Genomic DNA, 115,343 nt, shown 5'->3' on the forward strand with positions numbered 1-115,343 from the left:
AACACTTCCGACCCAGGCGGACGGGGAACATACCTGGTCCGTCGTCCAGATCGACGGCAGTAAAACGACCTCTGCGGGCAGTATTACCGTAACCGTTTCTACAGCGGATACCAGCGTGACGCTCGCCACCACGGCGGGCGATAACGTGATCAACGCCAGCGAGCAGGCCGCTGGCTTTACGCTGTCCGGCACCAGCAAAAACCTGGCGCAGGGCGCGGCGCTTACCGTCACGCTGAACGGTAAAACCTATTCCGCAGAAGTGGGGGCAAACGGCGCATGGAGCGTGAAGGTGCCTGCTGCTGACGCGCAGGCGCTGGGCGATGGTACCTGGACGGTCAACGTCAGCGGCAAAGACGCGGCGGGCAACACCGTGACCGGCAGCCAGACGATTGGCGTCGATACCGCTGCGCCAGCGATTTCTGTCGACACGATCGCCCAGGACAACATCATCAACGCGGCTGAACATAATCAGCCGCTGACGCTGACCGGAAAAACCGATGCGGAAGCGGGCCAGATTGTGACGGTCACGCTGAACGGCAAAAATCACACGGCGACCGTGGGCAGCGACGGCACCTGGTCCGTTACGCTTTCGGCCAGTGAAGTACAGGCGATGGCTAACGGCGAGCACACCCTGACGGCAAACGTCAGCGACAAAGCGGGTAACGGGGCCTCCACCACCGCCGATTTCACGGTCGATACCGCAGCGCCAGTGGTCACTATCAACACTGTCGCGGGCGACGACATTCTGAACACCAGCGAGCAGGGGCAGGCTCAGATTATTTCCGGCCAGGCGAACGGCGCGGCGGCGGGCGACGTTGTCACCGTGACCGTTGGCGGCAAGACCTTTACCGGTGTCGTCCAGGCGGACGGCAGCTGGAGCGTCGGCGTGCCAGCCTCTGTCATTGGCGCGCTGGGTGAAGGTAGCCACAGCATTTCGGTCTCCGTGACCGATGCGGCGGGCAACACCAGCAGCGCGACGCACGGCATTACGCTCAGCGGCAACCCGCCGGAATTTACCCTTGACCCCATCAGCCAGGATAACGTCCTGAATGCGCAGGAGGCCATGCAGCCTCTGAGCCTGAGCGGGACCAGTAATCTGCCGAACGGCAGCGCTGTCACCGTGACGCTGAACAACGTTAACTATCAGGCCACCGTTGAGAACGGTAGCTGGTCCGTTCAGGTGCCGGTTTCCGACGTGCTGGATCTGGCGAATACCCTTTACACCGTGAGCGTCAGCGGCACCGACAGCGTGGGTAACAGCGGCTCCGCCGAGGCGAATCTGCTGGTCGATACCGCGTTGCCGCAGGTGATCCTCAACTCCTTTGCCGGGGATAACCTGGTCAATAACGCCGAAGCGGCGGTTGACCAAACCCTCAGCGGACGCGTCACCGGCGCGGCGGCGGGCGATACCGTCTCTGTCACCGTGGGCGGCAAGAGCTACACCGCGACGGTTGGCAGCGACCTGAAATGGAGCGTGACCATCCCATCGGCCGACCTTCAGGCGTTTGGCGACGGCGAGTTAACCTTCAGCGCCTCTGTCACCAATGCGCACGGCAACACCGGCACCGGCGAACGTGATATCAACATCAACGCCGAACTGCCGGGCCTGCGCGTGAACACGATCTCTGGCGATGACGTGATTAACGCCATTGAACAGCAGCAGGATCTGGCCGTGACCGGCTCCAGCACTCATCTGGCCGAAGGCACACAGATCACCGTCACCATCAATAATGTTGAATACGTCACCACGGTTAACGCCAGCGGCAGCTGGCAGATTGGCGTGCCGTCGGCGGACCTTCAGGCATGGACGGCGGGAGGCATGACCGTCAGCGTCAGTGCGGAAGATGCCTGGGGCAACACCGTGGCGGCTGAACACCCGATCGAGCTTGACCTGAACGCGGTGGCCGTCACCATCGATACCGTAACCACTGACGATATGCTCAACGCGGCGGAAAAAGGCGCGGATGTCACGCTTTCCGGTCAGACGCAGGGCGTAGAGGCCGGGCAAACCGTGGTGGTGAAATTCGCGGATCAAACCTTTACCGCACAGGTGCAGCAGGACGGCTCCTGGCGCCTGACCGTTCCGGCGAGCGCGATGGAAACGCTGATCGACGGGCGGGCGCAGGTGAGCGTCAGCGTGACTAACGTCAACGGCAACAGCGCGGACGCCTCACGCGTGGTGATTGTCGATACGCAGCCGCCAGCCATTACGCTTGATAACCTGACCGACGACAACATCATTAATGCGGCAGAAGCGCTGCAGGATCTGGTGCTCAGCGGCAGCACAACCGCTGAAGCGGGCCAGACGGTCACCGTGACGCTGAACGGTAAATCTTACCAGACCACGGTCCAGGCGGACGGTCGCTGGCAGTTGAACGTGCCTGCCGCCGACGTTGGCGCGCTGACCGATGGCAATGTCACCGTCACGGCCACCGTCAGTGACGTGGCGGGCAACAGCAGCAGCGCGGACCGCGTTGGGCTGGTGGATGCCACCGTGCCGCAGGTGACCATCAACGATTTCGTCACCGACACCAACACCGTTAACCAGCTGGCCCATTCACAGGCGCAGATCCTGAGCGGCTCCGTCACCGGCGCGGCGGCGGGTGATTTGGTCATCATCACCATCAATAACGTGGACTACACCACCGTGGTGGATGCGGCAGGCAACTGGAGCCTCGGCCTGCCTGCGTCCGTCGTTCAGGGGCTGACGGACGGCACCTGGACCATTAACGTCTCCGTGACCGACCAATCCGGCAACACCGGCAGCAGTTCAGTGGATGTGGTGGTCAACACGGTGACGCCCGTTATCGGTATTAACACGCTGGCCGCGGATGACGTGATCAATGCGGCAGAGAAGGGCGAAGATCTGCTGCTTTCCGGTACCAGCAACCAGCCGGAAGGAACCACCATCACCGTTAATCTGAACGGTATCAACTATGCAGCCACCACCGACGCCAGTGGCAACTGGAGCGTTACCGTACCCGCCTCTGCGGTGAGCGCGCTGGGTGAAGCCAATTACACCGTGACGGCGAGCGTCACCGATATTGTGGGCAACAGCGCCTCTGCCACGCACGATGTGCTGGTGGACAGCTCGCTGCCGGTTGTTATCCTCAACAACGTCGCGGGCGACAATATCGTTAACGCGGCGGAAGTGGCCGCAGGGCAAACCCTGACCGGGAAAGTATCGAACGCGGCATCGGGCGATACCGTCACCATTATCATCGGCGGGCAGACATACATGGCTACCGTACAGGACGATCTCACCTGGAGCCTGCCGTTAACCCAGAGTCAGTTAACCGCGCTCGGCAACGGCGACCTGACCGTATCGGCCAGCGTGACGAACGCGCACGGTAATACCGGATCGTCTTCCCTGGATGTCACCATTGACGCCCAGTTGCCCGGCCTGCGCATTGATACCGTCGCCGGTGACGACGTCATTAACGTTATTGAACACGCGCAGAACCTGGTTATCTCCGGCACCAGCACCGACCTGGCGGCGGGTAGTACCGTCACCGTGAGCATCAACGGCAAGAGTTATTCCGCCTCGGTACTGGCGGACGGCACCTGGCAGGCTGCGGTTCCGGCCGCGGACGTCTCCCGGTGGGAGGACGGGTCGCTCACCATCAGCGCCAGCGCGCAGGATACCTCCGGCAACCCGGTGAACATCGGTACCGTGGTGGATGTCGATCTCGCCCCGGTGGCGATAAGCATCAACAGCGTGACGGACGACAACGTGCTGAACGCGGCAGAAAAAGGCCAGGATCTGGTGCTGTCCGGCTCCTCCTCGAACGTTGAAGCGGGCCAGACCGTTACCATTATCTTTGCGGGTAAAACCTGGACCACGATGGTCGATGCCAACGGCGACTGGACCTGCACCGTACCGGCTGCCGATCTGAGCGGCCTGAAGGATGGCGACGCCAGCGTACAGGTTAGCGTAACCAACATGAACGGCAACGCGGCCTCTTCCTCGCAGGCATTCAGCGTCGATACCGCCGCGCCAGCGGTCACCATCAACACCATCAGCGGCGACAACATGCTAAATGCGGCAGAGGCGGCGCAGGACCTGACCCTGAGCGGGACGTCTACTGCCGAAGCAGGCCAGACGGTCACCGTGACCTTCAACGGCAATCAGTACACCGCCCAGGTGCAGGCAAACGGCAGCTGGACGCTGGATGTACCGGCGGCGGATCTGGCGGGGATCGCAGACGGTAGCGCGGCGGTCACGGCGACCGTATCCGATAAAGCGGGCAACCCGGCCAGCGCGGGGGCGTCCGTGCTGGTTGACACTACCGTGCCGCAGATTACCTTCAACATTGTGGCGGGCGACGACATTGTTAATATTGCCGAGCACGGCCAGGCGCTGATTGTCACCGGCAAGGTGACGGGCGCGCAGGCGGGCGATGTGATTACCCTGACCCTGAACGGCAAAGACTACACCGCCATGCTGGACGGTGCCGGTAACTGGAGCGTGGGCGTTCCGGCGGCGGACGTGGGCGCGCTGGCTAACGGCGATCAAACGATCTCCGCCACGCTCACCGATAAAGCGGGCAACAGCACCAGCGCGACGCACGCGTTTGACGTCTCCCTGACCGCGCCGGTGATTGCCATCACTACCCTGGCGGTTGACGACGTGATCAACGCGACCGAGAAAGGTCAGGATCTGCTGGTCTCCGGCACCAGCAACCAGCCGGACGGGACCCGCATCACCGTAACCCTGAACGGTATCAGTTACGCCGCTACCACCGATGCCAGCGGTAACTGGAGCGTCACCGTTCCGGCGGCAAACGTCTCGGCACTGGGCGAAGCGAGCTACAGCGTGACGGCCAGCGTGACCGATACCGCGGGTAATAGCGCGAACATCAGCCATAGCGTGCTGGTCGACAGCGCGCTGCCGCAGGTCACCATTAATGCAGTTGCCACCGACGACGTGATTAACGCAGCGGAAGTGGCTTCCGGACAAACCCTGAGCGGGAAAGTGAGCGGCGCGGCGAGCGGTGACACTGTCACGATCGGTATCGGGGGCAACACCTATACCGCGACGGTTCAGGACGATCTGAGCTGGTCGGTTAACGTGGCATCTGACGTCTTAACCGCTATCGGTAACGGCGATCTCACCGTAACAGCGAGCGTGACCAACGGCCACGGCAACACCGGCACCGGCGAGCGCGACATCACGATTGATGCCAGCCTGCCGGGCCTGCGCGTGGATACCGTGGCAGGCGACGATGTGATCAACAGCATCGAGCATACTCAAAACCTGATTATCACCGGCTCCAGCGACGGGCTGGCGAGCGGATCGGCGCTGACGGTCACCGTCAACGGCAAAACCTACGCGGCAACCGTGCTGGCGGACGGGACATGGAGTGCAGCCATTCCGGCGGCTGACGTCGGCGCGCTGAGCGCAGGTACAGTCACCGTGACCGTTGACGGCCAGAGCGCGGCGGGTAATCCGGTTTCCATCAGCCATGACGTGAAAGTGGATCTGGCGCCGGTCGCCATCAGCATCGACGCCATCGCTACCGACGACGTGATTAACGCAGCCGAGAAGGGTGCGGATCTGGTGCTGTCCGGCTCGACCACCAACGTGGAAGAAAACCAGACCGTTACTATCATTTTCTGCGGTAAGACCTATAGCGCGACGGTGGATGCCAGCGGCCACTGGACGGCGACCGTACCGTCTGCCGATTTGGGCGGACTGAAAGACGGCGACACCAGCGTGCAGGTCAGCGTCACCAACGTAAACGGCAACAGCGCCTCTGCGGGCCGCGAGTACAGCGTGGATGCCACCGCGCCGACGGTGTCGATTGAAATCGTCAGCGACAACAACATCATCAATGCTGCCGAAGCGCAGCAGGATCTGGTCGTTAACGGTGTCTCTGACGCGGAAGCGGGCCAGACCGTGACCGTGACCCTGAACGGCGAGAATTACACCACCACCGTGCAGGCGAATGGCAGCTGGAGCGTCACCGTACCGTCTGCGGATGTCGGCGCGATTTCCGACGGCGATTACACCATCACAGCAGCCGTCCTGGATAAAGCGGGTAACCCGGCCTCGGCGGATCGCGATGTGCTGGTGGATACCACGGTGCCACAGCTGACCATTAACACCGTTTCCGACGACGACGTGATCAACAGCGCCGAGCATGCGCAGGCGCTGATTGTCACCGGTTCCGTGACCGGTGCGGCGGCGGGTGACGTGGTGACCGTCACCATCAATAACAAAGATTACACGGCGACCCTGGACGCTTCCGGCAAGTGGAACGTAGGCGTGCCTGCGGCGGACGTGAGTGCTCTGACCGCAGGGGATCACACCATCACCGCGGCGCTGACCGATAAAGCCGGAAACAGCAACGGCACAACGCACGAGGTTGAAGTCAACCTCACCGCGCCGGTGCTGACCATTGACACCGTGTCCGGTGACGATGTGATCAACAGCAGCGAGAAAACGCAGGATCTGACCATCACAGGTACGGCTTCCGGGCTGGCAGCGGGCGCGGTGGTGACCGTGATGCTCAACGGCAAAGCGTACAGCGCCACGGTGGACACCAATGGCCAATGGACCACAACCGTTCCGGCGAGCGAGGTGGGGCAACTGGGTGAAGCGCTTTACACCGTGTCGGCCTCCGCGACGGACAGCGTCGGCAACAGCTCCAGCACCTCGCACACCGTGAACGTGGAATCCGTGCTGCCTGGCGTCATCATCAACACCGTGGCGGGCGACGACGTGATCAACGCAGCGGAGCTGGCAACCGGCCAGACCATTAGCGGCACAGTGGTGAATGCCGAAGCGGGCAACACCGTGACTGTGTCTGTTGGCGGCCACAGCTACACCGCAACGGTGCAGAGCGATCTCACCTGGTCCGTGAGCGTGCCGGAGTCGGTGCTGACCGCACTGGGCAACGGCGATTTAACCGTGTCAGCCAGTGTCACCAACGGCGTGGGCAATAGCGGAACGGGCGAGCGCGAAATCGTGATAGACGCGAATCTGCCGGGCCTGCGCGTGGACACCGTGGCGGGCGATGACGTGATTAACAGCATCGAACACGGGCAGAATCTGATTATCACGGGTTCAAGCGACGGCCTGACGGCGGGTACGGCGCTGACCGTCACCGCAAACGGTAAAACCTATGCGGCTACCGTGCTGGCAGACGGCACCTGGAGTGCGGCGATCCCTTCTGCGGACGTGAGTGCCCTTGCCGCAGGCACGGTCACCGTGAACGTTGAAGGCCAGAGCAGCGCGGGCAATCCGGTGACTATCAACCATGATGTGACGGTGGATCTGGCAAACGTCGCCATCAGCATCAATGCGCTTGCCACCGATGACGTGATCAACGCCGCCGAGAAGGGCGAAGATCTGGTGCTCTCCGGCACCACTGCGAACGTGGAGGAAAATCAAACCGTCACCATCGCCTTCGGCGGCAAGAACTACACCGCCACGGTGGACGCTGAGGGTAAATGGACCGCCACTGTGCCATCTTCGGATCTGACCGGTCTGAAAGAGGGTGATGCCAGCGTGCAGGTAAGCGTCACCAACGTGAACGGCAACAGCGCGTCTGCGGGACGCGAGTACAGCGTGGATGCTACCGCGCCGTCCGTGACCATCAACACGATTGCCACCGACGATATCCTGAACGCCTCAGAAGCGCAGTCCGACCTGGCAATCTCTGGCACCAGCACCGCCGAAGCAGGCCAGACGGTGACCGTATCGCTGAACGGCAAAGATTACACCACAACCGTCAGCGCGAACGGCAGCTGGGCGCTGAACGTGCCGGCAGCTGACCTTGCAGGATTAACCGACGGCAGCGTCACCGTGACCGCGGCCGTCAGCGACAAGGCGGGTAACCCGGCATCGGTTGATCACACTCTGATGGTGGATGTGACCGTTCCTGCGGTGACCATTCACACCGTGGCAGGCGACGACGTGATTAACGTGGCTGAACACAAGCAGGCACAGATTATCAGCGGCTCCGCCACCGGCGCGGCGGCGGGCGATAAGGTCACCGTCACGATCGGCGGCCAGACTTACACCACCGTGCTGGACGCGGCGGGTAACTGGAGCGTGGGCGTTCCGGCAAATGTGATTTCAGTCCTCAGCGACGGCACCGTGACCGTCACTGCGTCTGTCACCGACGCGGCGGGCAACACCGGCAGCGGCACGCATAATGTGACCGTCGATACCGGTCTGCCGTCGGTCAGCTTCAACGCCATCAGTGATGACAACGTCCTGAACGCCGTTGAAAAAGGGCAGGACCTGAGCGTCAGCGGCACCAGCGCCAACCTGACGGAAGGCACCGTGGTGACCGTAATTCTGAACGGCAAAAACTACACGGCGACAACTGCGGCAGACGGCACCTGGAGCCTGACGGTTCCGGCGGCGGATCTGGCCGGTCTCGGTCAGGCCAGTTACACCCTGAACGCGACCGCCACCAACGGCGTGGGCAACAGCGTGAGCAACACCGCGAACCTGCTGGTGGACACCGCGCTGCCAACCGTCACCATCAACACCGTGGCGGGCGACAACGTCATCAACGCGGCGGAAGTGGCGGCAGGTCAGATCCTGAGCGGCACCGTGGCGAATGCCGAAGCGGGCAACACCGTGACCGTGACTATCGGCGGCCACAGCTACACCGCAACGGTGCAGAACAATCTGTCCTGGTCCGTCAACGTGCCGTCTGACGTGCTGACCGCACTCGGCAACGGCAGCCTGAGCGTGACGGCAACCGTCACCAACGGCCACGGCAACACCGGCACCGGCGAACGCGAGATCGCTATCGACGCTAACCTGCCGGGCCTGCGCGTGAATACCGTGGCGGGTGACGACGTGGTCAACACCATCGAGCACGCGCAGAACCTGATTGTTTCAGGCTCCAGCGACGGGCTGGCGCCGGGCACGGCGCTGACGGTTACCGTCAACGGTAAAGATTACGCGGCAACGGTACTGGCAGACGGCACCTGGCGCGCGGCGATCCCGTCCACCGACGTGAGCGCGTGGCCGGAAGGCACCGTGAAAATCAGCGTTACCGGCGACAGCGCGGCGGGTAACCCGATCACCATCAGCCACGATGTGACCGTGGATCTGGCTACCGTTGCCATCAGCATCAATGCGCTTGCCACCGACGACGTGATTAACGCGGCGGAGAAGGGCGCGGATCTGGTGCTGTCCGGTGCGACCACCAACGTGGAAGCCGGGCAGACCGTGACCATCAGTCTGAACGGCAGGATCTACACCACCACCGTGGACGACAGCGGCAACTGGACTTACACCGTGCCGTCAGCGGATCTGGCTGGCCTGAAGGATGGCGATGCCAGCGTGCAGGTGAGCGTCACCAACGTGAACGGCAACAGCGCGTCTGCGGGCCACGAGTACAGCGTGGATGCTACCGCGCCGTCCGTGACCATCAACACGATTGCCACAGACGATATCCTCAACGCCACGGAAGCGCAGTCAGACCTGGCAATCTCCGGCACCAGCACCGCCGAAGCGGGCCAGACGCTGACCGTGTCGCTGAACGGCAAAGATTACACCACAACCGTGAGCGCGGACGGCAGCTGGACGCTGAACGTTCCGGCGGCGGATCTGGCAGGATTAACCGACGGCAGCGTGACGGTCACTGCCTCAGTCAGCGACAAGGCGGGTAACCCGGCATCGGTTGATCACACTCTGACGGTGGATGTGACCGTTCCTGGGGTGACCATCCACACCGTTGCAGGTGACGATGTGATTAACGCGGCTGAACACAATCAGGCGCAGATCGTCAGCGGCTCCGCCACCGGCGCGGCAGCGGGCGATAAGGTCACCGTCACGATCGGCGGCCAGACTTATACCACCGTGCTGGACGCGGCGGGTAACTGGAGCGTGGGCGTTCCGGCCAGCGTCATTTCAGTCCTCAGCGACGGCACCGTGACCGTCACTGCGTCTGTCACCGACGCGGCGGGCAACACTGGCAGCGGCACGCATAATGTGACCGTCGATACCGGTCTGCCGTCGGTCAGCTTTAACGCCATCAGCGATGACAACGTACTGAACGCGGTAGAAAAAGAGCAGGACCTGAGCGTCAGCGGCACCAGCGCCAACCTGGCGGAAGGCACCGTGGTGACCGTAATTCTGAACGGTAAAAACTACACGGCGACAACTGCGGCAGACGGCACCTGGAGCCTGACCGTTCCGGCGGCGGATCTGGCGAGCCTGGGCGAAGCCAACTACACCCTGAGCGCGACCGCCACCAACGGCGTGGGCAACAGCGTGAGCAATACCGCGAACCTGCTTGTCGACACCGCGCTGCCAACCGTCACCATCAACACAGTGGCGGGCGACAACGTGATTAACGCGGCGGAAGTGGCTGCGGGGCAGACCCTCAGCGGCAGGGTAACGAACGCTGAGGCGGGCAACACCGTGACGGTGACCATCGGCGGCAACAGCTACACCGCGACGGTGCAGAGCGATCTGACCTGGTCCGTGAACGTGCCTGAGTCGGTTCTGACGGCGCTGGGCAACGGCGATTTAACGGTGTCAGCGACCGTCACTAATGACCATGGCAATTCGGGAACGGGCGAGCGCGATATCACTATCGACGCCAGCCTGCCGGGGCTGCGCGTGGATACCGTGGCGGGCGATGACGTGATCAACAGCATTGAGCATGGTCAGAATCTTATCGTCACTGGCTCAAGCGACGGGCTGGCGGCGGGCACTACGCTCACCGTGACCCTGAATGGCAAGACCTATGCCGCGTCGGTACTGGCAGACGGCTCCTGGACCGCGGCGATCCCGGCGGCAGACGTGGGCGCTCTGGCCGCAGGCACGATGACCGTCACCGTAGCGGGCCAGAGCGCGGCGGGCAATCCGGTCTCCATCAGCCACGACGTCACCATCGATCTGGCAGCCGTGGCGATCAGCATCGATGCCATCGCCACCGACGACGTGATTAATGCGGCGGAGAAAGGCGCGGATCTGGTGCTATCCGGCAGCACATCCAATGTGGAAGAGAACCAGATCGTTACCATCATCTTTGGCGGCAAGTCTTACACCGCCAAAGTCGATGCCGACGGCAACTGGACGGCGAACGTGCCTTCCTCGGATCTGGCGGGTCTGAAAGACGGCGACGCCAGCGTGCAGGTGAGCATCACCAACGCGCACGGCAACAGCGCTTCGGCGGGCCGCGAATACAGTGTAGATGCCACCGCGCCAACCGTGACGATTGACACGGTCGCAGGCGACAACGTGATCAACGGCAGCGAAGCGGCTGCGGGCGTGGCCATTTCCGGCACCACCACGGCGGAAGTCGGTCAGACGGTAACCGTAACCTTCGGCGGGAACAGCTACACCGCGCAGGTTCAGCAGGGCGGCGTCTGGAGCGTTAACGTGCCGGGCACAGACCTGTCCGCCCTGGCGGATAACGGCTACACCGTGCAGGTGAGCGTGAGTGACGCCGCGGGTAACCCGGGCAGCGCGGGTAAAGCGATTACGCTTGATACCACGCCGCCGACCGTCAGCTTTAACGTCGTGGCGGGTGATGACGTCATCAACAGCGTGGAGCACGGGCAGGCGCAGATCGTCAGCGGCACCGCAACCGGCGCCAGCGTCGGCGATAAGCTGATTATCACCATCGGTTCGAATCAGTACACCACCACCGTTGACGCCAGCGGTTACTGGAGCGTGGGCGTTCCGGCCAGCGTGATTTCCGCACTGGCCGACGGCACCGTAACCCTCAGCGCGACTATCACCGACAGCGCAGGCAACAGCAGCACTCAGACCCATGACGTGGTGGTAAATACCGCATCGGTCGCGCTGACCGTCAACACCCTCAGCGGTGATGACGTGATCAATGTGGCAGAAGCGGGCGCGTCGCTGGTTATCAACGGTTCCAGTGCGCAGTTCGCCAGCGGCACGCAGGTCACTATCACCCTGAATGGTAAGAGCTATACGGCCACCATTCAGAGCGACGGCGCCTGGCAGACCACCGTTCCAGCCGCCGACGTGGGCGCTTTGGCCGACGGCGCGAGCTACCAGGTTTCTGCTTCGGCGCAGGACAGCGCCGGGAACAGCGCCTCGGCGACGCATACCATCAGCGTGGACACCACCTCGCCGGTGATTAGCGTGAACACGTTGTCGGGCGACGACGTGCTGAATGCGGCGGAAGCTCAGCAGCCGCTCACCGTACACGGCTCTTCCAGCGCGGAAGCAGGCCAGACTGTGACCGTCACGCTGGGCGGAAAAACCTACACTGCGCTTGTCGGCAGCGATGGCACCTGGACGCTGGACGTTCCGGCGGCAGACCTGGTCGCACTGAGCCAGGGTGCGCTGACGGTGACCGCCGTGGTCAACGATAAAGCCGGTAACAGCGGCCAGACGACCCATACCTTAACGGTCGATACCGGCGCACCAGCCGTCACCATCAGCACCGTGGCCGATGACGATATCGTCAACAACGCCGAGCAGCTGGCGGGGCAGACTATTAGCGGGACCACCACCGCGGAGCAGGGCCAGACGGTGACCGTCTCCTTCAACGGGCACAGCTATCAGGCGACCGTTGGAGCAGACGGTTCGTGGTCGGTCTTCGTGCCGGGCCGCGACTTCCTCGGCCTGAGCGATGGGGATTACACCATTACGGCTACGGTGAGCGATAAGGCGGGTAACCCGGGCAGCGCAACACACGACGTGACGCTGAACGGCGACGTGCCGACCATCGTCATTAACACCTTTGCCCAGGACGATATCGTCAACGCCGCCGAGCACGGCACGCCGCTAATTGTCAGCGGCACCACCGACGCGCCTGCGGGCCAGACGGTGACCATTACGCTTAACGGTAAAACCTACACGGCTACCGTTCAAAATGACGGCACCTGGAGCTATACGGTCGGCAGCGCAGACGTGACCGCGCTGGCGGACGGCGGTTCGTACGTGATCAATGCGCAGGTGAGCAACGCCATCGGCAACAGCGCCAGCGATAACCACAGCGTCACCGTGGATCTCACCGCACCGTCAATGGGGATCAGCATTGATTCCCTGCAAAACGATACCGGCCTGAGCGCGAGTGACTTCATCACCAACGATAAGCAGGTGGTGGTGAACGGTTCGCTATCGGCGCAGCTCGGCAATAACGAGAAGGCGCAGATCAGCCTGGACGGTGGTTCAACCTGGATTGACCTGACCGTGACCGGCACCACCTGGCGCTACACCGATGGGCGTACCCTGACGGACGGGACGTACCCGTACCAGGTGCGCGTCATTGATAATGCGGGCAACGTTGGGGCAACGGACAGCCAGGACGTGGTAATCGATCTGACGAAGCCTGCGGCGACGAGCATTACCGTGGATTCCGTCTCGCAGGATACCGGCCTGTCCGACAGCGACTTCATTACCAGCGACAACCAGATTAGCCTGAAAGGGACGCTCGGCGCGGCCCTGGGCAGCGGCGACCACGCGCAGATCAGCCTGGACGGTGGCGCGACCTGGACTGACGTGAGCGTCAGCGGTCTGAGCTGGACCTACGTTGATGGCCGCACGCTGGCCGACGGAGACTACAACTACCAGCTGCGGGTGATTGACGACGCGGGGAATATCAGCGCCACCACCAGCCAGGTGGTGACCATTGATACCGTCGCGCCAGACGCCAGCAAAACGATCGCTATCGACAGCATCAGCGACGATACCGGCCTGAGCAGCAGCGACTTTATCACCAATGATACCTCCCTGACGCTGCACGGCTCGCTCGGCGCAACGCTGGCCGACGGCGAATATGCCCAGATTAGCATCGACGGCGGAGTCAGCTGGCAGAACGTGATCGTCACCGGCAACAGTTGGTACTACGTGGACGGCCGCACGCTGGGTAACCAGACCTATGACTACTACGTTCGCGTAGTGGATGCGGCGGGCAACGTGGGTGCCAGCGCTCATCAGCAGGTGACGGTCGATACGGTCGCGCCGGATGCGGCGATTACGGTGATCGTGGATAACATCACCGTCGATACCGGCTTCGACAATAACGACTTCCTGACCAGTTCGACCTCGTACACGCTCAACGGGACACTCGGGGCCGAACTCGGGGCGGGTGAGTATGTGCAGGTGAGCATGGATGGCGGCACTACCTGGGTTTACGCCACGGTAAGCGGCACCCGGTGGAGTTATAACGACGCGCGCACCCTGGCCGACGGCGACTACCGCTATCAGGTGCGGGTTGTCGATCAGGCGGGCAACGTCGGGGCCACCACCACGCAGGACGTGACGGTGGATACCCAGGCGCCGCAGTACGGCATCACCATTGACAGCATCAGCGAAGATACCGGGCAGTCCGGGAGTGATTTCATCACCATGGACACCTCGCTGACGATCAACGGCTCGTTGGGCAGCGCGCTGGCCAGCGACGAGCGCGTACAGATCAGCCTCGACGGCGGCAATACCTGGATTGACACTGCCGTCACTAACCAGCGCTGGAGCTATACGGATACCCGCGATCTGGCGGACGGGGATTACACCTGGCAGGTGCGGATCATCGACCAGGCGGGCAACGTCGGCTCAACCTCTTCGCAGGTGGTAACGGTTGATACCACGCCGCCTGAAACGGTGGGAACGGTTGTCAGCTATACCGACGGGGAAGGTGAACGTACGGGCACGTACGGCGCATCAGTCGCGACGGACGATACCTCACCACTGATCAACGGTACGCTTAACCGTGCTCCGGAAGACGGCGAAATCGTGCAGCTTTACCGGGACGGGATCTTGCTGGGTCAGGTCACAATGAACGGCAGCGCAAGCTGGTCCTATCAGGACAACGGCCTGCTCGACGGGAATCACACTTACATTCTGCGCGTCACCGACAAAGCCGGTAACTACACGGAATCGGATGGCTTTGTGCTGAACGTCGATACCAGCATCCCGACCACCACGGCAGCGATTACTGCCCAGACCACCTCGGATACCACGCCGATTGTCAGCGGTACGGTCTCCGCAGACCTGGTAAACGGTGAATATCTGGTGGTGACGGTGAACGGGAAAACCTACACCTCCCAGACCGGCGGCGCGGTGGTAGTCGACCCGGATCACAATACCTGGTATCTGCAGATCCCGGACAGCGATGCCCTGAGCGTGGCGAACTACGACGTAACCGCGCAGGTGAAGAGTAGCGCGGGCAACGGTAACACCACTGGTACGGCAACCGGCAGCCTGGTGATCGATACCACCTCGGTGAATACCGACTGGGCGACCACTGCGGGTAACCTGAATAACTCGACCATGACCGTCGGCACGAACAGCAGCGGCCTGTGGAATATCATTGCTAACGGCCAGTCTTACTCCAGCAGCGATAGCTCGACCTATGCCGGCAATACGCTGAGCAACACCCGTGGCTATTACGTGGTGAGTCAAACCGCCGCCGACTTTGACCGTAACGGCACCCAGGATATTTTCGCAACTGAGAACACCTACGCGGGTTCTACGCAGGTGATGTGGACCTACGATGGCAGCAGTTACACCGCCAGCCAGCTGGCAATGGGGACCACCATCTGGTACGGCGGCGTAATTGCCTACGATAAAACCGGGGATGGCTATCTGGATCTGGCCTACGGAGATGCCGGTATGGACTCCCTGACCTACCTGGTTAATACCAACGGCGTTCTGTCGCCGGACGGCACCGGCGGGGAAGGTGGATTCTACGGCCAGTTCGATTCCGGACGTGAAATCTCCGGCGTCGACCTGAACAACGACGGCACCGTGGACATCGTGCAGCACACCAACCGCAGCGGGGCGTACTCGCTCACCGTGATAAACAACAACGGGAACGGTACGCTCTCCATTGGCCAGAACCTGACCAACGTGTTTGTGGCCAACGCCTCGAATACCACCACGGCGGCGTCCATGACGTGGGCGGACTTTAACGGCGATGGCTACATGGACCTGTACCTGGGCAGCAGCTACAACAACAACGGCGGGGTGATTTACTACAACGACGGTACCGGGCAGCTATCCACCACCAGGAGCGCGGTGGAAGCCTCTAACGCCACGGCGGGCTATTTGTCGGTGGCGGTGGACTGGAACGGCGATGGGCAGATGGACATCATCAAGCTCAGCACCTACGGCGGCTCGCAGACGGCAACCTTGTTCACCAACAACGGCTACGGCTCAACCTGGACTTCAAGCCAGCTGGCGTCAGGGCTTGCTAACGTCACCGGCGTCGCCGCGGTGGACTACAACTGGGATGGTGCGCAGGATCTGCTGGTGTCTCAGCAGAATGGCAAGGTGGTGCTGGTGCAAAACAGCAAAACCATTGCTGACGGTACCGCGATGCATCTGCACATTGTCGATAGCGAGGGCATCAACGCCTACTACGGCAACACGGTCAATCTGTACAACGCCGCGGGCGTACTGGTGGCCTCGCAGATCATCAACGCCCAGTCCGGCATTGGCTCGAATGATACCTCTGCGCTGGTAAGTTTCTACGGGCTGGATCCGAACGAAACCTACTCGGCGGAGATCGTGAAGATCACCAACGGCGTGTCGGATAACGTCACCTGGACCGGCCTGGACGCGAGCAACGGCAAAGAGGGTTATGTTCTCACCGCCGAAGCGGCCACCGGCGGCCACAGCGGAACCATTACCGGAACCGGGTATAACGACACCTTTATCGCAGAGGATGGGACCTATACCTATAACGGCTCCGGCGGCTGGAATACCCATTCCGACTACGACACCTGGAGCAATACCGGCGGCATGGACGTGGTGGATTACCGCAATGCCACCTCTGGGATAACTGTTGATTTGCGCCTCTCAACGGCGCAGGACACCGGGTTCGGTACTACACGGTTGTTGAATATTGAAGGGATTAACGGCTCCGACCATGACGACGTGATCACCGGCAACAGCGGTGATAACCAGTTCGAAGGCCGCGGCGGTAACGACACCTTCAACATCGGCAGCGGCGGTCAGGACACGCTGCTCTATAAGCTGATCAACGCGTCTGACGCGACGGGCGGCAACGGTAGCGATGTGGTGAACGGCTTTACCGTCGGTACCTGGGAAGGGACGGCAGACACGGACCGCATCGATCTGCGCGACCTGCTTTCCGACAGCGGCTATACCGGCACCGGCTCGGCGAGCTACGTGAACGGCGTGGCGACGCTGGACAGTAGCGCGGGCAACATTGCTGACTACATCCGCGTGGTGCAGAACGGCAGCAACACCGAGATCCAGGTTGACCTCGACGGGACGGGCGGCCAGTTCTCGCCAACCACCCTGGTGACGCTGAACGGCGTGCAGACGGATCTGGCGACGCTGCTGGCAAATCATCAACTGTTAATTGCGTAAAACAACGCCGCGGGGAGCGATCCTCGCGGCTTTTTGCGTTTCTTTACATTAATAGCCATAACCCACTATTTCACAAGATTATTTTGCGGGCTCGTTTAGGCAATGTTCGATTTCTAATCATCTCGCAAAGGTATCATTTCAGTGCGAAATCATCGCCCTGAACAGGACGTAGCATTATGAAGACACATCCACAGTACGAACCCTGGTTGCAGGGCATGCTCATCATCGCTAAGCACTATCGGCTGGATTTTTCGGCGGAGCATGTTCGGGTCACGATTAACCATGAAAGCCAGTCTTCGCGCCAGCTGGTGCTGGAGGAGATGGCGCGCCAGCTTGGGCTGGGGATGCGTTGGGTAGCGGCGGAAGCCGTATCGCTCGACCCGTGGCGCTTACCGCTGCTGGCGGAGTTCACCGGCGGGCAAATCGCGGTCATCAACCGTATGGACAACGAAGGGAACATCAGCGTGCAGTTCAGCGGCGACGGCGGCCTGGAGACGACGCTGACGCGTGACGAACTCGGTTCGCGGTTAAAAGGGCTGATGGTGCTGCGTCCCCTGGAGTCCACGCCGGATGCGCGCGTGGATGATTACATCAAACCCTATGAGAAAAACTGGTTCTGGCAGCTGGCGCTGAAAGACTGGCGTCGTTACAGCGATATTATGCTGGTGGCGCTGGTCGCCAACGTGCTGGCGCTCTCCGGCATGGTCTTTTCCATGCAGGTGTATGACAGGGTGGTGCCGTCCCAGTCGGAAGCCACGCTGTGGGTGCTGTTTGGGGGCGTGATGATCGCTATCGTGTTTGAATTCATCATGCGCATGCTGCGGGTGCATATTTCGGATGTGGTAGGGAAACGCGCCGACCTGCGTATTTCCGAGCGCGTGTTTGCCCACGCCCTGCGGATTAAAAACGGCGCACGGTCGAAATCGACCGGGTCGTTTATCGCCCAGATCCGCGAGCTGGAGTCGGTGCGGGAGCTGATCACCTCTACCACCATTGCAGCCATCTCCGATCTGCCGTTCTTCCTGCTGTTCGTCTTCATTCTGTGGATGATTGGCGGCCCGCTGGTTCTGGTGGTGCTGCTGGCCGTGCCGCTGCTGCTCATTCCCGGCCTGCTGGTGCAGCGCCCGCTGGGAAAACTCTCCAGCGAAGGGATGCGCGAATCGGCGATTCGTAACGCCACGCTGGTGGAAGCGGTGCAGGGGCTTGAGGACATCAAGCTGATGCGCGCCGAGCAGCGGTTCCAGAACCAGTGGAATAACACCAATGACGTTGCCGCCAGCGTCGGCATGAAACAGCGCTGGCTGACGGGGCTGCTGCTGACCTGGACCCAGGAGGTGCAATCTATCGTCTACGCCGTAGTGCTGCTGGTGGGCTGTTATCTGGTCATCAGCGGCGACATGACCACCGGTGCGCTGGTGGGCACCTCGATTCTGGCGTCCCGCACCATTGCGCCGCTGTCGCAGATTTCCGGCGTGCTCTCCCGCTGGCAGTCAGCAAAGGTGGCCCGCAAGGGACTGGATGACCTGATGCAGCGTCCGATTGACGATCCCCAGCACGGCAAAAAAGTGCATAAAGCCCACCTGCGCGGTGATTATCAGCTGGACGACGTCGGGTTTTATTACGACGAAGAAGAGAAGCTCACCGTGCTGAACGTCAGCAAACTGCGCATTTGCGCCGGGGAGCGCGTGGCGGTGCTCGGGCGGAATGGTTCGGGGAAAAGCACCTTGCTGCACCTGCTGGCGGGAATGCAGGAGCCACAGCAGGGCAGCATTTTGCTGGACGATATTGCTCTCAATCATCTTGACCCGGCTGACGTACGCCGCGATATGCAGCTGCTCAGTCAGCAGGCGAGGCTGTTCTTCGGCTCCGTACGCGACAACATCCTGATGGGTAATCCGCTGGCGACAGACGAGGAAATCCATCAGGCGCTGGTCAATAGCGGCGCGCTGGAGTTTGTGCGCAAGCAGAAAATGGGGCTGAACACCATCATCAACGAGGGCGGAATGGGGCTTTCCGGCGGGCAACGTCAGGCGCTGTTGCTGGCCCGCGCGCTGATCACCTCGCCGAATATTCTGCTGCTGGATGAACCCACCGCCTGGCTGGATGAGGTCAGCGAGAAGCAGTTTATCCAGCATCTCCACCAGTGGCTCGGTAAGCGCCGGACGCTGGTGGTGGCGACGCATCGTCTGCCGATTCTGGACCTGGTTGACCGCATCATCGTGCTGGAAAACGGCAAAGTGGTGATGGATGGCCCTCGTGATGCCATTTTACGCCAGCACGGAATGGCCCCGCAGCAGGCGCCGCAGCGCACGGTTAAACTGAAAACGGAGGGCGTGGCATGAATGATTTCTCCCGCTTTAATAGCCGACTGAAGGAGCCCCGCCTGCCGCGATCGTCGCTGCTGGCATGGTCGCTGTTTGCCCTGCTGGTGGTGTTTATTACCTGGGCCAGCCTGTTCCAGCTGGATGAGGTCACTACGGGCAGTGGCAAGGTGATCCCGTCCTCCCACGAGCAGGTGATCCAGTCCCTGGAAGGGGGGATTATCCACAGTCTGATGGTGCGCGAAGGCGATATCGTCGAGCGTGGTCAACAGCTTGCCCAACTGGACCGGACGAAAACCGAGTCCAGCGTGCTTGAGAGCGAGTCTCGATTAAATGCTGCGATGGCGACAGCCGCGCGTCTGAATGCTGAAGTGAACGACACCGGGCTGACATTCCCGGCAGAGCTGGATGACGACGTTGAGCTGGTTAAACAGGAAACGGCGCTTTACCAGTCTCGTCGCGAAAGCCTTGAAAAAGGGCTGGCGGGTTTACGCCAGGGAGCGGATCTCGTGCAGCGTGAACTGGCATTAACGCGCCCGCTGGTGACGCAGGGGGCGGCCAGTAAGGTCGAAGTCTTACGCCTTGAACGCCAAAAAAATGAGCTGGAGAGCAAAATCACCGAGATGAAAAACCAGTACTACGTTCGCGCCCGCGAAGAACTGGCGAAAGCGAACGCGGAAATCGAAGCGCAGCGTTCGGTGATGAAAGGGCGCGAAGACTCACTCACCCGCTTAACGTTTAATGCGCCGGTGCGTGGCATCGTGAAAGACATTGACGTGACGACGGTTGGCGGGGTGATCCCGCCGAACGGCAAACTGATGAGCCTGGTACCGCTTGATGACCAGATGGTGATAGAAGCGAAAATCTCGCCGCGCGATGTCGCGTTTATCCATCCCGGGCAAAAAGCGCTGGTGAAAATCACCGCTTATGACTACTCCATTTACGGCGGGCTGGAGGGGGAGGTGACGATGATTTCACCGGATACCCTTCAGGACGAGGTGAAACGGGATGTTTATTATTATCGCGTTTATATCCGTACAGACAGTAACCATCTGACTAACCGGCAGGGCAAGGAATTCCCGGTGTTTCCGGGCATGATAGCTACGGTTGATATCAAAACCGGCAGTAAATCCGTCATTGATTATCTGCTGAAACCGTTAAATAAGGCAAAAGAGGCGCTGCGCGAGCGATAAAAAAGGCGTTCAGCAAGCCGAACGCCCGTCAGATCAGAGTGTAGACGTCATGTTGACAGCATGGCGTCGTTCTTTTGGCACCACATTGATGTAATGTGTGACATAGGCAAAATATAAACCGGCATAATTTTCGACAAGTTCGATAAATGCCGGGTAAATGGACATCCGGCCATCGCCGCGATCTTTAAGATAACCTGCCTCCTGTGCCGATTTGATAATGCGGTTGACGTGAATACGCGAGACGAAAAATTCTTTTGCAAGTGTGCTGGCTGAATACGCTATTATGGCACCGTATGCTGTTTTGTTTTTAATGGCCTGCAAATAGAGATAGAGCATAATCATCCGGCCACCATCCTTATCAATAAATAAACCCACCTCCGGAAGTACTTTACTGAATGTTAATCCGCGGAAAAGGTATTCTGCGGCGCGCCGGAAAAAGTTGTGCCTGAGTGTGTCATTGTCCAGAAGATTAACATTAATGTTGAATGTCGGATAAAGAATGCTAACAGGCGTGAACGCCCCGGACATATAGCGTTTAAGCTCATCCAGTCCTTTTTCCGTAGGCGCGATTTTTGTTTTTCGCCGATCTTCGGTACAGCGCCAGGTCTTAATTCGCCCGGTGGTTTTAAGTATGGTGATGATCGCGATAACGCTGTTAGGGCTGGCGATATTATAGCGTGAGCACAGTGCCTTAATCTCCGAGACCGACTCAGCCTGATTGCCAAAAACAAAACAACATATTGAGAGTATTATATTGAACCGTGATTCCTGAAGCATCGTTTTGTAGAACAGGGGTTGTTTTTTATAAATGGCGTCATTGATTTTGTAGTGTTCTATTATAGCTTCACTAAATCGCGGGTTGTTTTTAATGACATCCCGTCGATGTAGCAAAGCTCTGGATGAGATGTGATTATCCATAGCATTTTCTCTTTTTTGTCTGAGCCGATGAGAAGAAGTGTCCGGACTTCTTTTTCGGAATTTTCATTATACCTTGAGAAAGTCCTGGTTACTGTTGTTATATGAAAAGAAAATGATATTTATGCTGCATATGGATGAGTCGGTTGATTAACGCAAAGATGTTCATGTGCATAACATTGATAACGGTTTATTAACCAAATGGGGTGCGGTAAAATTATTCAATGCGACAAGGAATATTGGCTTTAATTACATATGGGAATGATGTTTGTATTCTCAGGAGCAGGTTATGTCTCAAAATTTACCCTCTGTGCAAGGTACTTGCTACAAGCAACGGTTTGTTATTTCAGCCTGCGGTTTCACCTTTGAAGGGTATAGCCTGCTTCTGAAATCTCGAGGCGTACACGCCACGCGACTCCATTTTGAAGAGGATGAAATATGTTCCGTTGACGTTGAAAAAATGATGGAAAATCAATCGCCCGAGGTTTCGGTTTTCCTTGGTCGTGACGTTGCTACTTTTCTTGAAAGCCTGAAGCGCTTGGTATCCGTTCTGAATGCACTGCCGGTGATTTGCAGGGTCACCCTGTATGGTGCACTACCTGAGCGATGGCTTAATGCAACGTTGAGAAGTCTCGTTAATAATACAAAAAAGCTTTCCACGATCAGGGTAGAGAATATTACAGAAATAATGGGCTTTGTAAAAAATGAGACAGATGAGCGTGCTGGCCCTTCACGCTTGTTGCGTAACGTACCGGACAAGGAGGGTAAAGAAAATTTGCATGGGTTAACACATCGCGAGTTAACCGTGCTACTGAATTTCTATCGGGGTATTTCCATAAAAGAGCAGAGTAAGAGGTTAGGGCTGTCAGATAAAACTATTTATACCCATCGCAAGGTGGGTTTGGGTAAATTATATATTATCAGAGTATGGTTTAGCGACTCTCGCGTTTTCAGAGATGAGGTTTGTGCAGGAAAAAATAAAACAAAAGTGTTTTCGGAAACGGAAATAGATATATTACAAGCGTTACATAAACGGGAAATCTTTGCGGCTTATCAAATTATCACTGATAGTGATAAAAAAGGAGTTGGATTTGAAATCCTGCTGCGCTGGCATAAAAAAGGTGAGATCCTGAAGCCAGCCTATTTTCTGGGAGGGATAAAAAATAGTGAAATATGGCTCAAGCTAACGGCGTTAGTCATCCATGCGGCCGTATTAGGTATCAATAAATACAATGGAAAATATTATTTTTCAGTTAACATTCCTCCTCAACTTGCTTCGGGAAACGCGCTGCCGGGGATGGCCAAAAAGGCCGTCGAAATGTTACTCAAACCGCAGTGGGCCGGGAAACTAGTCTTTGAACTAGCTGAAACGATTGACATAACAAAGGATAAAAATATTCCCGAAACACTCCAGCGTTTACGCGCCGTGGGATGTCGGCTTTTTCTGGATGACTGTTTTTCAAAATATCATGCTATGCTGCCCATCAGACTGATTAATGTTGATGGACTAAAGCTTGATCGCGATATTGTTGAGCACTTTGTGGCTAACGACAAAGACTATAGCATTATTAAAGCGATACAGGTTTACAGCGACATGACGGGGACCGAATGCGTTGCGGAAGGCGTCGATAGCGAAGAAAAATTTGAAAAACTTGTCGCGTTAGGGGTTAAGCGATTCCAGGGTTATTATCTTTCCCGCGCGGTTAAAGAAGAAGAGTTGGATCGAATGGTACGGCTATTTAGTTAACGGCTTCACTATGCTGGTGGTCCGACAGACTACAGTATTCGACCACCAGTAAAAAAGACTCACTCACCGTCGCAATAGTGTATTCTCAGATATCATCACGCGTAAAGCCGACAACAATTTCAAGTGTGTTGCGAATGACATCGCAGGCTTCAGGCTCCTCAGTAATTTCAAGGGCGTGAATCAGTTGCAGGATGATCTCTTTATTCGAAAGGTTGTCACCGGTCAGCATAATACAGCGTATTGCCGAGCCTAACACTTCAACTTCACCACTGAGATGCTTTCCAGCATTAAGAAAGTGTTCCGCCAGTCCTTTATCGTGCAGGGCTTCAAAATTATACGTCTGGTGCATAGTCGCTTTACTCATGGTGGTCACCGTCTCGGTTAAAATTAGTGTTTCTTATTTGGGCTCAGAAGCGTGTTGTGAGTAAAGAGAGAGCGCATGCGGCCAATATCATAATCGCCCATCACTCTTCCCCGGTCGTGCGATACGCCGGTTACACGCTGGCGCACTTCATCTTCAGCGGCAATCAATGCATTTTTACGCTCATCATTTGATTCAACGTTAGCCATCGCCAGCAGGCGATTAGCAAGAGACGCAAAGGTAATAGGTCCGTTCTCTTTCAGTATGGATAATACGGCCTCACCGATAAGGTCATCCTTAAGTCGTTCAAATTTAGTTCTATGCATAGCTTAATCTCACTCTGCTACACGCGGCTGTAGCATGGGGTTAGTCATCGCATCCAGATGCTCTATTCTCACTCAGCATGACTAACTTAGTAAGTTAAAAACAGTGTTCAGGTTAACGCTCGAAGAAGAGGGCTATCAAACCGTTATAGTGCGCTTTCTCTACGTCAGACGTTGATTCTTCAATTCTGCGCAACAGCTTTGTACAAATTGTCATTCTGCTCAGTTGTACATTTTCTTTGATGATCTCACTGACGATGGCACCAAGGGTTTCCTGCTGTGTTGGGACATTATCCTTGTTAAAATACAAGGTTATAGCGCTTTCTGCTGTAGAGGGAGCATGGTTGCGACGCATAATTTTCCACCGTTGACAAACAATTTTGTAACATCACTGGCATCGAATTTATACTATCCGGTCAAATCTGTACATCTAAACTGTACAAGTTTTTCGTGCAGTTCGGGGATTTGTCAGAAGAACTATCAAAATTAGGGGGGAAGAGAGGGAGAAAAACGTGGGGAAAAGAAAAGGCCCCGGAGGGCCTGAAATTATTTCCGTCCCAGCAGAAGTCCCAGAACGATGCCTACCGCACCCGCAGCGATTAAGCCCGTTAACGGGTTATTTCTGACGGCTTCAGTAACATCCGAGACGGCATCACTGGCCTGAGCAGCATATTTTTTCGCTGCACCTTTCACCTGATGTTTAGGGGAATCAACGAATTCACCAAACTGCTGCTGCGCAGAGCCGGATAATTCATCAAGTTTGTTTTTGGCTTTATCGCCAGCGTATTGTGCATTTTTATCAGTGTCGAAATCAGACATTCCAGCCTCCTTTTGTTGATAGTCTAAGGATAGACGCTGATGGCAAGAGTGAGAGAGAATTCGCTGAAATCGACGCCTGAGTACCTCTTTTTAGGATATGTCTTTCTTACATGTCCACCATAACGCCCTAAGGATGGAGTGGATAAATATTTCCCTCGCCGTCTCTGTCTACGTAGCGGGAAGAGACTATTTCTCTCGTGCGTTAGCGCGAAAGGTAATGTAATAGCCAAGGGATGCGGCCAGGCACAGCATATAGCCGAACGATTCCGAACCTTCCTCCACGGCGTTTTTCAAGACACGCATATAGCCATGCTCCAGAATGGCGTGCCACAGCACCTGCATTCCAAAGAGACGGGAGAAGACCAGTACAGCCAGCAGGCCGCTCAACAGAATACCGTACCAGGGGGATTGCGTGTATTTTGCCAGCTGTTCCAGGGTAGCGCGAAAATGCATAACGGGGCGAATTAAAGCCAGCAGAGCGGTAATCAGCGCGAACCACACCCAACTCCCATGAGAAATGAGGTCAAAAAGCGCGTCCAGTTCACGAATTAACATCGTCAGGAAAAAACCGCCAACCAGAATATTACAGTAACGCATGGATTCGTTCATTTTCGCCAGACGAAAATGGAGAAAAACGATAGTCGCTAATACCGTTTCCTGCATAATTTCGGTCAGTGATAATTCCGGAATATCATGGCCGACAAACCGCATATCAACCCAAAGACAAAGTATAATAAGCGCGCATGCGACCGCCGCGCCAACAAAGAATAAAAAGCTCTTTAGTACAATCATTAACACCACCATTTTGTTTGTAGCAGTATGTTAGGTGACGAGAATGTTATTTCTGTTCACATCGTGCCATATAAGTGCGGAATTTTAACATTACGAGCTAAATAGGATTCGTAGCGGCCAGAATAAACCCTAAATATCTTTTGTTCCTTGCCGGCGATGTGCTCATTGCAGCGTCTCTTTCTTGTGGTTTACAGGGCAATAACATACGAGGTACCATACCCCCCTATAGTATCAGGAGGGCGTATGCCGCATTCACCCGAAGATAAAAAACGTATTCTGACCCGCGTCCGCCGCATTCGAGGCCAGGTTGATGCCCTTGAACGCGCCCTGGAGTCGGGCGATCCCTGTCTCGCCATTCTGCAGCAAATTGCCGCCGTGCGCGGTGCTGCCAATGGCCTGATGGGTGAAATGGTTGAAATTCACCTCAAAGATGAGCTGGTGACGGGGGAGACCACCCCGGATCAGCGGGCAGTGCGGATGGCGGAAGTCGGCCATTTGCTGCGCTCTTATCTAAAATAAACCCACACACCTCACAACAAGGGAAAGACATCATGAAATCTCGCGCAGCTGTCGCGTTCGGCCCAGGCCAGCCGCTGAAAATCGTTGAAATTGATGTTGCTCCGCCGAAGAAAGGCGAAGTGCTGATCAAAATTACTCACACCGGCGTCTGCCATACCGATGCGTTTACCCTGTCCGGTGACGATCCGGAAGGCGTATTCCCGGCGGTGCTCGGCCACGAAGGGGGCGGTGTGGTGGTGGAAGTGGGTGAAGGCGTTACCAGCCTGAAGCCCGGCGACCATGTGATCCCGCTCTACACCGCAGAGTGCGGCGAGTGTAAGTTCTGCAAATCCGGCAAAACTAACCTCTGTCAGGCAGTGCGCGCCACGCAGGGCAAAGGTCTTATGCCGGACGGTACCACCCGTTTCTCCTATAACGGCGAGCCAATCTATCACTACATGGGGACCAGCACCTTCAGCGAATACACGGTGTGCGCCGAGATCTCACTGGCGAAAGTGAATCCGCAGGCCCCGCTGGATAAAGTCTGTCTGCTCGGCTGCGGTGTCACCACCGGTATCGGCGCGGTGCATAACACGGCGAAAGTGAAAGAGGGTGACACCGTGGCGGTGTTCGGCCTGGGCGGGATCGGTCTGGCGGTCATCCAGGGCGCGGTACAGGCGAAAGCTGGGCGTATCATTGCTGTGGATACCAACCCGGAGAAATTTAAGCTCGCAGGTGAGATGGGTGCGACCGACTTCATCAACCCGAAAGACTACGACAAACCGGTTCAGGACGTGATCGTTGAGCTGACCGACGGCGGCGTGGACTTCAGCTTCGAATGTATCGGCAACGTCAACGTGATGCGCTCAGCGCTGGAGTGCTGCCACAAAGGCTGGGGTGAGAGCATCATTATCGGTGTGGCCGGCGCGGGTCAGGAGATTAAAACCCGTCCCTTCCAGCTGGTGACAGGGCGCGTATGGCGCGGGTCGGCATTTGGCGGCGTGAAAGGCCGTACACAGCTGCCGGGCATGGTTGAAGATGCGATGGTCGGCAAAATTCAGCTCGATCCGTTCATTACGCACCGCCTGCCGCTGGAGCAGATCAACGAAGCTTTCGATCTGATGCACGAAGGAAAATCCATTCGTACCGTCATCCATTTCGGCGACAACTGATTATTCTGCCAGCGGTTTTTCCCGCTGGCATTTCTTCCCTGATCTTCTCTAAAGTGTGACCTGTCTGGCGCTTTTAGGCGTAATCTAATTCCCCGCTGTGCCGATGACTCTTTTACAGGCGTGTTTTTACGCATCTTACCTATAAGAGAGTCGACGGTCATGGACAACACAACATCGATGCAGGCGCAGCACAAGCTGAGTTTCTTGCATCACATCCGGCTGGTTCCGCTGTTTTCCTCCATTCTCGGTGGCATTATTCTCCTGTTTGCCTTGAGCTCGTGTCTGGCAGGCTATTTCCTGCTCCAGGCCGATAACGATCAGCAGGATGTCACAGCAGAAATCCAGGTGCGCACCGGTCTGTCAAACAGTTCCAACCATTTACGCACCGCCCGTATCAACATGATCCACGCGGGGGCGGCGAGCCGCATCGCGGAGATGGAGGCGATGAAGCAAAACATCGCTGAGGCTGAGACCCGCATCAGGCAGTCGCAGGATGGATTTGCCGCCTATATGAAGCGCACCGTTCGCACTCAGGCTGATGAAGCGCTGGATGGCGATCTGAAAGCCCGCTATGACGCCTACATCGCCGGTATGCAGCCGATGCTGAAATATGCCAAAAACGGCATGTTTGAAGCCATTATCAACCATGAAAATGAGACCGCGCGTCCGCTGGACGATGCCTATAACGCGGTGCTGCTGAAGGCGATAAAAATCCGCACCGAACGCGCCAACGCACTGACGGCGCAGGCTCACACCCGCACCCGGCTGGGGCTGATGTTTATGTTTGGCGCGTTTGGCCTGGCGCTGGCGCTGGCGGTGATCACCTTTGTGGTGCTGCGCCGTACGGTGATAAACCCGCTTCAGCGAGCCGCTACGCGTATCGAAAATATCGCGAAAGGCGATTTAACCATGCCGGACGAACCGACCGGGCGCAGCGAAATTGGCCGCCTGACGCGCGATCTGCAAACAATGCAGCACGCGCTGGTGACAACCGTGGGCACGGTGCGGCAGGGGGCGGAGGAGATTTACCGTGGAACCAGCGAGATCTCCGCGGGTAATACCGATCTCTCATCCCGAACCGAACAGCAGGCGGCGGCCATCGAACAGACGGCGGCCAGCATGGAGCAGCTCACCGCGACGGTGAAGCAAAACGCCGATAACGCGCATCATGCGAGTAAACTTGCAGAAGATGCCTCCGGTAAGGCCAGCCGCGGGGGGCAGATGGTCTCCGGCGTGGTGAAAACCATGGGTAATATTTCCACCAGCTCGAAGAAGATCTCTGAAATTACCGCCGTGATTAACAGCATCGCGTTCCAGACCAATATTCTCGCGCTCAATGCGGCGGTCGAGGCGGCACGTGCGGGTGAACAGGGACGCGGCTTTGCGGTCGTAGCGAGTGAAGTCCGCACCCTGGCAAGCCGCAGCGCGAACGCGGCGAAAGAGATCGAAAGCCTGATTAATGAATCGGTGTCGCTTATCGATCAGGGTTCCGGGGAGGTGGTTGCGGCGGGCAATACCATGAATGAGATCGTCGAGGCGGTTAAACGCGTCACCCATATTATGCTGGAGATTGCGGCCGCGTCCGATGAGCAGAGCCGCGGCATTGTTCAGGTGAGCCAGGCGATTTCCGAGATGGATAAGGTGACGCAGCAGAATGCCTCGCTGGTGGAAGAAGCCTCTGCGGCGGCGGCCTCGCTGGAAGAGCAGGGCGCGCGTCTGACGGAAGCCGTTGGCGCGTTTCGTCTCAACGGGGCGCGCGCAGGACGGACTACAGCCGCCGCAACCGCAGCAAAACCCGCGCCTTTAACCCCGGCGGCGGCCGTCTCAGGTGATAACTGGGAAACGTTCTGAGTAAGACAGACCCGCCCTCGCGGCGGGTTCTGCGTTTAGGATCAGAGAGGCATTGACTTACGAATGGCGCTTAACAGCGTTTGGGCGCCTTCAGAGAGCGGGGCATCTACCCGCGTCAGGATCCCAATGGGTTCTCCTGCGCCGGGTGAGGTTACCGGCAGCGCGGTGAGCACGCCGCGTCGCAGATCGTCCTTCACCGCGCCGGACGGCACAAACCACACGTAGTCATAATCCACCGTCAGCTGGCGCGAAAGAGACGCCGAGAGCGTTTCAATACACCCTGAAGGCAGCGTGCAGCCCTGCATTTGCAGCAACGCTTCCGCATTCTGACGCGGAACCGTTCCTTTCGGGGAAACTACCACCGGCCACTCCATTACGCGGCTTAAGGTGACGGTATCCTGCAGCAGGGGATGATTCGGACGCACGACCAGCTTCAGTGATTCCAGGAACAGCAACTCGTAATTCAGGCCGCTCATCAGTTCCGGATCGGACATCCGGCCAATGCCCAGATCCAGCTCGCCTGACTTCAGGCCCGCCAGCAGCATGGTGTTATTCATGGTCGCGACCTGAAGCGTGGCGTGCTTTTGCTGGCGGTGGAACTGGCCGATCGCCGCAGGCAATATGCCCAGCGCCGCCGTTGGCAGTGCCCCCACGCGCACGATGTCGCTGGCCTGCTCTTCTTTACGGTTTAAGGCCTGACCGGCGGTATTGAGGGCATCAAGAACTTTAACGGCATGCGTCAGGAACTGTTCGCCTACGAGCGTAAGCTGAGCGCCCAGACGGCCGCGGTCGAACAGACGGGTTCCGGTAAGCTGTTCCAGTTCGTTCAGCGTTTTGGATAGTGCAGGCTGACTAAGGTTAAGGGTTTCAGCCGCTCGCCCCAGCGTTCCCTGTTGAGCGACGGCCACAAATGTATGCAAATGGCGCAAGCGTATGCGCTGACTGAACAGACCATTTTTTTCCATAGGCGATGTTAAAAACAGAGCGACGCGGGTGACAAGTTAAGTTGTTTGAATTTGATAACCTGATAGCAAAATATTTTTAACATTTGATCTGTTTGAGTTACAACTGTTTTTCGAAAACGCCCATGCTTTGACCACTCGTCTGCCTGGATCACAATTTGTAAATTCTTCCCAACGAAAAGAACGGGCTTCTCTACACTCCAGGTAGTATTCACTGGAGGCATGACATCATGGCGAACACCATCACGGCTGATGATATTCGGGAACACTTTTCGCAGGCTATGTCGGCGATGTACCAGCAGGAAGTTCCGCAGTACGGCACCTTGCTGGAACTGGTGGCGGACGTTAACCTGGCGGTTCTGGAAAATAACCCACTTTTACATGAACAACTGGCAAATGCAGACGAACTGGCGCGCCTGAATGTTGAACGTCACGGTGCGATCCGCGTTGGCACCGCGCAGGAGCTTTCCACCCTGCGCCGGATCTTCGCCATTATGGGCATGTACCCGGTCAGCTACTACGATCTCTCCCAGGCGGGCGTGCCCGTCCACTCGACGGCGTTTCGTCCGACTGACGATGCGGCGCTCTGCCGTAATCCGTTTCGCATTTTTACCTCGCTGCTGCGCCTGGAGCTGATTGAAAACGTTGCGCTGCGCGAAAGGGCGGCAGAGATCCTCTCCCGGCGAAACATCTTTACGCCGCGCTGCCTGGACCTGATCGACCTGCATGATGTACAGGGACACTTTACCGAGGCACAGGCGCGCGAATTTGTGCAGGAAGCCTTAGAAACCTTCCGCTGGCATCGCCATGCGACGGTCGATCAGGAAACCTATCTGGCGCTTAGCAACGAACATCGCCTGATAGCCGACGTGGTCTGTTTCCCGGGGTGCCATATCAACCATCTCACGCCGCGCACGCTGGATATCGACCGGGTACAGGAGCTGATGCCGAAGTACGGCATTGAGCCGAAAATCCTGATTGAAGGCCCGCCACGCCGCGAGGTGCCGATCCTCCTGCGCCAGACCAGCTTTAAGGCGCTGGAAGAGCCGGTGCTTTTCGCGGGAGAACACAAGGGTACGCATACCGCGCGTTTCGGTGAGATTGAGCAGCGGGGCGTGGCCCTTACGCCGAAAGGGCGCGAGCTGTACGACCGTCTGTTAAATCAGGCCGGGACCGGCAAAGACAACCTGACCCATCAGCTTCACCTGCGCGAGATCTTCAGCACCTTCCCGGACAGCGAAATGTTCCTGCGCCGTCAGGGGCTGGCTTATTTCCGCTACCGTCTGACTCCGACAGGTGAGGCGCATCGCCACGCGTTTCGTCCCGGCGACGATCCGCAGCCGCTGATCGAACGCGGCTGGGTTGTGGCGCAGCCGATCACCTATGAGGATTTTCTGCCCGTCAGCGCGGCGGGGATTTTCCAGTCGAATCTTGGCAATGAAACGCAGGCGCGCAGCCACGGCAATGCCAGCCGCAATGCCTTCGAAGCCGCGCTCGGCTGTGCGGTGTACGACGAGTTTACGCTTTACGAGGAGGCGGAAGCGCGCAGCAAACAGCGTTGCGGTTTGCTCTGAAACCGTTACTCTGCAGGGGTGTGATGGAAAAAGAAGGTTGGTATGGAAAATCCCTCCGCCCCTGTGGTTGAAACGCGCCTGGGCGCACTAATTGGTTCTACTGAAGGCGATACCCATGTGTGGTGTGGCATTCCTTATGCGGCACCGCCGGTTGGCCCGTGGCGCTGGCGCTCCCCACGCCCCCCTGCACGCTGGGATGGCGTGCGTCCGGCGACGGCATTCTCCGCCTCCAGCTGGCAGAGCAGCGAAAGCTGTCAGGAGCTGGGCGGCGGCGATCCTGGCCAGTTCTCTGAAGACTGCCTGTACCTTAACGTCTGGTCGCCAGTCGCACGCGCCGATCCGCTTCCGGTGATGGTCTGGCTGCACGGCGGAGGATTTACCCTCGGCGCTGGCGGTCTGCCTCCGTATAACGGCAGGGCACTGGCGAAGCGCGGTACGGTGGTGGTGACAATTAATTACCGTCTCGGCCACCTCGGCTTTTTTGCCCATCCGGCGCTGGAGGGGGAAGAAGAACGCGTGGTGCATAACTTTGCGCTGCTCGATCAGATCCAGGCCCTGGAATGGGTGCGCGATAACATTGCCGCGTTCGGCGGCGATCCTGAGAACATCACCGTATTTGGCGAGTCGGCCGGTGCGCGCAGCGTGCTGTCGCTGATGGCTTCTCCGCTTGCGGGAGGACTGTTCCATAAAGCCATTGTGCAAAGCGGGTACACGCTGCCCGACACCCCGCGCGAGCAGGCCATGCATAAAGGAGAAGTGATTGCTGCCCATTTTGGCCTGCAAAATGCCACCGCGGAACAGCTTCGCGCGATCCCGCCTGAGGCGTTCTGGCCGCTGACCTCGCCACTGAATATCGCCCCTGCGCCCATCGTGGGTGACTGCGTTTTGCCTGAGGCCATGCTCGATGTCTTTTTCGCTGCCCGTCAGCATTCAGTACCGGTGATGATTGGGTCAAACAGCGACGAAGCCAGCGTGATGTCGGTGTTCGGGGTCGATCTTGCCGGGCAGATCCAGAAGCTCCGTCGCGAGCGGCGCTTTGGCCTGGGGCTGATCAAGCTGCTTTATCCGGGCGTGAAGGGCGATGAGGAACTCGGCAGGCAGGTTTGCCGCGACATGGCCTTTACCACCATGGGATACGTGGTGATGCAGGCGCAGCAGCGGGCAGGCGGCCTGTGCTGGCGATACTGGTTTGATTATGTGGCCGAAGCGGAGCACGCGACGTATACCAACGGCGCCTGGCACGGTAACGAAGTGCCCTACGTGTTCGATACCCTTGGGCAGGTGGAACCCTCGCGGCAGTATGTAAATGAACGCGATCTGGTCTTCGCCGCTCAGGTGGCGGACTACTGGGTGAGCTTCGCCCGGGATGCGGGAGCACGCGATAGCCTGGTGGGGCCCATACGCTGGCCCGCCTGCCGGAAAGGGCGGGACGTGTTGTTACGCATCGGTGTGAATAAACATGCGGGTTTTCGGCTTGAAAACCGTTTTATGCGTGCCCGTATGAGCCTCTTCAAACGGGTAATGAAACACCACGTCAGCCTCGACTGAGCAGACAGGCACGAAACGCATCCAGCCCGTTCTCCGGGTCGGGTGCGTCGCGTAACACCAGCCGGTAGCTCGCCCCCGTCTTTATGCTCGTATCATAAGGCCGCATCAGCCGTCCGGCGCGCACGTCCTCCTCCACCAGCGTTTCATCCGCAATGGCGATGCCCAGCCCCTGAATGGCGGCGGTAATGGCCAGATCCATGGTTTCGAAGTGTTGATTTTTGAGCATAGCTGGCGCCGGACGCGGCTGTTTCGCCAGCCACAGCGTCCAGTCCGTTTTGTCCCGCGTGGGGTGAAGGAAGGTGAGTGTTTCCAGCGCAGAACCGGCCCGCAGCGGGCTCATCACCGGGGTTAAGGCCTCTTCGAACAGCAGAACGCCGGCGCTCATGTGCGTTCCAAACACAATCGCCGCGTCATAGGATTCGGTTTTGAAATTGACGTTATGATCGGTGGTAGTGGTCAGCGCAATCTGGAGTTCCGGCTGTTCGCGCTCGACCTGTAACAGACGCGGTACCAGCCAGCGCATCGCGCAGGTAGGCGCTTTCAGACGAATTACGGTCTGGTGCGTCCGCGCCTGTTCAGCAACGTTAAGCAGGTGCTCAAACGCAGATTGCAGTTCCGGCAGCAGGGCGCTTCCCTGTGAAGAAAGACGCAGGCCGCGAGCATGGCGTTCGAACAGCGGGAAGCCGAACCAGCTTTCCAGCGAGGCAATTTTGCGGCTTACCGCCCCCTGCGTCAGACAAAGCTCCTTCGCGGCATGGGTAAGATTCAGGTGACGCGCGGTCACGATAAACGTCTCTACGGCATTAAGCGGAAATGAACGACGCGACATATCTCACCTTAGCTATGCGTTTTTGTCATGGCTATTATGACAACAATTCGATTGTCCCGGCAATCAAGTTATTGTTTGAATAGTTATGCATTCACCACGAGAAGGGACAGAGGATGACTTTGAAAACGCCGGTGCAGACCCGCTCTAAATTGCCCGATGTAGGAACCACCATTTTTACCGTTATCGGCCAGCTTTCAGCCCGGCATAACGCCATCAACCTTTCTCAGGGTGCGCCGAATTTTTCCTGCGACCCAAAACTTATCTCCGGCGTCACTCGCGCCATGGAGTCAGGGCATAACCAGTATGCCTCCATGACCGGGCTTCAACCGCTCAGAGAGCGCATCGCGGACAAAATTGCCACGCTCTATGGCACCCGCTATGACCCGGCGAGTGAGGTACTGGTGACCGCCAGCGCCAGTGAAGGGCTTTACTCAGCCATCAGCGGGCTGGTTCATCCTGGCGATGAGGTGATCTATTTCGAGCCCTCCTTTGACAGCTATGCGCCGATTGTCCGTCTGCAGGGGGCGACGCCGATCGCTATTAAGCTGACGGTACCGGATTTTGCCGTGAACTGGGATGAAGTACGCGCGGCTATTACCCCGCGCACGCGGATGATCATCGTCAATACGCCGCACAACCCGAGCGGACAGGTATTTTCAGCCGCCGATCTGCACCAGCTGGCAGTGCTGACGCGCCACACCGACATCATCATTTTGTCTGACGAAGTGTACGAGCACGTCGTTTTTGATGGCGAACCGCATCACGGGATGGCGACGCACCCGCAACTGGCGGAGCGAAGCGTGATTATTTCTTCTTTCGGAAAAACCTATCACGTCACCGGCTGGCGCGTGGGTTATTGTGTGGCGCCCGCGGAGCTGATGGATGAAATATGTAAGGTCCATCAATTTTTAATGTTCTCGGCCGATACGCCGATGCAGTACGCGTTTGCCGAACACATGACCGATCCGCAAACCTGGCTGTCGCTGGCGGCGTTTTATCAGCGCAAGCGCGATCTGCTGCAAAGTTTGCTCGCCGACTCACCGTTCAGGCTGCTTCCGAGTGCCGGTTCGTTTTTCCTGCTTGCGGATTACAGCGGCTTTAGCGACGAGCGCGACAGCGAGTTGGTGAAAAGGCTGATTGTCGAGTACGGGGTTGCCACCATTCCGCTGTCAGCGTTTTATGCCGATGGCACGGACAATAAACTGATCCGTCTCTCTTTTGCGAAAGATGAGGCGACGTTACGGGCAGGTGCCCAGGCCCTTTGTCAGGTTACACCACGTTAAGGAATTTGAGATGAAATTACGCGCGTTAGTTGTCGGCATAGGACTGCTGTGTTCATTCTCGTCGTTTGCTGCTACCGAGTTGCGATACGGGCTGGAAGCGGAATATCCGCCGTTTGAAAGCCGCAATGCCTCAGGGGAGCTGGAAGGATTTGACGTAGAACTGGGAAATGCCATCTGTAAAGCCGCCGCGCTGAAGTGCAGCTGGGTAGAAACCTCGTTTGATGCGTTGATTCCCGGTCTGCTGGCGAAAAAGTTCGACGCCATAAACTCGGCGATGAACATCACCGAACAGCGTCGTAAGAGCATTGATTTTACCCAGCCCATCTACCGTATTCCCTCCCAGCTGGTGGGCAAAGCCGGTTCTGCGGTAGAGGCCACGCCGGAAGGGCTGAAGGGCAAAACCATCGGCGTTCTCCAGGGTTCAATTCAGGAAACCTACGCCAAAGAGCACTGGGAAAAGCACGGTGTCACCGTGGTGTCTTATAAAGATCAGAATATGGCCTGGGGAGATCTGCTGAATGGCCGCATCGATGCCTCGCTGGTCATGTCAGCGGCCGGGCAGGCAGGTTTCCTCAGCAAGCCGCAGGGCAAAGGGTTTGGCTTTATCGGCAAACCGGTGTCGGACGACACCATCCTCGGCAGTGGGATCGGCTTTGGGCTGCGTAAGGGGGATGAGGCCACCAAAAAGCAGCTTGATGCCGCAATTGATAAAGTACGTGCCGACGGCACGATCGCTAAACTGGCTGATAAGTACTTCCCGGGTATCGATGTCAGCGTAAAATAACCGCCTCGTTGGTCCCGGCTGTTGATGTCCAGCCGGGTCTCTTTTATACATAACTTTACCCCTTTTTCAGGCCGTTCTGGTCGACAGAAAATATTTCTCGGTTTGTTCAGATAATCACCCGCCAACAATTGGATTCTTAACCGTTTTTGTTTAGGCTGTGCGTTCTTTCTTGCCGTCATTTCGCTGCGCGCGAAACTCATTCACACGACCATAAGGACGTTTTCTCAGGCATGAATCGCAGACGTTTTCTCAAAGGTTCCCTGGCAATGGCTGCCCTGAGCGGCACTTCTGGCCTTGCTTCTCTGTTTTCCCAGGCGGCGTATGCTGCTGACTCCGACATTGCCGACGGTCAGAGCCGTCGCTTTGACTTCTCTGTTCTGCAATCCATGGCGCACGATCTGGCGAAAACCGCGTGGGGCGGTGCGCCGCGTCCGCTGCCGGAAACGCTGGCCACCATGACGCCGCAGGCGTACAACGCCATCCGTTACGATGAGAAACAGTCGCTGTGGAATAACATTGAAGGCCGTCAGCTGGACGCCCAGTTCTTCCATATGGGGATGGGGTTCCGCCGCCGCGTGCGCATGTTCTCGCTGGATCAAACCACCTCTCAGGCGCGTGAGATCCACTTCCGGCCTGAGCTGTTCAGCTACGGCGATACGGGCGTGGATACCAAACAGCTTGAAGGTCAGAGCGACCTCGGCTTCGCCGGATTCCGCGTCTTTAAAGCGCCGGAGCTGGCGCGACGCGATATCGTTTCGTTCCTGGGCGCGAGTTACTTCCGCGCAGTGGATGATACCTACCAGTACGGCCTTTCCGCGCGCGGGCTGGCGGTGGATACCTTTACTGACACCCCGGAAGAGTTCCCGGATTTCACCTCCTTCTGGTTTGAAACCGTTAAGCCGGGCGATACCACCTTTACCGTCTATGCGCTGCTGGACAGCCCGAGCATTACCGGTGCCTATAAGTTTGTGATCCACTGTGAGAAGAGCCAGGTGATCATGGACGTCGAAAACCATCTCTATGCGCGCAAAGACATCAAGCAGCTCGGCATCGCGCCGATGACCAGCATGTTCAGCTGCGGCAACAACGAACGCCGCATGTGCGACACCATTCATCCGCAGATCCACGATTCAGACCGCCTGGCAATGTGGCGCGGTAACGGAGAGTGGATCTGCCGACCGCTGAACAACCCGCAAAAGCTGCAATTTAACGCTTATCTGGATAAAAACCCGAAAGGCTTTGGTTTGTTGCAGCTTGACCGTGACTTCTCCCATTACCAGGACGTCATGGGCTGGTATAACAAGCGACCAAGCCTGTGGGTCGAGCCGCGCAACAACTGGGGTAAAGGATCCATCGCCCTGATGGAGATCCCGACAACCGGCGAGACGCTCGATAACGTGGTCTGCTTCTGGCAGCCGGAGAAACCGGTGCAGGCGGGTGATGAACTGGACTTCAAATACCGTCTCTACTGGAGCGCGCAGCCGCCGGTGCGTTCACCGCTGGCAAACGTCTACGCTACCCGTACCGGTATGGGCGGCTTCCCGGAGGGCTGGGCGCCGGGTGAAAATTACCCGAAAGTGTGGGCCCGTCGCTTTGCCATCGACTTCGTCGGGGGCGATTTGAAGGCCGCCGCACCGAAGGGCATTGAGCCGGTGATCACCCTGTCCAGCGGTGAAGCGAAGCAGGTGGAGATCCTCTACGTCGAGCCGTTCGACGGGTATCGCATTCTGTTTGACTGGTATCCAACCTCTGACTCCACCGAGCCGGTCGATATGCGTCTGTTCCTGCGCTGTCAGGGCGACGCCATCAGCGAGACCTGGCTGTACCAGTATTTCCCGCCCGCGCCGGACAAACGTAACTACGTTGATGACCGGATCATGCGTTAGTCCTTATGGGTTTGTGCTGGGTGGCGGCTTCGCCTTACCCGGCCTGATTCGGACGCATTTGTAGGCCGGGTAAGCGTTAGCGCACCCGGCAATTAAGAGGCACTATGTCTTCAGAAATTATCCCCGTAACCCAGGAAATCGAGCTTCGCGCCGTCGAAGAGCGCTATACCACCGATCTGCACAACCTCGTTATTAAAAACAAAACCTGGCTGCAAACCGCCTTCGACTGGGCGCAGCATGTCGGCACTGAAGAGGACACGCGCCGTAACGTTCAGAGCAATCAGATGCTGCACCAGCGCGGCTACGCCAAAATGTTCCTGATTTTCATGAAGGACGAGCTGGTGGGCGTGCTTTCTTTTAACGCGATAGAGCCTGCGAATAAGGCCGGGTACATCGGCTACTGGCTTGACAAAGCGCATCAGGGGCAGGGCATTCTCTCTCAGGCGCTACAGGCGTTTATGCGCTATTACGTTGAGCGCGGCGAGATCCGCCGCTTTGTGATCAAATGTCGCGTGGCTAACCATAACAGTAACCGCGTGGCGCAGCGCAACGGTTTTGCGCTGGAAGGTTGTTTGCGGGAAGCGGAAATGCTCAACGGCCGCTTCGATGACGTAAACCTGTACGCCAGGTTATTCCCGCTATAGCGCCCCCAGCAGCGGCGTCCGGGTGATCCGCGTGTCACCGTTGATCACTTTGGCTCCCCGGACGTGAATGCTTTCACCCTCCAGCGCCTCGATCGCCGCATCGTCTGTCATCTCCACCTGATGCTCAATCAGGACATCGCCGCTGATACGCGCGCGCCCCTGAATAACGACCTTGTCATCAATCAGGATCGGCCCGCCGCGTAACCACGCCTCGCCACCAATCAATACGTGGTGTTTAATCACGCAGTTACCTTCGACGAGGGCGTTTTCCGCGACCTGTGAACTGTACCGCACGGTCGGGATCGCATCATCCTCTAAACCGGCCAGCAGGCGGGCGTTGCCGTACACTTTGGCGCAGTCGCACACCCAGACGTTATTAAGCGCGTTGCCCTCAAGAATGGCGCGGTCGAACACCTCCGCGCGGTGCTCAACAAAGGCCCAGGTCACCATGGCATCGCCGTAGATTTGCGCCTGATGCACAATACGCGACTGGCTGACCGTGGCTCTGTCGTAAATCTGCAGGATCTGCTCACGGTCGGGTGTCAGCCCTTTGGTTGCAATCACCATGCTGTTATGCAGCACCCGCGCGTCACCCGCGATACGGCATTCCCCGCGTACGGTGGAGTGCTGGATAGTGACGTTGTCACTTATTGCCGCGCCGTGACTCACCTCTGCCGCGTCAAGCCAGCTGTTGCCGCCTACGTGTGCGCGGTGGCTTACGATGCAGGGTTGGGTGAGGCGGGCGTTGCCGGATATCCTGGCCCCGGCAAACACCACGCTGTTTTCATCATAAACCCAGCAATCCCCGTCCTGGGCGAGCGCGTGTTCATCCTCAACCCAACCACCTTTTGTCCCGCTGGTCACATCGTTAAAATCCTTTGCGGCAATAATCTGTCTGAGTAGGGTTGTGCACGGCGTTGATCCGTCCTGCCAGCGCCAGAGACGCGTTTCATTGCTAAGCCTGTATTTTGTCATCGTGTTTTCCCTGAAAAGCCATTCACTAAACGTAGCAAACTTTTGGCGTTTCGAAGTGCTGGCGTCTGCACGGTAAACCCCTTAAAATGGCATTTAAAATACATTTTAAAGTTTAAAAAAAATGCATAACCAAGACCAACGCGTTCTTAACTTGCCCGCCGGTTATTTCGGTATGGTTCTGGGTACCATAGGTATGGGGTTCGCCTGGCGTTATGCCGGTACTATCTGGCCGGTGACGCGCTTGCCGGGCGAGATCCTGGTGGCGCTGGCGGTGGCGATCTGGTTCCTGCTGAGCGTGGCGTTTCTTACCCGTGCGGTACGGTTTCCACATAGCGTGCTGGCCGAGATGCGGCATCCGGTAATGAGCAGTTTTGTCAGCCTGTTTCCAGCCACAACGCTACTGGTGGCCATTGGCTTTGTGCCGTGGTGCCGACCGGTGTCGCTGGTGCTGTTTAGCGTAGGCGTGGTGATCCAGCTTGCGTATGCCGCCTGGCAAAGCGCCGGGCTGTGGCGCGGTAAGCATCCGGAAGAGGCCACGACGCCGGGACTGTATCTGCCGACGGTAGCGAACAATTTTATCAGCGCCATGGCCTGCGGTGCGCTGGGTTTCCACGATGCGGGGCTGGTGTTCCTTGGTGCCGGGGTCTTTTCCTGGCTGAGCCTCGAGCCGGTCATTCTGCAACGCCTGCGCAGCGCGGGCGAACTGCCCGCGGCGCTTCGTACTTCGCTCGGGATCCAGCTTGCGCCTGCCCTGGTGGCTTGTAGCGCCTGGTTTAGCGTCAACGGCGGCGAAGCGGACACCTTCGCCAAAATGCTTTTCGGCTATGGTCTGTTGCAACTCCTGTTTATGCTGCGTCTGATGCCGTGGTATCTGTCGCAGCCGTTCAACGCGTCGTTCTGGAGCTTCTCGTTCGGGGTGTCGGCGCTGGCGACCACCGGTTTACATCTGGGGCAGAGCAGTCCGTCAGGGTTCTTTCATGCCCTCGCGGTTCCCCTGTTTATTTTCACCAACATCATCATCGCGATGCTGCTGGTCCGTACTTTTATCTTGCTGATGCAGGGCAAACTTCTGGTGCGCGCTGATAAGGCACTGCTAATGCAATCTGAGGAAAAATAATGACTGTCGATGAAAACTACTTTACTGAGAAATATGGGCTGACCCGCACGCACTCAGAGGTCCTGCTCAGCGCGGACATTGTTAAGCCGGGAAAAACGCTCGATCTCGGTTGCGGAAATGGCCGTAACAGCCTCTACCTCGCTGCAAACGGCTATGACGTGACGGCGTGGGATAAAAACCCGATGAGCATCGATAACATCGAGCGCATTAAGGCGGCGGAAGGGATCGCGAATCTGCAAACGGCGATAAAGGATCTGAACAACCTGACCTTTGACGGCGAATACGACTTTATTCTTTCCACCGTCGTGTTGATGTTTCTCGAAGCAAAAACCATCCCTGGTCTTATCGCCAATATGCAGCGTTGCACTAAACCAGGCGGCTATAACCTGATCGTTTCCGCCATGGATACGGAGGATTATCCGTGTACCGTCGGTTTCCCGTTTGCCTTCAAGACCGGTGAACTGAGCCACTACTACGAAGGCTGGGAGCTGATCAAGTACAACGAAGAGGTGGGGGAACTCCACCGTACCGATGCCAACGGGAACCGAATCAAGCTGCGCTTCGCCACCATGCTCGCACGCAAACCCGCTTAACGCGCGGCCAGCAGACAGAGTTGCAGGGCCGTGCGACAGGAGGCCTCGAACGACGACAGCGGTAAAAACTCAAACTTTGAGTGGAAGTTATGGGCGCCGGTGAAGAAGTTCGGGGTGAGCAAGCCTTTGGCTGATAGGGCCGCCCCGTCCGTGCCACCGCGCATGGGGATCGGTTTTGGGGTGATACCGAGCGATTCCATCGCCTCGAACATCAGGTCGATCGCGCGGCGGTCTTCGCCAATCGCATTGCTGATATTGCTGTAGGTATCTTCAATGCGATACTCCACGTTTGCCGTGGGATGCTGCGCAGCAATCCGCGCTGCCACATCGGCAATTTGCTGCTTGCGGGCGGCAAAACCGTCTTTGTCAAAATCACGAATGTTGGCTTTCAGCACCGCTTCGTTTTGCCCGGCCTGGATGCCGTTAAACCAGATATAACCTTCGCGCCCCTCGGTGCATTCCGGGGTTTGCTGGCGATCGAAATGGCTGATGAAATCCGTTGCCATCAGCAGCGGGTTGACCAGCACCCCTTTGGCGGACATCGGGTGCGCCGTGACGCCGGTAAAGCGAATTTCAGCCGCCGCCGCGTTAAAGTTCTCGTAAACAATTTCCCCCAGCTCGCAGCAGTCGATGGTCCAGGCAAAATCGACGTCGAAGCGCTTCAAATCCAGCGCTTTCGCGCCACAGAGACCAATCTCTTCATCGGGCACAAACGCCACCACAATATCGCCATGCTTATGTTCAGCGGTGAGGTTTTCCAGCACCGTCATGACCACGGTGACGGCCGCTTTATTATCTGCGCCTAATACGCTGGTTCCGTCGCTGAAAATAATCTCCTCATCCGGATAAGCCAGAATTTCCGGGTGCTCATTTACGCGCAACCAAATATCTTTTTCTTTATTCAGGCAGAGATCATCTCCCGTAAAGGTTAATATTTGTGGATGAATATCCGGGGATAAACCGACGTCAACGGTATCGATATGGGTAATAAAACCAATCCGCGGCGCGCCGGGAATATTGCCTTTTTTCACGGCGGTAACGGTGGCGAACTCATCAATCACAATATCGTCTAACCCCAGCGTTTCCAGCTCCTTCGCCAGCTCCCGCGCCATGTCGTGCTGGCCCGGGGTGGAGGGCAGGGTTTTGACTTTCGGGTCGCTCTGGCTGGTGATGGCGAGATAGCGGAAAAAGCGTTGGGTTAATTGTCTGGAGAGTTCTGAGCCCATAGTGTTTCCTTCTGTATTTATTTTTCATGTGTTTGCGCCATCACTTTAATGTTATTTATGAAATGGCAAAAGAAGTAATTAGCCGTCGAATTAAAAAGACAGGAATAAATGATGAAAAGCACATTCACAATGATAACGCTGGCGCTTGCTGCGCTGACGGTCAGTTCCACCGTCGCGGCAAAAACGCTGGTGTATTGCTCCGAAGGATCGCCGGAAAATTTCAATCCTCAGCTCTATACGTCGGGGACCAGCGTGGACGCCAGCGCCGTACCGGTTTATAACCGTCTGGTCGATTTCAAACCGGGCACTACCGAACTGGTGCCGAGCCTGGCGGAAAGCTGGGAGGTGAGCGAGGATGGTAAGGTCTACACCTTCCACCTGCGCAAAGGGGTGAAATTCCACAGTAATAAACTGTTCACGCCGACGCGCGACTTCAACGCGGATGACGTGATTTTCTCGTTTATGCGCCAGAAGGATGTGAATCATCCCTACCATAACGTCTCCAACGGCAGTTATTCCAACTTCGAAAGTCTGGAGTTCGGCAACCTGATTACCGCCATTGATAAGGTTGACGATCGCACCGTGCGCTTCACCCTGGCGCACCCGGAAGCGCCGTTTGTTGCCGATCTGGCGTGGTATTTTGCCTCCATTCTTTCGGCGGAGTATGCCGATGCCATGCTGAAAGCGGGCACGCCTGAAAAGGTTGATATGCAGCCAATTGGCACCGGGCCGTTTAAACTGGCGCAATATCAGAAGGATTCCCGTATCCTCTTTACCGCCTTCCCGGACTACTGGCAGGGAAAATCGAAGCTGGATCGTCTGGTGTTCACCATCACGCCGGACGCCTCGGTGCGTTTTGCCAAAGTCGAGAAGAATGAGTGCCAGGTGATGCCGTTCCCAAACCCGGCGGATCTGCCGCGTATGAAGGCTAACAAAGACATCAACCTGATGAGCAAGGACGGTCTGAATACCGGTTTCCTGGCATTTAACACGCAAAAGCCGCCGCTGGATAACGTAAAAGTGCGCCAGGCGCTGGCGATGGCGATTAACAAACCGGCCATCATTGAGGCGGTCTTCCACGGCACCGGCACGGCGGCGAAAAACCTGCTGCCGCCTGGCGTCTGGAGTGCCGACAGCGAGCTGAAAGACTACGATTACGATCCAGAAAAAGCGAAAACGCTGTTAAAGGAGGCGGGATTTGCCAACGGCGTAAGCATCGATCTGTGGGCTATGCCCGTGCAGCGGCCGTATAACCCGAACGCGAAGCGTATGGCTGAAATGATCCAGGCGGACTGGGCGAAAGTAGGCGTGCAGACCAAAATCGTGACCTACGAATGGGGCGAATACCTGAAGCGCGTGAAGGGCGGGGAGCATCAGGCTGCGCTGATGGGCTGGACAACGGCGACGGGCGATCCGGATAACTTCTTCGGACCACTGTTTACCTGTACGTCCGCCAACGGCGGGTCGAACTCGGCCAAATGGTGCTATAAGCCGTTTGATAACCTGATTGCCGAAGCAAAATCGATAACCGATCGCGAAAAACGCGTGGCGCTGTACAAGCAGGCGCAGCAGATGATGCACGATCAAATGCCGGCGGTTATGATTGCCCACTCGACCATTTTTGAGCCAGTCAGAAAAGAGGTCACGGGCTATGAAATCGATCCCTTCGGCAAACATCTGTTCTGGCAGGTAGATATAAAACAGTAATATTTTTCTGCCCGGATCCGGTCCGGGCACTATTTTTACAATTTGTGCCTTCCCCGTCATTTTTTGCCACAACATTTCCCTCTGTTTTTTGTTATAACTTCAAGTGCATACTTGCAGATAACTCGGAACTCCATCATGCGTACTTCCACTTTTTTTAAAGTTGCAGTGCTTTCTGGCCTGTTGGCCCTTTCTGGCTGTGCGTCAAAAGTCGCAGCCCCCGATCAATATTCAGGCTTTTTAAAAAATTACTCTGACTTGCAGGAGATGACATCAGCAACCGGGAAACCAACCTTGCGTTGGGTCGATCCTTCCTATGATCCGGCGAACTACGACAGTATTATCTGGACCCCGATAACCTATTATCCGACACCAAAGCCAACCACACAGCTTGGGCAAAAAACGCTTGATGAATTGTTGAGTTACACCAATAACACATTAAAAAACGCGATTGGCCAGCGTAAGCCAATTGTGACGACGCCGGGCAAACATAGCCTGATCTTCCGCGGCGCCATCACGGGTGTGAGCTCAGAGAAAGAAGGTTTGCAGTTCTATGAAGTGGTGCCCGTCGCGCTGCTGGTTGCGGGTACGCAGATGGCAACTGGCCATCGCACCATGGATACGCATCTTTTCTTTGAAGGTGAGCTGATTGATGCGGCCACGAACAAACCGGTAGTTAAAGTTGTTCGTAAAGGTGAAGGTAAAGAGCTTGCCAACGAGAACACGCCGTTGGGATTCGCCACACTGAAACAGGTTGTGGATGATATGGCGACCGATGCCACCATGTTTGATGTCCATCAGACAGCAAAATAATAAAAACGGCCTGCATCTACGCAGGCCGTTATTTTATGCCGTCAGCAGGCGGCGGAACCAGGTTTCCGGTTTCGTAAACATCACCATATTTCCCCCCAAAATCAACAGCAGGCCGACGATCCCGTTGATATGCCACACGTAACCCTCGTACACCGTTGAAATCGACAGCGCCACCAGCGGGAACAGCAGGGTGCTGTACGCGGCCTTACCGGGACCAATGCGGCCTACCAGCGTAAAGTAGGCGCCGAAGGCAATCACCGAGCCAAACAGAGCAAGATAGAGCAGCGCCCCCATATAGCTCACCGTCCATTCCGGCATAAAGCTTTCGCCCCTGAAGAGAGCGATAAGGCCCATCACGACGGTGCCATACAGCATCGCCCAGGCGTTGGTGGTCATGGTTTCCAGCCCGTTTCGCTGATGACGCATGCTGATCATATTCCCCAGCGAGAAGCCGTAGGTGCCGAGGGCGGAAAGCCCGATGCCCGTAAGCAATGACGCGTTCCAGCCGCTGGCGAGCAGATCGTTCCAGAACAGGGTAATGATCCCGATAAGCCCCAGCGCTGCCGCCGTCCAGAAGCGCGCGGGTGGACGCTGGCCGAAGAAGATAAAGCTGTTGATGGCGTTATACAGTACGGCCATCGAGAAAATCACCGACTCAAGGCCGGTATTGATATGGGCGGCGGCGGTATAAAAGCACCAGAAGTTGAAACAGAAAACGCAGCAACCCTGAAGCATGCAATAGAGATGATCCCGCAGCGCCAGCCTGCGCAGGCGACGAAGGGCGACCAGGACGATCATCATCGTGGCGCTGGCCACGGCGAAGCGCCAGAAAATGGAGACCGGCGCTGCAACCGGCCCCTGTTGTAAAAAAATGGCGATCCAGGTCGTGCCCCAGATAACAACAACCAGCCCATAGAGTAATGCGTTCATGGTGTCTCTCTTCTCATACCGCGGAAAACAACAGTGTGGCGAAAGAAGGGGGCCCCGGCTTTCATCGCCTTGCGCCGGACTTGCAAATTCTTGCGCTTTTTTCTCGCATAATGGCTGGTAACAGGCTGCAACACTTCTTAGACTGACAGTCTGATTAATCACCTGTTTACGGCCATGTCTCTCGTTTACGACACCTTTGAAACGTTACGCCAAAAAAATGCAGTGCTGCGGGAAACCGTCGCGCTCAATACTGGCATTCAACTGGCGGCGTGGTACAACAAGCACGACACGATCACCGTGAAAAGCAACCATCACACCCTTAGCCTGTACGTGGCGGATGGCTATGAAAGCTATCAAAAAACGCCGGGTGGCTGGAAAAATGGCGGCGGGCCGGACCGTTTTTGTCTGATGCCGGAAGAGAGCGAATCCACATGGGATATTCGTGATGACCTGTCGTTCGTGCACCTCTACTGCACCGATGAACACCTGCGGGACGTGGGGGAGAAAATCTGGGATAAACGACCGCTATCGCTGACGCTGGATGAAAAAATCTTCGGCAGCGATCCGAAAATCACCGCCCTTTATCGCCAGTTTTTGCTCGGCTGCGACTGGCAGCAAAACGCCAATCAGCTCACCCTGAGCACTGCGTCGACCTTATTACTGACGCATTTGGTCCAGCACTATTCCAGCGTCCAGTGGAAGTTACCGGTGGTCACCGGCGGGCTATCGCCGTTTGTGCTGCGCAACGTGCTGGCCTTTATCGAGGAAAATCTGGCGCAACCCTTAACGCTGGCGGAACTGGCGGGCCAGGCCGCACTCAGTGAGTATCACTTTGCGCGGATGTTCCGCCAGTCGATGGGGCTGGCGCCGCATCAGTACGTCATGCAGCGCCGCATGGAGAAGGCCAAAGCGCTGATTCAGCACACGACCACGCCGCTCACCGACATCGCGCTGGCCTGCGGATTTAACTCCGCCAGCCATTTCAGTAACCGTTTTCGCAGCATGACCGGCATCACGCCGTCACAGCTACGCGCGGCGAAGGCGTGAGAAGACAGCGTAACAGATCCCACCTAGCACCAGCCCCCAGAAAGCGGAGCCAATTCCCAGGAGCGTGACGCCGCTGGCGGTCATCAGGAAGGTGACGATCGCCGCGTCGCGCTCTGCTTCATGATTCAGTGCCTGATACAAACTCCCGCTGATAGTGCCGAGCAGGGCCAGCCCGGCCAGCGTCTGGATGCCGCTCAGCGGCAGGGCGGCCATCAGCCCCGAAATCGACCCGCCGAACACCCCCGCCAGCAGATAAAACCCACCTGCGGCCGCCGCAGCCAGCCAGCGTTTACTGGCATCCGGGTGGGCGTCCGGACTCTGGCAGATGGCGGCGGTGATGGCGGCGATACAGATGGAATAGACGCCGAAGGGGGACAACAGAAGCGCCAGCCCGCCGGTGGCAACGATCAGCGGTGAGACCGCCAGCGGATAGCCCGATGCCTGCATGGTGGCGAAGCCGGGCGCATTCTGCGACGCCATGGTCACCAGGAAGAAGGGTAAGCCGATGCTGATCAGGCTGGTGAAGGTGAACGCAGGGGCAATGAATTCCGGCATGATCACCGATAACGTCATTTTATTCGTGACAACGTCACCTCCAGCCCAGGCCACGAACACCCCCACCAGCAGCGTGGCGACAATGGCGTACCGGGGCGCTACGGCTTTAGCCACCAGCCAGGCGGCCAGCATACTGCCGCAAAGAAGCACGTGTCCCTCAAGATTGCTGAATGCCTTCAGGCCAAACTGTAACAGCACGCCTACCAGCATAGCGGCGGCAAGCGAGTGCGGGATCAGTTTCATCAACCGGGCAAACAGGCCAGTGACGCCGCACAGCAGAATCAGCGCATTCGCAAATATAAATACCCCTATGGTTTCCGCCAGCGTCACGCCTTGCAGGCTGGTGGCGAGCAGCGCCGCGCCAGGAGTCGACCAGGCGGTCAGCACCGGGGCTTTATACCACCACGACAATGCAAGCGTGCTGATCCCCATCCCGAGCCCCAGCGCGGTCATCCATCCGGCGATTTGCTGTGTACTGGCGCCCGCCGCCGCAGCCGCCTGCCAGATAATGGCGGCAGAGCTGGCGTAGCCCACCAGAACGGCAACAAAACCGGCCAGCACGGCAGGAAAGAGATAGGCAGTCGATCGCATGTGAACTCCGTTGTGCGTTATAACGTCCGGGATAAGGTATCACTGTGCGCTATAGCGTACAAGTGGTATGCTTTGCTGCAACGGGAGGAACCATGGATATCACTCAACATCTGGCAACCACACTGAAAGCGCTGCGTCAGGCGCGGGGCTGGAGCCTGTCGAAACTGGCGGAAGAGACGGGCGTGTCGAAAGCGATGCTTGGGCAAATCGAACGCAATGAGTCCAGCCCGACGGTCTCAACCTTGTGGAAAATTGCCACCGGGCTGAACGTACCTTTTTCGGCGTTTATCACTCCAGAGAGCGAACCGCAGGCGGTGTTCGATCCGCAGCAGCAAGCGATGGTGGTGAAACCGCTTTTCCCCTGGGATGAACAGCTTAAGTTCGACCATTTCTCCATCACCCTGTCGCCCGGCGCGCTGAGTGAGTCCACGCCGCACGAAGCCGGGGTGATTGAACACGTGGTGGTGATAAGCGGTGAGCTGGATATGCATATCGACGGTGTCTGGCGCACTCTATACGCTGATTCCGGCGTGCGTTTTGCCGGCGATAAACCGCACGCGTACCGTAACAGCAGCACCCGGACGGTGCATTTTCACTCTCTGATCCATTATCCCCGCTAAAGCGTTGCAAAACGGTTTCACTGGCACAGACTTCTGACTACAATAGCCGCCATTTTGACCATAACGGATAACGACGAAGTATGCGCCTGCACCCCCATCATCTTGAACTGCTAAGCCCGGCCCGCGACGCCGCCATTGCCCGTGAAGCCATTCTTCACGGTGCGGATGCCGTCTACATTGGCGGCCCAGGCTTCGGTGCCCGTCATAACGCCAGCAATAGCCTGCGCGACATTGCCGAACTGGTACCGTTCGCCCACCGTTTCGGGGCGAAGGTGTTCGTGACCCTGAACACCATTCTTCATGATGATGAGCTGGAGCCCGCGCAGCGTCTTATTACCGATCTCTACCAGACCGGCGTTGACGCTCTGATCGTTCAGGATATGGGTGTTCTGGAACTGGATATCCCGCCAATTGAGCTGCACGCCAGCACCCAGTGCGATATCCGCACCGTTGAGAAGGCGAAGTTTCTTTCAGACGTCGGGTTTACGCAGATTGTTCTGGCGCGTGAGCTGAACCTGAACCAGATCCGCGATATCCACCAGGCCACCGACGCGACCATTGAATTCTTTATCCACGGTGCGCTTTGCGTGGCCTATTCCGGGCAGTGTAATATCTCTCACGCCCAGACGGGGCGCAGCGCTAACCGCGGCGACTGCTCTCAGGCCTGCCGTTTGCCGTATACCCTGAAAGACGATCAGGGCCGCGTGGTGGCATTCGAGAAACACCTGCTGTCGATGAAAGATAACGATCAGACGGCAAACCTCGGCGCGCTGATCGATGCCGGCGTACGCTCCTTCAAAATTGAAGGCCGCTACAAGGACATGAGCTACGTGAAAAATATCACCGCCCATTATCGTCAGATGCTGGATGCCATCATCGACGATCGCGGTGACCTGGCGCGCGCGTCCGCCGGTCGTACAGAGCATTTCTTTATTCCATCGACGGACAAAACGTTCCACCGCGGCAGTACGGATTATTTCGTTAATGCGCGCAAAGGGGATATTGGCGCGTTCGATTCACCGAAGTTTATCGGTCTGCCGGTGGGTGAAGTGCTGAAAGTGGCGAAGGATCATCTTGACGTTCAGGTTACAGAGCCGCTGGCGAACGGCGATGGCCTCAACGTGATGATCAAACGTGAAGTGGTTGGTTTTCGCGCCAATACGGTGGAGAAAACCGGCGAAAATCGTTATCGCGTCTGGCCGAACGAAATGCCTGCCGACCTTTACAAAGCCCGCCCGAATGCGGCGCTGAACCGTAACCTGGATCACAACTGGCAGCAGGCCTTGCTCAAGACCTCCAGCGAGCGTCGCATTGCGGTGGATATCGCGCTGGGTGGCTGGGAAGAGCAGCTGATCCTGACCATGACCTGCGAAGACGGCATCAGCGTAACGCATACGCTCGACGGCCTGTTCGAGGTGGCGAACAATGCGGAGAAAGCGCTCAGCAACCTCAAGGATGGCGTAGCGAAGCTCGGGCAGACCATTTATTATGCGCGCAATATTGAGGTGAATCTGCCTGATGCGCTGTTCGTGCCGAACAGCCTGCTGAACCAGTTCCGCCGTGAAACGGCTGAGATGCTGGATGAAGCACGCCTGGCAAACTATCCGCGCGGCAGTCGTAAGGCCGAAGCGGTGCCTGCGCCGGTCTACCCGGACACGCATCTCTCTTTCCTTGCGAACGTTTACAACCACAAAGCGCGTGCGTTTTACCATCGTCACGGCGTGCAGCTGATTGACGCCGCGTATGAAGCGCATGAAGAGAAGGGCGATGTGCCGGTGATGATCACCAAACACTGCCTGCGGTTTGCCTTTAACCTTTGTCCGAAACAGGCGAAAGGGAATATTAAAAGCTGGAAAGCGACGCCGATGCAGCTGGTGAATGGCGATGAAGTACTGACGCTGAAGTTTGACTGCCGTCCGTGTGAAATGCACGTTATCGGCAAGATGAAGAATCACATCTTCAAAATGCCGTCTCCGGGCAGCATTGTGGCCTCCGTCAGCCCTGACGATTTGATGAAGACCCTGCCGAAGCGTAAAGGCAGCTAACCCGCAGAGTGGGTATCCGGTTTGCGCGATTTCTGCCAGGCATGGTGCTCGCGCAACCCCTCCGCAGACTCCTCTGCTGCGCTGCGTAACTCGTCGCTGTCAGCTTCATGACGAAGCTGATGGTCGGCGTTTTTCACATACACAAATTCATGCCCTTTGTGCTCCGCCATAATCTGCCCCGACAACAGTGCACTAATCAGCAGCAGTAGCGAAAAGCCTTTTCTGAACATCTTTTACCCCCGAAAATACGCTACGGTCATCGTAGAGATAATTTCATAGAGTAATTATTCGACTCTTTAAATTTGAGAAAATAGACTGTCAAAAATTGTGGTCGCCATAAAACTCACTTAAGACTATTCTTAAAAGCAATATCGTCGTTGTAAACTCCCATTTCTGGTATGCAAAGAGAAGCTAGATTTATTGGGAAATCATTTACAATAAGATTTTTCTGGCTAAGGATTGGATCGAATAAATGAAAAAAATAATCGTGCTATCACTTCTGGGCGTAGTGGTTGCGGTGGGTGCTGCGGCCAGCATCTATTCAAATGAAGAACCAGAATATATTCAGTCAGCAAAAAGCCGTGTCGGATCGTATTTAACCAGCGATTACGGACGTGTCGAATGTAATAGCACCCAGGTAAGTGAAGATCGCTGGGAGCTGGGCTGTACCAATAAGGCGAGGGGCAAAACCTTCCAGTTCGCTGTTTACCCATCCGAGCAGGCGCCGTATGGGGTCTCTCGTGCGTTTTATCTCGAAGCGATTAATGATGATGCCCGCCAGAGTGCAGAGCAGGGGCTGATGCGTTATCTGCAAATTAATACCAAAGCGGGTTAATCGATTCGTTTATGCTTCGTTGAGGCTCACAGTGGTAGATTGCAGGTGATCCACATCCCGGTATGGAATACCGGAGCGTAGATACCAAAATACAAATCTATCCATGCAAGCATTTACCGCCAGATTATGGCGGTTTTTTTTTGCCCGTTTATCGTACTGGTAAAAATTGTTTGCGATATTGCGCGGGTGAAAGCGCAAATTGCTGCCGGAAATGGTGGCGCAGCGTGGCGCTTTGTCCAAATCCGGTTTGTTCCGCAATATTGTCGATGCTGAGCCGACTGTTTTCGAGATAATCTTTTGCCCGCTGCAATCGCGCAGTCAATAACCAGCGCGCGGGTGTTGTTCCGGTCGCGTCCTGGAAACGGCGCAGAAAGGTGCGCTGACTCATACCCACCCGCAGGGCCAGCGATTCGACGGTATGGGAAACAGCCAGATGCTGGTGAAGATAATCAAACAACTGGCCGAGGCGCTGGCTCTCCCGCAACTGAGCCACCGGTCGGCTAAGCTGCTGGGTTTGCGAGCCGTCCCGATGGGGCGGGATCACCAGCCGACGCGCCACGCGGTTTGCCACTTCCATACCATAATTCCGGCGCACCACGTGCAGGCACAGATCAATCCCCGCGGCGCTTCCGGCGGAAGTGAGAATGTCGCCTTCGTCCTGGTAGAGCACATCTTCGACCACGGTAATGGCGGGATAGCGTGTTTTCAGAGCTTGCGTGTAGCGCCAGTGGGTGGTTGCCTTCCGCCCGTCAAGCAGGCCTGAGGCTGCCAGAACGAAAACGCCAGAACAGATCGAGAGTAGCTGGCAGCCGCGGGCATGCGCCGCGCGGAGCGCCTGGCAGAGCGCTTCCGGTACGGGTTCGTCCAGCCCTCGCCAGCCGGGAACGACAACCAGATCCGCCGTCTCCAGCAGACCCAGATCGCCATCGGCCAGAATACGGATCCCGCCCGTTGCCCGGAGTTCGCCATCATCCACGCTCGCCACGGCAAACTGATACCAGTCATCGCCCATCTCCGGGCGCGGCAAGCCAAAGATTTCTACCGCCACGCCAAACTCAAAGGTACATAAACCGTCATATGCCAGCACGACCGCGCGCGGCGAGGGATGTCTTAAGTTTGTCATCTTTTTGCTGTTTTCTGGCATAGGCGGACGCATTCATGGGCTGAATTAAGGGATAGAGTAGTGTTAACACAAACACCACAAATGAGGAAGATTCATGAGCTATGTTACTGAATTTCCGGCTGCTGAGCCGCAGGAAGCTGTGGGACATTTTCTGCGTCGTCTGAGTGTCGAGACGGACTGCGCCGATGTCCATCACGCGGTATCCAGCGGTGAGCAGGACTTTGTTCTGCTGCACGTTGTCGGAAAGCCTGAACACTTTGCCCGGCGGCATCTGCCCGGCGCGCTGCATTTACCCTGGAGCCAGATCACCGCAGAGCGGATGAAAGCGTGGCCGGAGGGCACGCTGTTTGTCGTCTATTGTGCAGGCCCGCACTGCAACGGGGCGGACAGGGCGGCCCTAAAGCTGGCGCGTCTGGGTCTGCCGGTTAAGATTATGCTCGGGGGCATGACCGGCTGGGAAGATGAGCGGTTCGCGTTTGCAGGATCTTCATCACCCGCTCTGTGAACATGAATTTATTTCAACACAGATGAAATTTTCTCGTTTGTCGGCGGCGAGCCGGTATGACATCTTTTCAGGACGTTTAGACATCCAGAAGTCTAAAGATTCAAGAGATGAATTATCACTGTGGGCAATTAACGCCGACAGACAGAGGAGATTTCCATGCAGCGACACCATGCCCCGTACCGCGCCGATGTAGTCGGCAGTTTTTTACGCCCGGATGCCATTAAACAGGCCCGTCTGCAATTTGCCAGCGGTGAAATCGATGCCGGGCAGCTTCGCGCGGTTGAGGACGAGGCCATTCGTCATGTTGTCGAGCAGCAGTGCGCCTGCGGTCTGCATGTGGTAACGGACGGTGAATTCCGCCGCGCCTGGTGGCACTTTGACTTCTTTGACGGGCTACAGGGCGTGGAGCGTTATGATTCCCAGCAGGGCATTCAGTTCAACGGGGTGCAGACTAAAGCCCATGGCGTGCGCGTAACGGGCAAACTGGGCTTCGGCGATCATCCTATGCTGGAAGATTTCCGCTACCTCAAAAGCATTAGCGGTAATGCACAGCCGAAGATGACCATTCCGAGCCCGAGCGTGCTGCACTTCCGCGGTGGCCGCAAGGATATTGATGCTACGGTCTACCCGGATCTGAAGGATTACTTTGACGATCTGGCGACCACCTGGCGCGATGCCATTCGGGCCTTTTACGATGCAGGCTGCCGCTATCTGCAGCTGGATGACACCGTCTGGGCCTATCTTTGTTCGGAGGACCAGCGCCGCCAGATCCGCGAGCGCGGTGACGATGCAGACGAACTTGCCCGGACCTATGCCCGGGTGCTGAATAAGGCGCTGGAGGGCAAACCGGACGATCTGACCGTCGGGCTGCACGTCTGCCGCGGCAACTTCCGCTCAACCTGGATTTCCGAGGGCGGCTATGAGCCGGTGGCGGAGGTGCTGTTCGGCACGGTGAACGTCGACGCGTTCTTCCTGGAGTACGACAACGACCGTAGCGGGGACTTCGCGCCACTGCGTTTTGTGCGCCCGGGTAAACAGCAGGTGGTTCTGGGGCTGATCACCACCAAACACGGTGAACTGGAGAACCCGGAAGGGGTGAAAGCGCGTCTGGAAGAGGCTGCGCGCTACGTGGCGAAAGAGCAGATTTGCCTCAGCCCGCAGTGCGGATTTGCTTCTACGGAAGAGGGTAACAGCCTGAGCGAAGCCCAGCAGTGGGATAAAGTTCGCCTCGTGACGAAAATCGCCAGCGACGTCTGGTAACGCCGTTTACAGCGCTGCATTATTACAGTGCAGCGCTGTACCATTCTGAGTCGTTCCCCGTCACTCCTCTCTTCGATCCCTTTAAAATCCTGTCTCTGCAACCTGGCACTGTTTTTGCTCTCCTGAAACTGGCGTTACTTTTTTCTGCGTCCGGCGGTAACGGACGTCTTCGCACAGCTTTCTTTTCAGGAGTGAAAATATGCACCGTCGTACCTTTATTAAAGCGTTCACCTTGTCCGCCTCCGTCATCGCCATGGGAATGAGCTTTGGCGTCCAGGCCGCAGAGACCATTAAAGTCGGGATTATGCACTCTCTCTCCGGCACGATGGCCATTTCAGAAACGCCCCTGAAAGATGTCGCCCTGATGACCATCGATGAAATCAACGCTAAAGGCGGCGTGCTCGGGAAAAAGCTGGAGCCGGTGGTGGTTGACCCGGCATCCAACTGGCCGCTGTTTGCCGAAAAGGCCCGCCAGCTTCTGAGCCAGGATAAGGTCGCCGTGGTGTTTGGCTGCTGGACCTCCGTATCGCGTAAATCGGTTCTGCCGGTTTTTGAGGAGCTGAACGGTTTGCTGTTCTATCCGGTGCAGTATGAAGGTGAAGAGATGTCACCTAACGTCTTCTATACCGGCGCGGCGCCTAACCAGCAGGCGATCCCGGCGGTGGAGTACCTGATGAGCGAGGACGGCGGCAGCGCGAAGCGATTCTTCCTGCTGGGTACGGACTACGTTTACCCGCGCACTACTAACAAGATCCTGCGCGCCTTCCTGCACTCGAAAGGCGTTGAAGATAAAGATATTGAAGAGGTCTACACCCCATTTGGTCATAGCGATTACCAGACCATTGTCGCCAGTATCAAAAAGTTCTCCACGGGCGGCAAAGCGGCGGTGGTCTCCACTATCAACGGTGATTCCAACGTGCCTTTCTATAAAGAACTGGCGAACCAGGGGCTGAAAGCCACGGACGTGCCGGTGGTGGCGTTCTCGGTGGGCGAGGAAGAACTGCGCGGCATTGATACCAAACCGCTGGTGGGCAACCTGGCGGCGTGGAATTACTTCGAATCCGTCGACAACCCGACCAACCAGACCTTTGTCGCGGCTTACAAAGCCTACGCGAAAGCCCATAAGCTGCCGAATGCCGATACCGTGGTCACCAACGATCCGATGGAAGCGACTTACGTTGGCCTGCATATGTGGGCGCAGGCGGTTGAAAAAGCGGGAACAACCGACGTGGACAAAGTGCGCGCGGCAATGGCGGGCCAGTCGTTCAACGCGCCGTCCGGCTTTACGCTGACCATGGATGCCACCAACCATCACCTGCATAAGCCCGTCATGATTGGTGAAATTGAAGGCAACGGCCAGTTCAACGTCGTCTGGCAAACCGAACAGCCGGTACGCGCTCAGCCGTGGAGCCCGTTTATCGCCGGAAATGACAAAAAGCCTGACCAGCCGATGAAAACCGCCAGCAACTAAGCCACCACCAGGGAGAGACGTCATGAACGCCATACGCATGATGATTGCGATTGTGTGGCTTACCGGACTGCTGCCAGGGATGGCGCAGGCATCGGATGCCGATGATTTCGTTGCCGCTAGCCGCAGCCAGCAAACCGCCATGCTGACCCGCTGGGCAGCCACGCCGGAACCTGCACGTTTGCCGCTGCTTAAGGCGCTGCAACAGGAGAACCTTTATACCGACAGCCAGAAGAAGGCATTTACCCGCATCGACGGCGAAATGGTTGCCCTGGGCGCGGCAAAAAGCGCTGAAGGCACGACCAAAGCCGTGCGGCTGACCAACCGACTGCGCGTGTTAACCGTCACGGCGCTGGCGACGCATCAGCTTGTCAGTGACAGTGTCACAGAAAGGCGTCATGCCGCGCGGCAACTTCAGCGTGACGCCCAGCCGGATATGCTCGGCTTTCTGCAACAGCGGGCCAGTAGCGAAACGGACGACGTCACCCGACAGTCGCTGATGCTGGCGCTGGCAAACCTCCAGTTGACGAGCCCACAGGCTGAAGTACGGCTCAAGGCTGTTGAGCTGTTGGGACAGTCTGACGATCCGGACGTGCAGGCCACGCTGACGCCGTTCACCCAAACGCAAACCGAGCCGGACGCACGGGTACGTGCCGCCGCCGCTGAGAGCCTGGAGCGTATTCAGCACCGGCTGATGTGGGGCGAACTGCTGGGGCAGGCCTTCATGGGCCTGTCGTTGGGGTCGGTACTCTTGCTGGCCGCGCTCGGGCTGGCTATCACCTATGGTCTGCTGGGGGTGATTAACATGGCTCACGGTGAAATGCTGATGCTCGGGGCGTATGCCACCTGGATGGTGCAGCAGGTAATGGCGCAGTGGATGCCTCAGTGGCTGGCGCTCTATCCGGTGGTGGCGCTGCCGGTGGCGTTTTGCCTGACCGCAGGCATCGGAATGGTGCTGGAGCGCACGGTGATACGCCATCTTTATGGCCGCCCGCTGGAAACCCTGCTCGCCACCTGGGGGATCAGCCTGATGCTTATCCAGCTGGTCCGCATAACCTTTGGCGCTCAGAACCTTGAGGTCGCTAACCCGGCCTGGCTGTCCGGCGGGGTGCAGGTTTTCGCCAACCTGACGCTGCCCTGGAACCGTATTGTGGTGCTCGGCTTTGTACTGCTGGTGCTGTTCTTCACCTGGCTCATTCTGAACAAAACGCGTCTGGGTCTCAACGTGCGGGCGGTGACGCAAAACCGCAGCATGGCGGCCTGCTGCGGCGTTCCCACCGGACGGGTAGATATGCTGGCGTTTGGCCTCGGGTCCGGCATTGCCGGGTTGGGCGGCGTGGCGTTGTCCCAGCTGGGGAACGTGGGGCCGGAGCTGGGCCAGGGATACATCATCGATTCATTCCTGGTGGTGGTGCTCGGCGGCGTCGGCCAGCTGGCCGGTAGCGTCGCGGCGGCCTTTGGTCTGGGGATCTTCAATAAAATTCTTGAACCGCAGATGGGCGCCGTGCTGGGCAAGATCCTGATTCTGGTGGCGATCATTCTGTTTATCCAGAAACGTCCGCAGGGGTTATTCGCACTTAAAGGGAGGGTGACAGACTGATGAGCCAGCCATTGACCTTAACACTGGCGCGCAGGGCACCGCGCACCGCGCAAATCTTCGGCAGTCTGCTGGTTGCGGCGCTGCTGGTGCTGCCTTTTCTCGCGCTGTTACCCGCAACGCATCCGCTGGCCGTTTCGACGTGGATGTTGACGCTTATCGGCAAGATCCTCTGCTACGCGGTTGTCGCCGTGGCCCTCGATCTGGTCTGGGGCTATGCCGGTATGCTCTCGCTGGGGCACGGCATATTCTTCGCCCTGGGCGGCTATGCGATGGGCATGTACCTGATGCGCCAGGCGGCCGGGGACGGGCTGCCCGCGTTTATGTCGTTTCTCTCGTGGAGCGAACTGCCCTGGTTCTGGTGGGGAACGCAGCATTTTGCCTGGGCGTTGGTGTTAATCGTGACGATCCCCGGCCTGCTGGCGCTGGTCTTCGGCTGGTTTGCTTTCCGCTCGAAGATCAAAGGGGTCTATTTCTCCATCATGACCCAGGCGCTGACCTATGCGGGCATGCTGCTGTTCTTTCGCAACGAAACCGGTTTTGGCGGCAATAACGGCTTTACCGGCTTTACCACGCTGCTCGGGTTTTCCGTTACGGCGACTACCACGCGGATCGCGCTGTTTCTCGCAACGGTCATGCTGCTGCTTCTGGCCCTGGGCACAGGCTACGCCCTGGCGAAGAGTAAATTTGGCCGCATTTTAACGGCGGTGCGCGATGCGGAAAACCGTCTGACGTTCTGCGGCTACGATCCGCGCGGATTCAAGCTGCTGGTCTGGACGCTTTCCGCCGTGCTGTGTGGCCTGGCGGGAGCGCTGTACGTTCCGCAGGTGGGCATTATCAACCCGGGTGAAATGTCGCCGACCAACTCGATTGAAGCGGCCATCTGGGTGGCGCTGGGCGGGCGCGGCACCCTGGTAGGCCCGGTGATTGGTGCGGCGCTGGTCAATGGTGCGAAGAGCTTTTTCACCGTGGCGATGCCGGAGTACTGGCAACTGTTTCTTGGGCTGATTTTCATCGCCGTGACGCTCTTTTTACCGCGCGGCGTGTTCGGTCTGTTTCGTAAGGGAGAGAATTAATGCAGCCCTCTGAAGGACTCTTTACCCGCCAGCTACCGGGCGATCGTTACCGTGAGCAGACCGATCCTGTGTTACAGCTCGAGGCCATTAACGTCAGTTTCGATGGTTTTCAGGCGTTGACCGATCTCTCACTTAATATCGGCATTGGAGAATTGCGCTGCATCATTGGCCCTAACGGCGCCGGTAAAACTACGCTGATGGACGTGATCACCGGCAAAACCCGGCCAAAAAGCGGGAAGGCTATTTACGATCAGTCCATCGATCTGACAGCCCTTGAACCGGCGGCCATTGCCCGTCAGGGCATTGGCCGTAAGTTCCAGAAACCGACCGTGTTTGAAGCGCTGACCGTAGGGGAAAACCTCGAAATCGCCATGAAAGCCGACAGGTCCGTCTGGGCGAGCCTGCGGGCAACACTCAGCGGCGAGCAGCGCGACCGCATTGACGAGATGTTGGTTTTGCTGCGGCTTGGCAGCGAGCGCGATCGCCGCGCCGGGCTGCTTTCCCACGGGCAGAAGCAGTTTCTGGAGATCGGCATGCTGCTGGTGCAGGATCCGCATCTGTTGCTGCTGGACGAACCCGCCGCCGGTATGACCGACGCAGAGACGGAATACACAGCCGAGCTTTTCCGAACTCTGGCAGGCAAGCATTCGCTGATGGTGGTTGAGCACGATATGGGCTTCGTCGAGACCATCGCCGACCACGTCACGGTGCTGCATCAGGGGCGCGTACTGGCAGAAGGCTCGCTTCGCGAGGTACAGGCCAATGAGCAGGTGATTGACGTCTATCTGGGACGCTAAGGAGAGGGGATGTTACAGGTTAACGAGCTGAATCAGTACTACGGCGGAAGTCATATTCTGCGCGGGGTGAGCTTTGAGGCGGTGGTCGGGGAAGTTACCTGCCTGCTGGGGCGCAACGGGGTGGGGAAAACCACACTGCTGAGGTGCCTGATGGGGCTGATCCCGGTGAAAGCCGGGGAGGTGGTCTGGCAGGGAAAGACCATCACTCACAGTAAACCGCACCAGCGGGTGCAGTCCGGCGTGGCGTATGTTCCGCAGGGGCGGGAGATTTTTCCGCGTCTGACCGTAGAAGAAAACCTGCTGATGGGACTGTCGCGCTTCTCCGCGGGAAACGCAAGGAGCGTGCCGGAGGAGATTTGGCAGCTTTTCCCGGTGCTGAAGGAGATGAAACACCGTCGCGGAGGCGATCTTTCCGGTGGTCAGCAGCAGCAGCTGGCGATTGGTCGCGCGCTGGCGAGCCGTCCACGGTTACTGATCCTGGATGAACCCACGGAAGGTATACAGCCGTCGGTGATTAAAGAGATTGGGCAGGTGATCCGCAGCCTGGCGAACCGGGGGGATATGGCGATCCTGCTGGTGGAGCAGTTTTATGATTTTGCGGCGGAGCTGGCCGACAGCTATCTGGTGATGTCGCGCGGCAGCATCGTCCAGCAGGGGCGCGGTGAGAACATGGAGCAGGAGGGGGTTCGCGGACTGGTTGCGATCTGAAATGTTATACTATAACATCCTCATTCTTATAACACGGAATGAGGGTTTTGCTGTGGCTGCACAACTTGGAAAAATTGCGCTGACTATGGGAACGCTGCTGGTAAGCGGCTCGCTTTTTGCCCATTCGCACGGTCATCAGATGACGGAGGCGGAACAGAAGGCGGCAAACGGCGTCTTTGAGGATAAAGACGTCAGGGACAGGACGCTGTCTGACTGGGACGGGACCTGGCAGTCTGTTTACCCGTTCCTGCTTGATGGTTCGCTGGATCCGGTTTTCGAAAAGAAAGCGCAGAAGGGGGAAAAATCCGCTGCCGAGGTGAAAGCCTACTACCGTAAGGGCTACGCGACGGACGTGGACGCCATCGGCATTGAAAACAACGTGATGGAATTCCACAGAGGCAAAACGGTGAGCAGCTGCCGCTACGACTACAGCGGCTATAAAATTCTGACCTATGCGTCGGGGAAAAAAGGCGTGCGCTACCTGTTTGAATGTAAGGATAAGGCAAGCCAGGCGCCTAAGTTTGTGCAGTTCAGCGATCATACCATCGGGCCGAAAGCCTCTTCACACTTCCATATCTTTATGGGCAACACCTCCCACGAGGCGCTGCTGAAAGAGATGGATAACTGGCCGACCTACTACCCGAACGAGATGTACAAAGAGCAGGTGGTGGAGGAGATGTTGCACCACTAGGCTGTTGGATTTGCCGGGTGGGGGCTTAGCCTTACCCGGCGTGGGATTAGGGTTTTCCAGGTCGGGTAAGCGCAGCGACACCCGACACGCTATCTTCACTTTTCACGCGCATCCCGCGCAAAACCATCAGCCACGCCGCAATAATGGCGGCCATCATAATAATAAATAACGACCAGTGCGGCAGATGGGTCAGGATGAGCCCGGTGATCATCGGGTTCGCCGCCGCGCCCAGCCAGCCCAGCGCCTGGGCGGAGAAGTAGCTCGCCTTCATGCCCGGCGGGGCGATATTGTCGATCAGCATGTATTCACCCGGGGCATAAATAATTTCACCCAGGGTGAAAATCGCCGCCGCAATCCCCCAGTAAATCAGGTTCTCGCCGGAAAGCATAAACCCGCCCAGCCCGAGGATGAAAAAGAGCGTCGCGGCAGTCATTAGCGGGCGGATGTTGCTGGCGGAGATCTTGCGGCCAAGCGCGTATTGCAGGGAGACCACCACCACCGCGTTGACGGGCAACACAACGGCCACCACCTTTTCTGCGAAATCGCTGTCCGCATACGCGGCGAGGACATACTGGGAAATGCAGCTGGCGAACGATCCGCCCACGTAGGACGCCAGCAGGCCGGAGAGCGTGTACCAGAACAGCGCCCGGTCCTTCAGCAGCACCGAGGGCTGCCACGGCGCTTTTTCCTCCACGCTGTCAGACGCTACGCTTTTCTGCACAAAGAAATGGATAAACCCGAGCGGCAGTGCGGCGCAGAAGGCCGCCAGCCAGAACGGCAGTTGCAGGCTGTACATCACCAGTAGAGTGCCAACCGGCGGCCCAATCGTCCAGCCGATGTTCAGGAAACTGTAGTTGAGTGAGAAAACGCGCGCCTTTTCGCTGGAGGTCAGCACGTCGGCAAACCACGCTTTCAGCACCGTTGAGAAGACGGAATAGGCGCAGTTAATCAGGGCAAAGAACAACACCACCAGCGTCACGTTATTCACCAGCGGAATGGCCACAAACCCGGCGATAAAGGCCACGATGGCGACCAGCATATAGCGTTTTTTGTCGAACTTGTCCGCCAGGATGCCAAACCCCAGGCTAAACACCACGCCAATGGTCAACGCCACGGTAAGGGCATAGCCAATATTCTCCACGCTCATATCGTACACGCGTGTGAGATATATGGTCATAAAGGGCAGCGTTGCCCCGCGGCCAATTGTTAATAACAATGACGATGCCAGCAGCGCTGCGGTTGAGCGCCTGATTGATGGTTTCATTTTCCTGCCCGACAAATGCTTATGCTTTTTTTATTGTGTTATTACAGGATTATCATGGGATCGGCAGCTTGTATAGCACCCAATTTATCCGCAAGTGCTTCTCCTCAGTACCAGAATTAATGATCTTCTCGCGGGGGTATTTTTTCTGTTACCTTGAAGTGTTTACAAAAATTTAATAATTCAGGGGCGGAAAATGACGCGGAAAGACGGGCTGTTAGCGTTACTGGTTGTCGTGGTGTGGGGACTCAATTTTGTGGTCATCAAAATGGGGTTGCACAACATGCCTCCACTCATGCTGGCGGGTCTGCGCTTCCTGCTGGTGGCCTTCCCGGCGCTGCTTTTCGTTGCCCGCCCAAAGATTCCCCTGAAGCTTCTGCTGGGATACGGCCTCACCATCAGCTTTGGTCAGTTTGCGTTTCTTTTTTGCGCTATCAAATTCGGTATGCCTGCGGGTCTGGCTTCGCTGGTGCTTCAGGTGCAGGCTTTCTTTACCATTATTCTCGGCGCGTTTGTCTTTGGCGAACGTTTGCAGGGCAAACAGCTGGCGGGCATTAGCCTTGCGGTCTTTGGCGTGCTGGTGCTGATAGAAGGCAGCCTCAACGGTCAGCATGTCGCGCTGCTGGGCTTTATGCTCACCCTGGCGGCGGGGCTGAGCTGGGCGTGCGGCAACATCTTTAACAAGCTGATAATGCAGCATGAGTCGCGTCCTGGGATCATGTCGCTGGTGGTCTGGAGCGCGTTGATCCCCATTGTGCCGTTTATGGTCGCGTCGTTTATTCTGGATGGACCGCAGGTGATGCTGAAAAGCCTGGTGGAGATCGACCTGACGACCATTTTGTCGCTGATCTACCTGGCATTAGTCGCCTCAATCATTGGCTACGGCATCTGGGGATCGCTGCTCGGACGCTATGAAACCTGGCGCGTGGCGCCGTTATCGCTGCTGGTACCGGTAGTCGGGCTTGCCAGCGCCGCACTGTTGCTGGATGAAACGCTCAGCGCGCTGCAACTGTGTGGCGCAGGGCTGATTATGGCCGGGCTGTATATCAACGTCTTTGGCTTGCGGGTGCGTCGGGCGACGCGGGTGCGGAGTTAAGGCAGAAAAAAGCCCCGCATTAGCGGGGCAAAAACGAATTACAGGTCGTGATTATAATACGGCACGCCTAATTCGTCGGATTTGTCGCTGCCAGCGCCCATGTGATTGAAGTCCCAGGGCGACTGGTTTTGCGTGGACGGCATAATCATGGTGTCACGATTATTTTGCTGCCCCGCACTGGGGGTTTGCTCCGCGAAGCTCTGGCCGGAAACCAGCACCAGCAAGGTGAGGGCGGCGGAGACGATAAATTTCATGATTTCCTCGGTTACGTCTTAACAGGCGATGATTAACTGCAATGTTTTAGCGGATACAGATAACGGGATTCACCCGGCATACTGGTAATACGGTACTTATGAGGCGGCACGTCAAAGTAGTTCTTGAACGTACGCGTCAGGGTTTGTTGCGATTCAAATCCGTAGCGTTCCGCCAGATAGAGGATCGGCTCATTGCTTTCTTTCAGTTTTTGGGCAATCTCCGTCAGCTTACGGCTGCGAATATATTGTCCTAATGAATGGCCGGTCTCTTTTTTAAACATCCGTTGCAGGTGCCATTTTGAGTAACCTGAACGCTCAGACACTTTCTCAAGGGAAAGTGGAGATTCCAGGTTATCTTCGATCCAGTCCAAAATGCTATGAATGGTGATAGCGTCAGTATTGCGTCTGGACATCGTCATACCTCTTTTTCTGTTTACGGCAGGATTTTCTTGAGTAAAAGCTCAAGCGTTGCCACTTCATCTGCCGTTAAGTTTTTTGTCAGTTCCTGGTGCAGTGTTTGTCCTACTAATTGATGACATTGCTCACACATGGCCGCGCCATCGCTGGTCAGTTTCACCAGTACGCCACGTTTGTCATTCGGGTTAGGGCTTCGTTCTATCCATCCTTTGCAGACGAGACGATCCAGCATGCGGGTCAACGCACCCAGATCGACAGAGAGCACCTTTTTCAGCTCAACCGGCGTGATACACACTTCGCAGCGAATGGAACACAGCACTTTGAACTGTGTTGCGGTGATATCCAGCGGTGACAGGTAGTCATTGAGCAGGCGATCTTTTTTCTGGTTAACCATATGAATAAGACGACCCAGTGGGATTATGTCGTTAAAGAGATCACTGGTGCTTTTCACAATGGTTGCCCTGGCAAGTAGTTTAGTCACGGCAGATATTATTGCTCAGGCAAGTATAAGTCAACTGAATGGATCAGCCGATGCCACGAATTGCTAAAACGCTTCAGGAACTTTTTCTGTACGCTTTTAAATCATATAGATAATCTGGGGTTATTAGTTACGCGGGACAATTATGGTTACGTTGCGCGGATAGCTCAGGACGAGACTTTCCCCCTATAATTGCGGTAATGAATAAGGATAAGGACTGCGGTGCATTATGTTGGATTTGATTAAAGCAGTGGGGCTTGGGCTGGTGGTGTTGCTTCCGCTGGCGAACCCGTTAACGACCGTGGCGCTCTTTCTGGGGCTGGCGGGTAACATGAACAGCGCGGAGCGCAACCAGCAGTCAAGGATGGCCTCCGTCTACGTCTTCGCGATTATGATGGTGGCTTATTACGCCGGACAACTGGTGATGAATACTTTTGGTATTTCGATTCCCGGTCTGCGTATCGCCGGTGGGCTGATTGTGGCGTTTATTGGTTTCCGGATGCTGTTCCCGGCGCATAAAGCGCATGAATCGCCGGAAGCCAAAAGCAAATCGGAGGAGCTTGAAAGCGAACCGAGCGCCAATATAGCGTTTGTGCCGTTAGCCATGCCGAGCACGGCGGGGCCGGGAACGATTGCGATGATCATCAGTTCCGCCTCAACGGTGCGTGATGGTGTTACTTTTCCGCACTGGGTTATTACCGTTGCGCCGCCGATCATTTTTGCGCTTATCGCCATTATCGTCTGGGGGTCATTGCGCAGCTCCGGGGCGATTATGCGTTGGGTGGGCAAGGGGGGGATTGAAGCTATCTCCCGTCTGATGGGCTTCCTGCTGGTCTGTATGGGCGTGCAGTTTATTATTAACGGCGTGCTGGAGATCATTAAGACGTATCACTGAGGACATCGCCGGGTGGCGCTGCGCTTACCCGGCCTACAAGTCCGTAATAACCTAGGCCGGGTAGGCCGAAGCCGCCACCCGGCACAACTAACGTCAACCGTGGCTGGTCTGTTCTTCCATCGCGACCGGCCATTTACGGAAGATAAGCACCGACCAGATCAGCGCAATCAGCGCGGGAATCGCCCCGAGATAGCCAATGGCCGACATCGATACATGCAGGCTGATCTGATTTCCCACCAGCGCACCGGCCCCAATTCCCAGATTAAAAATTCCCGAGAACAGCGACATTGCCACGTCCGTGGCGTCCGGGGCCAGGGCTAGCACTTTGACCTGCATTCCCAGACCAATAATCATGATCGCCACGCCCCAGAACAGACTGAGGATCGCCAGATGACTCTCGCTGCCTGCCGCAGGCATCAGTAACAGCAGGCACGCCAGCAGCAGGCCAATCGCACTGCTTACAAGCGCAGACGCGTGCTTATTGCCCAGCTTCCCGAACAGGATACTGCCGATAATACCCGCGCCGCCCAGGATCAGCAGCAGAACGGTGGCGAAGTTAGCGCTAAAGCCCGCCACAACCTGAACAAACGGCTCAATATAGCTGTAGGCCGTGTAATGGGCGGTCACCACAATCACGGTCAGCAGATAGATGCTCATCAGCGCCGGTCGACGCATCAGCAGCGGCAGACTTTTCAGCGAGCCGGAGTGTTCGCTGGGCAGTTTTGGCAGCAGTTTGATCAGACACACCAGGGTGATCAGCGCCCCCATGCCGATGGCAAAGAAGGTGGTGCGCCAGCCGAAGTATTGACCCACAATGCGCCCGATCGGCAGGCCTAACACCATCGCCAGCGCCGTTCCGGTGGCAATCAGGCTCAGCGCCTGGGCGCGTTTCCCCGCCGGGGCGAGACGAATGGCGAGCGATGCGGTGATCGACCAGAAAACGGCATGGGCAAACGCGATGCCGACGCGGCTGATCACCAGCACCGTAAAGTTCCATGCCATAAATGACAGCACATGGCTGGCAATGAACATCACAAACAGCCCAATCAGCAGCTTACGACGTTCCATCTGGCTGGTCAGCAGCATAAACGGCAGCGACATCAGCGCTACCACCCATGCATAGATGGTCAGCATAATGCCAACCTGTGCCGTTTCCATATGGAAGCTGGCTGCAATGTCGGACAGCAGCCCAACCGGAACAAATTCCGTGGTGTTGAAAATAAACGCTGCGATGGCGAGCGTGACCACGCGTAGCCACGCGACCCTGCGGGAAACCGTGTGTGTTGTCATAGGGATATCTGGGATTCGTTGCCTGAAAGATGAGGAGACGATCTTAAAGCCTTAAACGGCGAAAACTCAACCGTTATGTGATGTGAATCACAAAATTTACCTTCATGCAGCGGTAGCGAACGCGGTTGTTTTCATTGAAGATAAAGAACAACACAACAAAAACAGGCGGTAACACGATGCAGGAGATTGATTTTTATCTGGTAGATGCGTTCAGCGAGTCCTCCTTTGGCGGCAACCCGGCGGCGGTGTGCCCGCTCGACGCGTGGCTACCGGATGAGACGTTACTGCGGATGGCACAACAGCATAACCAGTCGGAAACCGCGTTTTTTGTGTGCACCAAAGGGGGGATTGAGCTGCGCTGGTTCACCACGCTCACCGAGGTTAATCTGTGTGGTCACGCGACGCTTGCCGCGGCGTATGTTCTGTTTAACGAACTGGATTATCCGGACTCACGCCTTCATTTTGACACCGCTTCTGGTCGCCTGACCGTCAGCCGTGAAGGTGACTGGATGACGCTGGACTTCCCGGCCTGCCCGACGCAGGCACAGACGCCGCCACCGGAGATGCTCACCGCACTCGGTATCAGCCACTACGTCGAGGCGCGAAAAGGCCGCGCCTGGGTGCTGGTACTGGAGAGCCGCGAGCAGGTGGAAGCCATTAATCCGGATTTCTCCGTCATGACGCCGGGGGAGCATAAAGTGGCCGTCACCGCCCGGGACGAAGGGGAATACGACTTTGTCAGTCGTTTCTTCTCGCCGGGCGTGGCCGTGCCGGAAGATCCTGTCACCGGCTCCGCGCACACCATGCTGATCCCTTACTGGAGTGAACAGCTTGGCAAAACACAGATGTTTGCCCGTCAGGTTTCTGCCCGTGGTGGCGACGTACGCTGCGAACTGGAAGGCGACCGCGTGCGGATGGGCGGGCAGGCGGCGCTGTATCTGAAGGGCACAGTATTTCTGCGCTGAATAAATCTAAGAGGAACCAACGATGCAGGAAATTGATTTTTATCTGGTGGATGCCTTCAGCGACAGGGCGTTCGGCGGCAATGCGGCGGCGGTGTGTCCGCTGGAAGCGTGGCTGCCGGATGAGACGCTGCTGAAGATGGCGAAGCAGCATAATCAGTCAGAGACGGCGTTCTTTGTCCGAACGGATAACGGGTTTGAACTGCGCTGGTTTACCACGCAGGATGAAATTAACCTCTGCGGCCACGCAACCCTCGCGGCTTCTCACGTTATTTTCGAATACCTGGATTATCCACATACGGAAATCACCTTCACCACGCGCTTTGTCGGCGAACTTACGGTACAACGCAGCGGCGACTGGCTGACGCTTAATTTCCCGGCGTGGTCAACCGAGGTTGTCGATACTCCACCCGCAGTGCTATTCAGCTCGCTGGGCATTAACGCGGCAAAAGAGGTGCGTGCAGGGCGCGATTACATGGTGGTGCTCGACAGCCAGCGGCAGGTGGAGGCGCTAACGCCGGATATCACAGCCATGCTCCCGCTGGGGAAAATGGTCTGCGTTACAGCGCCGGGGGATGAGTATGATTTCGTCAGCCGCTTCTTCTGCCCGGGGGAAGGGGTACCGGAGGATCCGGTGACGGGATCAGCGCACAGCATGCTGATCCCGTACTGGAGCGAAAAGCTTGGAAAAACGCAGATGTCGGCCCGCCAGGTCTCCTTGCGCGGCGGGGATCTGCGCTGCGAGCTGAAAGGCGACCGCGTGCTGATTGGCGGGCAGGCCACGCTGTATATGAAGGGGAAAATTTTCCTTCGTCTCCAGGATTACGGTCATCATTAAAAACTATGACGCCGGTATACAGGGCGGGCGGTATGTTGAACGAAAACGACAAGGAGCCTGCCATGTATTCTATTACCGCTGAATCCGCCCATCATCCAGATATTCTCGCCCTGATTACGGCGCTGGACCGTTATCAAAGCGTTCTCTATCCCGCGGAAAGTAATCATCTGCTGGATTTAACCGAACTGCCGGACGACTCGCTGATCCTGATGATTATTCGTGACACTCAGCTTAACGCTGTCGGGTGTGGCGCTGTTGTTTTGAACGGGGACGGGACCGGGGAAATGAAACGGGTCTATATTGATCCAACCCATCGCGGGCAACGGCTGGGTGATAAATTACTGGCGGCGCTGGAAGATGAAGCCCTCAGCCGCTGCTGCCACACCGTCCGGCTGGAGACGGGGATCAAACAACATGCCGCCATTCGTCTGTATCAACAGTGTGGATACGAACGGCGCCCCGCGTTTGCCCCCTACAACGAGGATCCGCTGAGCCTGTTTATGGAGAAGACACTGGTGGCTGACGTTCGTTTAGCAGCCCTATAAACGCCTCAAGCTGGCGGGTCATCGCCCCGCGTCGCCACACCAGCCAGGTGGTGAGCCAGCGCCAGTTTTCCGCCAGCGGCCACGCCGCCACCTGATGATGCCCCGGCATACTCTCCAGCATGGAGCGGGGCATCAGCGCAATGCCTGCCCCGGCAATCACGCAGGCGAGCATCCCGTGGTAGGACTCCATCTCGTGGATCCTTCCCGGCGTTACGCGGTCAGCATGAAACCAGCTCTCCAGATGACGCCGGTAGGAACAGTTGGCGCGAAAGGCATAAACCTCGCTACCGCTCACCTGCGTGGCTTTTGACACTTCCGCATGGCCCGCAGGGGTGACCAGCATCATCTCTTCCCGGTAAACCGGCATTCCTTCCAGTTCGGGGTGTGAGAGCGGCCCGTCGACAAAGGCGGCGCTGAGCGTCCCCTCAAGCACGCCGTCAATCATCGTACCGGAAGGCCCGGTGGACAACGCAAACTGAATGCGCGGATAGCGCTGATTAAACCGCGCCAGACTTTCCGGAATGCGTACGGCGGCGGTACTTTCCAGCGCGCCGAGCGAGAATAATCCCTGCGGTTCATCCCCGGCGACGACCATTCGCGCTTCGTCGACCAGCGCCAGGATCTGCTTGCTGTAGCGCAAAAAATTGTGCCCGGCGGGGGAAAGCCGCAGGCGCTGATTCTCGCGAATAAACAGCTCCACGCCGAGATCCGCTTCAAGCTGTCGGATGCGGGTGGTGAGGTTTGACGGCACCCGGTGTACCTTCTGCGCCGCCTGGGTAATGCTGCCGGTCAGTGCGACGGCGTTAAACATCTCAAGCTGTGTTAAGTCCATACCGTTCTCGATTCGTGAACAAGGTGGTGAGTATTATTCATTTTTAAGAAATAGCAGAGTGGGCCACAATCAATCAACTGTTATTACATGGAGAACTTCATGACGTATTCATCTGCTACCCATGCCCACTCTGTCAACCCGGCTACCGGCGAAACGCTGGCTGCTTACCCGTGGGCAACGTCCGGTGACGTTGAGCGTGCCATTGCGCAGGCGGATACCGGTTTTCGTCAGTGGCGACGCGAAAGCGTGGCGCACCGGGCGCAAAAACTTCGCGATCTGGGTGCGGCGCTGCGTAGCCGTGCGGAAGAGATGGCGCAGACTATCTCCCGGGAGATGGGCAAGCCCATTGTGCAGGCGCGTGCGGAGGTGGCTAAGTCCGCCAGCCTTTGCGACTGGTACGCTGAATACGGCCCGGCAATGCTGCGCCCGGAATCTACCCAGGTCGACAATGCGGTGATTGAGTACCGTCCGCTGGGGCCTATTCTGGCGGTGATGCCGTGGAACTTCCCGCTCTGGCAGGTGCTGCGCGGTGCGGTGCCGATCCTGCTGGCAGGGAACAGCTATCTGCTTAAACATGCGCCAAATGTGCTCGGCTCGGCGGAGCTTATCGGGAAGGTGTTCGCGGATGCCGGTTTCCCGGAGGGGATCTTTGGCTGGGTGAACGCGACAAATGACGGCGTCAGCCATGCGATTAACGATCGGCGTATCGCGGCGGTGACCGTAACCGGCAGCGTTCGGGCTGGTGCGGCAATTGGCGCGCAGGCGGGCGCGGCGCTGAAGAAATGCGTGCTGGAGCTGGGCGGCTCCGATCCGTTTATCGTTCTGAATGATGCCGATCTGGATCTGGCTGTCAACGCGGCCGTGGCCGGACGTTATCAGAATACCGGACAAGTTTGCGCGGCGGCGAAACGCTTTATTGTGGAAGCGGGCGTGGCGGACACCTTTACCCAACGCTTTGTTGACGCGGTCAAGGCGCTGAAAATGGGCGCACCGGATGAGGAAGATAACTATATTGGCCCGATGGCGCGATTTGATCTTCGCGATGAACTGCATCAGCAGGTACAGGCTACGCTGGCGGAAGGGGCGACCCTGCTGCTCGGCGGCGAGAAGCTTGCCGGGACCGGTAACTTTTATGCGCCAACCGTACTCGGCGACGTCACCCCACAGATGACGGCCTTCCGTCAGGAGCTGTTTGGCCCGGTGGCTGCGATTACCGTCGCCAATGATGCGTCGCACGCGTTGCAGCTGGCTAACGACAGCGACTTTGGCTTATCAGCGACGGTCTTTACCGCGAACGATGCGCTGGCTGAAACCTTCTCTCGCGAGCTGGAGTGCGGCGGAGTCTTTATCAATGGCTACAGCGCAAGCGATGCGCGCGTTGCGTTTGGCGGAGTGAAGAAGAGCGGCTTCGGGCGAGAGCTTTCACATTTCGGTCTGCATGAGTTCTGTAACGTTCAGACGGTTTGGAAGGATCGCGTGTAATGTTGATGCCGGGTAGGGCAAGGCCGCTACCCGGCAATTCACGTTTCCTGTCATTATTTTGCAATGGTTCTGTCATTTTCGTTTCGTAGACTCGCTCGCGTCTAACGTATTGTTACAGAAGAAAATTATGAACCTAACGCAAATTTTTCGTCGTCTTGCGCAGCGCTTTTTTCCTCGTCAGTTTGGCCTGCTGACCGGCATCTTTTGTATTATCGGCCTTTTCTCCGCCCTGCAACTTTCATCCTCCTTCCTGCTTACCGCTTCCCTGAATCAAGCCCAGCGTAACGAACAGCGCAATCAGCTGGCCTGGCAGCAACAGAGCAGACTGGATCAGGCGCGTATTTCGCTGCTTGCGGCGAGCGATCTGCTCAACCGCTCCGGGGTGTACTTTATGCAGGATAAAGAGACCGGTTCGGAAGGGAGCTGGCATAGCCTGATGGACGAGGCGCAAAAATCCCTGGCGGCGTCTCAGCAGGCATGGCAAGCCTGGCTCGCGCTTAATCCTCCGCAGGACGAGGGGCTTGTTAATAGCTATCAGCTGTTCTTCGGTGCCATTAGCGAGCAGGCGGAAGGGCTGGTGAAAACCAACAGCATCGACCTCTTTTTCGCCGTACCCGCCCAGGCGTTTCAGACCGATTTTAATGACAACTTTGCACGTTATCAGCAACGGAGTGAGAAGCAGGCTATACAGGGGCGTCAGTCGCTCATGGAACAACTCTCAGGCCTGCAACGGCTGTTCCTGTTTGCGCCGCTGGTGCTGCTGGCTATTGCCATTGCCGTCTGGTTTGCAATGGCGAAATGGGTGATATCCCCGCTACGCCGTCTGATTGTCCATATTAACCAGCTTGCGGCAGGGGATTTGTCGGGAATACCCCCTCACGTTGTGCGTTTTAACCGTGAAATCAGCCAGCTCAGCGGCAGTATTACCGCCATGCAGCGCGGGCTCCAGCAACTGGTAACTCAGGTCAGCGAGGCCACGACCTCTATGGTCGAAAATATCGGGTCACTTGCGCAGGGGAACCAGAAGCTTTATCAGCAGTCCACGCGTCAGGCCAAAGAGCTGGAGGAGGTGACGGCGCATATCGCCGATCTCGAAACCCACGTTGAGGGGAACACGGGTTATGCAAAACTCGCCCGCTCGCGCGCGGATGAAGCCCGACAGGCTGCCGTCGGCGGGGAGCAAATGATGACAGCGGTGAATGGCTCGATGCAGACGATCGTCGACCGATCCTCAGAGATGCGTGGGATCGTCGCCATGATCGACAGCGTGGCGTTTCAGACCAATATTCTGGCCCTCAACGCTGCCATTGAAGCCGCCCATGCGGGAGAACAGGGGCGCGGGTTCGCGGTGGTCGCCCGTGAAGTGGGGCTGCTGGCCAGAAAAAGCAGTCACTCTACGCAAACCATCCAGTCGCTAATTAACCACTCGCTACAGGGCATTGAAGAAGGTTCTCAGGTGGTAAACCGTCTGGAAGAGAATCTCCAGCAGGTCACCGGGCTGGTGGCGAATCTAAGTAGCCTGCTGAATGATATTTCGCTGGCCACTCTAAATCAGGGGGAAAGCATTCATCAGATGACGCGCCAACTTCAGGCGCTGAATCAGGTATCGCGTCAGACAGATGTGCTGGTTAGCGAAGCGTCGAATGCCTCTGAGCGCCTGCATCGGGAGTCAGATCTTTTGTTGCAGGCCGTCTCGCGTTTTCGTCTCCCTGCCTGACGTGACGTATAAGCCTCTGTTATACTCGCAGCCCGTTTTAGCCTGAGGGCAAGGAGCAAAGTGTGGCTGCGGTCATCCATAATGAGATGCTGGACGAGATTCTGGCGCAGGTTCGTCCGTTACTGGGGCAGGGTAAGGTTGCCGATTACATTCCCGCGCTGGCCTCGATCAGCGGTAATAAGCTCGGCATCGCCATTTGTACTGTCGACGGGCAGCGTTTTCAGGCGGGAGATGCACTGGAGCGCTTTTCAATTCAGTCGATCTCAAAAGTGCTTAGCCTCGTTGCCGCCATGCGCCAGTATGACGAGCAGGAGATCTGGCAGCGGGTGGGCAAAGATCCCTCCGGTCAGCCCTTCAACTCCCTTCTCCAGCTTGAAATCGAACAGGGTAAGCCGCGCAACCCGTTTATCAACGCCGGGGCGCTGGTGGTGTGCGATATGCTGCAAAGCCGTCTGAGCGCGCCGCGCCAGCGTATGCTTCAGATTGTGCGGCAGCTTTCCGGCGTGCAGGACATCGCCTACGATCCGGTGGTAGCGCGCTCTGAGTTTGAACACTCTGCACGTAACGCCGCCATCGCCTGGCTGATGAAGTCCTTCGGCAACTTTCATAATGATGTCGCCACGGTTCTGCAAAACTATTTTCATTACTGCGCCCTGAAGATGAACTGCGTTGAACTGGCGCAGACTTTTCTGTTTCTGGCGCATCAGGGCCATGCCCCGCATCTGGGCGAGGACGTTGTCTCCCCGATGCAGGCCCGGCAGATCAACGCCTTAATGGCAACCAGCGGAATGTATCAGAACGCCGGGGAGTTTGCCTGGCGCGTGGGGCTGCCGGCTAAATCCGGCGTTGGCGGCGGCGTCGTGGCCATTGTTCCGCACGAGATGGCGATTGCCGTCTGGAGCCCGGAACTGGACGAGACCGGCAACTCACTGGCGGGCGTCGCGGCGCTGGAACAGCTGACCAAACGCCTTGGACGGTCCGTATACTGATGTCCACGTTAGATCCTCTGTTCACGCGCCTGGCTCGCTCCACGTTTCGTTCACGATTTCATTTAGGGATGAAAGAGCGGCAATACTGCTGGGATAAGGGCGCGGACACTATCGATAAGCATGCCGCTGATTTTATCGCCGCGCGGCTGGCGCCTGCACACCCGGTGAATGACGGTAAGCAGACGCCGATGCGCGGCCATCCGGTTTTTATCGCCCAGCATGCCACGGCAACCTGCTGCCGGGGCTGTCTGGCTAAGTGGCATGCTATCCCGCAGGGCGTGCCGCTGAGTGCGCAGCAGCAACAGTATATCGTCAACGTGATCCATCATTGGCTGGTCATTGAGGTAAATCGTGCCTCCTGAACTGACAATGTCTCTGTTTAAGCTACGCTTTTACTAATGCTCAGCGTCAGGAGACGTCATGAAAGCACCTCTAATTCCCGTGAATGAAACGGAGCGCATGAATGCGCTGCGCGAGTCCGGTCTGCTTGAGATCGACAATTATCCCGCGTTTGATCGTCTCACGCGGCTGGCAACACGCTTTTTCAGGGTGCCGCTGGCGATGATTACGCTGGTGGATGACCACGCTGCGATCGTGAAATCTGCCGACGGGCGGGCACTCGCCAGCCAGCCTCGCGATCTCTCGTTTTGTGGTCATACGATCCTGGGTGACGCGCCGCTGGTGGTGGCTGACACGCTGCTGGACGAACGCTTTGCGGATAATCCGCAGGTGGCGGGAGATCCGGGCGTGCGCTTTTATGCCGGTTTCCCGCTGCGTTTACGTGACGGGGCGTGCGTAGGAACGTTGTGTCTCATTGATTACGCACCGCGTGAGTTTACCGCGGCGGATTCCGCCGTACTGGCCGATCTCAGCGCGCTGGCAGAAGATGAATTTGCAGCCGTTAGCGCCGCCACGACCGATGAACTCACGGGCCTGTTTAACCGACGCGGGTTTAACCAGTTTGCGCAGTTTGCACTGTCGGTTTCGCAGCGTAGGGCAGAACCGTTAACGCTTGGCTGGCTGGATCTGGACCATTTCAAAACCATTAACGATCGCTTCGGGCATCAGGAGGGCGACAAAGCCCTGAAAGCGATGGCCGCCCTGATGCGCTCTTCATTCCGCGAGGCCGATATGCTGGTGCGTTTCGGGGGAGATGAGTTCGCGGTGCTGTTTGCGGATACCGATGAGCCTGGCGCCTGGATCGCCATGCAGTATCTTGTCGAACAAACGGAGAAGTATAACGCGCGTCAGCTGCATCCCTGGTCGTTACAGTTCTCCTGGGGGCTGAGCGAGTTCGATCATCACCGCAACGATATGCAGGCATGGTTAAAACAGGCGGATGCGCAAATGTACGCCATGAAGCGGCAACATCACGGCGAAAAATGACATAATGAAATCCTATGTCATCGCTTATTGCGTAACAAAAATGTTAATAGCAAAGTGGAGAGATTCAACCTAAGGACGCGCAATGAACTCTCCCATGCTGATTAAACCTCTCTCCCGACAGGACATCCTCAGCCACATTGATGCCCTGAGCGATATCCTCGTCAACTGTGTCAACGGCGGCGCCTCCGTCAGCTTTATGCTGCCTTTTTCTCCCGAGAAAGCCCAAACCTTCTGGCTCGGCGTCGCAGACAGCGTCGGGCGCGACGAGCGTACCGTCCTGGGCTGTTTTGACGCGGAGCAGGGGCTGGTTGGCACGGTCCAGCTGATCACCGACCAGCCGGAAAACCAGCCGCACCGCGCAGATGTCGCGAAACTTCTGGTACATGAGAAGGCGCGCCGTAAAGGTGCGGCAATGGCGCTGATGGAAGCCCTGGAGGCGGTTGCGCGTGAAAAAGCGCTTACGGTGCTGGTGCTTGATACCTCGACCGGCAGCGGCGCAGAGACGTTTTATCAGAGAGCGGGCTGGCAAAAGGCGGGGGAGATCCCACGCTACGCCCTGATGCCGAACGGGGACATGACGGCGACCTCGGTGTTCTATAAATTAATTTGATATTTTTCACCATCGCGTCCTGAGTTGATCCAGACAGGGGTTCTGGTCCTGAAGTTTTGATAAGTTATCACACCAATCTTATCAGGCTGTATGACTAATCATAAAGGACCTCCATTGTGAACACACTCAACCGTCGTGATTTCCCCGGTGCGCGCTATCCTGAACGTATCATCCAGTTTGGCGAAGGTAACTTCCTCCGCGCGTTCGTTGACTGGCAAATCGACCTCTTAAACGAGCATACCGATCTCAATGCAGGTGTGGTGATGGTGCGGCCGATCCAGAGTGATTTTCCGCCGTCGCTGAGCACCCAGGATGGTCTGTATACCACGATTATTCGTGGTCTGAATGAGGAGGGGGAAGCGGTAAGCGATGCGCGTCTTATTCGTTCCGTGAATCGTGAAATCAGCGTCTACAGCCAGTACGATGAATTTCTGAAACTCGCCCATAACCCGGAGATGCGGTTTGTCTTCTCCAATACCACGGAGGCGGGGATCGGCTATCACGCGGGCGATAAGTTTGACGATGCGCCAGCTGTCAGCTATCCGGCCAAACTGACGCGTCTGCTGTTCGAACGCTTTACCCACTTTAACGGGGCTGCGGATAAAGGCTGGATCATCATTCCTTGTGAGCTTATCGACTATAACGGCGATGCCCTGCGTGAACTGGTGCTGCGCTATGCACAGGAGTGGGCGCTGCCGGCGGCATTCATTGCGTGGCTGAATAACGCTAACACCTTCTGCTCGACGCTGGTTGACCGCATTGTTACCGGCTTTCCGCGTGATGAGGTGGCAGAGCTGGAAGCCGGGCTGGGCTATCACGACAGCTTCCTCGACACGGCAGAACATTTCTACCTGTTTGTTATTCAGGGGCCAAAATCACTTTCAGCTGAATTGCGCCTGGATAAATACCCGCTCAACGTCCTGATTGTTGACGATATCAAGCCTTATAAAGAGCGTAAGGTGGCGATCCTCAACGGCGCACACACGGCGCTGGTTCCGGTCGCTTTTCAGGCCGGGCTGGATACGGTAGGGGAAGCCATGAACGACGGGGAGATTTGCGCGTTCGTAGAGAAGGCTATTTATGAAGAGATTATTCCGGTCCTGGATCTGCCGCGCGATGAGCTGCACTCCTTCGCCAGTGCCGTAACGGGGCGTTTTCGTAATCCGTACATTAAGCATCAGCTGCTGTCGATTGCACTGAACGGGATGACCAAGTACCGCACCCGCATTCTGCCGCAACTGCTGGCAGGGCAGAAGGCGACCGGTGAACTGCCAGCACGTCTGACCTTTGCCCTGGCGGCGCTGATTGCATTTTACCGTGCCGAGCGCAACGGTGAGCGCTATCCGGTGCAGGACGATGCGCACTGGCTTGAACGTTACCAGCAGCTGTGGACGCAACATCACGACAAACAAGTCACTACCCGTGAACTGGTATCGTCGGTGTTAAGCGTGAGCGAGCACTGGGAACAGGATCTCACTCTGGTGAACGGACTGGTAGACCAGGTTGCGCAGGATCTGGATGCAATTTTAAGCAAAGGCATGCGCGAGGCGGTGAAACCGCTCTGCTAATCATAATGCCCGGCGTTTGCCGGGTTTTTTACAGATCAGTGTTAGTTACAACATACTATACATCTTTTTTTTAAAAAGCACAGGCAGCACCGTGCGGTGAGGGCTTAACAGGTCAGAAAATGCAATGAACTATTAACATGCTTGCAACCGTGATGAGGATCACGTTTAATAGCCGCGCTCTTTACTTTTCTGAAGCTGATTATGATTGTTCGTCCTCAACAGCACTGGCTGCAACTGATTTTTGTCTGGCATGGTTCGGTACTTCCCAAAATTTATACCCGACTGCTGCTTAACTTCCTGCTTTCCATCGCCGTGATTGTCATGCTGCCGTGGTACACCTCGCTGGGTATCCGCTTTACCGTCGCGCCGTTCAGCATTCTGGGCGTGGCTATCGCCATCTTCCTGGGATTTCGCAATAACGCCTGTTATTCGCGCTACGTTGAGGCGCGTCTGCTTTGGGGGCAGTTGATGATAGCGGCGCGCTCGCTGTTTCGCGAGGTAAAAAACACCTTGCCGGATGATAAACATCTTGGAGAGTTTGTACGCCTGCAAATCGCGTTTGCTAACTGTCTGCGTATGACACTGCGCAGAGAAACCAATGCCGATCAACTGTCCCGCTATCTGGCTCCAGACGATTTACGCAAAGTGATGGATGCCAACTCGCCGGCGAACCGTATCCTGCTGATCATGGGGGAGTGGCTGGCCGTGCGGCGGCGCAGCGGGCACCTTTCAGACATCCTGTTTCACAGCCTTAACAACCGCCTGAACGATATGTCCATCGTGCTGGCAGGCTGTGAGCGTATCGCCAATACGCCAGTCCCGTTTGCCTATACGCTGATCCTGCACCGGACGGTGTATTTGTTCTGCATCATGCTGCCGTTTGCGCTGGTTGTTGATCTGCATTACATGACGCCCTTTGTCTCTGCGCTGATTTCCTACACTTTTATCTCGCTTGATACGCTGGCGGAAGAGCTGGAAGATCCGTTTGGGACGGAAGATAACGATCTGCCGCTGGACGCCATCTGCAACATGATGGAGCGCGATCTGTTGCAGATGAACGATGAAGAGAACATCCCTGAAAGGCTAATGCCGGATAAGCATTATCAGCTGACCTGACGGGCATTCCACTCGTCGCGGGTGATTTCCCACAGCTCCGAATCCAGCAGGCCGCTGACATAGGCTTTCTTCTCTGTCCTGATGAGTCGCATGCCGCTGCTGTCTGAAATACGTCGGGAGCGGCTGTTGGCCGCCGCTTTCGGCGCGCGTAACACCGCTTTGTTAAGCGTATTGAACCAGTAATCCGTTGCCGCGATACTCGCCTCACGCATATATCCCTGGCCCTGAAATTCCGGCGCGAGCCAGAACCCCCTGTTGTTGTCCTCCACGTCATACAGGCAAATCAACCCCATCAGTTCGTCAGGCGCTTCGCGACGGCGAATCGTCCAGAACCACGCAATCCCTTTGGCCATGTCGGGCAGTGCAACGTTGTTGACATAATTTTCTGCACCGTTTTCCGGGTAGGGCCAGGGGACTGAAGCCACCATATAGCGGACAATTTCCCAGCGCGGATAGCGTTGCTGGATCTGGACGGCATCGGCGGCAACAAGGGGTTTAAGTAATAAGCGTTCTGTCGTAAGCGTGGGTATCGTCATCCGGTGATCTCCATATTTGAGCGTTATCATTTGTTTGGGTTCTGATATTTCATCAATATCACATTCCAGTTGGTCGTGCTTTTGTTATTCAGATTTATCCATAAAGGAGTATGTAATGCCAAGAAAAGCCAGACCCGAAGAAGCCGAAACACTCTGGCACGTCCGTAACGAAGCGATGCGCCATGGCTGTAAAATCTGTTACGACGCAGAAGTGATTGCGCGCTGGACGTCAGAAAAGATGCCTGAACATTACCGTACCTCCAGGTCGATTTCGTGTTATAGGCCTGCCCATGCAGGAGCTGAACTGCTCCCAAATGGAGCTACGGTTTACGAAGTTCAATAGCTTATTTACATTTGCTTACATAAATACACTTTCTTTACATTAAGTAATGTAAGATATTTTTTTAGCACAAAATGCAAAACTAAATTAAATGGAGATGATTTATGTCGAATATAAGAGCATTAAGCCTTAATGAGATAGCATTAGTAAGTGGCGGCAATGGAAGCGGTAATTATGAAGGTGCCGGTAGTCGTAACACCAGCTCTAAATCTGGTAATTCAAAAGGAAACAATGGCTCTATTTACAAGGGCGTTGACTCATGCGGCGCAGGAATCATCGGTGGTCTAATCGCCGGCTCTCCTGGGGGGCCAGTGGGTATGACCGCTGGGGTAATTGGTGGAGCTATAGCTGGCCAGTGCACAAAAGATAGTTTTTCAGATCGTGGTAGTAAAGATAAAAGTAATAATTACAACGGCCCCGGACAATGCCGTTGGTAAGTAATTTGAGTTGTGTGTGATAATAATTTAAAAGCTCATTATAACTGAATGTTATTCTAGGTGTTTCGATATTTAATGATTATTCGAAGTAGTCATGATGAGCTATTATTTTTGATAAAGTTAATGTAATCACAAGTATCGGGTTAAGCATGAAACAATTTTTAAATTTCCTAATTTACTTATTTTTTTTCATTATCGCATTTACCCTTTTGAAATACGCTGAAGTTCTTGAGTTTGACGAAGTATCACGGCCAGGGATTATATCAAGGTTTCTTATTGCGTTGATTGTATTAATAGCAGTAACTCGATGGGGCGTTAACTTGATGAATAGGTTTAAAAGTAAATAAAGTACACTCCGATAAAAATTGTTGTGTTGCAGAATGGAATCATTACAAATGTTCACTGAAGTTAAAGTGCATGATATCAAAAAATGATTACGATATCATAACCATATTTGTTGATTCTTATATAAAATATGAATTAATAATAGGTTGAACATGATAATCTTTAGGCATGTCTATCCATTCATTTATAGTAAGAAAAACGTAATTGTTCTTTTTATTGCGTCTGTTATCTCAATAATAATTACGTTATCGCCATCCATAACCCTCCGCTATCTTACTCTCGATGTGTCATTTTTCTTATTGTTTATTGCGGAATTTTCAATTGCATTTTTCTTGTATATTTTTTACTTAAGGAAGTTGGATGGTTTTAAATTGCGCCCAAGTAGAGATTTAACTTCAATAAAATTTTCTATTGTTGTGTTGTTTGTCATTTTGCTGGTTCAGTATAATGTTTATCTTTACAGGGATAATTTATATCATTATGGACCTTCCCATATTAGTTTTATAGCATTTATAATAGCCACCTTCGTAGTCCCATATTATGAGGAGATTATATACAGGGGCTGTATCTTCGGTGTTTTCCACTCAATTTTTAATAAAAAGTATATTATCCCATGTATATTGACTTCATTGTCTTTTTGTCTGATGCATGGACAGTATTATAACATTTTAGATCAATCCATTCTTTTTTTGGTGTCAATATTGCTATTAATAGTTAGAATAAGAAGCAGAGGGCTTTTTTATCCTATTATAATTCATTCGTGCATGAATGCTTTTGTTTTGTCGTTAAATTTTTGAAGGGTATTTGGGATATGAATATCTTCAGGGAAGAGGCTTTAAATCATCAAACAGATTCTGATTATGGTGAGATTGTCTTACCTGCGTCATTCGGTTTATCAGTAAGCGCACTCACAACGTTATTCATATTTCTGTGCCTGATACTCTTTATTCTTTATGGTAGCTATACACGCAAGGCTCACCTTTCCGGAATCGTTATGCCCTCATCCGGGCTGGTAAAAATCACTCCTCAATATGCTGGCTACGTAACCAAATTGACCGCCTCAGAAGGTCAACACATTATTGCCGGTGAGACTCTTTATCATATCAGCGGTGAGCATTTCAACGAACAGGGGGCAGGTACACTCGCTGCTATAAGACTTTCCCTACAAACTCAGTTTACAATGCTGACTTCTCAACAGACCCTGGAATTGCGTGACAACAGTCAGCAGCAGCATGCCATACAACAGCGAATAGTTTCCCTGAAACCTCAGGTTAAAAGTGCAGAAAAGCGTCTGTCACTTGCCGTGCATCAGGCTGCGCTGGCCGTGTCTGTTATGGAGCGCTATAAGAAACTTGCTGATACGCATTACGTATCAGATATCGAATACCAGCAGAAGCAGATTGACGTTTCAACGTCACAGCAAAACGTTGAGGATCAGCGTCAGGGGCTTCTGCAACTGCACACCGCGATGGAGGCTGCTAAAGACGACCTTGACCATCTCATCGTTCAGGGTGAAAGCCGGAAGGCTGAAATGGACAGGCAGTTGCAGGTTATCAGGCAACAGCAGGACGAACTGGCAGGTAAGGAAAATTTCACGCTGACTTCACCGGTATCCGGAACCGTTGCTGCCGTGCTGGTCAGACAGGGACAGTCTGTCAGGGCATCTGAACCTGTCATGACCCTCATTCCCGACAATGCCCGTTTGCAGATAGAACTCTATGCTACCAGTCAGAATGCTGGCTTTATTCAGGCGGGGCAGCGTGTTGCCCTGCGGTTCTCTGCCTTCCCCTATCAGAAGTTTGGTGTGCAGTACGGGACTATCCGTGAAATAAGCCATACAACGCTGACATCTTCTGATTTACTCTCCGTATCTCCTGTGACCTGGAAGGAGAATGAAGGTCATTACCGCGTCATCGTTGAACCTGAAAATACTTTTATTCTGGCTTATGGGAAACAGGAAGCCCTGCGCCCCGGCATGGTTCTTGAGGGGGATGTCAGCCTGGATACCCGCAATTTGTGGGAGTGGCTGACTGAGCCGCTCTGGAGCCTGAAAGGAAAGCTGTGATGGATACACTTAAATGGACCGGGAGAAAACAGCTTCCTCTCACCCGACAGACAGAGTCAGCGGAATGTGGTCTGGCATGCCTGGTCATGATGGCCTGCTGGCATGGTCTGCAAACAGACTTACCCACACTGCGCGAACGTTTCAGTATCAGCTCACAAGGGATGACCCTGCAGAGACTGACTGAATGTGCGGCCGGTATCGGATTATCCAGCCGGGCAGTTCGGCTGGAGCTTGAGGACCTAAGATCCCTTTCTCTCCCGTGTATTCTCCACTGGAACATGAATCATTTTGTTGTGCTACATAAAGTTCGCGGAAGCAGGCTGGTTATTCATGATCCGGAAAAGGGAAAAGTAACGCTCTCCCTACAGGATGCTGGAAAACATTTCACCGGCGTCGCGCTGGAGCTGATGCCAGCCAGTGATTTTACCGCTCGGGATGAAAGGAAAAAAATCCATCTGCGCCAACTGACAGGTAAAACACCGGGTCTGTTGTCGGCAATGTCGCGAATTATCGTTTTTGCCGTGGCACTCGAAATCCTGACACTGGGAAGCCCGCTTCTCAACCAGCTGGTGATTGATGAAGTCCTGGTGGCTGCCGACCAGAGTTTGTTGACCGTCATTATTATTGCGCTTCTGCTGATGTCACTGACCCAGATGCTGCTGTCACTGGCCCGCCAGTGGGCGAGTATTACACTGTCCGTCAATTTTAACATGCAGTGGACAGCACGGGTTTTCCATCATCTGGTCCATCTTCCTCTGGTCTGGTTTGATGCACGCAGTAAGGGGAGTATTAATGCTCGTTTTGAGGCGGTAGATACCATCCAGCTGGCGCTGACTACGCAAGTGCTGGAAGGTATTCTGGATGTGTTGCTCGTGGTGACTGCGCTTTGCATGATGCTGCTGTACAGTCCTGAAATGACATTGATCGCCGTACTTGCAGCCATTTTCTATGGTGTGTTGAGGGCACTGTGGTATCCGTCCCTTCGACAGTCGGCAGAAGATGCCTGGGATGCAGGTGCCAAGGAGTCCGGGCATTTTCTTGAAACACTCAACGGGATCCTCAGCCTGAGAATTAACGGTGTGACGGCACATCGTGAGGCCGCCTGGCTGAATCTCAACGTTGCCCGCAGAAATACGCAGTTGCGTCAGAGCCGTCTGCTGATGTGCTATGACATTGCTCACACTCTTACCGGCAGCGTGGTATCAGCAATCATTTTGTGGAAAGGCGCCGGGGAGGTATTGAATGGTACCTTCACCGTCGGCATGCTGGTTGCTTATTTATCCTATCAGACGCGTTTTTCTTCCAGTATCAGTAGCCTGACTGATAAGTTTTTTTCCTGGCGTATGCTCGATGTTTACAACGAACGACTGGCTGATATTGTACTGACCCCGACAGAAGGCCTTCAGCAACAGCCTTTTCGTGAGCATAACAACGCTTCGCACATTCCTTCTGTATCCCGCAGGGAGATGGATGAATATGCTCATGCTCCTCTAGTACTTGAGCACATCATCTTCAGCCACAAGGGAGGGGAAAATCCGATAATCGGCGGGGTGTCGCTGACACTCAATCCCGGAGAAGTCGTTGCCATTACAGGTAAATCCGGATGCGGGAAAACGACACTGGTGAAGCTTATCCTTGGGATCCACATCCCTGATGAGGGCAGGATCAGGGCATTTGGCATATTGCATACGCATCCGGATTATTTTCAGGTTCGTCAGCGTATCGGTACCGTACTGCAGGATGACCATCTTTTCAAAGGTTCTGTAGCAGATAACATTATTTTTTTCAGTGATGACCGAAATTATGAACGAATGATCCAGTGCGCAAGACTGGCACTTATCGACAGCGATGTTATGGCAATGCCGATGGGGTATCAGACGCTGATTGGTGAAACCGGCGGAGGGCTTTCCGGAGGACAAAAACAACGCATTCTGCTGGCAAGGGCGTTGTACAAGAAACCGGGATTCCTGTTACTGGATGAAGCGACCAGCCACCTTGATGTTGAGAGTGAAATCCGGATAAGCCAGACCTTACGTCAACTGGGGCTTCCTGTTCTGCTGATAGCCCATCGCCCGGAAACCATAGCCTCTGCAGACCGGGTTTTGTATCTGGCAGACGGCTACTTAACGGAGCTGAATCTCCAGCATACAGTCAATAATGGCGAGTCTGTTTGTGAATATACTAATGACGTGATGGCAAAAAATTAACCTTAACGTACATAATTTTCGATATCCAAACTTACCCCTATCTGGAAGATCTATTTGTTGACGCTGCCGAACGTGGCGCAGGGGCGGGTAAAGCGCTTATCGACGCCCTGATCGATGAGGGTAAGCGGGAAGGGTGGTCAAAACTCTACTGGGTAACCCGCATGCACAATCCGGCGCGTAAGCTGTATGACCACTATGGTGAAGCCGACGATTACGTCCGGTACCGAATCACCCCTTAACCGGGTTTGTATCACACTGTATCTGCGTCTGTGATACATACACAGGTATGCAATAAAACCGCATCCGCACACATCCTTTATACAAACGCATGGTGTTATATCTCCGTCAACTGAACTCACCCGGAGATAACATCATGTTTAACAAACTCGCATACTCAGCAGTCGCCCTGACCGTTTCGCTTGGCACCGTGATGTCCTGTCAGGCGGAAGCGATGGGCAAGGATTACGCGTCGGCCTTCAACCAGGTAAAACAGATTAACGCTGGCGATCTTAACGTCGGTTATGTCGATATCGGGCCGAAAGAGGGGCAACCAGTGATCCTGCTGCATGGCTGGCCGTACGATATTCACAGCTACGCGGAAGTTGCCCCCGCGCTGGCCGCGAAGGGGTATCGTGTCATTGTGCCATCCCTGCGCGGGTACGGCACCACGCGCTTTATTTCTGATAAAACGCCGCGAAACGGCCAGCCTTCGGCAATGGCGAAAGACATCGTCAACCTGATGGACGCCCTGGATATCAAACAGGCGGTGTTTGCCGGTTATGACTGGGGTGCACGTACGGCGGATATCGTTGCGGCGCTCTGGCCGGAACGGGTGAAATCGCTGGTCTCGGTAAGTGGCTACCTGATCAGCAGCCAGGCGATTGGCAAACAGCCTTTACCGCCGAAGGCAGAAGTTCAGTGGTGGTATCAGTTCTATTTCGCCACGCCGCGCGGGGCGGAAGGCTATGCTAAAAATACGCACGATTTTGCCCGGCTGATCTGGTCCCAGGCTTCGCCGGACTGGAAATTCAGCGATGCCACCTTCAATGCCAGCGCCAAATCCCTCGATAACCCGGACCACGTTGCCGTCACGCTCAGTAATTACCGCTGGCGTCTGGGGCTGGAGAAGGGTGAGCAGAAATATGACGCCTACGAACAGAAACTGGCTACGCTACCGAACATTACGGTGCCGACCATCACCATCGAGGGCGGTAACAACGGAGCACCACATCCTGCACCCGCAGCCTATGCGGGGAAATTCACCGGAAAATATGAGCACCGTACTTTCGGCGCAACGGTGGGCCACAACCCGCCGCAAGAAGATCCGCAGGACTTTGTTAAAGCAGTTGTCGACGCGGATAAGCTCTGATATGTGCTATTTTCAATCCGTTACCTCTTAATCAGGAGCCTGCGGTGGAGCATATTGATCACATCCTTGTCGTCGATGACGACAGGGATATTCGTGAACTGATTGTCGATTACCTCGTGAAATCCGGCTATCACGCCTCTGGTGCGGCGAACGGAAAAGAGATGCGCATGGTGCTCGACAAACAGCATATCGACCTGGTGGTGCTGGACGTGATGATGCCCGGTGATGATGGCCTGACGGTGTGTCGACAGCTGCGCAGCAGCAGGCATAAGGATCTGCCGATCCTGATGCTCACCGCGCGCAACGAGGACATGGACCGGATCCTGGGACTGGAGATGGGCGCCGACGATTATGTGGTAAAACCGTTTGTGGCCCGCGAACTGCTGGCGCGTATCAAAACTATCCTGCGCCGTTTTCGTACTATGCCGCCTAATCTTCAGGTGACCGAGGCAGGGCGCCTGGTGGTGTTCGGTGAATGGCAGCTGGATACCGTGGCGCGTCATCTGATTGATAACGAGGGGATGGTTGTGGCGCTCAGCGGGGCGGAATATCGCCTTCTGCGTGTATTTCTCGATCATCCTCAACGGGTGCTGACCCGCGATCAACTGCTGAACCTGACGCAGGGACGTGATGCCGAGCTGTTTGAGCGTTCGATTGATCTCCTGGTGAGCCGCGTGCGACAGCGCCTGAATGAAGATGCCCGCTCGCCAGCCTACATTAAAACCGTTCGCAGCGAAGGCTACGTTTTTACTATGCCGGTGACCATCGTCGAGGCCAATGAATGACGCTGTGGCCCCGCACCTTACTGGCCCGGCTGCTGATCATTGTGCTGCTTGGACTCTTGCTGGCTAACGCGCTCAGCCTGACGCTGGTCATGGTTGAGCGAATGCACAGCGCGCGCACGGTTATGCTGGGCAATCTTGAGAATGACGTGGCAACCAGCGTGGCCATTCTCGACCGGCTTCCGGCCAAAGAGCGGCCAGAGTGGCTGGAACGGCTCGGTCGCGGTAATTATCGTTATATCCTTGGTCCCGGCGAGGCTGGCGCTGCGCCAACGGACAAGCGCTCGCGGGATGCGATTCGCACCCTGAAAGAGACGCTTTCAGTTCAATATCCGCTCCAGTTTACGGCAGTGCCGGGGCCTGTTTCCCACATTCAGGCCCATCTGACGCTCCGCGACGGCGCACCGCTCACTATCGATCTGATCCCGCGCATGCCGCCAGTCGCCAGCTGGTTACCCGTGGTGCTGGTTCTTCAGTTGTTACTTGTCGCGCTCTGCTCCTGGATTGCCGTGCGCCAGGTTGTCCGGCCTTTCCTGCAATTCACGCGCGCGGTTGATTCCCTCGATCCTGCGGCCCATTCTCCTATGACTGAAAAAGGTCCGGTTGAGGTGCGACAGGCGGCGCAGGCTTTTAATGAGATGCAGTCGCGGATACAAACTTATCTGCGTGAACGCGCGCAGATTCTGGCGTCCATTTCTCACGATCTTCAGACGCCCATCACGCGTATGAAGCTGCGGGTCGAAATGGCGGATCAGCCCGAGCTCCACGATAAGTTGTTGAGCGACCTGGATAATATGTCGCGCCTGGTACGAGAAGGTATTGCCTATGCCCGGTCATCAGAATTACTGAAAGAGACCACGCTTAAGCTGGAGCTGAACGCGTGGGTTAACAGCATCGCCAGTGATTATCAGGACATTGGTAAAAACGTGCAGTTTCATGCACGTAGTACACGTCTGCCGATCGTCACCCGCCCCCAGGCATTGCGCCGGGTAATGACCAATCTGCTGGATAATGCGCTCAAGTTTGGCCATAGCGCGGTAATAGAGATTGATGAAGATGAAAGGCAGGTAGCGATCCGCATTATGGATAACGGCCCCGGCATCCCGGAGGCAGAACTGGGGGCGGTGTTACAGCCGTTCTACCGGGTTGAAACGTCGCGCAACCGCGAAACGGGCGGCACCGGGTTAGGCCTCGCCATTGCCGCGCAGCTCACCGCCCAGCTTGACGGGAAATTGCATCTTGCAAACCGGGCAGAGGGCGGGCTGGCCGTAAGCGTGACTCTTCCGCGCGTTTAATTGTACGCCTGTGTATCTGCGCGCCGTGCGGATACGAAGGCAGACAAAATTCAGTTTTTTGCACACGGCCTGAACACATTCGCAGGGTGAAATGACCTCACTGCACCTTCGCAGCAACTGTATCGTGAGGTCGTTATGTTTCTGATAATCGCTTTTTTAGGCGGCATGATTAGCCTGCTCAGTCCGTGCACGCTTCCCGTTATTCCTCTGCTGTTCGCCGGCTTTCAGGGGCAGCGCAAACACATTCTGGCGCTTCTGGCGGGAATGATAGTGATGTTCACGTTTGTGGCGATGGTAGTAACGGTTGCCAGTGACTGGATCGCTGACGCCACCGTTATCGGTCGCTGGATTGCGCTGCTGGTACTGAGCATTGCCGCCCTGGCCCTGATCTTCCCGCAGTTCGCTCAGCGCATTGCCAGCCCGGCGGTCAGCGCGGGGAACGTTCTTAACACCCACAGCGTTCAGCGACACGGCATGTTTTCGGCTTTTCTGGCAGGGCTGGCCGTTGGACTTCTGTGGTCCCCCTGTGCAGGACCGATTCTCGGGGCGATCTTCGGCATTAACATTACTGGCCACTCGGCCATCGCAACCGGAGCGCTGTTAGCCGCTTACGGCAGTGGGTGCGCGTTGATGCTGGGACTGCTTGTCGCGGGGGGCCGTAAGCTGATAACCCCTCTGAGAGCCAAATCCGCATTGATGGAGCGTCTGCGTCAGGGCGCAGGGGTGATGATGTTAGCCGCCGTGGCTTTCAACGCCTCAGGAATGACGTCGGTCCTGAAAGGCGCCAGCGGTATTACCGACCAGCTGGAAAACGCTCTCTTGAGCCTTGCGCAACCAACCTCCACGCAGGTGAAACTGCGACCGATCGCTGACGCAATGCCGAGCAGCCAGCTACCGACATTAAGCGGCGGTACGGGCTGGGTAAACGGTGACCCTGTCACGTCTAAGGCCTTGCGGGGGAAAGTTGTGCTTATCGATTTCTGGACCTGGGACTGTATAAACTGCCAGCATACCCTTCCGCATGTTCGAGACTTGGCGAAGAAATATGAGTCACAAGGTCTGGTGGTGATTGGCGTCCACACCCCTGAATACCCCTGGGAAAAGCCGTTATCATCGGTGAAAAACGCGGTCAACGAATGGCAGTTGCCGTACCGCGTAGTGACGGATAATAACTACAAAATCTGGAGCGCGTTCGGTAATCAGTACTGGCCAGCACATTACTATTTCGATGCGAAAGGGCAACTGCGTTACACCTCGTTTGGCGAAGGCAACTACGACAAGCAGGAGGCTGTAATTCAGCATTTGCTCAAGGAAGCGCGTTCCTGATTCGGCTTACGGAACCCGCTGAGCAACCATAAACAGGCGCGGAAAAGCCAGCAGTATCTGCCCGTTCTCCTGGAGCGGATACTGCTCTTCCAGCAGCTCGAGGTAGCGTTTCAGAAACTTTTGCTGCTCGCTCTCGTTGAGATCCTGTAGCCACGGCCGTAACCCCGTCGCGCTGACCCAGTCAATAATCGCCTGATGAGAGCTCATCTGATGAAAGTAGGTGGTGCGCCAGATATCCACGTCGCATCCCGCGTCCGTCAGAATATCATAGTAGGCATGAATACCCGGCAGCTGCTCGCGGCCACGATCGGGGTAGCCCTGTTCCCAGGCAACTTCACGCATCAGGGCGTGCGTCGGCTCAAGCCAGTTGTCAGGCATTTGTATCGCCAGCACGCCGTTTAACTGGAGCAGTGAAACCAGATGCGGCAGAAGGTGGTAATGGTCCGGGATCCATTGCAGGGAAGCGTTGGCGTAGATCAGGCTGAGAGGCTGGTCAGGTTTGTAGTGACGGATATCCGATTCAACAAAGTGGCAGTCTGGCAGGGCCTGTCGGGCTTCCTCCAGCATCGCCGGGGAGTTATCCACACCGGCTATCTGCGCTGAAGGCCAGCGTTGTTTCAGCAGCGCGGTGCTGTTGCCTGGCCCGCAGCCCAAATCCACGCCAGAGGTTATGTCAGCAAGCGGCACCCGGGCCAGTAACTCAGCGGCGGGACGTGTGCGTTCTGCGCTGTATTGTAGATATAGAGAAGGATCCCAGTCGGCCATTTTCGCATCTCCATGTTGAGGTGTTCAGCAAGAATAGCACAGGCAAATACCTGCGCAGGGGCAGGTATCCGGATAAACGTGATATTATAAAATGCCTTTCAGGGCCACGTGATAAAGCAGCATGATGGTTTTACCGTCGACGATCTGGCCATTCTCGATGCCACGAAGCGCGTCGTCCAGCGTCATTTCCAGCACGTCGATATCTTCCCCCTCTGCTTTAACGCCGCCGCCCGCGCTGGTCCGATCCTGCGGGTGATATTCCGCCAGATAGAAGTAGAGTTTTTCGGTAACGGAGCCCGGGCTCATATAGGCCTCAAAAATTTTCTCTACGCGCGTCACCTTATACCCGGTTTCCTCCTCCGCTTCGGCCTTAATCCGGCTTTCGGGGTCAAGGTTATCGAGCAACCCGGCAGCCGCCTCAATGAGATCCTCTTCGTGACCATTGATAAACACAGGGAAACGAAACTGACGTGTAAGAATGACTGTTTTGCTGTCGCGATTATAGAGCAGGATCGTCGCGCCATTCCCGCGGTCATACACTTCACGCTCTTGCCGCTGCCAGTCACCATCGCTGCGCTGGAGGTCAAAAGTGTATTTTTTCAGGTTATACCAGTTGTCGGACAACGTTTCGCTGTTGATGATGCGTATATCTGCACGTTTTGATTGCACGTTTGGCTCTCCTCTCGTAGAGTATGCATCATAAACAGCATTTTCGTGTAATTACAATAATTATCGTGCAACATCAGGAATAATTCATGCTCACAAGTCAGCGTAAACAGTTGATTCTGGAAAAGCTGGAGGCGGAAGGCCAGGTCCAGTCAACTGCGCTCAGCCTCTTTTTCTCGGTGTCTGAGGACACTATCCGCCGGGATCTACGTGAACTGGCGGCAGAAGGGCGTTTGCAGCGTGTCCACGGCGGCGCGCTTCCGGCATCTTCAGCGATTGCGCCTTTTGCCGAGCGTCAGTCCGTTAAAATGGATGCAAAAAAACGCGTGGCACGTCGGGGCGCGCAGCTCATTTCACCGGGGCAGGTGGTGATCATTGATGGCGGGACGACCACCTCAGAACTTATTACCTTCTTGCCGCCAGATTTGCGGGTAACCGTGGTGACGCACAGCCCGGGTATTGCATTGGGGCTGGTCAACCATCCGTGCATAGAGGTGATCCTGATTGGCGGTCGTTTGTATAAACACTCCATCGTCACGGTCGGCGCGGCCGCTATTGAAGGCATCAACAATATTCATGCGGATCTGTTTTTCATGGGTGTCACCGGCGTGCATCCTGAGGCCGGGCTGACCACCGGAGATTATGAAGAAGCATGCATCAAACGTGCATTTTCCGGCAGAGCGGCGGAAACGGTGGTATTGGCCTCACCGGAAAAGATCAACACGGCCTCGGCGTTTGTGATTGGCGATTTGTCGCTGGTGAATACGCTCGTTGTTGAAAACACAACGGATGAACGCTGGGTCAACGCTATGAAAGAAAAGGGCGTTGCGGTGATCGCCAGCCAGTAAATATCCGCTTTTTTGCCAGCCTGACTGCGTGGCTGTCAAACAGACAAAGGTTATCCATCACGCGGATTCCTAGACTAAGGCTTTCATCTGTTTAAGGAAAAGCCATGAAAGCGATCTCCATTCTGGCGTATGGCGCGGACCCAACCGCGCAACGCCTGGCAACATCCGCCATTCAGCAGGCCATAAATAGTGCTCAACAGAACGATGTCATCGTTATTCCGCAAGGCCGTTTTCTGACCGGAGCGTTGTTTCTGAAAAGCGGTGTTTCACTTCGCCTGGACGCTGGCGCACAGCTCGTTGGAAGCCAGGATCTGGCTGATTATCCCCTGATAAATACCCGGGTGGCCGGCATTGATATGCGCTGGCCGGCAGGCATTATTAATATCATCGATTGTGAAAACGTCAGCATTACCGGTACAGGCACGATAGACGGGCAGGGTGCAATTTGGTGGCAACGCTACTGGGGCGATGACGAGCGCAGCGGCATGGTCGGCGATTACAGCGCAAGAGGATTGCGCTGGGTTGTTGATTATGACTGTCAGCGCCCGCGCAATATTCTGGTCTTTGAAAGCCAGAGCATTCTGCTGCGTGATTTTACCAGTCGGGAGTCCGGATTCTGGAACATGCACCTCTGTTATTCGCGCCATATCGCGGTTGAGGGCGTGCAAATCAGCAATTCTGCGGGGCCGAGCACCGACGGGATTGACGTCGACTCCTGCGAACAGGTGCGGATTGAACGCTGCATAGTGTCCTGCAATGACGACAATATCTGCATCAAATCAGGACGAGGACGCGAAGCGGCGCAAAATGCACGTCCCGCGCGGGATATAGTGATTCGAGGATGTACGCTGAATAAGGGATCCGGGATCACACTGGGGAGTGAAACTTCAGGTGGCATTGAACGCGTCCTGATAGAAGATAACGCGTTTAACGGAACGGGCGTCGGGTTTCGCATTAAATCTGCTCGCAACCGGGGCGGATTTATCCGTGATATCACCGTACAAAATCTACGGCTTACGGACGTGCGTTTTCCGGTGCTGATCCAGTTGAACTGGTTTCCGCAGTATAGCTATGGCGACCAGAGCAATTTATCTGATAAACCAGAACACTGGCGCAAACTGGCTGAAGGTGTTGAGGGCGAAGCCGGTCTTACTGCGGTCAGCGGACTGACGATTAAAAAAATGACGGCGCGTCGATCAGACAGCAAATGCTTTTCGCGGGCATTTTTCATTGAGGGATATCCGGAGCGTCCTGTGGTCGGGTTAACGCTGGAGGGGATTATGATTGACGCGTCAGAGTTCGGGAAAATTTCTGGTGTGGATGGGCTGCGCTTTAAGGATGTACAGGTGACTGCCGTGGAGATCACGCAAGACCGTAACGACAGTTATGAACGTTGATGGCACAGAACAGAGGGACATGATGCGCGGAATGAGCAGAACAAAGGATGGGTCTGAACTGGCTGGATTTACTCGTATTCAATCTAAGTGCGCATAATGTATATTATGTTAAATTAGGTGGGTTTATTCTTTAGTTCATGAGTTCCTCTCTTTCAGGAACTTACCGATGAATCAGTCGGTTGCCTAAATTTAGTTGTGGACTTACGATGACTTCATAACGCAAAAATTACGGGGCATCCGCAAAGTTCATGGCATATTCCATCTAATATTTATCGAGGAACAATCAGAGAACTCATCTCATAGTTGATGATGTGACTACCCTACCGGTTATGTTCGCCACAATTTATGGAATGAATGAACTGAGCAAGAAACATCTGGGGATTCAAGAAAACATTCTGTGTTCGCTGCGTTTCTTTTACGTCTATTACTATAAGAAGCACATACGAACATTTGACTACGATTTCTATAGGTCTGGCTACAATATCTCCTGTTTTATCACGCAGCTTGATGGCTTCTTTACCTACCTGCTCGGGAAGCAGCACTTTGTTGATGGCAAGAAAACTGAAGACGTGAAGTCATGGCGCGCAACTGCAGTATTTGAGCCTGGCAGGCTAATGACTTCTCGTCCTGACGACACATAAGGAACATGTAATGGATATCGCGCTTTTTTCCGGACAAAGTCGGCGTCAGTGGGCTGATACGATGATCAATCTGGAAGCCCGGAAGCTTGTTAATACCGCAAATATGGTCGCGGCCATGCATCTCAGCGATTCACTGACCCGACTGAAATTCGTGGATGAAATAAGACAGGTTGTAATGCAACAGTTTGACGTGGCGAGGCGAGCAAGGAACGATGAAGAATGCATTACCTGCATGAAAAACCTTAGAGCTGAGAATGAGTACCTGCTTGAACAGTCGCGCATGCTGAAAACAGGCTATGCCCGGATCTACGCTGATATTCAGTATGTAACAGAGCAGAATAAAATAGTCGGGTATTTCATATCCGGAATTAAGGTCGTTCTTGCCGGCGTTCAGGCAGTGTTTGGCGGTGTTATGATCGCCACCATGACGCCTGCTGGTATGCTTGCCGGTGCCGTTCTGGTCGGTGATGCTCTTAATACGGTATCACGGGAGGCAGCCCGTCAGTTCCTGAATGAACCGGCTTCAGAGGGGATAATAGCGGACGGCGCTATGTCCATAGCGGAATTTATGGGGTTCAGTCGCGATGTTGGCCTGGGGATCTTTAACGCAACCACGCTTGCAGCCAGCGTTTATGGGGTGTTTGGTATGACTGGTAAAGCTGATGCCTGGCGTCTTTTCCGTTATCTTCCCGGAGACTATTACCGCAAGGTGGAAACCATGTCTCCGGGTAAACTGACGATGAAGGTTATGGGATGGGGGGTGAGCGCGAAGGTGGTACTGGAACTCCTTACCCGTGATGACCGGAGTCGCTGATCTGTGTTCTCATCAGCTTCCATGATTTATAGCCAAGTCTGACCGGCATCACCAGAAGCAGAACAATTAGCAAAAAGACGACGGCAACCACACAGGAGATAACATGGCTGGCGCTGCCAAAGATCGCGGTGAACAAGGTGATGATGGCCATCCCGCCGGTGATCCAGGCTACCGACAGGAAATAACCGGCCAGATCCTTCAGAACCTTTTCCTGCGATTCCCCCGTCGCCTGATGACGTTTGATTCGCTCGATATCCTTACTGGTGAATCCTGCCGCTATGAGTTCCTGGTTTTTCACTATCATTCACGTCTCCTTTAACCTGAAAAAATAATACACTATTTATAAGATCGGTTCCTTGCTGCTTTTGTTTTAAACTTCCCGGATTGTTGTAATGGGGGGCAGTTTGGATATAGAAAATAAACACTGAGTATTTAAATGTTTAAAGTTTTAACCCGTCGCCTGCAATATTGTAATGAGGTGTCCGCCAGCATAAAAAATGCCGCCCCGAAACAGTTGCAGCAGCTGAAGACGCAGCTGGCTGATGATATGGTTAAGCCCGTGGGGCTTCATTCCATGGGTATTCCGGCAGCGGTTAGTACGCTCGGGGTGATTGTCAGTTTCGCCATTCCGCAACTGTGGCTGGGGTATGGCGTACTCACCGCGCTCGGCCAGCCAGCAGAGCGCGTTTTCGTGTGGGTTGTGCTGATCGCCCTGCTCTTTGCCGGCATCAACGGAGTGACGATGTTTATGATTGGTAAAGGTAGCATGCGCGCCGTGCGGTTACATCTTACGCTGGCGGTGCTAAGCCTGGTATTAACGGCAGCCTATCTGCTGGCTGCGCTGAGCGGTACTTCTTCTCCGGGCGTCAGCCTGACCGCGGCACTGGTAAGTATTGTCATGCTTGGGCTTAGCGGCAGCTGTATCCTCTCTACCGCTTTCTATAAGATGCTGCTATTTACTTTGCATAACAGAGTCTGGCGCAAGCTTATCAGCCAGACGGGCTGAACATTCATTCCATAAAATCCCGCCGCTACTGAGGAAGCCTGAGAAACAGTGTCCGTTCCTGAGTCTGCGATGCTTTAAAACCATGGTGGATATAAAACGCTTTGGCGTCCTCAGTGAGTGCATGAACCATGATCGCCCGCACCCCAATATTCTCTGCTACCCGATAACAGCGTAAAACCGCATCCTGGAGTAAATCGGCTCCCAACCCATTTCCGCGTATTGAGACATCGACAGCCAGACGGGCAAGAATAATCACGGGAATGGGATCCGGCATGTTACGCCGCAAATTACCTGTCGCTTCCGTATGGTTAACGCTGCCGGTAGCCAGAGAGTAAAATCCCGCGACCTGCTTTGTGCCCGTTTTACAAACGACAAACGTTCGGGCTGCGCCAAGCGCCTGGTTTTTCAGACCTCTTTGTTTTAACCATTCGTCAAGCACGGCCTCTCCACTGACGAACTCCGCCAGTTGATGGACGCTGGATAAGGGCTCTGGGGGGGTTACACGTCCCACTGAGGTTTCCTTGCCAGCAGTTTTTCTATGGCAGGATCGTCGGCGACCGGGGCATCAAGCATATCAATGAACTCTGCATACTGTTCATCGTTAAAATTGAATACACGCCGATCGAGGATCACATTTTCGGCTGCCTGACAGGCCATCTCCAGAATGAAGTCAGTACGTGATTTATGGAGGATCTCTGCGGCGGCATCGATAAGCGCCCGCTGGGATTCTTTGGCTCTAAGATTGAGTTGAACATCTGATTTCATGGGTATACCTCTTGTATAGCAATTGCTTTACAAGCATAGCATAAGCGGCGCGTATAGCAATCGCTATACAGGTCCCTTAATCATGTCTGACTTCTTCACTCTGCATATCGCAAGAATTTGCTCTCTCAGCCAGCGGTGCGCGGGATCGCGTTCCATTCTTGGGTGCCACATCTGTGATACCGTAATTAGACGGCTTTTGAACGGCAGCTCGAAAACCTGTACCTGGTCCGTTACCTGCTGATTGAGTAAATAGAGAGCGGGTATCATGGCGATAAGATCCGATGCCACCGCCACGGACAGCGCCGTCGGAAATCCCGGTACGACGCTCGCGATTTTACGTTTTGTTCCGAGTTCGGCCAGCGCATCGTCAACGGATCCGTGCAGTGCACCCTCGGGTGACGCTACCACATGGCCCCAGGCGACATAATCCTTCACCCCTATTTCTGCCTGCTTAGCCAGCGGATGCCCCTTACGCACGACGCCCACAAACCGATCCTCAAACAGTCGTTGCAGCCGTATTTCAGGCCCCATATTACTCTGGACGCCAATCTCCAGATCAACCAGCCCTTCCCGAAGATAGCGCGACGTTTTTTCCGGCTTAGGCGCAAAGCGTATACAGACGTCCGGCGCGGCGTCGGCCACAGCCGCTATAAGCGCAGGCCCAAACGCCACCACAAAACCATCGTTTGCCCTGATGGTAAAAAGTCGCGCCAGGCTTCGCGCGCTGAACGTTTCAGTTGAGGGCTGTAATACCGCCCTGGCCTCGTGCACTGCACGCCTGGCATGGTCCCGGGTCGCTTCGGCCCACGGGGTCAGTACCATGTTACGTCCGGCGCGCACCAGAATCGGGTCGCCAGTGACGTCGCGTAACCTGCTTAATGTCCGGCTCATTGCCGAGGTGCTGAGGTTCAGACGACGTGCCGCGCCTGCCACGCTCGCTTCGCTCAGCAATATGTCGAGTGCTATCAACAAATTAAAATCGGGTTCGGACATCTCCTTCCTCCCTGCATATTCAGATAAGGCGTTTCATGCAACGATAAAGTGTAAATGGTGCGCCTTCCGCCCTGCAAAAGCCATCTTTATAGTTTTGTCATCCACACACTCTTCTCTAAGGACAACAAGATGATGCTTTTTTCCAGCCAACCCGGGGACGATGGACTGCCTGGCCCGACGCGCGCACGGGTGATGGCCGCGATAATGACCACCACGTTAATGGGCGTGTTTGATGGCACCATGATCAACATTGCCCTGCCCTCCATGGCTCAGGAGATGCAGGTGCCAGCCAGTTATGCCGTCTGGTTCGCCAACGGGTATCTGCTGGCGGCTGCAATGACGCTGGCGATATTCGCGGCGCTTGCGGCCCGCCTGGGTTATCGCCCCGTATTTCTGGCAGGCCTGACGACCTTTACCCTGACATCGCTGGGTTGCGCGCTGGCGAAAACGCCCGAAGTGCTTATCGGTATGCGCGTGCTTCAGGGGATCGGCGGCGCAGCGACGCTGAGTATTGCTCCCGCGATACTGCGGTCCGTATTTCCCGAACGATTGCTTGGCCGCATTCTGGGTTTGCACGCCCTGCTCATCGCCTCCAGCTCCGCTATCGGCCCGGTATTGGGCGGTACGATCCTTCACACCCTGAGCTGGCAATGGCTTTTTGCGATAAACGTTCTTCCCGGCACCCTCGCCTTGCTGCTGGCGGTCAAAGCGCTGCCGCGGGATGCGGTTCGAAAGCAAGCGCCCTTTGACACCCTGGGCGCCATATTGTCGGCGCTGCTGTTGGGTTCGACGATCGTGGCGGCGAACAGCCTCCATGATGCTACTTATCACACAGGTAGTCTTTGCTGGACGGTTCTCGCTGCGCTGAGCGGCATGGCTTTTATCTGGCAGATCCGCCGCACGGATAACCCCTTACTGCCGCCAGCCATATTCAAAAATGAACGTTTTACCCTTGCGGCCTTAACGTCGATGATTGCTTTTGTCAGCCAGGGTATCACCTTTATTGCGCTGCCCTTCCTGTTTCAGAGCGAATACGGCTACAGTCCGGTGATTTCTGCCCTGCTATTTACGCCGTGGCCGTTAGGGATCGTGCTGATTGCGCCGCATGCAGGCCGGTGGGCGGACACGATTTCAGCCCCGGTGATTTCAACCCTGGGGCTGATGATTTTTGTCGTCGGTTTGATTCTGCTGGCAACATTACCCGCCAGCCCTTCGATGTGGGATATCTGCCTGCGAAGCCTGGTTTGCGGGATGGGATTTGGCTGCTTTCAGAGTCCCAATAACCGGGAAATGCTCTCAAACGTTAGTCGTGACTATGCGAGCTATGCATCCGGTGTGTTATCCATTATGCGCACGTTCGGGCAGTGTCTGGGGGCCGCCGCTGTGGGCGTACTGCTGGCGACAAATGAGAGAGCTATTCATGCTGCACTGTGGATCGCTGCGGCGGCTTCTGCGGTAGCGGTCATCGTCAGCGCGAGCCGGCTGCGTAAAATCACTCATCCTGCGGAAACAGGTTGAGCGAGCAAAAGCTCCCGGGTCGCATCTTCAAAATTAGGGCGCGGCCCGTACACCACTTTTACCTGCATTAATTCATTAATGATTTCATTACTGATGTCGTGACCATAATCCACTGTAGAGGCGCTATCTTTATTGAAAACGACCGAATAGTGATGATCTATTCTGTATTTTTCAACGGTATCAGAAATGACTCGCTGGCTTATATGCCGCAGGCGACCCTGCTCTGCCCGCAGTTGCGTGTTTTTACTCATATCATCGATCGCTTTCATTTCACGGCGCAAGGGTTCTGGCAGAGCGTAATATTTTTTCTCAACTTCAAGCGCGGATTTTTTAGCTAATGCGAGAAGTATTTCGTTCTGCTTTTTTTCCTGTGCCAGTAACGGTGATTCACGCAGGATCCGCTTGTAAGAAATACATGCAACCCCTTTTTGTCCGGCGTGAGGCTTAAGGTGACCGTTAAAAGAATATAATCCTACAAGGCACACAAAAATTAACAGAATGACTGAAAAGCGTGGCTCAGACCGTTTAGTAATCATTGTCAGTTCCACCGAATAAATAGGGTCGCAGAGGAAATGTACACGACAAAAACACATAACGGTAGCGCAGAGGTGTACAAAAATAAACCGCAGCGCTACCCCCTGTCATGATCAAAGGTATCAATTATATTTAAGGGTGATTGTCCCGGTGGCATTTGCTTGCCCTGGCGTGACAACGTCACTGGTTTTGTAATACCACGCTTTGAAACGTAAGGTTTCAGACTCTCCGGCCCCGCCTGCATTTGCCGGATCGCTATAGGTTGTTGCGGAGCCGATATCAGAAATCGCGGTACCATCGGCAGCCAGCCCACTGCCTTGTGATGCGGCTTTTACACGACTGGAATTAAAAGCTTGCACCTCCTGACCAATGGCCCAGTAGGTAAAACTGCGTAGCGCCGGTTGATAGGCTGATATCACGACCCCCACACCGGTCGCCGTTGTACCCGATTCAGACTGGTCTAAGGCAATCACTGAGCCATTATCATTGTCGCCCTCGGCAAGCGGCCCGTTGATGGTCATGGTCACGTTGGTGCCTGGCTGACAGCTCAGACCAACATCCTGTTCGGGTCCTTCCACCATCTTAAGATTATCAAACGCAGAGGTATCCACATCGCCCATATTAAACAGCAGGGAAGAAACGGATGCTGAGCATCCCATCGCATAGACTTCTATCTGCGTATTTGATAAATAGACTTCTGACGCATTATCACCGTTATCCGAACTGCTTTGCCCTTCACGAAATTCCACCGTCGCCAGTTTGCCGCTCTCAAGGGCCAGATTACCGCCCGGGATTGTACCCCCCGTCGCAATCAACTGCACACGATAGGCCGAGCCCGCCAGCGTATGGCTGCTCTCGCCATCGCCGGACTGCCATGAGTTATCAACCGCACGTTCATAATCATACGGACCGGCCTGGTTAAGCGTGTAGGTCTTAATGCCGATACCCGGTATCGTGGTCGGGTAGATATTATCTCCCACCGGCGACGCCGATGCTAAATGAGTCGGGTTATAATGAAATCCTACGTAATAATCCCTGCTACAGTTTTTAATCGTGACATCCCCATCCGTCCCGCTGATATATCCAGAATCGTATAACACTTCGCCAAAGGTATAATTTTTCGCACTGACCAACAGTTTCGAGGGTAATGGGATCGTCGTAACGGTAACATCATCGCCGTTATCCCGGTTACAGGCTGCATGACTTAATAGTGGGACTGTCCCCAGCAATAACACCAGATAATATAAATATTTTGACATGAAATTAGTCTGCTCACTTAAGCTCAGTTATAAACAACATTCAATGTAATCGCACTGCTGAATGCACCCGGTGTTGGGGTCCCATGTGGGGTATACATTCGGGCAGTAAAAGTCATCGCGCCGGTTTGGTTTTCGAGCGCAACCGGGTAGCTCACGCCGTTGGCCAGCGCGACACCGCTGATGGGATGTTCGTGGTCACGGATAAACAACTGAAGGCCGACATCGGTCGCGCCGCCTGCATCTGCCGCCACCTGATTGGCGTAAATGACAGAAGCATAAGCCGGATCTTCAGCGTAAGGTGCGCCTGTAAAGGTAACCGTTGCCTGGCTTAACCCTGCGGTGCAGCTGTCAAACGCGATGGTCACTGGCACATTTCCTGTGTTCCCCCCCGCTACGGCAAAGTCTTTCCAGTAATATTTCCCGAGGTCGACTGCCTCCGGTTTGGTGACGTTACATGAGCCATCAATAATGTTTCCGGTGACATGGAACTCAATATCATTGCGATCGGTGTACGCCATTGCCGGCGACACGCTCAGCATGAATACCATTCCCGGGCCGATGAGCGATTTAAGACCGGAACGGAGAATAATGAAGCGTGACATTAATTTGCTCCCGATACGGGATGGCAAACCCCGTTGATGAATAAAATATCGGCCTCTGTTTTTGCGCCGGCAAGTGTGTAATCAACGGCGCACTGCTTGTTCGCCGCCTCCCCCCACTTAACAATTAACCGCCCTTTCCCGGCGAGCCCGACGAGATACACTTCCCCGCCGTCGCCAACAATACTGCTGCGCGTGTCATCCGACTCGCCGCTGGTTTGTGTTACTACTGCGCCAAACGGCACCGGTTTACCGTTGTAGGTCAGCGTCATCATCGCCTTTTGTCCAATCCAGGTGTTGTACTTCACGCGTACTACCGCCCCTTTGGTCGGCACCACGGTTTTGGCGATGTTATCAATGGCCGCAGAAGTATCGCTGGCATCCACTGTGTTGAGTGAGATCGAGTTGCTGTGATACGGACGAACGTACGGCACAATGGCGTTACCGAAATAATCGGTATGAACGTTCGTCTGCCCGTTGATCGGCATACCGGAAACACCCGGTGTTTCAACCAGCGCTACGCTATCGTTGAGCTGACGCGCCAGGGTGATACCGTCGCGATGCAGCACCATGCCCCCGCGCAGGCTGTAATTCACTCGTCGGCTGTAATCGTCGTAGCTATAGCCTGCGGACATATCGGCATAAGTACTTTGATAACCCACAGTGACATTGCCGTTAGTAGCTTCAGAATCGGCGTTATAGCCTTCTGAAACCTGCCAGTTCAGCTGGTTTTCCTGCATCGCGGTACCGGAAATTCCGATGTTGTGCGTGGTATCGCCGTTTTTACTACTGTTCATCGAATAGTTAGCCGAAACAGACCGGGCCGCTTCACTGTGGCTGAAGGCGCTGAACGGTACGCTCAGGTTAAGCGAGAAGACGTTATCGTCGTCGTAGTTATCGGAATCGTTATTGTAACCGCCATTGACGTTTTTAGAGTGGGCATAGTTCAGCGAGTACGACACCGGTCCAAGCGTGCTGCTGAAGCCCAGGTTCATGGAGTCCGCATGTTCACTGTTCCAGTAAGAGGCGTCGTACATGCTCAGTGACAGGGTGCCGAAAGGCAACGTCTGTGAGATTGTCACATCAAAACGGTTTCGCTCCCGGCCATTATCAATAGTGCTATTGCCCGGATCCCAGTCATTGAGGAAGTCCTGAAACGAAAGATAACCCCGGGTTGAAAATTTATAACCGGCGACGGCAATATCGGTGTTGGTCTGCTGAAGCGTCTTACTGTAGCGCACGCGATACGACTGGCCGCTATGGTGTTCCTGTTGTCGCATGTTGTCCGGCTGCGGGATATCCGCCCACGACTGGGAAATATCAAATGAGAGCGCTCCGGCGCTGCCCATATTAAAACCAGTTCCGGCAATCAGGTTGGAATAATTGTCTTCCGCCTGAATATAGCCGCCGTAAAGCGTGATCCCTTTTCCGACGCCCCAGGCCGCTGATCCCTGAATAAAGTTAAAATCCTCTGCACGTGAACCCGACCCGTCCTGACGGGTTTTGCCCGCCACCAGGCCATACTGCACCTGACCTTCACGTTGCAATACCGGCAGCGTGGCGTAAGGCACAATAAAGCTACTTTGCGTACCGTCGGACTCTTTGATCACCACCTGTAGATCGCCGGAGCTGCCGGTCGGATACATATCGCTGAATTCAAACGGCCCCGGCGGCACGGTAGCCTTATAAATGCTGTGACCGTTCTGGTATACCGTCACTTCGGCATTGCTGCGGGCTATACCGCGTATTACAGGGGCGAAGCCTTGCATGCTGTCCGGCTTCATATCGTTATCCGAGTACATCTGCACCCCGGTGAAACCGACGCTATCAAAAATGCCGCCGCGCGTGGTTCCTTGTCCCAGCACCAGCTGGCTTTTAAGAGATTTAATATCCCGTGAGGCGTAGGTATACACGGAATCCCAGTCATTTTCGGATTCGGAATGGGTATAGGTGGAATAGTTGCGAAAGCGCCAGGCGCCTACGTTCAGCCCCGGTTGCAGGCTAAGAAACTGATTACTGCTGTCGGTGCCGTTGCGCTGATGCAGATCCTGTTGACCTGAGACGCTGTAATTAAGTAAACCCGCCGTGATCCCTTCATCCCAGCGCTCCGGTGAAACATAACCCCTTGCGGTGTTAAATAAAGCAACCTGCGGCAGGATCAGGTCGAAACGCTGCTGCGCCAGATCGATTTTTTCGTCCGCGCCTGGGATGGCATACAGATCCACACATTCGCTGGCTTTTTCCTGTTCGCCAAAATAGTTATCAACACGAACGTTCCAGGCTTTCAGCTGAGTGACGTTTAAGCATGCCCCTGTGCGGTCTGACGTAGGGGCACTTTTCAACCGTCGAAAAGAGAGGGTTTTACTGTCTACCAGATTGCCGTTGATAAAAATGTCGACGTTATAGTCCCCGGGCGGCACCTCATCTTTGGCAAACAGACTGAGATCCATTGCTGGCACTTCTGCGCTGTCTGTTTCCAAAAGATGAGGGTTGAAATGTTCCTGCGCACGTGCGCTGAAAGAACTAAAGACAACACTGAGCCCGAGCCCCAAAGAAAGGACGTAGGTTTGTTTCACTTTTTCCATTGTAACCCTGTATCCGTGCGGGAGACTTACGGTGTCGATTAATATGAGGTGACTTTGTCCGGGCCTTTCACGCCATAATCATTAATAAGCGACCAGGTTACTTTGCCGTGAGGTGACATAACACCTTCAGAAATACTCAACGTGGAGAATGGCGCGACAAAATACTGCCCGCTTAACGCCTGGTGATTAATTTCAATTCGTGAGAAGTTCATATAAAAAGGTGTCGGGTTATTGACCTGTAAACCCTTCGCGGTCAGGTTCCACTTAAGCTTTTCCGCACTGGATTCTGGCGTCTGCCCCTGTAATGCTGCCGGACGGTAGATCAGCTTAATCTTTGAGTTGATGGCAATTTGCATCGTATTTTTACCTTCACTACCGTCGGTAGCGGGGATCCCTTTCACGTTCAGCCATAACAGCGATTCACGATCTTCCGGAACAGGTAAACCTGAACGCACAATACGAATTGACGCTTTTTTCCCGGCTTCCAGACGGAATAGCGGTGGCGTAATAATCATATTTTCTTTTTTTAACGGGCTGCCTTTAGCCGGGCTAATCCACGACTGTACCAGGTTAGTAACCTTGTCAGAGTTTTCAACGGACAAAGAGGCGGCCTGGCGGGAGCCGTCAAAAATAACCCGCGTACTCCCGGTAACAATACTGGCGGACGCGTTCAGGCTGGCGGCGCTGGCCACGCAAAAAATAACAGCGGCGATGGGTTTCATAATGCACTCACAAACTAAAAAGGAGGGTTTCCCCTCCTGCGGAATCAGTTATAACGGACGTTGTAGGTAATAACAGCGTTAACATCGCCGGCAACGGCCTGCCCGGTGGCAATCATCTGCGCGGTATAGGTTTGACTCGCTGTGCCATCGGTGAAAGTAATAGGTTCGTTATCTGCATTATTTTTGACGATGGTACCATTTGAGCCGCCCTGCTTGAGCTGAACGGCCACGTTGGTTGCCGCACCCAGCGTAGCAGTGTTTGCAAAATAGGATGGATCGGCTGCAACAGCATCAACAGGGCCTGAGAAGACAATATTTGCAGTCGTGCTGGTTGGGCAGTTATTCAGGTCGAACACAAACTGTTTTGGCGCGCCAAGGTCGCCTTTTGTAGCGAGGTCGGTTGCCGCCGTTGAGCCCAGATCAACGGTCGCATTTGCCGTGCCGCCATCAACGGCAATATCACAACCCTGATCGAGCACCGTTCCATTAAATGTGATAGTGTTAGAAGCCGTCGCCGCGCTCGCGCCACAGAAAGTCAGAATAAGCGTCGCACCAATTTTAGTCAGTTTCATTCGTTGATATCCCAATAGAAATAATAAATATCTTCATTTTTATTCCTGCCAGGACGAGACAATAACAAAGTAGCTCCACTGAGCTCACAATGAATAATGCACCGTTTGTGACAAGGCAAATATAAACCCTCAGGCAGGAATTAGATTCGCAACATCAATAAACGACATCAGCAAACCCGAAGTAAGGTTACAAGAAAGTTACGGAGTTTCGTAAAATAAAGTAATTTAATTTTAGACAACCTTTTGTTATGGCCTGAATTGGCATTTTGTTAGCATTCGCGCTGTTTTTTCTGAGCAATAACGCCACCGGCAGTGTTGCTAGCAGCATATCCAGACTGACATATTTGAGCGAATGAGAACAATAGGCATGATCAACAAAAAAAACATGATCGCATTAACCCTTTGTGGCCTGATGATGGCAAGTGGCAGTGCGCTGGCGGGCCTTCCTTCTGGTGACAGCGACAATAATATTAATACCAACCCAGAGAACGATGCGGGGACTCAGGGCACGGGCGGCGTAGTCCATTTTACCGGTAAGATTACCGATGCATCCTGTAATATCACCACCGACTCAGCAGGGCAAACCGTTGAATTAGGCACCTGGGCTGCAAGCTACTTTGCCACCCAAAAAGAGACCACGCGCACGCCTTTCCAGATCTCAGTTGAAGGTTGCCCGGATTCCGTTAAAACCGTTGCCGTGTTGTTTGATGGTAACAAAGATGCGAATGATAATACCCTGCTGGGTTTAAATTCTTCCGTGGACAGCGATGGCAATACGGCGACTGGCGTTGCCGTTAAACTCTATGAAAGCGACCGTAACACGCAGATTAAAATTGGTGATATTTCTCAGAGTATCGACCTTGCCGAAGGGGAAGATTCAAAAACACTCAATTTCTACGCCAATTATAATGCCACCACCGATGTCGTCAGCACCGGAGAAGCCGACGCAGATGCCAATTTCCTGATGGTTTATAACTGATCGACTGATGATAAGCAGAGCTTTCTCTGCTTATCTTTTTCCTCTACGGGGATCTGAAAATGAAGAAACTCACCGCGGCCCTGTTCTTTTATTCGCTCGGCATGAGTCTGTCAGCACACGCGGGGGTTGTGATGGGCGGTACGCGTGTTGTTTACCTTGAGGGGCAAAGAGAAGTGGCATTTTCCATTACCAATATGGAAAAAGAAACCCCTTATCTTATTCAGTCGTGGATTGAAAATATTGACAGTAAGAATAAAACCGCTCCGCCCTTTATCGTGACGCCTACGTTATTTCGTTTAGATGCGGAACAGAAAAACTCGCTGCGCATCAATTATCTTGGAACGCCATTACCCACTGACCGGGAATCTGTTTTTTGGCTTAACATCAAAAATATTGCCCCGAGCAAAAAAGCAAACAGCAACAAATTGCAGATTAACGTGAAGTCAAAATTCAAGTTATTTTTCCGTCCCGCAGGGTTGAAAGGCAATGCCGAACTTGCCTACAAAAAATTAAAATTTACCTGTCGTAATAATATGCTTAGCGCACACAACCCCTCGCCCTGGTTTGTATCGTTTTACAAGGTCAGCGTTGGGAACACCGACGTTGAAATGCCGGGAATGATTGACCCCTTCTCCGATCGTCAATGGCACATTCCCTGCTCGGGGACCATTCACTGGCAGGCGATCAACGATTACGGCGGGCTGACGAGAGTCGCCACGCAATCCTGACGCTGTGACAACACGCCTTTGGCGAATGTAGCCAACGACCGCACATGCATTCTCTCGGCCCACGCAATTTACCCGGCATTTATACGCTCGCGATGCTTGCGGGTGCGGTCACGTCTGGCATTCATGTGCGCCGGGCACAGGCCGATGAGTACTTCGATCCTCAGGCGCTGGAAATCACAGCAGATCAGCAGCAGGCTAGCGACTTAAGCTATTTTTCCCGACAAGGCGGTCAGCAGCCGGGACGTTATCGTGTCGCGGTTGTTGTTAACCAGACGCAGCGGGATGAGCGCGAAATTGCATTCGTTGATACCGGGGGAACGCTCTCACCAGTCCTCAACCTGGCGTACCTCAAGAGACTTGGGGTAAACATCGCGGCCTTCTCTTCGTTCGATGCGCTGCATGACGAGGAGACATTTACGGACATCGGCAAATATATTCCCGATGCGTCGACGCATTTTGACTTCACCTATCATCGGCTGGTTTTCAGCATTCCGCAGGCAGCCATGTTGCAAAAAAGTGCCGATTATATTCCTCCCGAACAGTGGGACGACGGCATCCCCGCTGCTTTTGTCGATTACAATCTTACGGGCTCGACAACCAACATCGACAATATTCATGACAACAGCAGCTATCTGAGCCTGCGATCCGGTATCAACCTGGGGGCGTGGCGTTTACGCAATTACGCCACGTTTGAATATGGTAATACCCATCACTGGCAGTCTCAGGGAACATCCCTCCAGCGGGCCATTACGCCGCTGAAGAGCGCGTTAACAATAGGGAATGCCTACACGTCTGGCGAGGTTTTTGACAGTTTTCAGTTTACGGGGCTTCAGCTTGCCTCGGATGAGAATATGCTGCCGGACAGCCAGCGCGGTTTCGCGCCCACGATCCGCGGGGTCGCTCACAGCAATGCCCGCGTCAGCGTTCGCCAGCACGGTTACACCATCTATGAAACCTATGTTGCGCCTGGCGCATTTGTCATTAGCGATCTCTTCCCCACTTCGCAAAGCGGCGATCTTGAGATCACGGTCCATGAAAGTGATGGCAGCGAACGCACGTTCACCCAACCCTACTCCTCGGTGGCCTTTATGCTACGGGAGAAACGACTGAAATTCAGCGCCAGCGCCGGACGGTATAACAGCCCTGACGCCGAGGGCGACACCCCGCCGTTTGTTCAGGCCTCCGCCTTTTACGGATTGTCTTCAAGCCTGACGCTGTACGGCGGAGCGGAGCTTTCCGGCCACTATCAGGCTCTCGCGCTGGGATTAGGTAAAGATTTTGGCCGGTTTGGGGCACTGGGTGTGGACACCGTTGCGGCGAAAGCACACCTCAGTGATGACAGGCTGGCCCTCGGGCAGCAAATACGCGCTCAGTACCAAAAAAATCTCGCTGAAACGAACACGTCGCTCACCCTTTCGACCAGCCATTACACGACGCATGACTTTTACAGTTTCAGTGAAGCAAATGATGACAGCGATCCAGACCAGCACGTGCATAACCGGCGTAACCGCACGCAGTTCAGTTTGACGCAGGATCTCGGTGCGCTGGGCAATATCAGCGCATCCTTTTACCGTCAGGATTACTGGAACGCCTCGGCGGTCGATCAAACCGTCCATCTTGGCTATTACGCTAACTACAAAGGGGTGTCGTTGAGTGTTGGGTATTATCTCACCCGCTCAAGCGCTGATGATAGCGACAACGAACGGGCGATAAACCTTAGCATCAGCGTCCCACTCAGCCGCTGGTTAACCGGCGCAACAACCAGCTACAGCCTCAACAATAACCTTGATGGCCATACTACCCGGCAGGTTTCGCTGTATGGTACGGCGCTGGCCCACGATCGCCTGAACTATAACCTCCAGCAGGGCTTCGACAACCAGGCCAATACCGCGAACAGCAACCTTGCGCTGGCTTATCACGGCGGTTATGGCAGCGCCAGTCTCGGGTACAGCCACGATCGCTATAGCAACCGCGTGAACTACGGCGCGGCAGGCGGCATTGTGGCAACACAGTATGGGGTGACGTTGAGCCAAAGCCTTGGGGATACCCTGGCGCTGATCCGCGCTGACGAGGCGTCGGACGTTCAGGTTGAAGGGGCGACCAATGTTCACACCGACTCCCGAGGTTATGCCGTGATGCCAACCTTATCGGCGTATCACAAAAACACCATTTCGCTGGATACCGAAACGCTGGCAGAAAATGTCGATCTGGACCAGAACAGCAGAACGATTGTGCCGACCAGCGGCGCGGTCGTCCTGGCGAATTACCATACCCACGTGGGCATCAGAACGCTCATCACCCTTACGGCACACGGGCGCCCGCTTCCATTTGGCGCCAGCGCGTATGTCTCGAACGGGACGTCTGCGAAATCAAGCGTCGGCATCGTTGGCGAAGCAGGACAGGTCTATCTCAGCGGCGTGCCGCTACGCGGGACCTTGCATGCCAGCTGGCGGCAGAAAGGCCAGGATATGCGCTGTAGCGCCCCATTACGCCTTACGGATACCGCTGGCCGCACTCCGGTCACGCTTCTGAAGCTTCAGTGCCAATAACTTACTGAGATATCTGTGAACAATATCAACCGTTTAATCAATCTCCTGATGCTCGCTTTTTTGCTGATTCACGCTACGGCAAGGGCGTCTCAGACCTGCCCGCCGACCATGGGCGATGCGGTCATTAACTTTCAAAACTACTCGATCACTGATAACCCCTCGATCCCTCCGGGGTCGATGCTTTCAGGCGCTATCCTGGGCCAGGAAAACCGCTCGTTTTATAACTGTCCTGAGGGAACCGGCCCGGTAACGATGCGCTTTGTGGCCAATAATGCCTTAACCGTAGCGCCCGTCAGCGGCGTGGCGCCGAACGGTACGGGCGCCCCGGCCTCCGTTTATGACGTGCCAGATATTCCCGGCGTCGGGTTTGCGGTGGGCATTCGTGAAACCACGCACTGTGCAGCCGAACCCGTGCATTACATCGCCTCGGGGGATGACAGCGTTGCGATTTGCAGCACAAACGATCCCTCGCAAATGGCGACCCAGTTCTTCGTCGTGTTTTATAAAACCGCGCAGGAGATTGTCTATGAACAGCCGAACAGCGGGCAAATTCGCGCAGGAACGCTGATTCTGGAGGATGCTAACGGCGCGGTGATATCTGAAGCTGGCGTGACGGTGGAAGTCGCTGCCGCCGACCTGAAAGTGCATAAATCGAGCTGTTATATCTCGGATAACAACATCACCGTCAATATGGGACAAAGTAGCGTAAGCGATCTCAACAAAGGAATGGATGGGGATAAACACCGCTTCATCATCCCTCTGGTCTGTGACGCATCCCAAACGGCAGCGGTGAAGATCGGGTTCTTTGGTCCGACTGAAAAAGACGCGCGGAATCACGATGTGCTGGCGCTAAGTCAACAGGAGAGCGCCGCTACCGGCGTGGGGATCCGCATTCTGTATGGCGATAACTACGGTGCCGCCAGAGGGACAACCGTTCCTCTCAACAGCACCGGTGTCGAACCTTTTGCCAACGCTGCCCGGCAGACCGCGTTTTCCCTGGATTACGACGCACAATATGTGCGCACCGAAACCCAGGCCACCGCGGGGCTGGCAGACAGCCTGGCAACATTTAGTCTGATATACAACTAAGCGCTACTCCAGTGCCAGCAGCGCAAAACTCGCCAGCCAGTGCCCGCCGCTGTAGTGACTGCCGACAACATGCTCCACGCTTGCCGAGAGATGGCGCGCAACGGCATCGCGTAATGGCTTTCGGGCGTGATGATTTTCCGGCAGGGCGCGGGCAATGTGCTTCATACACCAGGCACGGCTGAGGTTGAGACCGTCCAGATGCGCGATTTTCGGGTCGGTGCGATCGCTCACCTCAGCCGGGTTCATGAGCGCAGAAATGGCGCCCACTTCAGGCAGAAACGCATCGAACCAGGCCGGGAAATCCTCCACCACCTTACTCATCAGCAGGGCCTCGGTCAGCGCTCCGGAGATATACTCGTCGCCACCCGGCTCATAATGCGCAGGATAATGCGTGTCCGCGAGGTAAAACCGCGTTGCCGCGTCCAGGATGGCGCGCTCAAGCGTGTCATCGTTCACCGTCCGGGCATAATCCAGCCCCAGCGCGAGCGCAAACGCCGTGTTGTAGTGCGTCCCGACGCGGATCGGATAGGTAAGCTTGCTGAGGTAATCCACCAGCCGCTGGCGAATATCCCGCGTTAACGGTTGCAGCGTCTGGTACCAGCGCTCCGCCTGCGGCAGTGACGATTGTTTCAGCTCCTGCGCCAGCGCCAGCAGCCAGCCGTAGCCATAAGGTCGCTCAAACGACGCGCGGAACGGCGCGGTAAAATAGGCCAGCTCCTTCGCCACCTTCTCGTCGGTCAGGTGTTCTTCGAAGAGAGTGATGATCTCTTCCCGACACGGCAGTTCGGGCCAGAGACGCAGGCAGCGCAGCAGCAGCCAGTAGCCGTGCACCGCAGAGTGCCAGTCAAAACAGCCGTAAAAGATCGGGTGCAGCTCGCGAGGCGGCAGAACGTCGCCGTCATCGTTGAGCAGATGCATAATGTGGTTCGGGTATTCCTGACGTAAATAGGTCAACGGCATTCTGGCGAAGGCGTCAGCCTGATGTTGCGTTAATTCCATTGCAGCTCCTTAGCGAAACACGAGGAAATACATTAAGAACACGTTCACCACCAGCAAGGTTAACGCGGTCGGGATCTGGATCTTGATAACCTGATATTTGTCTTTTAGCTCCAGCAGCGCGGCGGGCACGATGTTGAAGTTGGCGGCCATCGGGGTCATCAGCGTGCCGCAATAGCCTGCGTACATGCCGATAGCCAGCAATGGTGCCGGGTTACCGTGATGGACGTTAATCAGGAATGGCAGAGCGATACCGGCGCTTAACACCGGGAAGGCAGCGAAGGCGTTGCCCATAATCATGGTAAACAGCGCCATTCCCACGCAATAAATGACCACCAGCATGAAGCGGCTGTCCGGGTTCACAAACAGGCTGACCACCTTTTGTACCGATTCGCCGGTATTCGCCACCACAAACACCCCGCCGAGCATGGCGAGCATCTGCGGCAGGATCACCGCCCAGCCAATGGTATCGACCAGCCGACGCGACTGACGAACCGCATGCAGCGGCGTACCTTTTGTCAGCCACCAGCCGGTGAGGATAGCTGCCACACAGGCCACGCACAGCGCCGCCAGCGTAAGCTGCTTCTGGTCGAGCAGATAGACACCGCCAATCGACACGCCTTTCAGAAACAGCGTCCCGATGACCGTCACCACCGGGATCATCAGCGCGGGCAAGAATAGCCAGTTTTTCAGCCGGTGTGATGAGGCAACCCGCTCCTCCTCGGTGGACATTTTATAATGCCCCTTCCCGACCAGCCCGAAACCGGCCAGTAGCGCAATCACGATAACGGCGCCGCCAATAATGCGATACGCCAGCGACTTACCCAGCTCCTGCACCATCAGATCGCCAAACAGGAAGATCCCGCCAAACAGAAACCAGAACAGCGCGGTGGTATAGCGTTTCGGGTTAGCGCGATCGCGAAGGGTCATCACAACCAGCAGCATCACGACAAAGCCGATCAGGTAGTACACGCGGTTAATGGTTATAAAGGTCATCATGGTGCGATCTCCTGCGTACCCTGCTCTGCTCTCCAGGCCATCACGTCGCGACGAATGCTGGCGTCGAGGCGCAGCAGACGCGTCATATGGATGATCAGTGCCGCAATAGCGGTCGGAATGGCCCACAGGCCGATATGCAGCGGTTCGATCCCCTCGATCCCGTTCTCTTTCAGGAACGCATCAATCAGCAGTACCGCGCCAAAGGCGATAAAGATATCTTCCCCAAAGAAAACCGCGATATTGTCACACGCGGCGGCATGGGCTTTGATTTTGTCGCGGATAGTCTGCGGCAGTTCGCCGTATTCATTCAGGGCCGCCCCTTCGGCCATCGGCGCCAGCAGAGGACGCACCGTTTGTGCGTGACCGCCAAGCGACATCAGGCCCAGCGCAGCCGTCCCTTCGCGGGCAACAAAGTAGAGCATCAGGATACGCGCCGAGGTGGCGCTGGCGATCTTCGCGACCCAGGTCTGGGCGCGCTCTTTCAGCCCGTAATACTCCAGCAGGCCAATCACCGGCAGGATCAGAATGAAAGTGGCGAGCGATCGGCTATTCACAAACTTTTCGCCAAAGGTTTCCAGCAGCATACCGAAATCCATGCCAACCAGCAGGCCCGTTGCCAACCCCGCCACCACGACAACCAGCAGCGGGTTGAAACGCAGTGCAAAACCAATAACCACCACCGGAATCCCGATAAGTGGCAACAGTGTAGAACTGTCCATAAACGTTACCCTATCCAAAGTGAGCGTTGCGCGCCGACGGCTATTTTTTATACTTCGCAGCAGAGCGAAGCCGGTGCATTACGGCGCGCGATGTTGTGTGTTGCGTGAGGCTCCACAGAACCTGCACTAAAAAGCTATATCTGAACGTCAAAAACATGTAAACAATTTATCAATAAAATGTTCTTATTTTATCGACGGGTTTACATTCTGGAGAAAGGATCGGTATGACGACAAAGAAAACGAAAACAGCGTTAAACCACGACGACATTGCGGACGGGCGTATCGTCTCCTCCCGCCATCTCGTCTCAGAGCGATGTGCCGAACTGTCGGAGCTGGAATACGCGTTGATCATGACCAGCAATGCGTTTAACAAATGGATGGTGCGCTGCATGACCGCAGCAGGTGAACCGGATATGGGCGCTTTCGACGTCTCGCTTCTGCACCACGTAAACCACCGCAACCGCAAGAAAAAGCTGGCCGACATCTGCTTTGTGCTGAACGTGGAAGATACCCACGTGGTGACGTATGCGCTGAAAAAGCTGGTAAAGGCGGGTTACGTCACCAGTGAAAAAGCGGGGAAAGAGCTCTTTTTCTCGACGACGGAGGAAGGCAAAGCGCTGTGCATGAAGTACCGGGATGTACGGGAAGCCTGCCTGATCAACATTCATGCGGAAAGCGGCATTCCGGGCGCGTCGATTGGTGAGACCGCGCAGTTACTCCGCGCGATCTCCTCCCTGTATGATACCGCCGCACGCGCGGCGGCCTCGCTTTAAGGACGGCGGAAAAGCGTTATGCTCCGCCCGGCCAGTTCATAATCGACGGATTCCGTGATGATTTCCCCTGTGGGGGCATCATCCGCCGTCGAAAGCTCCAGCACCCAGCCCCCTTCGCCAAACTGCGGGATCTGGAATGGCACCGTGCCTTCAAACGGGTTGAACAGCATCAGCACGTCGTGCCAGATGCCCTCTTCCTGCTCAAGATCCGGACGGCTGATGGCAAGACCAAGGGTGGAACCCTCGTCCCACTGCTCAGACTGCTGCGGTCCGCCACCGGCGTTAAACCAGCGGATCTCAAGCCCATCGCGCCAGTTTTCACGGCGCAGCAGCGGCTGCTCAGCGCGCAGAGCAATCAACCGACGGGTAAAGTCGCGCAGCTTCTCGTCGTTTTCAGAGAGTCCTTCCCAGTTTATCCAGGAGATCTCGCTGTCCTGGCAATAGCCGTTATTATTGCCCTTTTGCGTCCGGCCAAACTCATCACCTGCCAGCAGCATCGGCGTGCCGTGGGAGAAGAAGAGCGTGGTGAGGAAGTTGCGCTTTTGCCGCTCGCGGGTGGCGATAATATCCGGATTCTCCGTCGGCCCTTCTTCACCGTAGTTATACGACCGGTTATCGTTATGTCCGTCGTTATTATCTTCCCCGTTATCGGCGTTATGCTTCTCGTTGTAGGATACCAGGTCGTTCAGCGTAAAGCCGTCATGCGCGGTGATAAAATTGACGCTGGCCCACGGACGACGTCCTCGCAGATCGTACAAATCACCGGACCCTAACAGACGGGCGGCAAAATCGTTAGAAACGTTATCTCCCTTCCAGTATTCACGTACCGTGTCGCGGTATTTGTCGTTCCACTCGCCCCAGCCTGGCGGGAAGCCCCCCACCTGATACCCCCCTGGGCCGATATCCCACGGTTCACCGATAAGCTTCAGCTTCGACAGCACCGGATCCTGGGTCACGGCATCAAAGAAGCCGCCGCGCGGGTCGAATCCCTCCGGCTCGCGTCCGAGAATGGTTCCGAGGTCAAAGCGGAAACCGTCAATCTGCATCGATTCCGCCCAGTAACGCAGGGAGTCCATGACCATCTGCAACACGCGCGGGTGCGAGGTGTTTACGGTGTTTCCGGTGCCAGTGTCATTAATGTAATACCGGTGCTGATTCGGCATGGTGCGGTAATAGCAGAAGTTATCAATCCCCTTAAACGACAGGGTTGGACCCAGCTCGTTGCCCTCCGCCGTGTGGTTATAGACCACGTCGAGGATCACCTCGATGCCCGCGTCATGATAAGCACGCACCATGTCGCGGAAACCCTGGATCC

At 55.6% G+C, this 115,343-nt stretch carries 98 protein-coding genes (2 of these 98 running past the window's edge); 61 read left to right on the plus strand and 37 right to left on the minus strand.

Annotation, left to right across the window (positions count from 1 at the left end):
* The 3 genes from ACOTXC_RS00820 to ACOTXC_RS00830 form a co-directional block, all read left to right on the plus strand.
* Positions 1 to 17,296, plus strand: the 3' portion of a protein-coding gene (locus tag ACOTXC_RS00820) for an Ig-like domain-containing protein (protein WP_421767300.1). Its footprint begins 710 nt before the window's first position; the window shows 17,296 of its 18,006 coding nt (coding positions 711-18,006); the start codon falls outside the window, past its left edge; it ends in the stop codon at positions 17,294 to 17,296.
* A 176-nt stretch (positions 17,297 to 17,472) separates the two neighbouring features.
* Positions 17,473 to 19,638 carry a type I secretion system permease/ATPase gene (locus ACOTXC_RS00825; RefSeq protein ID WP_421767301.1) on the plus strand — a complete coding sequence of 722 codons (2,166 nt, stop codon included), beginning with the start codon at positions 17,473 to 17,475 and terminating at the stop codon, positions 19,636 to 19,638.
* Entirely contained in the window at positions 19,635 to 20,810 is a 1,176-nt protein-coding gene (locus ACOTXC_RS00830; RefSeq protein ID WP_421767302.1) for an HlyD family type I secretion periplasmic adaptor subunit, read from the plus strand. The genes ACOTXC_RS00825 and ACOTXC_RS00830 overlap by 4 nt, the downstream gene beginning before the upstream one ends.
* A gap of 33 nt (positions 20,811 to 20,843) precedes the next feature.
* Here ACOTXC_RS00830 and ACOTXC_RS00835 read toward each other — a convergent pair whose 3' ends face one another.
* The gene (locus tag ACOTXC_RS00835) at positions 20,844 to 21,728 is read right to left on the minus strand and encodes a MarR family transcriptional regulator (RefSeq protein WP_421767303.1); all 885 of its coding nucleotides are present in this window, start codon (positions 21,726 to 21,728) and stop codon (positions 20,844 to 20,846) included.
* A gap of 286 nt (positions 21,729 to 22,014) precedes the next feature.
* Here ACOTXC_RS00835 and ACOTXC_RS00840 point away from each other — a divergent pair, with 286 nt between their 5' ends.
* Positions 22,015 to 23,472, plus strand: a complete 1,458-nt coding sequence (locus ACOTXC_RS00840) for an EAL domain-containing protein (protein WP_421767304.1) — start codon at positions 22,015 to 22,017, stop codon at positions 23,470 to 23,472.
* Positions 23,473 to 23,557: 85 nt separating this feature from the next.
* Here the strand turns inward: ACOTXC_RS00840 and ACOTXC_RS00845 are convergent, their stop codons facing one another.
* The 5 genes from ACOTXC_RS00845 to ACOTXC_RS00865 form a co-directional block, all read right to left on the minus strand.
* Complete coding sequence (locus ACOTXC_RS00845) at positions 23,558 to 23,836, minus strand: biofilm development regulator YmgB/AriR family protein (RefSeq protein ID WP_075208094.1); 279 nt, start codon at positions 23,834 to 23,836, stop codon at positions 23,558 to 23,560.
* 23 nt (positions 23,837 to 23,859) lie between these two features.
* Entirely contained in the window at positions 23,860 to 24,159 is a 300-nt protein-coding gene (locus ACOTXC_RS00850; RefSeq protein ID WP_023300066.1) for a hypothetical protein, read from the minus strand.
* A 112-nt stretch (positions 24,160 to 24,271) separates the two neighbouring features.
* A complete protein-coding gene (gene ycgZ, locus ACOTXC_RS00855; protein ID WP_003857265.1) occupies positions 24,272 to 24,511 on the minus strand; it encodes a regulatory protein YcgZ in 240 nt (79 codons plus the stop codon).
* 191 nt (positions 24,512 to 24,702) lie between these two features.
* The gene (locus tag ACOTXC_RS00860) at positions 24,703 to 24,975 is read right to left on the minus strand and encodes a DUF883 family protein (RefSeq protein ID WP_003857263.1); all 273 of its coding nucleotides are present in this window, start codon (positions 24,973 to 24,975) and stop codon (positions 24,703 to 24,705) included.
* Positions 24,976 to 25,161: 186 nt separating this feature from the next.
* Positions 25,162 to 25,767 carry a transporter gene (locus ACOTXC_RS00865; RefSeq protein WP_126503034.1) on the minus strand — a complete coding sequence of 202 codons (606 nt, stop codon included), beginning with the start codon at positions 25,765 to 25,767 and terminating at the stop codon, positions 25,162 to 25,164.
* A 243-nt stretch (positions 25,768 to 26,010) separates the two neighbouring features.
* Here ACOTXC_RS00865 and ACOTXC_RS00870 point away from each other — a divergent pair, with 243 nt between their 5' ends.
* The 3 genes from ACOTXC_RS00870 (at position 26,011) to ACOTXC_RS00880 (ending at position 29,288) form a co-directional block, all read left to right on the plus strand.
* A complete protein-coding gene (locus tag ACOTXC_RS00870) occupies positions 26,011 to 26,286 on the plus strand; it encodes a metal/formaldehyde-sensitive transcriptional repressor (protein ID WP_003857256.1) in 276 nt (91 codons plus the stop codon).
* Between the two features lie 32 nt (positions 26,287 to 26,318).
* A complete protein-coding gene (locus ACOTXC_RS00875; RefSeq protein ID WP_017693450.1) occupies positions 26,319 to 27,437 on the plus strand; it encodes an S-(hydroxymethyl)glutathione dehydrogenase/class III alcohol dehydrogenase in 1,119 nt (372 codons plus the stop codon).
* 159 nt (positions 27,438 to 27,596) lie between these two features.
* On the plus strand, positions 27,597 to 29,288 hold the full coding sequence (locus ACOTXC_RS00880; protein ID WP_421767305.1) for a methyl-accepting chemotaxis protein: 1,692 nt from the start codon (positions 27,597 to 27,599) through the stop codon (positions 29,286 to 29,288).
* Positions 29,289 to 29,329: 41 nt separating this feature from the next.
* Here ACOTXC_RS00880 and ACOTXC_RS00885 read toward each other — a convergent pair whose 3' ends face one another.
* Positions 29,330 to 30,253: a LysR substrate-binding domain-containing protein gene (locus tag ACOTXC_RS00885; RefSeq protein ID WP_022648073.1), complete on the minus strand. Its 924-nt coding sequence runs from the start codon at positions 30,251 to 30,253 to the stop codon at positions 29,330 to 29,332.
* A gap of 227 nt (positions 30,254 to 30,480) precedes the next feature.
* Here ACOTXC_RS00885 and hglS point away from each other — a divergent pair, with 227 nt between their 5' ends.
* A complete protein-coding gene (gene hglS, locus ACOTXC_RS00890) occupies positions 30,481 to 31,824 on the plus strand; it encodes a 2-oxoadipate dioxygenase/decarboxylase HglS (protein ID WP_022648074.1) in 1,344 nt (447 codons plus the stop codon).
* A 42-nt stretch (positions 31,825 to 31,866) separates the two neighbouring features.
* Positions 31,867 to 33,372, plus strand: a complete 1,506-nt coding sequence (locus ACOTXC_RS00895) for a carboxylesterase/lipase family protein (RefSeq protein WP_421767306.1) — start codon at positions 31,867 to 31,869, stop codon at positions 33,370 to 33,372.
* Here the strand turns inward: ACOTXC_RS00895 and ACOTXC_RS00900 are convergent.
* A complete protein-coding gene (locus ACOTXC_RS00900; RefSeq protein ID WP_157507623.1) occupies positions 33,359 to 34,201 on the minus strand; it encodes a LysR family transcriptional regulator in 843 nt (280 codons plus the stop codon). The genes ACOTXC_RS00895 and ACOTXC_RS00900 overlap by 14 nt on opposite strands.
* 113 nt (positions 34,202 to 34,314) lie before the next feature.
* On the opposite strand from ACOTXC_RS00900, the gene ACOTXC_RS00905 reads away from it, so the two are divergent.
* The 4 genes from ACOTXC_RS00905 to rimL all read left to right on the plus strand — a co-directional run bounded on the left by ACOTXC_RS00905 (position 34,315) and on the right by rimL (position 38,798).
* Positions 34,315 to 35,484, plus strand: coding sequence for a pyridoxal phosphate-dependent aminotransferase (locus ACOTXC_RS00905; protein ID WP_063145925.1), 1,170 nt, complete (start codon positions 34,315 to 34,317; stop codon positions 35,482 to 35,484).
* A 10-nt stretch (positions 35,485 to 35,494) separates the two neighbouring features.
* Entirely contained in the window at positions 35,495 to 36,268 is a 774-nt protein-coding gene (locus tag ACOTXC_RS00910) for an ABC transporter substrate-binding protein (RefSeq protein WP_023300074.1), read from the plus strand.
* A 230-nt stretch (positions 36,269 to 36,498) separates the two neighbouring features.
* Positions 36,499 to 38,154 carry a glucan biosynthesis protein D gene (locus tag ACOTXC_RS00915; protein WP_032645623.1) on the plus strand — a complete coding sequence of 552 codons (1,656 nt, stop codon included), beginning with the start codon at positions 36,499 to 36,501 and terminating at the stop codon, positions 38,152 to 38,154.
* A gap of 104 nt (positions 38,155 to 38,258) precedes the next feature.
* On the plus strand, positions 38,259 to 38,798 hold the full coding sequence (gene rimL, locus ACOTXC_RS00920) for a 50S ribosomal protein L7/L12-serine acetyltransferase (RefSeq protein ID WP_022648080.1): 540 nt from the start codon (positions 38,259 to 38,261) through the stop codon (positions 38,796 to 38,798).
* Here the strand turns inward: rimL and ydcK are convergent.
* Entirely contained in the window at positions 38,793 to 39,773 is a 981-nt protein-coding gene (ydcK, locus tag ACOTXC_RS00925) for a YdcK family protein (RefSeq protein ID WP_421767307.1), read from the minus strand. The genes rimL and ydcK overlap by 6 nt on opposite strands.
* Positions 39,774 to 39,894: 121 nt before the next feature.
* Here ydcK and tehA point away from each other — a divergent pair, with 121 nt between their 5' ends.
* Positions 39,895 to 40,890: a dicarboxylate transporter/tellurite-resistance protein TehA gene (gene tehA / locus ACOTXC_RS00930; RefSeq protein ID WP_421767308.1), complete on the plus strand. Its 996-nt coding sequence runs from the start codon at positions 39,895 to 39,897 to the stop codon at positions 40,888 to 40,890.
* Positions 40,890 to 41,483, plus strand: a complete 594-nt coding sequence (tehB, locus tag ACOTXC_RS00935) for a tellurite resistance methyltransferase TehB (RefSeq protein WP_206227832.1) — start codon at positions 40,890 to 40,892, stop codon at positions 41,481 to 41,483. The genes tehA and tehB overlap by 1 nt, the downstream gene beginning before the upstream one ends.
* On the opposite strand, the gene pepT is transcribed toward tehB, so the two are convergent.
* Positions 41,480 to 42,709, minus strand: coding sequence for a peptidase T (gene pepT, locus ACOTXC_RS00940; protein ID WP_193132009.1), 1,230 nt, complete (start codon positions 42,707 to 42,709; stop codon positions 41,480 to 41,482). The genes tehB and pepT overlap by 4 nt on opposite strands.
* A 111-nt stretch (positions 42,710 to 42,820) precedes the next feature.
* Between pepT and ACOTXC_RS00945 the strand changes: the two genes are divergently transcribed.
* Positions 42,821 to 44,416 (plus strand): ABC transporter substrate-binding protein, encoded by a 1,596-nt coding sequence (locus tag ACOTXC_RS00945; protein ID WP_038416040.1) that lies wholly within the window; start codon positions 42,821 to 42,823, stop codon positions 44,414 to 44,416.
* 135 nt (positions 44,417 to 44,551) lie between these two features.
* Positions 44,552 to 45,226: a DUF3313 domain-containing protein gene (locus tag ACOTXC_RS00950; protein WP_032624278.1), complete on the plus strand. Its 675-nt coding sequence runs from the start codon at positions 44,552 to 44,554 to the stop codon at positions 45,224 to 45,226.
* Between the two features lie 33 nt (positions 45,227 to 45,259).
* On the opposite strand, the gene ACOTXC_RS00955 is transcribed toward ACOTXC_RS00950, so the two are convergent.
* Positions 45,260 to 46,156: a DMT family transporter gene (locus ACOTXC_RS00955; RefSeq protein WP_045622766.1), complete on the minus strand. Its 897-nt coding sequence runs from the start codon at positions 46,154 to 46,156 to the stop codon at positions 45,260 to 45,262.
* 174 nt (positions 46,157 to 46,330) lie between these two features.
* Here ACOTXC_RS00955 and ACOTXC_RS00960 point away from each other — a divergent pair, with 174 nt between their 5' ends.
* Positions 46,331 to 47,203, plus strand: a complete 873-nt coding sequence (locus ACOTXC_RS00960) for a helix-turn-helix domain-containing protein (protein WP_400212652.1) — start codon at positions 46,331 to 46,333, stop codon at positions 47,201 to 47,203.
* Here the strand turns inward: ACOTXC_RS00960 and ACOTXC_RS00965 are convergent.
* Positions 47,183 to 48,349, minus strand: coding sequence for a benzoate/H(+) symporter BenE family transporter (locus tag ACOTXC_RS00965; RefSeq protein WP_421767309.1), 1,167 nt, complete (start codon positions 48,347 to 48,349; stop codon positions 47,183 to 47,185). The genes ACOTXC_RS00960 and ACOTXC_RS00965 overlap by 21 nt on opposite strands.
* 92 nt (positions 48,350 to 48,441) lie before the next feature.
* Here ACOTXC_RS00965 and ACOTXC_RS00970 point away from each other — a divergent pair, with 92 nt between their 5' ends.
* Together ACOTXC_RS00970 and ACOTXC_RS00975 are read left to right on the plus strand one after the other, a co-directional pair.
* Entirely contained in the window at positions 48,442 to 48,969 is a 528-nt protein-coding gene (locus ACOTXC_RS00970; protein ID WP_032624275.1) for a helix-turn-helix domain-containing protein, read from the plus strand.
* A gap of 80 nt (positions 48,970 to 49,049) precedes the next feature.
* Positions 49,050 to 51,014 (plus strand): peptidase U32 family protein, encoded by a 1,965-nt coding sequence (locus ACOTXC_RS00975; protein ID WP_058646654.1) that lies wholly within the window; start codon positions 49,050 to 49,052, stop codon positions 51,012 to 51,014.
* Here ACOTXC_RS00975 and ACOTXC_RS00980 read toward each other — a convergent pair.
* A complete protein-coding gene (locus tag ACOTXC_RS00980; RefSeq protein ID WP_063137737.1) occupies positions 51,011 to 51,244 on the minus strand; it encodes a DUF2554 family protein in 234 nt (77 codons plus the stop codon). The genes ACOTXC_RS00975 and ACOTXC_RS00980 overlap by 4 nt on opposite strands.
* Before the next feature lie 242 nt (positions 51,245 to 51,486).
* Here ACOTXC_RS00980 and ACOTXC_RS00985 point away from each other — a divergent pair, with 242 nt between their 5' ends.
* Positions 51,487 to 51,849 (plus strand): hypothetical protein, encoded by a 363-nt coding sequence (locus ACOTXC_RS00985; RefSeq protein WP_015570547.1) that lies wholly within the window; start codon positions 51,487 to 51,489, stop codon positions 51,847 to 51,849.
* A 148-nt stretch (positions 51,850 to 51,997) separates the two neighbouring features.
* Here ACOTXC_RS00985 and ftrA read toward each other — a convergent pair whose 3' ends face one another.
* Positions 51,998 to 52,993 (minus strand): transcriptional regulator FtrA, encoded by a 996-nt coding sequence (gene ftrA, locus ACOTXC_RS00990; RefSeq protein WP_063137738.1) that lies wholly within the window; start codon positions 52,991 to 52,993, stop codon positions 51,998 to 52,000.
* A gap of 73 nt (positions 52,994 to 53,066) precedes the next feature.
* Here ftrA and ACOTXC_RS00995 point away from each other — a divergent pair, with 73 nt between their 5' ends.
* The 8 genes from ACOTXC_RS00995 to zinT all read left to right on the plus strand — a co-directional run bounded on the left by ACOTXC_RS00995 (position 53,067) and on the right by zinT (position 61,074).
* Positions 53,067 to 53,477 carry a rhodanese-like domain-containing protein gene (locus ACOTXC_RS00995; RefSeq protein ID WP_023300088.1) on the plus strand — a complete coding sequence of 137 codons (411 nt, stop codon included), beginning with the start codon at positions 53,067 to 53,069 and terminating at the stop codon, positions 53,475 to 53,477.
* A 156-nt stretch (positions 53,478 to 53,633) separates the two neighbouring features.
* On the plus strand, positions 53,634 to 54,737 hold the full coding sequence (locus tag ACOTXC_RS01000; protein WP_023306183.1) for a cobalamin-independent methionine synthase II family protein: 1,104 nt from the start codon (positions 53,634 to 53,636) through the stop codon (positions 54,735 to 54,737).
* Between the two features lie 199 nt (positions 54,738 to 54,936).
* Entirely contained in the window at positions 54,937 to 56,208 is a 1,272-nt protein-coding gene (urtA, locus tag ACOTXC_RS01005) for an urea ABC transporter substrate-binding protein (RefSeq protein ID WP_022648096.1), read from the plus strand.
* Positions 56,209 to 56,230: 22 nt separating this feature from the next.
* Entirely contained in the window at positions 56,231 to 57,805 is a 1,575-nt protein-coding gene (gene urtB, locus ACOTXC_RS01010; RefSeq protein WP_421767310.1) for an urea ABC transporter permease subunit UrtB, read from the plus strand.
* A complete protein-coding gene (gene urtC / locus ACOTXC_RS01015) occupies positions 57,805 to 58,878 on the plus strand; it encodes an urea ABC transporter permease subunit UrtC (protein WP_023306186.1) in 1,074 nt (357 codons plus the stop codon). The genes urtB and urtC overlap by 1 nt, the downstream gene beginning before the upstream one ends.
* On the plus strand, positions 58,878 to 59,675 hold the full coding sequence (gene urtD, locus ACOTXC_RS01020) for an urea ABC transporter ATP-binding protein UrtD (RefSeq protein ID WP_023300093.1): 798 nt from the start codon (positions 58,878 to 58,880) through the stop codon (positions 59,673 to 59,675). Before urtC ends, urtD begins: the two co-directional genes overlap by 1 nt.
* A 9-nt stretch (positions 59,676 to 59,684) precedes the next feature.
* The gene (gene urtE, locus ACOTXC_RS01025) at positions 59,685 to 60,383 is read left to right on the plus strand and encodes an urea ABC transporter ATP-binding subunit UrtE (RefSeq protein WP_023300094.1); all 699 of its coding nucleotides are present in this window, start codon (positions 59,685 to 59,687) and stop codon (positions 60,381 to 60,383) included.
* A 52-nt stretch (positions 60,384 to 60,435) separates the two neighbouring features.
* Positions 60,436 to 61,074, plus strand: coding sequence for a metal-binding protein ZinT (zinT, locus tag ACOTXC_RS01030; protein ID WP_126314866.1), 639 nt, complete (start codon positions 60,436 to 60,438; stop codon positions 61,072 to 61,074).
* Between the two features lie 46 nt (positions 61,075 to 61,120).
* Here zinT and ydeE read toward each other — a convergent pair whose 3' ends face one another.
* Positions 61,121 to 62,338, minus strand: a complete 1,218-nt coding sequence (gene ydeE / locus ACOTXC_RS01035) for an efflux MFS transporter YdeE (protein WP_421767311.1) — start codon at positions 62,336 to 62,338, stop codon at positions 61,121 to 61,123.
* Between the two features lie 193 nt (positions 62,339 to 62,531).
* Here ydeE and eamA point away from each other — a divergent pair, with 193 nt between their 5' ends.
* On the plus strand, positions 62,532 to 63,431 hold the full coding sequence (gene eamA, locus ACOTXC_RS01040; protein WP_023300097.1) for an O-acetylserine/cysteine exporter: 900 nt from the start codon (positions 62,532 to 62,534) through the stop codon (positions 63,429 to 63,431).
* A gap of 38 nt (positions 63,432 to 63,469) precedes the next feature.
* On the opposite strand, the gene marB is transcribed toward eamA, so the two are convergent.
* The 3 genes from marB to marR are packed head-to-tail and all read right to left on the minus strand — an operon-like array spanning position 63,470 to position 64,553.
* Positions 63,470 to 63,685, minus strand: a complete 216-nt coding sequence (gene marB, locus ACOTXC_RS01045; protein ID WP_023300098.1) for a multiple antibiotic resistance protein MarB — start codon at positions 63,683 to 63,685, stop codon at positions 63,470 to 63,472.
* Between the two features lie 32 nt (positions 63,686 to 63,717).
* Positions 63,718 to 64,098, minus strand: a complete 381-nt coding sequence (marA, locus tag ACOTXC_RS01050) for an MDR efflux pump AcrAB transcriptional activator MarA (RefSeq protein ID WP_001303241.1) — start codon at positions 64,096 to 64,098, stop codon at positions 63,718 to 63,720.
* 20 nt (positions 64,099 to 64,118) lie between these two features.
* Positions 64,119 to 64,553, minus strand: coding sequence for a multiple antibiotic resistance transcriptional regulator MarR (gene marR / locus ACOTXC_RS01055; RefSeq protein WP_020884159.1), 435 nt, complete (start codon positions 64,551 to 64,553; stop codon positions 64,119 to 64,121).
* 256 nt (positions 64,554 to 64,809) lie between these two features.
* Here marR and ACOTXC_RS01060 point away from each other — a divergent pair, with 256 nt between their 5' ends.
* On the plus strand, positions 64,810 to 65,475 hold the full coding sequence (locus ACOTXC_RS01060; protein WP_022648105.1) for a MarC family NAAT transporter: 666 nt from the start codon (positions 64,810 to 64,812) through the stop codon (positions 65,473 to 65,475).
* Between the two features lie 93 nt (positions 65,476 to 65,568).
* Here ACOTXC_RS01060 and ACOTXC_RS01065 read toward each other — a convergent pair whose 3' ends face one another.
* Entirely contained in the window at positions 65,569 to 66,765 is a 1,197-nt protein-coding gene (locus ACOTXC_RS01065; RefSeq protein ID WP_063853637.1) for a sugar transporter, read from the minus strand.
* 176 nt (positions 66,766 to 66,941) lie between these two features.
* Between ACOTXC_RS01065 and ACOTXC_RS01070 the strand changes: the two genes are divergently transcribed.
* From ACOTXC_RS01070 to ACOTXC_RS01080, 3 genes are all read left to right on the plus strand, one after another.
* Positions 66,942 to 67,730: a PhzF family phenazine biosynthesis protein gene (locus ACOTXC_RS01070; protein WP_395036342.1), complete on the plus strand. Its 789-nt coding sequence runs from the start codon at positions 66,942 to 66,944 to the stop codon at positions 67,728 to 67,730.
* 22 nt (positions 67,731 to 67,752) lie between these two features.
* Complete coding sequence (locus tag ACOTXC_RS01075; RefSeq protein WP_280004638.1) at positions 67,753 to 68,565, plus strand: PhzF family phenazine biosynthesis protein; 813 nt, start codon at positions 67,753 to 67,755, stop codon at positions 68,563 to 68,565.
* A 62-nt stretch (positions 68,566 to 68,627) separates the two neighbouring features.
* Positions 68,628 to 69,110, plus strand: a complete 483-nt coding sequence (locus ACOTXC_RS01080) for a GNAT family N-acetyltransferase (protein ID WP_032622224.1) — start codon at positions 68,628 to 68,630, stop codon at positions 69,108 to 69,110.
* Here the strand turns inward: ACOTXC_RS01080 and ptrR are convergent.
* The gene (ptrR, locus tag ACOTXC_RS01085) at positions 69,064 to 69,942 is read right to left on the minus strand and encodes a putrescine utilization regulator PtrR (RefSeq protein ID WP_022648110.1); all 879 of its coding nucleotides are present in this window, start codon (positions 69,940 to 69,942) and stop codon (positions 69,064 to 69,066) included. The two genes, ACOTXC_RS01080 and ptrR, sit on opposite strands and share 47 nt — an antisense overlap.
* A 99-nt stretch (positions 69,943 to 70,041) precedes the next feature.
* Here ptrR and sad point away from each other — a divergent pair, with 99 nt between their 5' ends.
* From sad to ACOTXC_RS01125, 8 genes are all read left to right on the plus strand, one after another.
* Positions 70,042 to 71,424 carry a succinate-semialdehyde dehydrogenase gene (sad, locus tag ACOTXC_RS01090; protein ID WP_421767312.1) on the plus strand — a complete coding sequence of 461 codons (1,383 nt, stop codon included), beginning with the start codon at positions 70,042 to 70,044 and terminating at the stop codon, positions 71,422 to 71,424.
* Between the two features lie 127 nt (positions 71,425 to 71,551).
* On the plus strand, positions 71,552 to 73,141 hold the full coding sequence (locus ACOTXC_RS01095; protein WP_421767313.1) for a methyl-accepting chemotaxis protein: 1,590 nt from the start codon (positions 71,552 to 71,554) through the stop codon (positions 73,139 to 73,141).
* Positions 73,142 to 73,203: 62 nt separating this feature from the next.
* Positions 73,204 to 74,130 (plus strand): glutaminase B, encoded by a 927-nt coding sequence (gene glsB, locus ACOTXC_RS01100; RefSeq protein WP_003857165.1) that lies wholly within the window; start codon positions 73,204 to 73,206, stop codon positions 74,128 to 74,130.
* Complete coding sequence (locus ACOTXC_RS01105; protein WP_048965757.1) at positions 74,130 to 74,492, plus strand: DUF4186 domain-containing protein; 363 nt, start codon at positions 74,130 to 74,132, stop codon at positions 74,490 to 74,492. The genes glsB and ACOTXC_RS01105 overlap by 1 nt, the downstream gene beginning before the upstream one ends.
* Positions 74,493 to 74,550: 58 nt before the next feature.
* Entirely contained in the window at positions 74,551 to 75,516 is a 966-nt protein-coding gene (locus tag ACOTXC_RS01110; protein WP_421767314.1) for a sensor domain-containing diguanylate cyclase, read from the plus strand.
* An 82-nt stretch (positions 75,517 to 75,598) separates the two neighbouring features.
* Positions 75,599 to 76,126, plus strand: coding sequence for a GNAT family N-acetyltransferase (locus ACOTXC_RS01115; RefSeq protein ID WP_155018896.1), 528 nt, complete (start codon positions 75,599 to 75,601; stop codon positions 76,124 to 76,126).
* A 116-nt stretch (positions 76,127 to 76,242) separates the two neighbouring features.
* On the plus strand, positions 76,243 to 77,694 hold the full coding sequence (locus ACOTXC_RS01120) for a tagaturonate reductase (RefSeq protein WP_421767315.1): 1,452 nt from the start codon (positions 76,243 to 76,245) through the stop codon (positions 77,692 to 77,694).
* A 201-nt stretch (positions 77,695 to 77,895) separates the two neighbouring features.
* Positions 77,896 to 78,810 (plus strand): bestrophin family protein, encoded by a 915-nt coding sequence (locus ACOTXC_RS01125; RefSeq protein ID WP_003857155.1) that lies wholly within the window; start codon positions 77,896 to 77,898, stop codon positions 78,808 to 78,810.
* On the opposite strand, the gene ACOTXC_RS01130 is transcribed toward ACOTXC_RS01125, so the two are convergent.
* A complete protein-coding gene (locus ACOTXC_RS01130) occupies positions 78,798 to 79,346 on the minus strand; it encodes a GNAT family N-acetyltransferase (RefSeq protein ID WP_023300104.1) in 549 nt (182 codons plus the stop codon). The genes ACOTXC_RS01125 and ACOTXC_RS01130 overlap by 13 nt on opposite strands.
* Positions 79,347 to 79,790: 444 nt before the next feature.
* Here ACOTXC_RS01130 and ACOTXC_RS01135 point away from each other — a divergent pair, with 444 nt between their 5' ends.
* The 9 genes from ACOTXC_RS01135 to ACOTXC_RS01175 all read left to right on the plus strand — a co-directional run bounded on the left by ACOTXC_RS01135 (position 79,791) and on the right by ACOTXC_RS01175 (position 89,512).
* The gene (locus ACOTXC_RS01135; protein WP_023300105.1) at positions 79,791 to 80,123 is read left to right on the plus strand and encodes a hypothetical protein; all 333 of its coding nucleotides are present in this window, start codon (positions 79,791 to 79,793) and stop codon (positions 80,121 to 80,123) included.
* Positions 80,124 to 80,620: 497 nt separating this feature from the next.
* The gene (locus tag ACOTXC_RS01140; RefSeq protein ID WP_023300106.1) at positions 80,621 to 81,265 is read left to right on the plus strand and encodes a CPBP family intramembrane glutamic endopeptidase; all 645 of its coding nucleotides are present in this window, start codon (positions 80,621 to 80,623) and stop codon (positions 81,263 to 81,265) included.
* A gap of 14 nt (positions 81,266 to 81,279) precedes the next feature.
* Positions 81,280 to 82,533 (plus strand): HlyD family secretion protein, encoded by a 1,254-nt coding sequence (locus ACOTXC_RS01145; protein WP_032624257.1) that lies wholly within the window; start codon positions 81,280 to 81,282, stop codon positions 82,531 to 82,533.
* Positions 82,533 to 84,740, plus strand: coding sequence for a peptidase domain-containing ABC transporter (locus ACOTXC_RS01150; protein WP_421767316.1), 2,208 nt, complete (start codon positions 82,533 to 82,535; stop codon positions 84,738 to 84,740). The genes ACOTXC_RS01145 and ACOTXC_RS01150 overlap by 1 nt, the downstream gene beginning before the upstream one ends.
* 11 nt (positions 84,741 to 84,751) lie before the next feature.
* Entirely contained in the window at positions 84,752 to 84,979 is a 228-nt protein-coding gene (locus ACOTXC_RS01155) for a GNAT family N-acetyltransferase (protein ID WP_254909581.1), read from the plus strand.
* A gap of 134 nt (positions 84,980 to 85,113) precedes the next feature.
* Positions 85,114 to 86,109: an alpha/beta fold hydrolase gene (locus tag ACOTXC_RS01160; protein ID WP_063152192.1), complete on the plus strand. Its 996-nt coding sequence runs from the start codon at positions 85,114 to 85,116 to the stop codon at positions 86,107 to 86,109.
* A 44-nt stretch (positions 86,110 to 86,153) separates the two neighbouring features.
* Positions 86,154 to 86,894, plus strand: coding sequence for a response regulator (locus tag ACOTXC_RS01165; RefSeq protein WP_022648124.1), 741 nt, complete (start codon positions 86,154 to 86,156; stop codon positions 86,892 to 86,894).
* The gene (locus ACOTXC_RS01170) at positions 86,891 to 88,186 is read left to right on the plus strand and encodes an ATP-binding protein (RefSeq protein ID WP_108367559.1); all 1,296 of its coding nucleotides are present in this window, start codon (positions 86,891 to 86,893) and stop codon (positions 88,184 to 88,186) included. The genes ACOTXC_RS01165 and ACOTXC_RS01170 overlap by 4 nt, the downstream gene beginning before the upstream one ends.
* Positions 88,187 to 88,321: 135 nt before the next feature.
* Positions 88,322 to 89,512 (plus strand): cytochrome c biogenesis protein/redoxin, encoded by a 1,191-nt coding sequence (locus ACOTXC_RS01175; protein WP_421767317.1) that lies wholly within the window; start codon positions 88,322 to 88,324, stop codon positions 89,510 to 89,512.
* A 6-nt stretch (positions 89,513 to 89,518) separates the two neighbouring features.
* On the opposite strand, the gene tam is transcribed toward ACOTXC_RS01175, so the two are convergent.
* On the minus strand, positions 89,519 to 90,277 hold the full coding sequence (gene tam, locus ACOTXC_RS01180; protein WP_180250709.1) for a trans-aconitate 2-methyltransferase: 759 nt from the start codon (positions 90,275 to 90,277) through the stop codon (positions 89,519 to 89,521).
* Positions 90,278 to 90,361: 84 nt separating this feature from the next.
* Positions 90,362 to 90,946 carry an NUDIX domain-containing protein gene (locus ACOTXC_RS01185; protein WP_022648128.1) on the minus strand — a complete coding sequence of 195 codons (585 nt, stop codon included), beginning with the start codon at positions 90,944 to 90,946 and terminating at the stop codon, positions 90,362 to 90,364.
* An 86-nt stretch (positions 90,947 to 91,032) separates the two neighbouring features.
* Between ACOTXC_RS01185 and ACOTXC_RS01190 the strand changes: the two genes are divergently transcribed.
* The 3 genes from ACOTXC_RS01190 (at position 91,033) to ACOTXC_RS01200 (ending at position 94,643) form a co-directional block, all read left to right on the plus strand.
* Positions 91,033 to 91,791 carry a DeoR/GlpR family DNA-binding transcription regulator gene (locus ACOTXC_RS01190; RefSeq protein WP_022648129.1) on the plus strand — a complete coding sequence of 253 codons (759 nt, stop codon included), beginning with the start codon at positions 91,033 to 91,035 and terminating at the stop codon, positions 91,789 to 91,791.
* 104 nt (positions 91,792 to 91,895) lie between these two features.
* On the plus strand, positions 91,896 to 93,188 hold the full coding sequence (locus ACOTXC_RS01195; protein ID WP_421767318.1) for a glycoside hydrolase family 28 protein: 1,293 nt from the start codon (positions 91,896 to 91,898) through the stop codon (positions 93,186 to 93,188).
* Between the two features lie 651 nt (positions 93,189 to 93,839).
* Entirely contained in the window at positions 93,840 to 94,643 is an 804-nt protein-coding gene (locus ACOTXC_RS01200; RefSeq protein WP_046621521.1) for a DUF4225 domain-containing protein, read from the plus strand.
* Here the strand turns inward: ACOTXC_RS01200 and ACOTXC_RS01205 are convergent.
* Complete coding sequence (locus tag ACOTXC_RS01205; RefSeq protein ID WP_022648139.1) at positions 94,618 to 94,947, minus strand: hypothetical protein; 330 nt, start codon at positions 94,945 to 94,947, stop codon at positions 94,618 to 94,620. The two genes, ACOTXC_RS01200 and ACOTXC_RS01205, sit on opposite strands and share 26 nt — an antisense overlap.
* A 132-nt stretch (positions 94,948 to 95,079) precedes the next feature.
* On the opposite strand from ACOTXC_RS01205, the gene ACOTXC_RS01210 reads away from it, so the two are divergent.
* Positions 95,080 to 95,649 carry a hypothetical protein gene (locus ACOTXC_RS01210; protein WP_063149949.1) on the plus strand — a complete coding sequence of 190 codons (570 nt, stop codon included), beginning with the start codon at positions 95,080 to 95,082 and terminating at the stop codon, positions 95,647 to 95,649.
* 25 nt (positions 95,650 to 95,674) lie between these two features.
* On the opposite strand, the gene ACOTXC_RS01215 is transcribed toward ACOTXC_RS01210, so the two are convergent.
* The 3 genes from ACOTXC_RS01215 to ACOTXC_RS01225 all read right to left on the minus strand — a co-directional run bounded on the left by ACOTXC_RS01215 (position 95,675) and on the right by ACOTXC_RS01225 (position 97,407).
* Entirely contained in the window at positions 95,675 to 96,160 is a 486-nt protein-coding gene (locus tag ACOTXC_RS01215; RefSeq protein WP_063139083.1) for a GNAT family N-acetyltransferase, read from the minus strand.
* Positions 96,148 to 96,414: a DUF1778 domain-containing protein gene (locus ACOTXC_RS01220; protein ID WP_003857131.1), complete on the minus strand. Its 267-nt coding sequence runs from the start codon at positions 96,412 to 96,414 to the stop codon at positions 96,148 to 96,150. Before ACOTXC_RS01220 ends, ACOTXC_RS01215 begins: the two co-directional genes overlap by 13 nt.
* Before the next feature lie 63 nt (positions 96,415 to 96,477).
* On the minus strand, positions 96,478 to 97,407 hold the full coding sequence (locus ACOTXC_RS01225) for a LysR family transcriptional regulator (RefSeq protein WP_063148893.1): 930 nt from the start codon (positions 97,405 to 97,407) through the stop codon (positions 96,478 to 96,480).
* A 129-nt stretch (positions 97,408 to 97,536) separates the two neighbouring features.
* On the opposite strand from ACOTXC_RS01225, the gene ACOTXC_RS01230 reads away from it, so the two are divergent.
* A complete protein-coding gene (locus ACOTXC_RS01230; protein WP_421767319.1) occupies positions 97,537 to 98,925 on the plus strand; it encodes an MFS transporter in 1,389 nt (462 codons plus the stop codon).
* On the opposite strand, the gene ACOTXC_RS01235 is transcribed toward ACOTXC_RS01230, so the two are convergent.
* The 6 genes from ACOTXC_RS01235 to ACOTXC_RS01260 all read right to left on the minus strand — a co-directional run bounded on the left by ACOTXC_RS01235 (position 98,904) and on the right by ACOTXC_RS01260 (position 105,196).
* On the minus strand, positions 98,904 to 99,461 hold the full coding sequence (locus tag ACOTXC_RS01235) for a hypothetical protein (protein ID WP_421767320.1): 558 nt from the start codon (positions 99,459 to 99,461) through the stop codon (positions 98,904 to 98,906). The two genes, ACOTXC_RS01230 and ACOTXC_RS01235, sit on opposite strands and share 22 nt — an antisense overlap.
* Positions 99,462 to 99,581: 120 nt before the next feature.
* Positions 99,582 to 100,718, minus strand: coding sequence for a type 1 fimbrial protein (locus ACOTXC_RS01240; protein WP_063163044.1), 1,137 nt, complete (start codon positions 100,716 to 100,718; stop codon positions 99,582 to 99,584).
* A gap of 23 nt (positions 100,719 to 100,741) precedes the next feature.
* Positions 100,742 to 101,320: a fimbrial protein gene (locus ACOTXC_RS01245; protein ID WP_022648146.1), complete on the minus strand. Its 579-nt coding sequence runs from the start codon at positions 101,318 to 101,320 to the stop codon at positions 100,742 to 100,744.
* The gene (locus ACOTXC_RS01250; RefSeq protein WP_163347038.1) at positions 101,320 to 103,902 is read right to left on the minus strand and encodes a fimbria/pilus outer membrane usher protein; all 2,583 of its coding nucleotides are present in this window, start codon (positions 103,900 to 103,902) and stop codon (positions 101,320 to 101,322) included. The genes ACOTXC_RS01245 and ACOTXC_RS01250 overlap by 1 nt, the downstream gene beginning before the upstream one ends.
* A gap of 38 nt (positions 103,903 to 103,940) precedes the next feature.
* A complete protein-coding gene (locus tag ACOTXC_RS01255; RefSeq protein ID WP_022648148.1) occupies positions 103,941 to 104,624 on the minus strand; it encodes a fimbria/pilus periplasmic chaperone in 684 nt (227 codons plus the stop codon).
* A 44-nt stretch (positions 104,625 to 104,668) separates the two neighbouring features.
* Complete coding sequence (locus tag ACOTXC_RS01260) at positions 104,669 to 105,196, minus strand: fimbrial protein (protein WP_063137756.1); 528 nt, start codon at positions 105,194 to 105,196, stop codon at positions 104,669 to 104,671.
* 367 nt (positions 105,197 to 105,563) lie between these two features.
* On the opposite strand from ACOTXC_RS01260, the gene ACOTXC_RS01265 reads away from it, so the two are divergent.
* Genes ACOTXC_RS01265 through ACOTXC_RS01280 form a run of 4 tightly spaced genes read left to right on the plus strand, consistent with a single transcriptional unit; the run spans position 105,564 to position 110,541 of the window.
* Positions 105,564 to 106,175, plus strand: coding sequence for a fimbrial protein (locus ACOTXC_RS01265; protein WP_022648150.1), 612 nt, complete (start codon positions 105,564 to 105,566; stop codon positions 106,173 to 106,175).
* Between the two features lie 59 nt (positions 106,176 to 106,234).
* A complete protein-coding gene (locus tag ACOTXC_RS01270; protein ID WP_284098198.1) occupies positions 106,235 to 106,903 on the plus strand; it encodes a fimbrial biogenesis chaperone in 669 nt (222 codons plus the stop codon).
* 44 nt (positions 106,904 to 106,947) lie between these two features.
* Complete coding sequence (locus tag ACOTXC_RS01275) at positions 106,948 to 109,452, plus strand: fimbria/pilus outer membrane usher protein (protein WP_421767321.1); 2,505 nt, start codon at positions 106,948 to 106,950, stop codon at positions 109,450 to 109,452.
* Between the two features lie 15 nt (positions 109,453 to 109,467).
* Positions 109,468 to 110,541 (plus strand): fimbrial protein, encoded by a 1,074-nt coding sequence (locus tag ACOTXC_RS01280; RefSeq protein ID WP_276349542.1) that lies wholly within the window; start codon positions 109,468 to 109,470, stop codon positions 110,539 to 110,541.
* A gap of 3 nt (positions 110,542 to 110,544) precedes the next feature.
* Here ACOTXC_RS01280 and ACOTXC_RS01285 read toward each other — a convergent pair whose 3' ends face one another.
* From ACOTXC_RS01285 to ACOTXC_RS01295, 3 genes are read right to left on the minus strand one after another with little or no spacing between them, the layout of a single operon-like run.
* Positions 110,545 to 111,540: a DUF2891 domain-containing protein gene (locus ACOTXC_RS01285; protein WP_180243616.1), complete on the minus strand. Its 996-nt coding sequence runs from the start codon at positions 111,538 to 111,540 to the stop codon at positions 110,545 to 110,547.
* Between the two features lie 9 nt (positions 111,541 to 111,549).
* Entirely contained in the window at positions 111,550 to 112,536 is a 987-nt protein-coding gene (locus ACOTXC_RS01290; RefSeq protein WP_038416071.1) for a DUF979 domain-containing protein, read from the minus strand.
* The gene (locus ACOTXC_RS01295) at positions 112,533 to 113,255 is read right to left on the minus strand and encodes a DUF969 domain-containing protein (protein ID WP_421767322.1); all 723 of its coding nucleotides are present in this window, start codon (positions 113,253 to 113,255) and stop codon (positions 112,533 to 112,535) included. Before ACOTXC_RS01295 ends, ACOTXC_RS01290 begins: the two co-directional genes overlap by 4 nt.
* A gap of 224 nt (positions 113,256 to 113,479) precedes the next feature.
* Between ACOTXC_RS01295 and ACOTXC_RS01300 the strand changes: the two genes are divergently transcribed.
* Positions 113,480 to 114,028: a winged helix DNA-binding protein gene (locus tag ACOTXC_RS01300; protein WP_421767323.1), complete on the plus strand. Its 549-nt coding sequence runs from the start codon at positions 113,480 to 113,482 to the stop codon at positions 114,026 to 114,028.
* On the opposite strand, the gene glgX is transcribed toward ACOTXC_RS01300, so the two are convergent.
* A protein-coding gene (gene glgX / locus ACOTXC_RS01305) for a glycogen debranching protein GlgX (protein WP_421767324.1) crosses the window boundary here: on the minus strand, positions 114,025 to 115,343 show its 3' portion. The gene runs 757 nt beyond the window's last position; 1,319 of the gene's 2,076 nt are visible here — the last part of the coding sequence; the start codon falls outside the window, past its right edge — the gene reads right to left on this strand; its stop codon occupies positions 114,025 to 114,027. The two genes, ACOTXC_RS01300 and glgX, sit on opposite strands and share 4 nt — an antisense overlap.

The organism is Enterobacter cloacae complex sp. IR5428 (genome assembly GCF_049238585.1).
Classification (GTDB): domain Bacteria; phylum Pseudomonadota; class Gammaproteobacteria; order Enterobacterales; family Enterobacteriaceae; genus Enterobacter; species Enterobacter intestinihominis.

What these genes read in the sequence shown, in the direction of transcription:
- ACOTXC_RS00825 (WP_421767301.1), top strand. Translation starts at nt 17,473, where the DNA reads ATGAAGACACATCCACAGTACGAACCCTGGTTGCAGGGCATGCTCATC.
- ACOTXC_RS00830 (WP_421767302.1), top strand. Translation starts at nt 19,635, where the DNA reads ATGAATGATTTCTCCCGCTTTAATAGCCGACTGAAGGAGCCCCGCCTG.
- ACOTXC_RS00835 (WP_421767303.1), bottom strand. Translation starts at nt 21,728, where the DNA reads ATGGATAATCACATCTCATCCAGAGCTTTGCTACATCGACGGGATGTC.
- ACOTXC_RS00840 (WP_421767304.1), top strand. Translation starts at nt 22,015, where the DNA reads ATGTCTCAAAATTTACCCTCTGTGCAAGGTACTTGCTACAAGCAACGG.
- ACOTXC_RS00845 (WP_075208094.1), bottom strand. Translation starts at nt 23,836, where the DNA reads ATGAGTAAAGCGACTATGCACCAGACGTATAATTTTGAAGCCCTGCAC.
- ACOTXC_RS00850 (WP_023300066.1), bottom strand. Translation starts at nt 24,159, where the DNA reads ATGCATAGAACTAAATTTGAACGACTTAAGGATGACCTTATCGGTGAG.
- ycgZ (WP_003857265.1), bottom strand. Translation starts at nt 24,511, where the DNA reads ATGCGTCGCAACCATGCTCCCTCTACAGCAGAAAGCGCTATAACCTTG.
- ACOTXC_RS00860 (WP_003857263.1), bottom strand. Translation starts at nt 24,975, where the DNA reads ATGTCTGATTTCGACACTGATAAAAATGCACAATACGCTGGCGATAAA.
- ACOTXC_RS00865 (WP_126503034.1), bottom strand. Translation starts at nt 25,767, where the DNA reads ATGATTGTACTAAAGAGCTTTTTATTCTTTGTTGGCGCGGCGGTCGCA.
- ACOTXC_RS00870 (WP_003857256.1), top strand. Translation starts at nt 26,011, where the DNA reads ATGCCGCATTCACCCGAAGATAAAAAACGTATTCTGACCCGCGTCCGC.
- ACOTXC_RS00875 (WP_017693450.1), top strand. Translation starts at nt 26,319, where the DNA reads ATGAAATCTCGCGCAGCTGTCGCGTTCGGCCCAGGCCAGCCGCTGAAA.
- ACOTXC_RS00880 (WP_421767305.1), top strand. Translation starts at nt 27,597, where the DNA reads ATGGACAACACAACATCGATGCAGGCGCAGCACAAGCTGAGTTTCTTG.
- ACOTXC_RS00885 (WP_022648073.1), bottom strand. Translation starts at nt 30,253, where the DNA reads ATGGAAAAAAATGGTCTGTTCAGTCAGCGCATACGCTTGCGCCATTTG.
- hglS (WP_022648074.1), top strand. Translation starts at nt 30,481, where the DNA reads ATGGCGAACACCATCACGGCTGATGATATTCGGGAACACTTTTCGCAG.
- ACOTXC_RS00895 (WP_421767306.1), top strand. Translation starts at nt 31,867, where the DNA reads ATGGAAAATCCCTCCGCCCCTGTGGTTGAAACGCGCCTGGGCGCACTA.
- ACOTXC_RS00900 (WP_157507623.1), bottom strand. Translation starts at nt 34,201, where the DNA reads ATGTCGCGTCGTTCATTTCCGCTTAATGCCGTAGAGACGTTTATCGTG.
- ACOTXC_RS00905 (WP_063145925.1), top strand. Translation starts at nt 34,315, where the DNA reads ATGACTTTGAAAACGCCGGTGCAGACCCGCTCTAAATTGCCCGATGTA.
- ACOTXC_RS00910 (WP_023300074.1), top strand. Translation starts at nt 35,495, where the DNA reads ATGAAATTACGCGCGTTAGTTGTCGGCATAGGACTGCTGTGTTCATTC.
- ACOTXC_RS00915 (WP_032645623.1), top strand. Translation starts at nt 36,499, where the DNA reads ATGAATCGCAGACGTTTTCTCAAAGGTTCCCTGGCAATGGCTGCCCTG.
- rimL (WP_022648080.1), top strand. Translation starts at nt 38,259, where the DNA reads ATGTCTTCAGAAATTATCCCCGTAACCCAGGAAATCGAGCTTCGCGCC.
- ydcK (WP_421767307.1), bottom strand. Translation starts at nt 39,773, where the DNA reads ATGACAAAATACAGGCTTAGCAATGAAACGCGTCTCTGGCGCTGGCAG.
- tehA (WP_421767308.1), top strand. Translation starts at nt 39,895, where the DNA reads ATGCATAACCAAGACCAACGCGTTCTTAACTTGCCCGCCGGTTATTTC.
- tehB (WP_206227832.1), top strand. Translation starts at nt 40,890, where the DNA reads ATGACTGTCGATGAAAACTACTTTACTGAGAAATATGGGCTGACCCGC.
- pepT (WP_193132009.1), bottom strand. Translation starts at nt 42,709, where the DNA reads ATGGGCTCAGAACTCTCCAGACAATTAACCCAACGCTTTTTCCGCTAT.
- ACOTXC_RS00945 (WP_038416040.1), top strand. Translation starts at nt 42,821, where the DNA reads ATGAAAAGCACATTCACAATGATAACGCTGGCGCTTGCTGCGCTGACG.
- ACOTXC_RS00950 (WP_032624278.1), top strand. Translation starts at nt 44,552, where the DNA reads ATGCGTACTTCCACTTTTTTTAAAGTTGCAGTGCTTTCTGGCCTGTTG.
- ACOTXC_RS00955 (WP_045622766.1), bottom strand. Translation starts at nt 46,156, where the DNA reads ATGAACGCATTACTCTATGGGCTGGTTGTTGTTATCTGGGGCACGACC.
- ACOTXC_RS00960 (WP_400212652.1), top strand. Translation starts at nt 46,331, where the DNA reads ATGTCTCTCGTTTACGACACCTTTGAAACGTTACGCCAAAAAAATGCA.
- ACOTXC_RS00965 (WP_421767309.1), bottom strand. Translation starts at nt 48,349, where the DNA reads ATGCGATCGACTGCCTATCTCTTTCCTGCCGTGCTGGCCGGTTTTGTT.
- ACOTXC_RS00970 (WP_032624275.1), top strand. Translation starts at nt 48,442, where the DNA reads ATGGATATCACTCAACATCTGGCAACCACACTGAAAGCGCTGCGTCAG.
- ACOTXC_RS00975 (WP_058646654.1), top strand. Translation starts at nt 49,050, where the DNA reads ATGCGCCTGCACCCCCATCATCTTGAACTGCTAAGCCCGGCCCGCGAC.
- ACOTXC_RS00980 (WP_063137737.1), bottom strand. Translation starts at nt 51,244, where the DNA reads ATGTTCAGAAAAGGCTTTTCGCTACTGCTGCTGATTAGTGCACTGTTG.
- ACOTXC_RS00985 (WP_015570547.1), top strand. Translation starts at nt 51,487, where the DNA reads ATGAAAAAAATAATCGTGCTATCACTTCTGGGCGTAGTGGTTGCGGTG.
- ftrA (WP_063137738.1), bottom strand. Translation starts at nt 52,993, where the DNA reads ATGCCAGAAAACAGCAAAAAGATGACAAACTTAAGACATCCCTCGCCG.
- ACOTXC_RS00995 (WP_023300088.1), top strand. Translation starts at nt 53,067, where the DNA reads ATGAGCTATGTTACTGAATTTCCGGCTGCTGAGCCGCAGGAAGCTGTG.
- ACOTXC_RS01000 (WP_023306183.1), top strand. Translation starts at nt 53,634, where the DNA reads ATGCAGCGACACCATGCCCCGTACCGCGCCGATGTAGTCGGCAGTTTT.
- urtA (WP_022648096.1), top strand. Translation starts at nt 54,937, where the DNA reads ATGCACCGTCGTACCTTTATTAAAGCGTTCACCTTGTCCGCCTCCGTC.
- urtB (WP_421767310.1), top strand. Translation starts at nt 56,231, where the DNA reads ATGAACGCCATACGCATGATGATTGCGATTGTGTGGCTTACCGGACTG.
- urtC (WP_023306186.1), top strand. Translation starts at nt 57,805, where the DNA reads ATGAGCCAGCCATTGACCTTAACACTGGCGCGCAGGGCACCGCGCACC.
- urtD (WP_023300093.1), top strand. Translation starts at nt 58,878, where the DNA reads ATGCAGCCCTCTGAAGGACTCTTTACCCGCCAGCTACCGGGCGATCGT.
- urtE (WP_023300094.1), top strand. Translation starts at nt 59,685, where the DNA reads ATGTTACAGGTTAACGAGCTGAATCAGTACTACGGCGGAAGTCATATT.
- ydeE (WP_421767311.1), bottom strand. Translation starts at nt 62,338, where the DNA reads ATGAAACCATCAATCAGGCGCTCAACCGCAGCGCTGCTGGCATCGTCA.
- eamA (WP_023300097.1), top strand. Translation starts at nt 62,532, where the DNA reads ATGACGCGGAAAGACGGGCTGTTAGCGTTACTGGTTGTCGTGGTGTGG.
- marB (WP_023300098.1), bottom strand. Translation starts at nt 63,685, where the DNA reads ATGAAATTTATCGTCTCCGCCGCCCTCACCTTGCTGGTGCTGGTTTCC.
- marA (WP_001303241.1), bottom strand. Translation starts at nt 64,098, where the DNA reads ATGTCCAGACGCAATACTGACGCTATCACCATTCATAGCATTTTGGAC.
- ACOTXC_RS01060 (WP_022648105.1), top strand. Translation starts at nt 64,810, where the DNA reads ATGTTGGATTTGATTAAAGCAGTGGGGCTTGGGCTGGTGGTGTTGCTT.
- ACOTXC_RS01065 (WP_063853637.1), bottom strand. Translation starts at nt 66,765, where the DNA reads ATGACAACACACACGGTTTCCCGCAGGGTCGCGTGGCTACGCGTGGTC.
- ACOTXC_RS01070 (WP_395036342.1), top strand. Translation starts at nt 66,942, where the DNA reads ATGCAGGAGATTGATTTTTATCTGGTAGATGCGTTCAGCGAGTCCTCC.
- ACOTXC_RS01075 (WP_280004638.1), top strand. Translation starts at nt 67,753, where the DNA reads ATGCAGGAAATTGATTTTTATCTGGTGGATGCCTTCAGCGACAGGGCG.
- ACOTXC_RS01080 (WP_032622224.1), top strand. Translation starts at nt 68,628, where the DNA reads ATGTATTCTATTACCGCTGAATCCGCCCATCATCCAGATATTCTCGCC.
- ptrR (WP_022648110.1), bottom strand. Translation starts at nt 69,942, where the DNA reads ATGGACTTAACACAGCTTGAGATGTTTAACGCCGTCGCACTGACCGGC.
- sad (WP_421767312.1), top strand. Translation starts at nt 70,042, where the DNA reads ATGACGTATTCATCTGCTACCCATGCCCACTCTGTCAACCCGGCTACC.
- ACOTXC_RS01095 (WP_421767313.1), top strand. Translation starts at nt 71,552, where the DNA reads ATGAACCTAACGCAAATTTTTCGTCGTCTTGCGCAGCGCTTTTTTCCT.
- ACOTXC_RS01105 (WP_048965757.1), top strand. Translation starts at nt 74,130, where the DNA reads ATGTCCACGTTAGATCCTCTGTTCACGCGCCTGGCTCGCTCCACGTTT.
- ACOTXC_RS01110 (WP_421767314.1), top strand. Translation starts at nt 74,551, where the DNA reads ATGAAAGCACCTCTAATTCCCGTGAATGAAACGGAGCGCATGAATGCG.
- ACOTXC_RS01115 (WP_155018896.1), top strand. Translation starts at nt 75,599, where the DNA reads ATGAACTCTCCCATGCTGATTAAACCTCTCTCCCGACAGGACATCCTC.
- ACOTXC_RS01125 (WP_003857155.1), top strand. Translation starts at nt 77,896, where the DNA reads ATGATTGTTCGTCCTCAACAGCACTGGCTGCAACTGATTTTTGTCTGG.
- ACOTXC_RS01130 (WP_023300104.1), bottom strand. Translation starts at nt 79,346, where the DNA reads ATGACGATACCCACGCTTACGACAGAACGCTTATTACTTAAACCCCTT.
- ACOTXC_RS01135 (WP_023300105.1), top strand. Translation starts at nt 79,791, where the DNA reads ATGTCGAATATAAGAGCATTAAGCCTTAATGAGATAGCATTAGTAAGT.
- ACOTXC_RS01140 (WP_023300106.1), top strand. Translation starts at nt 80,621, where the DNA reads ATGATAATCTTTAGGCATGTCTATCCATTCATTTATAGTAAGAAAAAC.
- ACOTXC_RS01145 (WP_032624257.1), top strand. Translation starts at nt 81,280, where the DNA reads ATGAATATCTTCAGGGAAGAGGCTTTAAATCATCAAACAGATTCTGAT.
- ACOTXC_RS01150 (WP_421767316.1), top strand. Translation starts at nt 82,533, where the DNA reads ATGGATACACTTAAATGGACCGGGAGAAAACAGCTTCCTCTCACCCGA.
- ACOTXC_RS01160 (WP_063152192.1), top strand. Translation starts at nt 85,114, where the DNA reads ATGTTTAACAAACTCGCATACTCAGCAGTCGCCCTGACCGTTTCGCTT.
- ACOTXC_RS01170 (WP_108367559.1), top strand. Translation starts at nt 86,891, where the DNA reads ATGACGCTGTGGCCCCGCACCTTACTGGCCCGGCTGCTGATCATTGTG.
- ACOTXC_RS01175 (WP_421767317.1), top strand. Translation starts at nt 88,322, where the DNA reads ATGTTTCTGATAATCGCTTTTTTAGGCGGCATGATTAGCCTGCTCAGT.
- tam (WP_180250709.1), bottom strand. Translation starts at nt 90,277, where the DNA reads ATGGCCGACTGGGATCCTTCTCTATATCTACAATACAGCGCAGAACGC.
- ACOTXC_RS01190 (WP_022648129.1), top strand. Translation starts at nt 91,033, where the DNA reads ATGCTCACAAGTCAGCGTAAACAGTTGATTCTGGAAAAGCTGGAGGCG.
- ACOTXC_RS01195 (WP_421767318.1), top strand. Translation starts at nt 91,896, where the DNA reads ATGAAAGCGATCTCCATTCTGGCGTATGGCGCGGACCCAACCGCGCAA.
- ACOTXC_RS01200 (WP_046621521.1), top strand. Translation starts at nt 93,840, where the DNA reads ATGGATATCGCGCTTTTTTCCGGACAAAGTCGGCGTCAGTGGGCTGAT.
- ACOTXC_RS01205 (WP_022648139.1), bottom strand. Translation starts at nt 94,947, where the DNA reads ATGATAGTGAAAAACCAGGAACTCATAGCGGCAGGATTCACCAGTAAG.
- ACOTXC_RS01210 (WP_063149949.1), top strand. Translation starts at nt 95,080, where the DNA reads ATGTTTAAAGTTTTAACCCGTCGCCTGCAATATTGTAATGAGGTGTCC.
- ACOTXC_RS01220 (WP_003857131.1), bottom strand. Translation starts at nt 96,414, where the DNA reads ATGAAATCAGATGTTCAACTCAATCTTAGAGCCAAAGAATCCCAGCGG.
- ACOTXC_RS01225 (WP_063148893.1), bottom strand. Translation starts at nt 97,407, where the DNA reads ATGTCCGAACCCGATTTTAATTTGTTGATAGCACTCGACATATTGCTG.
- ACOTXC_RS01230 (WP_421767319.1), top strand. Translation starts at nt 97,537, where the DNA reads ATGATGCTTTTTTCCAGCCAACCCGGGGACGATGGACTGCCTGGCCCG.
- ACOTXC_RS01235 (WP_421767320.1), bottom strand. Translation starts at nt 99,461, where the DNA reads ATGATTACTAAACGGTCTGAGCCACGCTTTTCAGTCATTCTGTTAATT.
- ACOTXC_RS01240 (WP_063163044.1), bottom strand. Translation starts at nt 100,718, where the DNA reads ATGTCAAAATATTTATATTATCTGGTGTTATTGCTGGGGACAGTCCCA.
- ACOTXC_RS01245 (WP_022648146.1), bottom strand. Translation starts at nt 101,320, where the DNA reads ATGTCACGCTTCATTATTCTCCGTTCCGGTCTTAAATCGCTCATCGGC.
- ACOTXC_RS01250 (WP_163347038.1), bottom strand. Translation starts at nt 103,902, where the DNA reads ATGGAAAAAGTGAAACAAACCTACGTCCTTTCTTTGGGGCTCGGGCTC.
- ACOTXC_RS01255 (WP_022648148.1), bottom strand. Translation starts at nt 104,624, where the DNA reads ATGAAACCCATCGCCGCTGTTATTTTTTGCGTGGCCAGCGCCGCCAGC.
- ACOTXC_RS01260 (WP_063137756.1), bottom strand. Translation starts at nt 105,196, where the DNA reads ATGAAACTGACTAAAATTGGTGCGACGCTTATTCTGACTTTCTGTGGC.
- ACOTXC_RS01265 (WP_022648150.1), top strand. Translation starts at nt 105,564, where the DNA reads ATGATCAACAAAAAAAACATGATCGCATTAACCCTTTGTGGCCTGATG.
- ACOTXC_RS01270 (WP_284098198.1), top strand. Translation starts at nt 106,235, where the DNA reads ATGAAGAAACTCACCGCGGCCCTGTTCTTTTATTCGCTCGGCATGAGT.
- ACOTXC_RS01275 (WP_421767321.1), top strand. Translation starts at nt 106,948, where the DNA reads ATGCATTCTCTCGGCCCACGCAATTTACCCGGCATTTATACGCTCGCG.
- ACOTXC_RS01285 (WP_180243616.1), bottom strand. Translation starts at nt 111,540, where the DNA reads ATGGAATTAACGCAACATCAGGCTGACGCCTTCGCCAGAATGCCGTTG.
- ACOTXC_RS01290 (WP_038416071.1), bottom strand. Translation starts at nt 112,536, where the DNA reads ATGATGACCTTTATAACCATTAACCGCGTGTACTACCTGATCGGCTTT.
- ACOTXC_RS01295 (WP_421767322.1), bottom strand. Translation starts at nt 113,255, where the DNA reads ATGGACAGTTCTACACTGTTGCCACTTATCGGGATTCCGGTGGTGGTT.
- ACOTXC_RS01300 (WP_421767323.1), top strand. Translation starts at nt 113,480, where the DNA reads ATGACGACAAAGAAAACGAAAACAGCGTTAAACCACGACGACATTGCG.